Below are 95,067 nucleotides of genomic sequence, written 5' to 3'. Positions count from 1 at the left end.
GCTCGCGAATGCGGTGGTTCAGTCGGCATTTACGGTGACTGACACACCGCATTCGCGAGCAAGCCCGCTCCCACATTTGGATCTCATTTCAATCTAGCGTTCGTGTACGTAGGTGCCCGGCGCCGCTTCCGCCGCGACGTAGGTTTTATTGCCTAATGTTGTCGGCGCCTTCTTCAGCTTCCCCGCCCGCTCCGCCTGCCAAACCTGCCAATGCAGCCACCAGGAGTCGGTGTGCTTGGTGGCATTTTCCTGCCAGTCCAGCGGCGTTGCCGTCAGGCTGTCGCTGGTCTGGTAGCGCGCCTTGGGGTTGCCCGGCGGGTTGAGGATGCTCTGGATATGCCCGCTGCTGGACAGTACGAACTCGACCTTGCCGCCAAACAGTTGCGCCGACTTGTAGCAGGACTGCCAGGGTGTGATGTGGTCGTTGGTGCCGGCCAGTGAGTAGATGTCTGCGGTGACCTGCTTGAGGTCGATGGGCGTGCCGCACACTTCCAGGGCATTGGCGCGTACCAGTGGGTTGTTTTTGAACAGTTCGATCAGGTCGCCGTGGAACGCGGCCGGCAAGCGCGTGGTGTCGTTGTTCCAGAACAGGATGTCGAACACCGGCGGCTCGTTGCCCAGCAGGTAGTTGTTGACCCAGTAGTTCCAGATCAAGTCGTTGGGGCGCATCCAGGCGAACACCTTGGCCATGTCGCGGCCCTCAAGCACCCCGGATTGGTAGGAGTGGCGCTTGGCCGCTTCCAGGGTTTGCTCGTCGACAAACAGCGCCACCTGGGTGTCCAGGGTGGTGTCGAGCACGCTGACCAGCAGGGTCAGGGCGTTGACCTTCTTTTCGCCCAGCGCGGCGTAGTGGCCGAGCAAGGCGGTGCAGGTAATGCCGCCGGAGCAGGCGCCGAGCATGTTGATGTCTTTGCTGCCGGTGATCGCGGTGACGACGTCCACCGCTTCCTTGAGCGCCTCGATATAGGTCGACAGGCCCCATTCACGCTGGGCCTTGGTCGGGTTGCGCCAGCTGACGATAAAGGTCTGCTGACCATTGCGCAGGCAGAAGCGCGCCAGGCTCTTATCCGGGCTCAGGTCGAATACGTAGAATTTGTTGATCTGCGGCGGCACCACCAACAGTGGGCGCTCGTGCACCTGTTCGGTGATCGGCTTGTACTGGATCAGCTCCAGCACGTCGTTGCGAAACACCACGGCGCCTTCGCTGGTGCCCAGGGTCTTGCCCACTTCAAAGGCGCCCATGTTGACCTGGCTCGGCATGCCGCCGTTGTGCACCATGTCCTTGGCCAGGTGGGACAAACCGTCGAGCAGGCTCTTGCCGCCGGTTTCAAAGAAACGTTTGACCGCCGCCGGGTTGGCCGCACTGTTGGTGGGGGCCATGGCTTCGGTCATCAGGTTGATCACGAAGTGGCCGCGGCTGATGTCCTGGGGGGACAGGTTGCTGTCGCCGATCCAGTCGTGCAGTTCCTTGCGCCATGCCAGGTAGGTTTGCAGGTAGCGCTTGTAGAGCGGGTTCTGGCTCCAGGCCGGGTCATGGAAGCGACGGTCATCGCTTTCCGGCACCAGTTGGGACTTGCCGAACATCACGTTCTTGAGTTCGACGCCAAAGTGCGCGACATGCTTGACGCTGTGCAACGGTTGCTTGATGGCTTGGGTCAGCACCATCTTCGCCGAGGCGAGTAAGTCCTTTTTCCGTAACGCGATGATCGGGTTCAGCCCCAGGGTGTTTTCCGAGGCCTGGCGTTTCAAGTCATCGTTGTTCTTGTTACTCATCTACGACGCTCCATTGTCCGAAAGACGAGTACCGGCTACCGCTCTGTGCACCAAGTTTCGATACACGACACAAGCCAGGTACTGCGACTCGGGTGACCGTTGATACCGCATCGTCAAATGCAGGGAACTTGCCAGTTCCATTGGTTACCCGAGTTTAATTTTTTTCGCAAGCGGGCCATTCGTTGGCCACGCGACAGGGCATTCAAGCAGATGAAATTAGAAAATGCCCTCTAAAGAGCAAGACGCCTGGACTAGAGCATCAGCCGCACGACCGATTGGCTCGGGTCGCGGGTTTTGCCAGCGGCTTTGAGTTCGGCCAGATAATCGGCCCACAGCGCATCCTGGCGCACGGCCAGCTGGTAGAGATAGTCCCAGGTGAACAGTCCGCTGTCATGGCCGTCGTCGAAGGTCAATTTCAGTGCGTACTGGCCGGCCGGTTCGATCTTGATCAACTTCACGTTGAGCTTGCCGAATTGCAGGATGGGTTTGCCGTGGCCCTGGACCTCGGCCGAAGGCGAGTGGGTGCGCAGCAGCTCGGCGGGGAGTTGGTAGACCTCATCGGGCCCGTAGGTGAGGCCGAGGGTGTTGGAGGTTTTGTGCAGGTTTACAGCGGTGGGGAATTTGGACATGGCAATAATCCTGAAGAAACCGGCTCAAACATGTGGGAGCTGGCTTGTGTGGGAGCTGGCTTGCCTGCGATGGCATCACCTCGGTATCACTGATACACCGAGGTGCCTGCATCCGGGCAAGCCCAGCTCCCACACAAGCCAGCTCCCACAATTAAAGCAAAGCGGCCTTACAGGATATAACGAGACAAGTCTTCGTTCTGCGCCAATTCGCCCAAGTGGCTGTTGACGTAATCAGCGTCGATCTTGATCACTTCGCCATTCTGCGCCCCAGCCAGATCGCCGGCACTGAAGGACACTTCCTCGAGCAAACGCTCCAGCAAGGTGTGCAGGCGACGGGCACCGATGTTCTCGGTCTTCTCGTTGACCTGCCAGGCAATCTCCGCCAGGCGCTTGATGCCGTCTGGCTGAAACTCGATGCCCAGGCCTTCGGTTTTCAGCAACTCGCGGTACTGCTCGGTCAGCGACGCATGGGGCTCGCTGAGGATGCGCTCGAAGTCGCCCGGGGTCAGCGCCTTGAGCTCCACGCGAATCGGCAGGCGGCCTTGCAGCTCTGGCACCAGGTCGCTTGGCTTGCTCAGGTGGAACGCACCGGAGGCGATAAACAGGATGTGGTCGGTCTTGACCATGCCCAGCTTGGTGTTCACGGTGCAGCCTTCGATCAGCGGCAGCAGGTCGCGCTGCACGCCTTCACGGGATACATCGACGCCACCGGAGTTGCCGCGCTTGGCCACCTTGTCGATCTCATCGATAAACACGATGCCGTGCTGCTCGACCGCTTCCAGGGCCTTGGCCTTGAGTTCTTCTTCGTTCACCAGGCGCCCGGCTTCTTCGTCGCGCACCAGTTTCAGCGCTTCCTTCACCTTGAGCTTGCGGCTTTTTTTCTTGCCCTTGCCCATGTTGGCGAACAGGTTCTGCAACTGGCTGGTCATTTCTTCCATGCCAGGCGGGGCGGAGATGTCGACGCCGGACACTTCGGCGACTTCGATCTCGATTTCCTTGTCGTCCAACTGGCCTTCACGCAGGCGCTTGCGGAACAGCTGGCGGGTGTTGGAATCCGAGGCCGGTGCGGCGTCTTCGTTGAACCCCATGCGTGCCGGCGGCAGCAGGGCGTCGAGGATGCGCTCTTCGGCTGCGTCTTCGGCGCGGTGGCTGACCTTGGTCATTTCCTGTTCGCGCAGCAGCTTCAGGGCGGCGTCGGCCAGGTCACGGATGATCGACTCGACATCGCGGCCCACGTAGCCCACTTCGGTGAACTTGGTGGCTTCGACCTTGATGAACGGTGCGTTGGCCAGTTTGGCCAGACGGCGGGCGATCTCGGTTTTACCGACGCCGGTCGGGCCGATCATCAGGATGTTCTTCGGCGTTACTTCAACGCGCAGTTCTTCGGGCAGTTGCATCCGGCGCCAGCGGTTACGCAGTGCGATGGCAACGGCGCGCTTGGCATCGTCCTGGCCGATGATATGGCGGTTGAGTTCGTGGACGATTTCGCGGGGAGTCATGGACATAATGTTTGGCGGCCTCAAGCCGGAATAAGCCTACGGCTTACTCGGCGAGGTCCTGCTCCTCAATGGTCTGGTTGTGGTTGGTGAATACGCAGATGTCACCGGCGATGCCCAGGGCGGTCTCGACGATTTCACGGGCCGACAGGTCGGTTTTCTTCAACAGTGCGCTGGCGGCCGCCTGGGCGTAGCCACCGCCGGAACCCATGGCGATCAGGCCATGCTCGGGCTCAACCACATCGCCGTTGCCGGTGATGATCAAGGACGCGTCTTTGTTGGCCACGGCCAGCATGGCTTCAAGGCGGCTGAGGGAACGGTCGGTGCGCCATTCTTTGGCGAGTTCAACTGCGGCGCGCACGAGGTGGCCCTGGTGTTTTTCCAGCTGGCCTTCGAAACGCTCGAACAGGGTGAAGGCGTCGGCGGTAGCGCCGGCAAAGCCCGCGAGAACCTGGCCGTGGTACAGGCGACGCACTTTCTTGGCGTTGCCTTTCATCACGGTGTTGCCAAGGGAAACCTGGCCGTCGCCGCCCATGACGACTTTGCCGTGGCGACGTACTGAAACGATGGTGGTCAAGGGGAGAGTCTCCACACAGCGGGGCGAAAATGCCCTGGTGAAAACTGATATGGGGATGGTGGGGGGGATTTCAACCGTGGGGGCGGTGTGCGGACGAGTGGTGTGTATTGATCTGACACACTCTTGAGAACGCTGTAGATCAAATGTGGGAGCGGGCTTGCTCGCGAAAGCGGTGTGTCAGCCGCCGAAAATATTGACTGATCTAGCGCATTCGCGAGCAAGCCCGCTCCCACATGGGCCTGCTGTGTTCTTGGGTTTAGCGGCTCTGGCGTTGTTGTAACAACAGGTTGCTGAACCCAGCGCCAGCCAGTTGTTTCTGCGCCACGGTCAGCTGTTCACGGTTGCTGAACGGCCCCACCAGCACGCGATACCAGGTCGCATCCTTCACCGTGCCGGATTCCACGGTCACCGCCTGACCCAGCAGAATGATCTGCGCCCTCACGCGATCCGCATCCGCCTGCTTCGGGAACGAGCCCGCTTGCAGGAAGAACTTGGTCACCGGCGCCGCTTTGGTCTCGGCAACCGGCGGTGCTGGCGGCGGGGTGATCCCGGCCAGCGCGGCCTGGGCCCGTGCGGTGTCGATCTTTGCCGCTTCCGCAGGCGTGACCGGTGTGGTCGGCACTTGTGGGGTCGGCAGGGTTTTCTCCGGCACGGCGTCAGGTGGCACGATCACTTCGGACTCCGGCAACAGTGTGTAGAAGTCGTACTTCGGCTTCACTGGCGCTGTAGGACTTGGCGCGGTCTTGTTGGCTTCGGCCATTTTCGTGATCTTCTGCTGCTCCTGCTTGACCCGTTTGACGTCATCGCCCTTGCCCGGGTCCAGCTTCATCAGGAACACGATAAACGCGCCGACCGACAGGCCGATGGCCATCCACAGCCAGCCCGGGATCGGCTTCTTCGCCGGGGCCTGGTAGCGGCTGGCGCCGCGCTTGGGTGCAGGTTTTTTCTTGGCAGCCAACTTACATGCGCTCCAGGGTTTCCAGGCCCAACAGTTCCAGGCCTTGCTTGAGGGTACGACCAGCCAGGGCGGCGAGGCGCAGGCGGCTTTGCTTCTGCGCTTCGTCGTCGGCGGTGAGGATCGGGCAGTTCTCGTAGAAGCTGGAGAACAGGCCGGCAACTTCATACAGGTAGCTGCACAGGATGTGCGGCGTGCCTTTCTCGCCGACGCTGTTCAGCACTTCGCCGAACTGCGCCAGCTTGGCCGCCAGTTCCTGTTCGTGCGGGGCATCCAGCACGATATGGCCTTCGACTTCGCTGAAGTCCTTGCCCAACTTGCGGAACACGCCGGCCACGCGGGTGTAGGCGTACAGCAGGTACGGCGCGGTGTTGCCTTCGAAGTTGAGCATCAGTTCGAAGTTGAAGCTGTAGTCACTGGTGCGGTGCTTGGACAGGTCGGCGTATTTCACCGCGCCAATGCCCACCACGCGGGCGATGTTGCGCAGGTCGGCCTCGGCCAGCTCCGGGTTCTTTTCCTTGACCAGGGTGTAGGCGCGTTCCTGGGCTTCGTTGAGCAGGTCGATCAGCTTGACGGTGCCGCCGTCGCGGGTCTTGAACGGACGGCCGTCGGCGCCGTTCATGGTGCCGAAGCCCATGTGTTCCATGTGCATCGGGTGGGTCACGAAGCCCGCGCGACGCGCCACTTCGAACACCTGCTGGAAGTGCAGGGCCTGGCGCTGGTCGACGAAGTACAGCGCACGGTCGGCCTTGAGCACGCCGCTGCGGTAGCGCACGGCTGCCAGGTCGGTGGTGGCATACAGGTAGCCGCCGTCAGCCTTGACGATGATCACCGGCAGCGGCTCGCCATCGGCGGTCTTGAATTCTTCGAGGAACACGCACTGCGCGCCGTTGCTCTCGACCAAGAGGCCCTTGGCCTTGAGGTCGTTGACCACGTTGATCAGGTCATCGTTGTAGGCGCTTTCGCCCATTACGTCGGCCATGGTCAATTTGACGTTGAGCAGCTCGTAGATTTCCTGGCAGTGAGACAGGGAAATCTCACGGAAGCGGTTCCACAGCGCCAGGCATTCGGCGTCGCCGGCTTGCAGCTTGACCACCAGGCCACGAGCGCGGTCGGCGAACTCTTCGGATTCGTCGAAGCGCTTCTTCGCAGCACGGTAGAAGTTTTCCAGGTCCGACAGCTCGTTGCTGGTGATCGGGTTTTCTTGCAGGTAGGCCATCAGCATGCCGAACTGGGTGCCCCAGTCGCCCACGTGGTTCTGACGGATCACCGTGTCGCCGAGGAACTCCAGGACGCGGGCCACGCCGTCGCCAATGATGGTGGAGCGCAGGTGGCCCACGTGCATCTCTTTGGCCAGGTTTGGCGCAGACAGGTCGATGACCACGCGCTGGGCGTCGCCGGCCTTGTGCACGCCGATCTTGGCGTCGGCCAGCGCGGCATCGAGGCGCGAGGCCAGGGCCTGGGTGTTCTGGAAGAAGTTGATAAAGCCAGGGCCGGCGATTTCGGCCTTGGTCACGCTGTCATCGGCGGGCAGCGCGGCGATGATTTTTTCCGCCAGGTCACGTGGCTTCATGCCTGCAGGCTTGGACAGCATCATCGCGATGTTGCTGGCAAAGTCGCCGTGGGTCTTGTCGCGGGTATTTTCCACCTGGATCGCCGGCGTCAGGCCTTCAGGCAACACACCTTCGTTGACGAGTTGGGTGAGGGCTTGTTGGATCAGCTGGCGAATGGTGTCTTTCATGGTGTTCTCTTTGTGCCGCAAGCGGCGGCGCGCGATGCGCAGGTGGAAAAACTGGGCATTATCCGTGGCGAGGGCGGGCTTGCCAACCGTTCAGACGGGTTGGCGGACCTGCGGGCCTCATCGCGGGCAAGCCCGCCCCCACATTTAAGGGCGTTCACAATCCAAACAGTGGGACCAATCGATCAATACAGATCCACGGGGTCGACGTCCATCGACCATCGCACTTGCCGGCCGCTGGGCATTTGCTCCAGAGCAAGCAATAGGCTACTTAACAGCCGATGCAATGGTGCTCGCGACGTCGCCTGCAAGAGTAGCTGGGCACGATAACGCCCGGCGCGGCGCTCCATGGGTGCGGGCACCGGGCCGAGCAACTCGATGCCGCTCAGACCCAGCTCACCGAGCAAACGTTCGGCGGCACTGCATGCCTCGTCGAGAAAACCCTCGGCCTGCCCCGGCTTGTGCGCTTCGGCGCGCAGCAAGGCCAAGTGGGCAAACGGCGGCAGGCCGGCGGAGCGGCGTTCGCTCAAGGCCTGTTCAGCGAAGGCAAAGTAACCTTGCTCTGTCAGCTGAATCAGCAGTGGATGGTCGGCCAGGTGTGTCTGGATAATCACTTTGCCCGGCTCTTCAGCGCGCCCCGCACGGCCGGCGACCTGCACGATCAACTGCGCCATGCGCTCGCTGGCGCGGAAGTCGCCGGAGAACAGACCGCCGTCGGCATCCAGGATCGAAACCAGTGTCACCCTGGGGAAATGGTGCCCTTTGGCCAGCATCTGCGTGCCGATCAGAATGCACGGCTGGCCTTTCTGGATGGTGGCGAACAGCTGGTTCATCGCATCTTTGCGCGAGGTACTGTCGCGGTCGACCCGCAACACCGGGTAGTCCGGGAACAGGATGCCCAGGCGCTCTTCGGCCCGTTCGGTGCCCGCGCCCACCGGCCGCAGGTCGACTTTGCCGCACTGCGGGCAGTGGCGTGGCACCCGTTCCACATGGCCACAGTGATGGCAACGCAGCTCGCCGTGGCGCTGATGCACGGTCATGCGCGCGTCGCAGCGCTCGCACTCGGACATCCAGCCGCAGTCATGGCACAACAGCGTCGGCGCAAAGCCGCGACGGTTGAGGAACACCAGCACTTGCTGGCCGGCGGCGAGGGTCTGGCCGATGGCTTGTTGCATCGGCCCGGAAATGCCGCTGTCCAGCGGGCGGCTTTTTACGTCCAGGCGCAGGAAACGTGGCTGTTTGGCGCCGCCTGCACGTTCGTTCAGGCGCAGGAGGCCGTAACGGCCGGTGTAGGCGTTGTGCAGGCTCTCCAGGGACGGCGTGGCCGAACCCAGCACAATCGGGATGTCTTCCTGGCGCGCGCGTACCAGCGCGAGGTCGCGGGCGTGGTAGCGCAGGCCTTCCTGCTGTTTGTAGGAACCGTCATGTTCTTCGTCGATGATGATCAGCCCGGGGTTTTTCATCGGGGTGAACAGCGCCGAGCGGGTGCCGATAATAATGTCGGCCTCGCCATCTCGTGCGGCGAGCCAGGACTCCAGGCGTTCGCGGTCGTTGACCGCTGAGTGCACCAGGGCGATGCGCGCGTTGAAGCGTTGCTCGAAACGCGCCAGGGTCTGCGGGCCCAGGTTGATCTCGGGGATCAACACCAGCGCCTGTTTGCCGGCCTGCAGGGTTTCGCGGATCAGTTGCAAATACACTTCGGTCTTGCCACTGCCGGTGACCCCGGCCAGCAGGAACGCGTGGAAACTGTCGAAGCCTGCACGGATCGCCTCGTAGGCAGCACGTTGCTCGGGGTTCAGCGGCAGTTCCGGTTGGGCCAGCCAGTGTTCGTGACGTGGGTCGGGGGCGTGCTTGCGGATTTCCACCTGCACCAGGCCCTTGGCCAGCAGCAGGTCGAGACTGTCTTTGCTCAGCATCAGCTTGCTTAACAGCTGATGGGCCACGCCATGGGGATGCTGCGCCAGGGTGGCCAGGGCCTCACGCTGACGCGGGGCGCGGGCGATGCGCGGGTCATCGAGGCGCGCGCCGGGCACCATCGACCAGAAACGTTCCTGGCGCGCTTCGGCCAGTTCGCCCTGGCGCAGCAGCACCGGCAGCGCCCAGCTCAGGGTGTCGCCGAGGCTGTGCTGGTAATACTGGGCGGTCCAAAGGCACAGCTTGAACAGCGCGGGCGGCAGCGGTGGCGTGGCGTCGAGGATTGCCAGTGCAGGCTTGAGCTTCTCTGCCGGCACTTCGCTGTGGTCGGTGACTTCCACCAGGATGCCGATCATTTCCCGGCGCCCGAACGGCACGCGCACGCGCATGCCTGGTTGCAACTGCGTCCGCAGCACGCCGGCCGGGGCCCGGTAGTCGAACAGGCGGCGCAGGGGCGAAGGCAGGGCGAGGCGCAAGATGGCGTCGGGCACGCGGGGGTCTCATCTATAAAGGCAGGCGGTGGCGCAGGGGCGGGAGCCTAGCAGACAGGGGAGGGCTTGGGGTAGCCGATGGTTTTCTGATGAAAGGAAGTTTCACGCCCAAAGCGCCGCTTGCGCGTTTAAAAAGGTCTGGTAGAATCCGCGGCCTAATTACGTGCGGTATTCGACAATAGTGTCGAGTGGCGGCACGCAGCCCGAGGAAGTCACCATGAAAGCCGATATCCATCCAGCGTACGAAACCATCGAAGTAACCTGCAGCTGCGGTAACAAGTTCGAAACTCGTTCGAACCTGTGCAAGCCACTGGGTACTGACGTATGCAACGAGTGCCACCCGTTCTACACCGGTAAGCAGAAAACTCTGGACACCGGCGGCCGTGTACAGCGCTTTGCTGACCGTTTCGGCGCTTTCGGCAAGAAGCCTGCTGCTACTCCAGCAGAGTAAGGCTGAAAAGCCCCCTGGGCTTTTCCTGCTGAAAAAAGAGGCGTCCCTTGTGGACGCCTTTTTTGTGCCTGGAATTTGAGAGAATCGCATTTAATTGATGCATTAATAAAAAATTGTAGACATTTTTTTAGGCGATTGTGAACAGTTGAGCCCTTGTATCCCGTGGCCTTAGACCAAAGTACGTCGGTTTGGGGCCTTGACACCGGTGACTACCCAGTCTTGTAGGGACTTTACGACACGCGTATCCTCGGCGGTCCGTCGACCAACAGTAAAAGCGGAATGCCGATATGTCTGATTTGAAAACTGCCGCTCTCGAATATCATGCCCATCCTCGTCCAGGAAAGCTGAGTGTAGAGCTCACCAAAGCCACCGCCACCGCCCGCGACCTGTCGCTGGCCTACAGCCCTGGCGTGGCCGAGCCCGTACGTGAAATCGCACGCGACCCTGAGCTGGCGTACAAGTACACCGGCAAAGGCAACCTCGTTGCAGTGATTTCCGATGGCACCGCGATTCTGGGCCTGGGCAACCTTGGCCCATTGGCTTCCAAGCCGGTCATGGAAGGCAAGGGCGTGCTGTTCAAGCGCTTTGCCGGCATTGACGTTTTCGACATCGAAGTCGATTCCGAGAGCCCGCAGGCTTTCATCGACACCGTAAAGCGCATTTCCATCACTTTCGGTGGCATCAACCTGGAAGACATCAAGGCACCTGAGTGCTTCGAGATCGAAAAGGCCCTGATCGAACAGTGCGACATTCCGGTATTCCACGATGACCAGCACGGTACCGCGATCGTTACCGCGGCCGGCATGATCAACGCCCTGGAAATCGCCGGCAAGACCCTGGCTGACGCCAAGATCGTCTGCCTGGGCGCCGGTGCGGCAGCTATCTCGTGCATGAAGCTGATCGTGAGCATGGGCGCCAAGCTGGAAAACATCTACATGGTCGACAGCAAGGGCGTGATCCAGTCCGAGCGCACCGACCTGAACCAGTACAAGGCGATGTTTGCCCACCCGTCCTCCAAGCGCACCCTGGCTGATGCCCTTGACGGTGCAGACGTGTTCGTCGGCCTGTCCGGCCCGAACCTGCTGAGCGCCGAAGGCCTGAAGTCCATGGCGGCCAACCCGATCGTGTTCGCCTGCTCCAACCCGGACCCAGAGATCGCGCCGGAACTGGCTCACGCCACCCGTAACGACGTGATCATGGCTACCGGCCGTTCGGACTACCCGAACCAGGTCAACAACGTGCTGGGCTTCCCGTTCATCTTCCGTGGCGCCTTGGACGTTCGCGCCAAGCGCATCAACGAAGAGATGAAAGTGGCTGCCGCCAACGCCCTGCGCGAACTGGCCAAGCTGCCGGTGCCTCAGGACGTATGCGACGCCTACGGCGGCGCCAAGCTGGAATTCGGTCGTGAGTACATCATTCCGAAGCCAATGGACAAGCGTCTGATCACCCTGATCTCCGATGCCGTGGCCAAAGCCGCCATCGAGACCGGTGTGGCCACCCTGCCGTATCCGAAGAACTACCCGCTGCAGAGCGTGGATGATGTGTTCAACGGCTAAGCCGTTGTAGCGCACCAACAAAAAGCCCCGGCTCTCGCGAGTCGGGGCTTTTTGCTGTGTGGTGATTTGTTTGAGCCTTGCACAGATCTAAATGTGGGGCCAGCTCCCACAGAAGCCAGTTGCCACACTGGATCTGCATCAGAACAGATCGATCGGCGCCGCCTCGTCTGCAGGCAGCGGGCTGCCTGGCACCACACCATTGCTCAGTTCATTGACTGACGGCGGCGTGTCTTCGCTCTTGAACAGTTCGAAGTACGCATTCGGCGTGCTTGGCGAGGCGGCGCGGCCACTGACCGGATCGATCCGCAGGCTGAGAATGCCTTCCGGCTCCGGCTGGGTATGCAACGGCTTGTCCTTCAAGGCAGCGCCCATGTAGCTCATCCAGATCGGCAGCGCGACGGTGCCGCCGAATTCGCGACGGCCGAGGCTTTCCGGCTGGTCGTAGCCGGTCCATACGGTGGTCACGTAGTCGCCGTTGTAGCCGGAGAACCAGGCGTCCTTGGAGTCGTTGGTGGTGCCGGTCTTGCCTGCGATGTCCGCACGGCCGAGGGCCAGGGCACGGCGGCCGGTGCCTTTCTTGATCACATCTTCAAGGATGCTGTTGAGGATGTAGGTGGTGCGACCATCCACAATCCGTTCGGCCACTGCCGGCGCCTGTGGCTCGGCAGGTATGGCGGCGTTGGCGGCCGGCGTGGCGCCTGGCGTCGGTTCGATCGTGATACCGCCGTTGCTCGGCGCGGCCAGGCCGTCCGTGGCGGCGATACCGTTGACCACATCACCCGGCACCCGTGGTGGGTTGGCGGTGAACAGGGTGTCGCCATTGCGGCTTTCGATCTTGTCGATCAGGTACGGCGTGATCTTGTAGCCGCCGTTGGCAAAGGTGCTCCAGCCGGTGGCGATTTCCATTGGCGTGAGGGTCGCGGTGCCCAGGGCCAGGGACAGGTTCGGCGGCAGGTCCGACTTGTTGAAGCCAAAGCGCGTCATGTAATCGATGGTCTTGCCGACGCCCATCGCTTGCAGCAGGCGGATCGATACCAGGTTGCGCGACTTGTACAGCGCCTCGCGGATACGGATCGGGCCGAGGAAGGTGTTGGTGTCGTTCTTCGGACGCCAGACCTTGTCCAGGTACTCGTCGACAAACACGATCGGGGCATCGTTGACCAGGCTGGCGGCTGTGTAGCCGTTATCCAGCGCGGCGCTGTAAATGAACGGCTTGAAGCTCGAGCCCGGCTGGCGCTTGGCCTGGGTGGCGCGGTTGTAGTTGCTCTGCTCGAAGGCAAAGCCGCCGACCAGGGCGCGGATCGCACCGTTCTGCGGGTCCAGGGAGACCAGCGCGCCCTGGGCGACCGGCACCTGGCTGAATTTGAGGCTATCGTCCTTCTGGCGTTGCACGCGGATCAAATCGCCCACCTGCGCCACATCCGACGGCTGCTTGGGCATCGGGCCCATGCTGTTGGTGTTCAGGAACGGGCGGGCCCACTTCATGCTGTCCCACGACACATGGGCTTCGCCGGTGCGGGTCAGCACCTGCACGCCGTCTTTCTTCACCTGGGTCACGATGGCCGGCTCCAGGCCGCTGATCGCGCGCTGCTTGCCCAGTTCGGTGGTCCACGCGCTCAGGGTCTTGCCCGGCAGACGCGATTCGGGGCCGCGGTAGCCGTGGCGCTGGTCGTAGGTGATCAGGCCGGAATGCACGGCGTTGTTGGCGATTTCCTGGGTGTCGCTCGGAACGGTCGTGGTGACGCGGAAACCTTCGGTGTAGGCCTCGCTGCCATACCGGCCGACCATCTCGGCACGGGCCATTTCGGCGATATACGGTGCGTTCACTTCCGGCGTCGGCACGTGGTAACTGGCGTTCAACGGCTCGGCCACGGCGGTTTCGTAGGCGTGCTGGTCAATCTTGCCCAGCTTGTACATGCGCCCCAGGATCCAGTCGCGGCGCTCTTTGCTGCGCGCCGGGTTGGCCAGTGGGTTGAAGCGCGACGGCGCCTTGGGCAGGCCGGCGATCATCGCCATCTGCGCCAGGCTGGCATCACGAATCGACTTGCCGTAGTAGACCTGCGACGCCGCCTCGATGCCGTAGGCACGGTTGCCCAGGTAGATCTTGTTGACGTACAGCTCAAGGATCTCGTCCTTGGTCAACTGGCGTTCAATCTGCAAGGCCAGCAGGATCTCTGTGGCCTTGCGCGAAAAACTGCGTTCGCTGGTGAGGAAGAAGTTCTTCGCCACCTGCATGGTGATGGTGCTGCCGCCGGATTGAATGTGTCCGCTTTTTACCAATTGCGTGGCTGCACGCACCAGGCTGCTTGGGTCGACGCCGTAGTGGTTGGCGAAATTGTCGTCTTCGGCCGACAGCAAGGCGCTGATGAAATTGGGCGGAATATCGGCAAAACGGATCGGGGTGCGGCGCATTTCACCGAACTCCGCGATCAGCTTTTCATCGCTGCTGTAGACCCGCAAAGGAATCTGCAACTGGATACTTCTGAGTGCCTCTACGGAGGGTAAACCCGGACTAAGGTAGAGGTAGGCCCCGCTGAGTACGAGCAGCAGCCCGCAGACGATCGCGACAATGGAGTACCCGAAAAACTTCAGCAGACGAATCAAGGCTTTTGGATTTCCAGAGAAAAGAATGGGTTAGGCGTCGGGGCATGCATGGCAAACGATGGATCGACCCGGGCTGCAGATAAAAGCGGGGAAAAACGCTGCGCATTAAAGCATTTTTCGGCTTGGGGCGTCATTCGCGCCTCTCAAACAAGCCGACCGAATGCACGGTGCGCGGCAGCAATCAGGCGGTATGACAGGGAAAGTTTTGGGGAGTTTTATGAAAAAGGGATTTTTCAGGCGAAAAGTCGCCAGCGTCCTGGGCGTCGATCTTAATGATCAGGAGATCAAGCTGGTCGAACTGGGCCGTTCAATTCGCGGTTACAGCGTGCAAGGCTATGTCATCCAGGCGTTGCCGGCCCATGTGGTGGTCGATGGCGCCGTGCTCGACCTTGCGGCTGCCGGGCAGGCGCTGCGCCAGGCCTTGTCGCGGCTGCACACATCGACCAGGTACGCGGCCGTTGCCGTGGCGGGGCCTTCGGTCATCACGCAGGTGATCGAAATGGAGGCTGGGCTCAGCGACGACGAGATGGGCTGGAAGATCCAGATGGAGGCGGATCAATACATTCCCTATCCACTGGATGACATGGCGCTCGACTTTTATGTGCAGGGCCCTTGTGCCCATGACCCCATGCGCGTCGAGGTGCTGCTGGCGGCGTGCCTCAGGGAACAGGTCGAGGCACGCGCGGCGGTCCTGGCCCTGGCTGGGTTGATGCCGAGGGTGGTGGACATAGAACGGTTTGCATTGGCGCGCGCTTGCCTTCAGGATTTCCCCAGCTTCACGCCGAGCCATCAAGTCGATGGCGAACGATGGGCTATGGATGCCCAGGGAATGGGAGTTGCTTGCGGGTTGGCCCTGAGGAGTTTCGCTTGATGACACGAATCAACCTATTACCCTGGCGCCAGGCACTCGCGCAGCGGCGGCGCAAATTTTTCCTGATGTTGCTGCTGGCATTGGCTGGTGTGGCGCTCGCAGCGGTGTGGCTGGCCAATCAAGTGATCGACCAAGCCATCGACCGCCAGGTCACGCGCAATAGCCGCGTCGATAGCGACATTGCGGTCCTGGATGCGCGCATCAAGACCATCGACGACCTGCACGTGCAAGGCCGGCAATTGGCGCAGCGCATGAAGGTGGTCGAGGACTTGCACGACGCTCGCTCGTCCGGCGCCCAGCTGTTGGACCAGTTGGCGCGCGCGGTGCCTGATGGCGTGCACCTGCATGAGGTGGTGGCCAAGGGCGATGCGGTGAGTGTCCGTGGCAGTGCCGAGTCCAGCCAGGATATTGCCCAATTGATGCGCCGCCTGGAGGCCTCGCAAGGTGCCAGCGCCACCCGCTTGCAACATGTGCGAACGGAAGGCGTGCGTGGCGACAATGAATTCCAGTTGATGGTGCGCAAGGGAGCGCCAGGCGAGGTTCAGCCATGAGCCGGGTCAGGCTCGATGTCGGCTCGCTCTATCACAACGCTGCAACATGGCCTTTGGCAGGCAAGCTCTTGTCAGGCTGTGCGCTGGCAGGTTTGGTGCTGCTGGTGGGCGATAGGCTGTATCTCGACGCGTCACAGGACCGTTTGCGCCAGGCTGAACTGAACGGCGTGGCGCTTGAGCAGCAATTGGCGCAAAAAAGCGTGCTGGCTGCCGGCCTTGAACAGCGTACCCAGCAGTTGCAGGTGCTGCGCGAGCAGGTCGAGGCGCGTTGGCGGCAATTGCCCGGCGAGTCCGCAATGCCCGGCCTGCTTGACGACACGGCGCGGTTGGCGCTGGCCAATGGTCTGTTGGTGGAAAGCATCACGCCGTTGGATGAGCAGGCGCGTCCGTTCTATATCGAGCAGCCGGTGCAGATTGGCGTCAGCGGGACCTTTCACGACCTGGCAAGGTTCGTGAGTGCCCTGGGCGGCCTGTCGCGGATCACCACGGTGCATGACCTCGCCCTGCGGCCTGACGGCAAGCTGTTGCGCCTTGATCTGCTGGCCAGGACTTATTGGCGCGCGCAGCAAAGCGCTGGGGTGGGTGAGTACGTGGCGCAGGCCCCGTCCTTTGTCTACGACCCCCAGGGATTGCGCGATCCTTTCCAGCCCCTTGCGGTTCAAGTCACCCGCACCCGTGGTCGGCCGGCCCAAGCGCCGGACCTTGCTCGGCCACGGGGCATCCTCGAAGCGCTGGCGGTCGATCAATTCGAAATGGTCGGCACCCTGTCCCGTGGTATGCAGGCCTTTGTCTTGCTGCGTGCGGCTTCCGAAGTGCATCGGCTGGCGGTCGGCGACTACCTCGGGCCGCATCACGGTCGGATCACCGCCATCTACGCCGGGCATATCGAGCTGGTCGAGTTATTTCCCGATGAACAGGGTGACTGGTTGGAGCGCCCGCGAACCCTCGCGTTAAACGTCAACTCATAACGGAATAAAACCAATGAAAAGGACTTTCCTGTCCTTCGGTGTGGCGCTATGGATAGCGTTCACGGCGCCGATGGCTGCTGCTGTGCCCAATCGCGTCGACCTGATCCACCTGCCGCCCCCGGTGGCGGGTGCTGGCGACAAGCTCAACCTCAACTTCCAGAATGTCGAGCTGCGCGCCGTGTTGCAGCAAATTGCCGATGTGGCGGGCCTCAACCTGGTGGCCGGCGACGACGTGCAAGGCTCGATTACCCTGCGGCTCAAGGATGTGCCCTGGGACCAGGCGCTGGACTTGGTGTTGCAAGCCAAAGGCCTGGATAAACGGATCAAGGCCGGTGCCTTGCTGGTTGCACCCGCCGAGGAGCTGGCCGCGCGTGAATTGCTGAGTTTGGAATCGCGCCGGCAGATGGCCGAATTGGCGCCGCTGCGCCGGGAACTGTTGCAGGTCAACTACGCCAAGGCCGCTGATCTGGCCAAACTGTTCCAGTCGATGAGCGGGTTTGAGGGGGTCACCGATGAGCGTGGCTCGGTGGCGGTGGATGAACGCACCAATAACATCATTGCCTACCAGACCGGCGAGCGCCTGGAGGAGCTGCGGCGGATTGTGGCGCAACTGGATATTCCGGTGCGCCAGGTGATGATCGAAGCGCGGATTGTCGAGGCCAACGTGGATTACGACAAAAGCCTCGGGGCGCGCTGGGGCGGACGGCTCAATCGTGGAAACTGGGCGGGCGGGGGCATCCGCAAGCCGTTGCCGGAAGGCGCGGAGCTGCCGGAAAGCCCGCCCAGCTCGCCGTTTGTCGATTTGGGGGCGATTACCGGCACCTCGGGGCTGGGCGTGGCCTACGTCACCGACAACCTGCTGCTGGACCTGGAACTGACCGCCATGGAGAAAACCGGTAACGGCGAAATCGTCTCACAGCCCAAGGTGGTTACATCCGATAAGGAAACCGCACGCATCCTCAAGGGCACCGAGATTCCGTACCAGGAATCGAGCTCCAGCGGCGCCACATCGGTGTCGTTCAAGGAGGCCTCGCTGTCCCTGGAGGTCACCCCGCAGATCACCCCGGATGACCGCGTGATCATGGAGGTCAAGGTCACCAAGGACGAGCCCGACTACCTGAATAAACTCAACGATGTGCCGCCGATCAAGAAGAACGAAGTCAACGCCAAGGTGCTGGTCCGGGATGGCGAGACCATTGTCATTGGCGGAGTTTTCTCCAATACCCAAAGCAAAGTGGTAGATAAAGTGCCATTTTTGGGCGATGTGCCGTATCTTGGCCGCCTTTTCCGGCGCGATGTGCTGGCGGAGAAAAAATCCGAGCTGCTGGTATTCCTGACTCCGCGTATTATGAATAACCAGGCGATTGCTGTGAGTCGTTGATTCTGTGCGAAATTTGATTCTTGTAGGACCGATGGGCGCTGGAAAAAGCACCATCGGCCGTTTGCTTGCCAAAGAGCTGCGCCTGCCATTCAAAGATTCCGACAAGGAAATTGAAGTGCGCACGGGTGCCAATATCCCATGGATCTTCGATAAGGAAGGCGAACTGGGCTTTCGGGACCGCGAGCAGGCGATGATCGCCGAGCTGTGCGGCCTCGACGGCGTGGTATTGGCCACCGGCGGTGGCGCAGTCATGCGCGAAGAGAACCGTCGGGCACTGCATGCCGGTGGTCGGGTGGTCTACCTGCATGCCTCGGTCGAGCAACAGGTTGGCCGCACCGCCCGCGATCGCAATCGCCCGCTGCTGCGCACGGCCAACCCGGAAAAAACCTTGCGGGACCTGCTGGCGCTGCGCGATCCGCTGTATCGGGAGATCGCCGATCTGGTGGTGGAAACCGATGAGCGGCCACCTCGGATGGTGGTCCTCGATATTCTTGAGCGCCTGCAACGGCTGCCACCCCGTTAAAGCCAGGCCCGAAATGCGCTATTCTCGGCGGCGCGCCATCACCCTCTGGGGTGTGGCGTAGAGCCATCAGGCAACGCCGAGTCTCGACGTTGCCGGTCGTCAATACATCTCTAACGCGGGGACACATGCAGACACTTAAGGTCGATCTAGGCGAGCGCAGCTACCCGATCCATATTGGCGAAGGTCTGCTGGACCAGCCCGAGTTGCTCGCACCGCATATTGCCGGGCGGCAAGTGGCGATCATCTCCAACGAAACGGTCGCGCCGCTGTATCTTGAGCGTCTGAGCCGCAGTCTTGCGGCGTATTCGGTGATCTCGGTGATCCTGCCCGACGGCGAAGCCCACAAGAACTGGGAAACCCTGCAACTGATCTTTGATGGCCTGCTCACCGCGCGCCATGATCGCCGCACCACCGTGATCGCCCTGGGCGGCGGTGTGATCGGCGACATGGCCGGCTTTGCGGCGGCCTGCTACCAGCGTGGCGTGGACTTTATCCAGGTGCCGACCACCTTGCTGTCCCAGGTCGACTCGTCGGTGGGCGGCAAGACCGGTATCAATCATCCGCTGGGCAAGAATATGGTTGGCGCGTTCTACCAGCCTCAGGCTGTGCTGATCGACACCGCCACCCTCAATACCTTGCCGCCGCGCGAGTTGTCGGCGGGCCTGGCGGAAGTCATCAAGTACGGGCTGATCTGCGATGAGCCGTTCCTGGCCTGGCTGGAAGAGCACGTCGACGCCCTGCGCAACCTCGATCAGGTCGCCCTCACCGAAGCGATTTCCCGCTCCTGCGCCGCCAAGGCGCTGGTGGTGAATGCCGATGAACGGGAGTCCGGCGTACGGGCCACCCTGAACCTCGGCCACACCTTCGGCCATGCGATCGAAACGCACATGGGCTATGGTGTGTGGTTGCATGGGGAGGCCGTAGCGGCTGGCACAGTAATGGCATTGGACATGTCGCAGCGCCTGGGCTGGATCAGTGCCCAGGAGCGTGATCGTGGTATCCGCCTGTTCCAGCGCGCCGGTTTGCCGGTCATTCCGCCTGAGGAAATGACCGAGGCGGACTTCCTCGAACATATGGCGATAGACAAGAAAGTGATCGACGGTCGACTACGACTGGTGCTGTTGCGCCGCATGGGCGAAGCGGTGGTGACCGACGATTATCCAAAAGAGATTCTACAGGCCACGCTGGGAGCGGATTACCGCGCCCTGGCTCAGCTGAAAGGTTAACCAGATTCCGATGACTAGTTTGCATGCCGACGAGGCGTTCCTCGGCCATTACCAGTTAAGCCACGACCCTTTTGCTCCACGGGTGCCTGGCTTCAAATTCTTCCCGGCCCAGCGCAAGCCAGTGCTGGGGCAACTGCACCACCTGGCGCGCTACAGCCAGTTGCTGCTGGTGGTCACCGGCCCGTTGGGCAGCGGCAAGACCTTGCTGCGCCAGGCCCTGGTGGCCAGTACCAACAAGCAATCGGTGCAGAGCGTGGTCGTATCCGCTCGCGGGGCCGGTGATGCGGCGGGTGTGCTGCGCCAGGTGGCCCAGGCCCTGGACGTGTCCAGCGCCGAGCCGAATGCGATCCTCAAGCAAGTGGTGCAATTGGGCCTGACCGGCCAGGAAGTCTACTTGCTGGTGGATGACGCCGAGCAGCTTGACGAGTCCGCGCTGGAAGCGCTGTTGGCGCTGGCAGCCGGCACGCCGGAAGGCCGTCCCCACGTGTTCCTGTTTGGTGAGTCGTCGCTGATCGCCGATCTGGAGCAGATCAGTGGCGATCAAGAGCTGTTCCACGTGATCGAATTGCAACCGTACGAAGAAGAGGAAACCCGCGAATACCTGGCTCAACGCCTGGAAGGCGCAGGGGCCGGTATCGAACTTTTCTCCGCCCAGCAGATCTCTGATATTCACGAAAGCTCCGACGGCTGGCCTGGCACCATCAACCAGGTCGCCCGCGATGCGATGATCGAAGCCATGATTGCCAGCCGCTCTGCGGTCAAGCGTCCAAAGATGGGGTTCACTATGCCTAAGAAGCACGTATTGGCGATTTCCGCCGTTGTCGTGGTTGCCGTCGCCGCCGCCTGGTTGATCCCGGGCCGCAACAAGGCCCCGACCACCGCTGGCGCGCCAACCGAACAGGCGCAGTTGCCACTGGGCAAGCCCACGCCAAATGTCGAATTCGCCAACTCCGGCCAGCCAACCAACCTGCCGATGGTCGGCCAGCCGGTGATGCGCGGCCCGCTCGCCGAAGAAGCCGGCGGCATCTCCGAAGGCGACGACGGCGTGCCGGTGGAAGGCTCCAGCGCCACACCGCCAACCGTGACCACCACCGCGCCACCTGCGGGCGTGCCGGCAGGCCAGCCAGCGGCAGTTGCCAAGCCGACGCCGACGCCGACGCCGGCACCGACCGTCGCCACCGCCAAGCCGACGCCAGTGACCAAGCCGGTTGTCGCGGCGCCAGCGCCAGCCGCCAAGCCAACCCCGGCTCCGGCCGCCAAGCCGGCTGAAAAGCCTGTCACCGTCGCCAAGGCCGGTGCAGCGGGTAGCGGTTGGTACGGCAGCCAGCCTGCGAGCAACTTCGTGGTGCAGATCCTCGGCACCAGCTCCGAAGCCAACGCCCAGGCGTTCGTGAAAGAGCAGGGCGGCGAGTACCGTTATTTCAAGAAAGTGCTCAACGGCAAGCCTCTCTACGTGATCACCTACGGCAACTTCTCCAGCCGTGCAGCCGCTGATTCTGCGATCAAATCCTTGCCAGCGAAGGTTCAGGCTGGTAAACCTTGGCCTCGCACTGTCGCCAGCGTTCAACAAGAACTGGCAGCAACTCGCTGAAGATCCGGCGGCCTTACCCAGGCCGCCCTCCCGGCACCTCAAAAAATATCCGCAAGTGCGTGCTGCCCTCACAGGCCGCGCGCTTTGTGGTGTCTGCGTCACAGTGGCTTTTGAGTCGTAGCGGTCAGAATTAAAAAAGTTTTGACTAGCACAGCATATCGCTTTAAACCTTTCATAAATGCGACATAGATTTGCGACATTTCGTCGCTAAATTTGTGAGCGTCTGTGTCGGTGTGTACAATGACCTCCCTTTTGCCCCCGCTAAGCCGGCGTACGTTCGGCGTGGAAGGTAACCGGTTGAATTGAAAAGAAATTTGCCTCGATATAAGAGGCAGCCTGGTGAGAAAGTGTCTATGAAAGCAGGTCTGTACCAACCCGATGAATTCAAGGATAACTGCGGTTTCGGCCTGATAGCCCATATGCAGGGCGAGCCCAGTCATACCCTTTTGCAAACGGCCATCGAGGCCCTGACCTGCATGACCCACCGCGGTGGGATCAACGCCGACGGCAAGACCGGTGACGGTTGCGGCTTGCTGATCCAAAAGCCCGACCTGTTCCTGCGCGCTGTCGCCAAAGAGCAATTTGCGGTCGACCTGCCCAAGCAGTACGCCGTGGGCATGGTGTTTTTCAACCAGGACCCGGTAAAAGCCGAAGCCGCTCGCGAGAACATGAACCGCGAGATCCTCGCGGCCGGCCTGCAACTGGTCGGCTGGCGCAAAGTGCCGATCGACACCAGCGTACTCGGCCGCCTGGCCAACGAGCGTCTGCCGCAGATCGAACAAGTGTTCATCGCAGGCGACGGCCTCAGCGACCAGGACATGGCGATCAAGCTGTTTACCTCCCGTCGTCGTTCGTCCGTGGCCAACGCCGCCGATGCCGACCACTACATCTGCAGCTTTTCCCACAAGACCATTATCTACAAAGGCCTGATGATGCCGGCGGACCTCACCGCCTTCTATCCAGACCTGAGCGATGAGCGCCTGCAAACCGCGATCTGCGTGTTCCACCAGCGCTTCTCCACCAACACCCTGCCGAAATGGCCGCTGGCCCAGCCATTCCGCTTCCTCGCCCACAACGGCGAGATCAACACCATCACCGGTAACCGCAACTGGGCCGTGGCCCGTCGCACCAAGTTCGCCAACGACCTGATGGACCTCGAAGAGCTCGGCCCGCTGGTCAACCGCGTGGGTTCCGACTCCTCCAGCATGGACAACATGCTCGAACTGATGGTCACCGGCGGCATCGACCTGTTCCGTGGCGTGCGCATGATCATTCCGCCAGCGTGGCAGAACGTCGAGACCATGGACCCGGACCTGCGTGCATTCTACGAGTACAACTCGATGCACATGGAGCCGTGGGACGGCCCGGCCGGCGTGGTCATGACCGACGGTCGCTACGCGGTGTGCCTGCTCGATCGTAACGGTCTGCGCCCGGCGCGTTGGGTCACCACCACCAACGGTTTCATCACCCTTGCGTCGGAAATCGGCGTGTGGAACTACCAGCCCGAAGACGTCATCGCCAAAGGCCGCGTCGGCCCTGGCCAGATCCTGGCCGTGGACACCGAAACCGGGCAGATCCTCGACACCGATGCCATCGACAACCGCTTGAAGTCGCGTCACCCGTACAAGCAATGGCTGCGCAAGAACGCCCTGCGCATCCAGGCGACCATGGAAGACAACGACCACGGTTCGGCGTTCTACGATGTCGATCAGCTCAAGCAATACATGAAGATGTACCAGGTCACGTTCGAAGAGCGCGACCAGGTGCTGCGTCCGCTCGGCGAGCAAGGCTACGAGGCCGTCGGCTCCATGGGCGATGACACGCCGATGGCCGTGCTGTCCCAGCGCGTGCGTACGCCGTACGACTACTTCCGCCAGCAGTTCGCCCAGGTGACCAACCCACCGATCGACCCGCTGCGCGAAGCCATCGTGATGTCTTTGGAAGTGTGCCTCGGTGCCGAGCGCAACATCTTCCAGGAGTCGCCTGAGCACGCTTCCCGTGTGATCCTCAGCTCGCCTGTGATCTCGCCGGCCAAGTGGCGTTCGTTGATGACCCTGGACCGCCCTGGCTTCGACCGCCAGATCATCGACCTGAACTACGACGAGAGCCTCGGCCTTGAAGCCGCGGTGCGCAACGTCGCCGACCAGGCCGAAGAAGCCGTGCGCGCCGGTCGTACCCAGATCGTGCTGACCGACCGTCACATCGCCCCAGGCAAGCTGCCGATCCACGCCTCGCTCGCCACCGGCGCGGTACACCACCGCCTGACCGAAAAAGGCCTGCGCTGCGACTCCAACATCCTTGTCGAAACGGCCACTGCCCGCGACCCACACCACTTTGCGGTGTTGATCGGCTTCGGCGCCTCGGCGGTGTACCCGTTCCTCGCGTACGAAGTGCTGGGCGACCTGATCCGTACGGGTGAAGTGCTGGGCGACCTCTATGAGGTGTTCAAGAACTACCGTAAGGGCATCACCAAGGGCCTGTTGAAGATCCTGTCGAAGATGGGCATCTCCACCGTCACGTCCTATCGCGGTGCGCAACTGTTCGAAGCCATCGGCCTGTCCGAAGAAGTCTGCGAGTTGAGCTTCCGTGGCGTGCCAAGCCGTATCAAGGGTGCACGTTTCGTCGACATCGAAGCCGAGCAGAAAGCCCTCGCGGCCGAAGCCTGGAGCGCGCGCAAGCCGATCCAGCAAGGCGGCCTGCTCAAGTTCGTGCACGGTGGCGAATACCACGCGTACAACCCGGACGTGGTCAACACCCTGCAAGCCGCCGTGCAGCAGGGCGACTACGCCAAGTTCAAGGAATACACGAGCCTGGTGGACAACCGCCCGGTGTCGATGATCCGCGACCTGTTCAAGGTGAAGACCCTGGACACGCCGATGGACATCAGCGAAGTCGAGCCGCTGGAATCGATCCTCAAGCGCTTTGACTCTGCCGGTATCTCCCTGGGCGCGCTGTCGCCCGAGGCCCACGAAGCCCTGGCCGAAGCCATGAACCGCCTGGGTGCGCGTTCCAACTCCGGCGAAGGCGGCGAGGACCCGGCGCGCTACGGCACCATCAAGAGCTCGAAGATCAAGCAAGTGGCGACTGGCCGTTTCGGCGTGACTCCGGAATACCTGGTCAACGCCGAAGTGCTGCAGATCAAGGTCGCCCAGGGCGCCAAGCCCGGCGAAGGCGGCCAGCTGCCAGGCGGCAAGGTCAACGGTCTGATCGCCAAGCTGCGTTACGCAGTGCCGGGCGTCACCCTGATCTCGCCACCGCCGCACCACGACATCTACTCGATCGAAGACTTGTCGCAGCTGATTTTCGACCTCAAGCAAGTCAACCCGCAGGCCCTGGTCTCGGTGAAACTGGTAGCAGAAGCCGGCGTGGGCACCATCGCCGCCGGTGTGGCCAAGGCCTATGCCGACCTGATCACCATCTCCGGCTACGACGGCGGCACCGGCGCATCGCCGCTGACCTCGATCAAGTACGCCGGTGCACCGTGGGAACTCGGCCTGGCCGAAACCCACCAGACCCTGCGCGGCAACGACCTGCGTGGCAAGGTTCGGGTACAAACCGACGGCGGCCTGAAAACCGGCCTCGACGTGATCAAGGCCGCGATCCTCGGCGCCGAAAGCTTCGGTTTCGGCACCGCGCCAATGATCGCCCTGGGCTGCAAATACCTGCGCATCTGCCACTTGAACAACTGCGCCACCGGCGTCGCCACTCAGAACGAGAAGCTGCGCAAGGATCACTACATCGGCACCGTCGACATGGTGGTGAACTTCTTCACCTACGTCGCCGAAGAGACCCGTGAGTGGCTGGCCAAGCTGGGCGTGCGCTCCCTCGAAGAGCTGATCGGTCGTACCGATCTGTTGGAAATCCTTCAGGGCCAGACCGCCAAGCAACATCACCTGGACCTGACGCCGCTGCTCGGCAGCGATCACATCCCGGCCGACAAGCCGCAGTTCTGCGGTGTCGAGCGCAACCCGCCATTCGACAAAGGCCTGCTGGCCGAGAAGATGGTGGAGATCGCCGGCTCGTCGATCCTGGAGTCTAGCGGTGGCGAATTCGCCTTGGACATCTGCAACTGCGACCGTTCCATCGGCGCGCGCATCTCCGGCGAAATCGCACGCAAGCACGGCAACCAGGGCATGGCGAAAGCGCCGATCACTTTCCGCTTCAAGGGCACTGCGGGCCAGAGCTTTGGCGTGTGGAACGCCGGTGGCCTGCACATGTACCTCGAAGGCGACGCCAACGACTACGTGGGCAAGGGCATGACCGGCGGCAAGCTGGTGATCGTTCCGCCTAAAGGCAGCGTCTACAAGACTCAGGACAGTGCCATCATCGGTAACACCTGCTTGTACGGCGCCACCGGCGGCAAGCTGTTCGCCGCCGGCACCGCCGGTGAGCGTTTTGCCGTACGTAACTCCGGTGCCCACACCGTGGTGGAAGGCACCGGCGATCACTGCTGTGAGTACATGACTGGGGGCTTTGTCGCGGTACTGGGCAAGACCGGTTACAACTTCGGTTCGGGCATGACCGGCGGTTTCGCCTACGTGCTCGACCAGGACAACACCTTCGTCGACAAGGTCAACCACGAGTTGGTCGAGATCCAGCGGATCAGCGGCGAAGCCATGGAGTCCTACCGGAACCACTTGCAGCACGTGCTGGACGAGTACGTCGAGGAGACCGGCAGCGAATGGGGCCGCAACCTCGCCGAAAACCTCGATGATTACCTGCGTCGTTTCTGGCTGGTCAAGCCCAAGGCTGCCAACCTGAAATCGTTGCTTTCCAGCATCCGTGCCAACCCGCAGTGATATGCGCCTGAAGAGTTTGATGAGGTTTTAACATGGCTGAACGTCTGAATAACGACTTCCAGTTCATCGATGTCGGGCGCAAAGATCCGAAGAAGAAACTGTTGCGTCAACGCAAGAAAGAGTTCGTGGAAATCTACGAACCCTTCAAACCCCAGCACTCGGCCGACCAGGCCCACCGCTGCCTGGGTTGCGGTAACCCGTATTGCGAATGGAAGTGCCCGGTGCACAACTTCATTCCCAACTGGCTGAAGTTGGTGGCCGAGGGCAACATCCTCGCCGCCGCCGAGCTGTCGCACCAGACCAATACCCTGCCGGAAGTCTGCGGCCGGGTGTGCCCGCAGGACCGTCTGTGCGAGGGTGCGTGCACCCTCAACGACGGCTTCGGCGCGGTGACCATCGGTTCGGTGGAGAAGTACATCACCGACACCGCGTTCGCCATGGGCTGGCGTCCGGACATGTCCAAGGTCAAGCCGACCGGCAAGCGCGTCGCCATTATCGGCGCCGGTCCTGCCGGCCTCGGTTGTGCCGACGTGCTGGTGCGTGGCGGCGTGACCCCGGTGGTGTTCGACAAGAACCCGGAAATCGGTGGCCTGCTGACCTTCGGTATCCCCGAGTTCAAGCTGGAAAAAACCGTCCTGAGCCACCGTCGCGAAGTGTTCACCGGCATGGGTATCGAGTTCCGTCTCAATACCGAAATCGGCAAAGACGTGACCATGGAGCAACTGCTCGAAGAATACGATGCCGTGTTCATGGGCATGGGCACCTATACCTACATGAAGGGCGGGTTTGCCGGTGAGGACCTGCCGGGCGTGTATGACGCGCTGGACTTCCTCATCGCCAACGTCAATCGCAACCTGGGCTTTGAAAAGTCGCCGGAAGACTTCGTCGACATGAAAGGCAAGAAGGTCGTGGTACTCGGCGGTGGTGACACCGCGATGGACTGCAACCGTACCTCGATCCGCCAGGGCGCCAAGTCGGTGACCTGTGCCTATCGTCGTGACGAAGCCAACATGCCTGGCTCGCGCAAAGAGGTGAAGAACGCCAAGGAAGAAGGCGTGAAATTCCTCTACAACCGCCAGCCGATTGCGATTGTCGGTGAAGATCGCGTCGAAGGCGTGAAGGTGGTCGAGACCCGTCTCGGCGAACCGGACGCCCGTGGCCGTCGCAGCCCCGAGCCGATCCCGGGTTCCGAAGAGATCATCCCGGCCGACGCCGTGGTCATTGCCTTCGGTTTCCGTCCAAGCCCGGCGCCGTGGTTCGAACAGTTCCAGATCCAGACCGACAGCCAAGGCCGCGTCGTGGCCCCGGAACAAGGCCAGTACAAGCACCAGACCAGTAACCCGAAGATCTTCGCCGGTGGCGACATGGTGCGCGGTTCTGACCTGGTGGTAACCGCGATCTTCGAAGGCCGCAATGCTGCCGAAGGTATCCTGGATTACCTGCAAGTCTGACCCCGATCCCGAGCTGAAACGGGATCAAACTGTGGGAGCGGGCTTGCTCGCGAATGCGGAGTATCAGTCACTAAATGTGTCGACTGACCCACCGCTTTCGCGAGCAAGCCCGCTCCCACATTTGGTTTCAGCGTGTTCAAGATATTGCTTCAAATCAACCCGATAGACAAAAGGCACGGCTCACTCCGTGCCTTTTGCGTCCGGCTCTGAGAAAATGCCCGCACTTTTTTTGCGGATGCCGACATGACTGCCCTGAAGAACGACCGTTTCCTTCGTGCCCTGCTCAAGCAACCCGTGGACGTCACCCCTGTGTGGATGATGCGCCAGGCCGGTCGCTACCTGCCGGAATACCGCGCCAGTCGCGCCAATGCCGGTGACTTCATGAGCCTGTGCATGAACCCGGAGTTCGCCTGCGAAGTCACGATGCAGCCGTTGGACCGCTACCCGCAACTGGACGCGGCGATCCTGTTCTCCGACATCCTCACCATTCCTGATGCCATGGGCCAGGGCCTGTACTTCGAAACCGGCGAAGGCCCGCGTTTCAAGAAGGTCGTCAGCACCCTGGCCGACATCGAAGCCCTGCCGATCCCTGATCCGCACAAAGACCTTGGCTACGTGATGGACGCCGTCAGCACCATCCGCCGCGAGCTCAACGGCCGCGTGCCGCTGATCGGCTTCTCCGGCAGCCCCTGGACCCTGGCCACCTATATGGTCGAAGGCGGTTCGTCGAAAGACTTCCGCAAGACCAAGGCCATGCTCTACGACAACCCGCAAGCCATGCACCTGCTGCTGGACAAGCTGGCACAGTCGGTCACCTCCTACCTCAACGGCCAGATCATGGCCGGCGCGCAAGCGGTGCAGATCTTCGATACGTGGGGCGGTAACCTGTCGGCGGCGGCGTACCAGGAGTTCTCCCTGGCCTATATGCGCAAGATCGTCAGCGGCCTGATCCGCGAACACGAAGGCCGCAAAGTGCCGGTGATCATGTTCACCAAGGGCGGCGGCCTGTGGCTGGAAAGCATCGCCGACGCCGGTGCCGACGCCCTCGGCCTGGACTGGACCTGCGACCTCGGTGAAGCCCGCCAGCGCGTCGGCAACCGTGTCGCGCTGCAAGGCAACATGGACCCGACCGTGCTCTACGCCAAGCCGGAAGCGATCCGTGCCGAAGTCGGCCGCATCCTGGCCAGCTACGGCAAGGGCAGCGGGCACGTGTTCAACCTCGGCCATGGCATCACGCCGGAAGTGAACCCGGAGAATGCGGGTGCGTTCTTGCGGGCGGTGCATGAACTGTCTGCGCAATACCACCAGTAAACACCCCCGCCTGACACGAGCCCTCCTTTGCCTGCAAAGGGGGGCTCGTTGCGTTTCAGCCGCCGTTCAGCACTGTCTGGGTAATCTCGGTTCTTTAGGATTTCTCCTACAGTCTAGGTAGTTCGCCTCGGTAAAAATCCTACCCGACTCTTCCACTCGCCATTGATTGGCGTTGCTTGTCAGGTGATTTCGAGATGAAGACTTCCCCCTATTCAACGATCCAGAAGCTCCTGCACTGGATATCGGCCGTCATTATTCTGTGGGCGCTGCTGTCAGGCTTTGTTGTGGCGATGTTTACCGTGCCAGCCCCGGTCAAGGCGTGGGTCGGCTTTTTCAACGTGTCGTTGACCAGCCTGTACATCCCGGTCTTTGTCATGCGGCTGTATTGCTCGTTTGGCCACAGCCTGGATTTTTCCATCAAGCGTACGCCGCAGGAGTACCTGGCGCTGCTGGTGCACAAGGCCATGTACCTGATGCTGGCGGTGGTACTGGCCACGGGCGTGCTGATGATGGACCGGCCGATCAACGTATTTAACCTGTTCACCATCGCCCCGTTCGAAAGTGACCCGGCGGCCATTGTCTGGTACACCCGCGTGCATGTGCTGTCGTGTGTGGGGTTGTTGCTGATGCTGGTCGCACATATTGGTGCGGTGGTGCTGCATGAAACGCGTGGTAAGCGGGTGATGGCGCGGATGTCGTTTGATAAGACAGCCGCTGCCGTACGTAGGGATCAGGATGTCAGAATCTGTTCAGCGAATCGTGCAACGACGTGATCGAAGGCTTGCTGATCAGCGAGTGCTGTTTCGCGCAGCGCCTTAGTCAGGGTTTTGAAGTCCTCATCGGTGGCCTGCGCTACAAAATCCGGGGCAAAAACACGCTTAATGGCACTCTGGCGTCGGTTGTTCAGGTAGGCGATGTCCAAAGCCAGGACTTCGATCATTTTTGCTGCTGGCGAGTCATCGGTGTTGGTTGCTTGTATTTCTCCGGTCAATAAGTAGCGAAAGCGCTCCTCGCAGCCTTCCTCCATCGGTGATATGTGCTCGGCTTCGTCAAACCAGTCGCCTTTGACATGTCCGCAATGCAGTGGGGAGCCACGTTTGGTTTCCCTGATGCAGGATGCGTGAAGATTCTGGTACTCCAGCCCCGGCTCTGCGAAGTGCTCTTGCGGTCGGAAGTGCTCGATATGCCTGGATGCGGCATCAGAACTGCCAGAGGCACAGGTGTTACGTGCTTTTTGCGTCTTGCAACGGCGGCAACTTCGCCAACTTCAACGCCACCAGCAACGCCCCCACCAACAACGCCACGATAAACCCGCCAATCCCATTCCACTCGGCGTAATGCCAGAAGAACCCGCCCGCCGTCCCCGCCACACTCGACCCCGCGTAATAGCAGAACAGGTACAGCGATGACGCCTGCCCCTTGGCCTTCACCGCGCGGCGGCCGATCCAGCTGCTGGCCACCGAGTGGGCGCCGAAGAAGCCGAAGGTGAAGACCAGCATGCCCGGTACGATCAGCCACAACGGGGTGAACAGGGTCAGGAGCATGCCGCTGAGCATCAGCACGATGGTGGCCCACAGCATGCGGCGGCGGCCGAGGCGGTCGGCCAGGGAGCCGATTTTCGCCGAACTGTAGATGCCCGACAGGTACACCAGCGACAGCAGGCCGACCACGGCCTGGCTCAAGTCGTAGGGATCGGCCAACAGGCGATAGCCGATGTAGTTGAACATCGTCACGAATGCGCCCATCAGCAGAAACGCTTCAAGAAACAGCCACGGCAGGCCCGCGTCCTTGAAGTGCATGACGAACCCATCCAGCAGGCTGCGCGGCCTGAGGCTGCTGGCGCGGAAGTTGCGCGATTCGGGAAGGATCTTCCAGAACACCGTGGCGGCGATCAGCGCCAGGGCGCCGATGATCAGCATCGCGGTGTGCCAGCTGACGAAATCGATCAGCACGCCGATGATCAGGCGCCCGCTCATGCCGCCAATCGCGTTGCCACCGATGTACAAGCCCATGGCCAAGCCGATGTGCTGCGGGTGGATCTCTTCGCTCAGGTAGGTCATCGCCACGGCGGCCAGGCCGCTCAGGGACAAACCCACCAACGCGCGCATCAAGAGGATCCCTTCCCACGTCGGCATCAGGCCGCTGGCAATCGTCGCCGTTGCTGCACAGAACAGCGCGGCGACCATCACCGGCTTGCGCCCCAGGGTGTCGGAGATCGGTCCGGTGATCAGCAAACCCAGGGCCAGCATCGCGGTGGACACCGACAGGATCAGGCTGCTCTGCGCTGCATTGATCGAGAACTCATGGGACAGCGCCGGCATCATCGGCTGCACGCAATACAGCAGGGCAAACGTGGCAAAACCACCGCAGAACAGCGCCAGTACCGTGCGCATGAACATCGGCGTGCCTTTTTCGATGTACGCGTCATTGAGCTGGGCCACCACCTCATCCAGGGCAGTGGGTGGCACTTCTTGAGCGAGTGGAGCGACAGCAGAATTCACGGGGACCTCGGGGAGGGGAAGCGTGCCAGGACCGGCCATGCAAAAAAGAATATAGCTGGCTAATGATTCTTTCCAATATATTGTTCGACCTGTTTGAGAGCTTTTACGACCTAATGAGGCTGGCATGGAATTACGACATCTGCGGTACTTCATCGCTGTCGCCGAAGAACTGCATTTCGGCCGCGCCGCGCAGGTGCTGGGCATCTCGCAACCGCCGCTGAGCCAGCAGATCCAGGCACTGGAGCAGGAGGTAGGCGCGCGGTTGTTCGAGCGTACCAATCGTCGGGTCGAGCTGAGCGAGGCCGGCCGCTTGTTCCTGCATGAGGCGCGATTGGTGTTGGCCCAGGTCGACAAGGCCGCTGATGTGGCCAGGCGTGCGCAATTGGGTGAACTGGGTGAATTGAAGATCGGCTTCACCTCGTCGGCGCCGTTCAACGCGAGCATTCCCCAGGCGATTTTTGCCTTCCGCCAGGCGTTCCCGGCGGTGCATCTGAACCTGCAGGAAATGAGCAGTACCGAAGTGGCCGAGTCACTGGTGGACGAGTCGATCCAGGTCGGCTTGATGCGCCCGCTGCCGTTGCCGGATTCCCTGAGTGTGATCGAGTTGATGCGCGAACCGCTGGTGGCCGTACTGAGCGCCGGTCACCCGTTGGCGCAAGGCAGCGAGCGCGGCCTGCACCTGGCGCAGTTGGCCGAGGAACCCTTCGTGTTTTTCCCGCGCAGCTACGGCAGCGGTCTCTATGCGCAGTTGCTGAACCTGTGCCGTGACGCCGGCTTCAGCCCGCACTTTGCCCAGGAGGCAGGGGAGGCGATGACCATCATCGGCCTGGTGGCGGCAGGATTGGGGGTGTCGGTGCTGCCAGCGTCTTACCAGCGCATCCGGATTGATGGCGTGGTCTATCGCACGTTGCTGGATGAGGAGGCGGTGACATCGGTGTGGCTGGTGCAGCGCAAGGGCGTGCAAACGCCGATGGCAGCGGCGTTTGTGGAGTTGTTGACGCGCAAGGCTGTTCAGTAAGCAATACGCAATTCAAAACGAAGCAGATCAAAGTGGGAGCTGGCTTGCCTGCGATAGCATCACCTCGGCCTGACTGAAAAACCGAGTTGTCTGCATCGCAGGCAAGCCAGCTGCCACAGGGAGCGGCCCTAGTGTTATTTGCTAGTGCCCGTCTGCTCAAACAACTGCGCCGCCGAGCCCGACTCGCTCACGCCGTTGCTGCGCAGCCCGGCCATGATGTCGCTGTCCAGGTTGTTCACCCAACGGTTGTAGTTGCGATGGATCTTGCCGTCCTTGTAGCCCAGGGCGCGGCTGTCGCGGTAGGTGATGGCGTAGCTGTTGCGGGTGTAGCGGATGTCGATGGCCGCGTAGTACTGGTTGCGGACGGTGATCTCGGCCTGCACCAGTTGTGGGCTCAGGCGTTGTACCGTCCAGTCGCGTTTTTGCAGGGCGCTGAGGATGACCTGCTTGATTTTTTCTTCGCCGACCTGGGCGTTGGCCGGCAGTTCGTGCTGGGTGTTGAGCACCGGCTTGCTGGTGCAACCGGCGGTGGTCAACAGGGCGAGAGAGATCAGGGTGGCGCGTAGCAAGGAAGACATTCCGTATTCTCCAATCGATTAAAAAGTCAGGACCAGCGGCGGAAGATCAGCGAGGTGTTGACGCCGCCAAAGGCAAAGTTGTTGTTCATCACGTAGTCGTGGTGCATCTCGCGGAACTCACCTTGCAGGTAATCGAGCTCACCGCATTGCGGGTCCACCACGTCCAGGTTGAAGGTGTGCACGTACTGGTTGCGGTTCATCATCTCGATGCTGAACCACGACTCCAGCGCGCCGCACGCGCCCAAGGTGTGGCCGAGAAAACTTTTCTGCGAACTGATGGGCATGCGGCTGCCGAACAAGGCGTGGGTGGCCAGGGTCTCGGCGACGTCACCTTGGTCGGTGGCGGTGCCGTGGCCGTTGACGTAGCCGATGGCCGCCGGCTCCAAGCCTGCATCCTCAAGCGCCAGCTCCATGGCGCGGCGCATGGTTTTCTGTTCCGGGCGCGTGGTGTGCTGGCCGTCGGCGTTGCTGCCGAAACCGACCAGTTCCGCGTGGATATGGGCACCGCGCGCCAGCGCATGTTCCAGTTCTTCGAGCACCAGCATGCCGCCGCCTTCGCCGATCACCAGGCCATCGCGGCCGCTGTCGTAGGGGCGTGGGCTGGTCTGCGGCGCATCGTTTTTCAGGCTGGTGGCGTAAAGCGCATCAAACACCATGGCTTCGGTGGGGCACAGTTCCTCGGCGCCACCGGCGAGCATCAACGGCAGGCGGCCGAACTTGATCGCCTCGTAGGCATACCCGATGCCCTGGCTGCCGCTGGTGCAGGCGCTGGACGTGGGGATCAGCCGCCCGGTCAGGCCAAAGAAGATGCTGATATTCGCCGCCGTGGTGTGCGGCATCATGCGTACGTAGGAGTTGGCATTCAGGCCCTCGGCCACCGAGTTCAGCAGCATATTGCCGAATGCCTTGATCTCGTCGGTGCTGCCGGTGGACGAACCGCAGGCCACGCCCATGCGCCCATCCTTGATCGACTCGTCACCCAGCAAACCGGCGTCCTGCAACGCCTGCTCCGCCGCCCACACCGCAAAGCGCGAGACACGGCCCATGCTGCGCAGTTGCTTGCGCGTCCAGTGGGCGGGCACGACAAAATCGTCGATCGGCCCGGCCAGGCGCGTGTTCAATTCGGTGAAACGGTCCCACTCATCCATGCGCCGGATGCCGCTGCGGTTGGCGCGGAAGTTGGCCGAGATGGTCGCCCAATCGCTGCCCAGGGAAGTCATGCCGGCCATGCCGGTCACTACGACGCGTTTCATCAGCACAGGCCTCCGTTCACGGCCAGGACCTGGCGGGTGATATAACCGGCCTCGGCCGACATCAGGAAATTCACCGCACCGGCGACCTCTTCCGGGGTGCCCATGCGCTGTGCCGGGATCATCTTCATCAACTCTTCCACCGGCACGTTTTCATCCAGCATCGCTGTGTCGATCAGGCCCGGTGCGACGCAGTTGACGGTGATCTTGCGCTTGCCCAACTCGATGGCCAACGCTTTGGCTGCACCGATCAGGCCGGCTTTCGAGGCGCTGTAGTTGACCTGGCCACGGTTGCCGATCAGCCCGGAAACCGAAGTGATGCAGACGATGCGTCCAGCGGCGCGGCGGCGGATCATCGGCATCATCACCGGGTGCAGCACGTTGTAGAAACCGTCGAGGTTGGTACGCAGCACCACGTCCCAATCGTCTTCCGACAAGGCCGGGAACGCGCCGTCGCGAGTCAGGCCGGCGTTGAGCACCACGCCGTAATAGGCGCCGTTTGTCTCAACGTCCGCTTCAAGGATTGCCTTGCAGGCCGCGCGGTCCGCCACATCGAATTGCAGCACCCGCGCCTTGCGGCCCAGGGCTTGGACCTCGACCTGCACCGCGTCGGCGTCGGCACGGCCACTGCGGCAGTGCAGCACGATGTCGTGGCCGGCCTGGGCCAGGCGCAAGGCAATGGCGCGGCCGATACCACGGCTGGAGCCGGTGACCAGTACGGATTCAGTCATGGCGTTACGTCCTTCGATTCATCTAAATAGTTGGCCGCCTGGGGCGGTCGAAATACATTCAAGCGCGCACTGGCCTGGATCCCGTCACCAGTGAGGTGGCATTCGAACACACCCATGCCGTTGTCGTCTTCCAGGGAGCGTATGCCGTGGATCTTCAGCTCGGCGCCCGCCGGGAAGTGCTCCACGTTGCACTCGAACTTGCGTGTGCCGAGCAGGAAGCCCAGTTCCACCGCTTCGCCGTTCTGGCGCGCGCGGCAGCCGGCATAGGCGGCGACGCTTTGCGCCATCAGCTCGATGCCGACCCAGGCCGGCAGGCTGCCGTCCGGGCGGTTGAACAGGCCGCCGGGGGTGACGGTGAGGCGGGTGTGAATCTGCTCTTCATCGAACGACAGCACCTGATCGATCAGGATCATGTCGCCGGCATGGGGCAGCAGTTCGGCGAGTGGCCAAGGGGTCATGGGGCCTCTCCGATAATCAGGCTGACGTTGTTGCCGCCGAAGGCAAACGAGTTGCTCATCAGGCGGGGTTTTTCCAGGGTTTCGCCCAGGTGCGCCCACTTCAGGGCGGGCAGTGCCGGATCGGGCTGGCCGTCCCAGAGGTGCGGCGGCAGTTGGCCGTGGGTCAGGCTCAGCCAGCAGAACGCCGCTTCCAGCGCTCCAGCGGCCCCCAGGGTGTGGCCGCTCATGGGTTTGGTCGACGAGCAGGGCACGCCGCCGGGGAACAGGTTGGCCACGGCCAGGCTCTCCATGGCGTCGTTGTGCTGGGTGGCGGTGCCGTGCAGGTTCAGGTAGCCGATCTGCTCAGGCGTCAGTTGCGCGCTGGCCAGGGCCTTGCGCATCGATTGCAACGCGCCCTTGCCGCTGGGCTCGGGGGCGGAGATATGGTGTGCATCGCAACTCGCGCCGCTACCCAGCAGGGCAATCGGCGCCGGTTCTTTACTCATCACGAACACCACCGCGGCTTCGCCGATATTGATGCCGTTGCGGTTCACCGAAAACGGGTTGCAGCGCTCGTTCGACACCGCTTCCAGCGAACTGAAGCCGTTGAGCGTCAGCTTGCACAAACTGTCGACGCCGCCGCAGATTACGGCGTCGCACACGCCCAGGTCCAACAGGCGCTGGGCACTCATCAACGCACGGGCGCTGGAGGTGCAGGCAGTCGAGATGACATAGGCCGGGCCGCTCAGTTGCAGCCAGTCGGCAAGGAAATTCGCCGGGGCGCTGAGTTCCTGTTGCTGGTAATCGTAGTCGCCGGGGAACTGGTGTTCGCGCAGGTAATGGGCGATGCCGCGACTGGCCTCGTCGATGCCCGAGGTGCTGGTGCCGAGCACCACGCCGACCCGCGACGGGCCGTAGGTGTGGATCGCCTGGCGAATCTCGCCCTCGATCTGCAATGCCGCCTCCAGCAACAACTGGTTATTGCGGCTGCTCTGCTGGCCCAATTCCAGCGGGATGGCTGCCAGTTCGCCGTGCACGCTGCCCACCGGCAACACGCGTTCGGGCACCCAGCCGCTTTCGGCGCGCATGCCCGAACAGTCACCGGCAAACAGGCTGCGGCTGACTTCGGCCTGGCCACGGCCGAGGGCGCAGATCACGCCGAGGGCATTCAGGTAGGTGGTCATTGGGCGGCTCCGAGCGGGGTGATGCGGTAGCTCAACGGCTGCCCGCTGATGTTCACGCTGAAAGCCTCGGACGACTGGTAGATGATCTGCCAATGCCCCGGCAGTGTGCGCGTCAGGTCCATGGCCTGGGCGCTGGGGTACAGCGTGCGCACCTCATCCGCCGAAGCCAGGGCAAACAGCAACGCGGCAAACAGCTCGCGGGCCTGGGGATTGGGCGGCAGCAGGCCGTCGGCCTGCCATTGGCCATTGACCAGTTTTTGCCGGGCCTGGGGAATGCCCAGCGGGTCCATCATCGACCAGCGGATGCCAGCGCCTTCGCGCTGGATCACCAACAGCCAGTCCTGGCTCTGGCCGTCGGCCAGGCGCTGCACATGCAATTGCAACGGCAACGCCAGGGCCGGGGGATTCTCCGGCAGCGGCGGCTGGCTGGCGCAGGCGCCCAGCAGCAACAGGCAACCGATCAGCAACAGACGCATCATGGGGCGGTGCTCGCCAATGGTTTGCGGGCCACACAGTTGACCAGGGTTTCTTCGCGCTGCCCCACCGGCGGCGCCTTGCGCAGGCCCCAGCGTTCGAGCAGGCCGAAATCGCTGGAACGGCTCCACCACAGATACGGGTACGAGACGTTCTGCGGACCGAATTCAAAACCCTGCTCGCGGAGCATCTCCAGATATTGCTCGGCGCTTTTCTGCACATGCATCGGGTGGCGGAACAGCCAGCGGATCACCCAGGTGTCGATATAGGCTTCGGTGGACTCGGCAAACAGCAGATAACCGCCCGGCTTGAGCACGCGGTAGAACTCTTTCAGCGCGCGGTGCTGCTCGACCAGGTGGTGGAAGGTCTGGTGGCAGAACAGGATGTCGACGCTTGCGTCCGGCACATCGAGGGTGGCGCAGTCGCTGCCGATCAACTCGACGGACAGGCCCTGGCGCGCCGCTTCGGCTTGGCTCAGTGCGAGGCTGTGAGGGTCGGCATCCAGGCCGATCAGGCGCTCGGGCGCAAACACCCGCTGCAAGTACTGGAACGACTTGCCCTGGCCGCAACCGGCGTCGAGCAACACCGGCGCGTGTGGCAACGGCTCGCTGAACAGGCTGCGCAGGTCGTTGATCGCCACGCGCAACACGTGGTGCTGCCAGGTGTGGCTGCGCAGGAACCAGAAGCCGAACTTGGTTTCTTCGACGTAGTTTTTACTCAGGTACTGACTGCTCATACCGGCTCACTCGCACAGATTTCCGACAACATCCGCAGGCGCCGCTTGGGCTCGCTGACAAACGGGTTACGCTCATCCCACGCGTAACCGGCGAGGATCGAGCAGATCATCCGACGGATCTCCGGCGAGCTGTCCGGATGGTAGATCACGTCCTGGAAAGTCCCGGCGTACCAGCCTTCGACATAGCAGCGGAAGGTGTCGACACCGCGCTTCAATGGCTCGGCGAATTCGGTTTGCCAGTCCACCGCCTCGCCCTTCAATTGGCGATGCAACAGGCCGGCAGCCATGCTCGCCGAACGCATGGCGATGGTCACCCCGGAGGAGAACACCGGGTCGAGGAACTCCGCCGCATTGCCCAGCAGCGCGAAGCCCGGGCCGTGCAAGGTCTTGACGTTGGCCGAGTAGCCGCCGATGGTGCGCGCCGGCGTATCCCACACGGCGTTCTGCAGTACGGTGGACAGGCTTGGGGTTTCGTCGATGAACCCGCGCAGGCATGCGTCGAGGTCGCCGTCGCGGCCGTCGAAATGCTCCTTGGCCGCGACCACGCCCACCGAGCAGCGGCCGTTGCTGAACGGGATGCTCCAGAACCAGATGTCACGCTGGGTCGGGTGGGTGGTGATGAGGATTTTGCTGCGGTCGAAACCGGGGTGTTCGATGCGGTCTTCGATATGGGTGAACACCGCCTGGCGCACCGGGAAATCCGACGGTGCTTCCAGGTCCAGCAGGCGCGGCAGCACGCGGCCGTAGCCGCTGGCGTCGAGCACGAACTTGGCCTTGAGGTGGTACTCGCTGCCGTTCTCGCGGCGCACGTGCAGGTAGTGGGTCTCGCCTTTGAAATCGACGCCGACGATGGTTTCGCCGTAGCGGATGTCCACGCCTTGCAGCGCTGCCTGATCGGCCAGCAACTTGTCGAACTCGCCGCGCTGCACCTGGAAGGTGGTCGGCTTGCCGTGGCTGAACGTGTCGCTGAAATCAAACGCGCTGTAGCGCTCGCCCCAGGCGAACGCGGCGCCGGTCTTCACCTGGAACCCGGCGGCCTGCACGGCGTCGAGCATGCCGGCTTCTTCGATGAAGTCGATGCAGTGCGACAGCAGGCTTTCGCCGATCGAGAACCGCGGGAAATGCTGGCGCTCGATGATCAATACATCATGCCCTTTGCGCTTTAGCAGCGCGGCGGCGATGGCCCCGGACGGACCGGCACCGATCACCACCACCTGGCGACGTTCCATTTCAACTATGGGCACGAGGGCTCCTTGCCACTTTGGCGATAATCACATTCATAAGGCGTGCTTCTGTTGCCCGGCCCAGGGCGCCAGCATAAAGCTGAATGCCAGGCCGAGGCTGACCGATAGGCCGAAATTACTCACCGCCGGCGTGCTGGACACGGCCAGCAGGCCGAACGACAACCAGGTTGTCAACGCCGCCAGCAGCGTGCCCAACAGGCTGACCGCCGGGCCGCCGATCTGCTCGCGCATCAATATCGCGTAATCGACGCTGATCGCCGTGACCAGTAGCAGGCCGAACAGGCTGAACAGGGTCAGCGGCTGGCCCAGCCAACCAAGGCTGGCCAGGCTGCACAGCGCGGCGAGCAACGGCAGCGCGACGATGCGCAAGGCGCCGCCGAAGCCGAACGGCAGGATCAGCAACAACACGATCAGCACGCACGACATCAATTTCAATTCGGCCGCGCTGATCTGTGTGTCGGCAAATACCCGGTTCAATTCGCCGAGGCGATCCACCAGTTGCACCCCCGGTAAGTCCACCGCCTGTACGCGCAACAACGCCGGGTTGTTCAGGCCCTGCAGGCTGACCATCGCCGCCACGCCGCCGTCTACCGGGCCCAGCCACAGCGTGCGCCAAGGCTCGGCCAGCGGCCCGGCCAGTGCGGCGTCGATGTCTTGGGTGGGCAGCGCTTGCAGTTGTGCGACTTCGGCCTGCAGGGCGGCGACGGGGACGCCGAGGTCCAGCAGCGGTTGCCAGTGTTGGGGCAGGTTGTTCAGCGCATCGCGCAGGCGTTGTTGCTCGGCGGGCAGGCTGACCAGTTGATTGAGCGCCAGGTAGCCCTGGAGCTTGTCCATGTTCACCAGTTGATCCAGGCGTTGGCCCAAGGCACTTTCACGCTCCAGCAACTGCTGCTGGTTCTCGGCGCGCACCAGGAAGAACTGGCTGGTGGGCTGGAACCCGGTGATCCGCGCCACAGCCTGGGCCTCTTGGAGCAATTGCGGCGGCGCACCGATCCACTGGCGAATATCGTTTTTGCTGTCGAGCTGCCACAGTCCACCGGCGCAAAACAGCAACAGCAGCGCCAGCAATGCCGGGCTGGGTACGCGCTTGAGCAACGAGGCACGTACCAGCCACAGGCATTCGGCGATGCGCAGCGGCCACTGCGCCGGGCGCAGTTCCACACCCTTGAGCAGCGCCGGCAACAGGCACACGGCGGACAGGTAAGCGCCGATCAGGCCGGCAGCGGAGAACACCGCGATCTGGGTCAGCGCCGGGAACGGTGTCCAGGCCAGGGCCAGGTAGCCGATGCAACTGGTGGCCAGGCTCAGGCTCAGCCCCGGTAGCGTCAGGCGCAAGGCCGGCCAACTGCGCCAGGGTTTCAGGCTCCAGCTTTTTGACAGGTAGTGCAACGGGTAATCCACCGCCACGCCAATCAGGCTGGAGCCCAGCACCAGGGTCATCACATGCATGTGGCCGAACAGCGCCACACAGGCCACCGCGCCAAACAGCATGCCCACCAGCACCGGCACAAACGCCAGCAGCACGCGCCAGCGGCGAAACGCGAGCAACAGCAACAGCAGGATGCCCACGGTGGCGCCACCGCCGACCCAGGTGATCTCCCGCGTGGCTTGCTGCTGACCGTTGGCCGCATAGAGCAGGCCGCTGGCGGCGAGTAGCTGGGCGCCTTGCTCGCCGGCCTGTGCACGGCTGGTTTGGAGCAGGTCCGCCACTTGCAGCGGCAATTTCATGTCGAAGGCATTGCCGGTGGTGCGCGCACGCAGCAGCACCCAGCTCTTGCCGTCGGCATCGGCGATCAACGCGCCGCTGCCAATGTCCAACTGCACCGCGCCGTGCTGCGGTTGGCTGTTCTGGATGCGCCCGGTCAGGCCCAGCCAGTCATCTTGGCTCGGCACCAGGCTGAAGCCGGTGAAGGGGTCGAACAGCGCTTGCACACGTTGCTGGATAAACGCGTCGGGCTGTTCGATCAGTTGTTCGCGGTCCTTGGCCGAGAGCATCGCCAGGCGCCCGCGCAGCAGTTGCTCGCGCAGCGCCGGCAGGTCCGCTTGCAGGTTCCACTGGACCTTTTCAAACAGCCCGCTGGCCTGCCAGCGCTCGCCCAACTGTTGCGCCACGGCCACCGCTTGCTGGCGGTCGGCATGCCCGACCAGCACCAGCATTTCGCGGTTCAGCGGCTCTTGCATGCGCTGTTCGGCTTTTTGTTCGAGCGCGTCCGGCGTGTTGCCCGGCACCAGTTCCATCAGGTTGGCCGACAACGGCGCGCCATGGCGCCACTGCCAGCCGGCCAGGGCCAGCACGGCCACCAGCAGGATCAGGAACAGGCGCGGCAGCAGGCGCTCACTGGGCAAAGTCATGTCGCTCCGCGTCGCTCAGGGGCAGGGCTGCGGTGCTGTCTTGCATGCGCAGTAGGGTGCTGTCGCCCTGGGTTTCCAGCAGTTCGATGTTTTGCACCAGCTCGCCACCGTCGATATTGATCTGGGTGAAGACTTGTTTTAACAGCAGCGAGCGTGGGATCAGCGTCAGTTTCCAGTCGTTGGCTTCGCCTTGCAGTTGCAGTTCGAAGTCGCGTTGCAAGCCGCTGCTGTCGCCCTGAAGCACGGCGAGGAACAGGCGATTCTGCTCGGCACCGGCGCTCTTGTTCGGCAGCGGCTGCCAACCGTTGGCGTCGCGGCGGGCAATGCCCTGGGCGCTGATGCGGTAGTCCTGTTGCAGCGGGGTTTTGAGCAGCCATAGCAGGCCGTGGTCCTTGGCGAGCACGAAGGTGCCTTTGCTGACCAGCGGCTGGGGCAGGGCGCGCAGGTGTTTTTCCTGGGTGAAGTTGCCGTGGATCACCGAGGGTTTGGCGAGTTGGTCGCTGAGTTGCTGCAAGTCGAAGGCACGGGCCAGACTTGGAATACTGAACAGCAAGATCAGCGCGATCCATGTGGGAGCGGCGGTGCGACGATTCGACTTGCTCGCGAAGGACCTGATGACGCCGCGTAGTGCCAGGCGGGTTGCAATATCGTTGACGACCTTCGCGAGCAAGCCCGCTCCCACAGGGGACCTCATTTCAGGGCTCTCTCTACGGCGTCTGTGAAGACTTTTGGCGAGGCCAGCTGCATCTCACGGCTGGCGATTTCCACCGCCACTTGCACAGTGCTCGCGCGGGTCAGGCGCTCGCCGCTGGCCAGGTCGGTGATCAGGTAATTGACCTTCAAACGGTTTTCCCACTCCACCAGGCTGGCACGCACGTTGATGGTCTGGCCAAACACGGCGCCACGCACGTAGCGCAACTGCATGTCGATCACCGGCCACGCATAGCCCGATTCCAGCATCTGCGTGTAGTTGTGGCCGAGCTTGTCGAGCAGCGCGCAGCGCGCCACTTCCAGGTACTTCACGTAATGCCCGTGCCAGACGACGTTCATGGTGTCGACGTCGAAAAACGGCACGAGGATTTCGGTGTCGCAGTGCAGCACGCCGGGGCTACGCATGCAGCCTCCAGTGTTGTGCGGCAATGCGCTGCAGGCACAGGCGCAGTTCGCCTTCGAGGGCGCGGTCTTCGATCACCGGCGGGAAGTCTTGGGCCAGTTGTTCGTGCATCGCGGCCAGGGCTGGCGGCAACGGCCGGGCGTCTTCGGCCTGGGCGCGTAGCCATACGCCCTGGTTGGCGGCGAGCAAGGTGGCGGCGGCGACCTGTTCGGTCAGCTCCAGCACGCGGATCGCATCGCGGGCGGCGATGGTGCCCATGCTCACTTTGTCTTGGTTATGGCATTCGGTGGAGCGCGAGAACACGCTGGCCGGCATGGTGTTTTTCAACGCTTCGGCGGTCCAGGCGCTGGTGCCGATCTGCACGGCCTTGAAGCCGTGGTTGATCATCGCGCGGTCCTTGGGGGCGCCGGACAGGTTGCTCGGCAGGCCGTGGTTGTAACGCACGTCCACCAGCAGTGCGAGCTGGCGGTCGAGCAGGTCGGCGACGTTGGCCACCAGGGTCTTGAGGCTGTCCATGGCGAAGGCAATGTGGCCGCCGTAGAAGTGGCCGCCGTGCAGCACGCGCTCCTCTTCGGCGTCGATGATCGGGTTGTCGTTGGCACTGTTCAGTTCGATTTCGATGAACGAACGCAGCCAGTTCAGGCTGTCGGCCAGCACGCCCAACACGTGGGGGGCGCAGCGCAGCGAGTAGCGGTCCTGCAAGCGATGCAGCGGTGCTGTCGGCGCGTCGATCGCCAGGTCCTTGCGCAGCCAGGCGGCGACTTGCATCTGCCCCGGGTGGGGCTTGGCGGCGAACAGGCGTTCGTCGAAGTGTTCCGGGTTGCCTTGCAGCGCCACCACGTTCAGCGCGGTGATGCGCGTGGCCAGTTGCAGCAGGTAGTCGGCGCGGGCGAAGGCCAGGCAGGCGAGGCCGGTCATCACGGCGGTGCCGTTCATCAGCGCCAGGGCTTCCTTGGGGCGCAACACCAGCGGGTCCCAGCCCAGCTCACGGTGCACGTCGGCGGCCTGGCGGCGTTCGCCACGGAACATCACTTCACGTTCACCGGACAAGGTCGCGGCCACGTAGGACAGCGGCGTCAGATCACCGCTGGCGCCCACCGAACCTTCTTCCGGGATCAGCGGCAGCACGTCGTGTTCGAGGAACGCATGCAGGCGCTCCAGCAGTTCCACGCGTACCCCGGACACGCCGTGGCACAGCGACTGCAAACGCGCGGCCAGCACGGCGCGGGTGGCTTGGGCGTCGAGTAGCTTGCCCAGGCCGCAACCGTGGAAGGTGTACAGGTGGCGGGGCAACGCTTCGACGTGCTGCAACGGCACGGCCACCACGCACGAGTCGCCGTAGCCGGTGGTCACGCCGTAGATCACGCCTTCCTTGTCCAGCAGCGAGTCGAGGAACTGCGCGCCCTTGGCGATGCGCTGGCGATAAGCGGCATCGCCCTGCAATTGGGTGGGCGCCTGACGGTTGGCCAGGGCCAGCACGTCTTCGATGCGCAAGGCGCGTTCGCCAAAGGTTACCGGCTCAAGATGCGTCGTCATCGGTCTTCCAGAAAGGGTAAAAGTTGAACCATTGTTGGGGCGCTTCCAGGCAGAACTGACCCAGGCGTGCGGCGTAACGCGCGGTCCATAGGGCTATGACCTGCTCGCGGGTATTACGTTTCCATTCGATCAACGGCGTGAACGGCTCGATGGTCAGGCGATAGCGGCTTTGGTGCTTGAGGCACATCAGCAGGTTCACCGGGCATTTGAGCAAGCCGGCCAGCAGCCACGGGCCTTGGGGGAAGGCGGCATCGTGGCCGAGGAAGTCCACGCGTACCGTGCGCCCGCCATGCAGGGGCACGCGGTCGCCGGCGATGGCCAGCCACTCGCCGTCATCCAGGCGCTGGCTGAGCAGCAGCATGGTGGCCGGGTCCAGCTCGCTGACCTGGATCAGGCGCAAGTGGGTCGCCCCGGCTTCCCCGAGCAGGCGGTTGAATTGTTCGGCGTGCTTGGTGTGCACCAGCACGTTCATGGTCACTTGCTCGCCGATTTCGGCGAGGGCGCGGCACACTTCGAGGTTGCCCAGGTGTGCGCCCACCAGCATTTGCCCGCGCTCGCCGCGCAGTTGCCCGCGTAACTTGGCCGGATCGTTGATCTCGATCTGCTCCAGGCGCAGCTTGCCGTTCCATACGTCGAGCTTGTCGAGCAGGGAGTCGGCGAAGGCCATGAACTGGCCGAAGACTTTACGCTGGGTCGGGCGCAGCTCGTCACGCCCGCTCCAGTCGGCCAGGCGCTGCTGGTATTGCCAGGCGCTCTGGCGCGCAGTGCGGCCGAACAAGTAGAAGTACAGGACGATGGCGTACAGCAGCGGGCTCAGCACGCGGCGGCCAAGAACCTTGGCGGCGAACGCGGTGAGTTTCATCAGCAGGAAGCTGCCGCGCTCCTCGCGGTCGGCCCAGTGCTTGGCGCTGTCGCTCATGCCTGCCACCGTCGCCACAGGATCATCGGCGCACGCACCAGCATGCCGAAGAACAAGCGGGTGTGCATCGCCGAGATGCGTACGTTGTCGCGCAGCAGGCGGAAGTGCGACAGGCCATCAGCCGGGTAATGCACTTGGGTCGGCAGCCAGCGCATCGGCTGGTTGCGCCAGGCCAGGCGCACCAGGATGTCGGAGTCGAAATCCATGCGCGTGCCGATGTAGGCCGAGTCCATCAGTGCCAGCGTGGGGGCCAGCGGGTACACGCGAAAGCCGCACATCGAGTCGCGGATCTGCAGCGACAGGGTGTTGATCCACACCCACACGTGGGTCAGGTAGCGCGCGTACAGCCGTCCCTTGGGCACGCTCTCGTCGTATTCGGGGTAGCCGCAGATGACGGCGTCGGGGTGGGTGCGCGAGGCGTCGAGGAAGGTCTCGACTTCACGCAGGTCGTGCTGGCCGTCGGCGTCCACTTGCAGGGCGTGGCTGAAGCCCAGGCGTGCGGCTTCACGGAAACCGGCCATGACCGCGCCGCCCTTGCCCTGGTTGTTCGGCAAGGTCAGCAAGGTGACGTTGTCCAGGCTTGCCAGTTGTGCCAGCACCGCCGCACAGGCCGGGCTGCTGCCGTCGTCCACCAGCAGGCAGGGCAGGCCGCTGTTCAGCAGGCTCTGGACCACGGCGGGCACGGCGGCTTCGTGGTTGTAGACCGGGATCAGGGCGCAGGGGTTATGCATGGTTTGCCCACAGAAGCTTATTCACTTGGTTTCTCCAGCAAAATCCGCCCACTGGAGCAGGCCGCCTCGCCATTGCGGTAGGCGAAGTACAGCTTGCTGCGCTCCTGATCAAAGCGCAGGTGCAGTTGGATGTGGTCGCCCGGCCGTACGAGTTGCTGGAACTTGAGCACTTCCATCCCGGCAAAGGTCGCGGGCAGGTCGAGCAGTTGCTGGCCGAGGTTGAACGCCCATTCGATCTGCACCACGCCCGGCAATACCGGCGTGACCGGGAAGTGGCCGCTGAAGTAGGCCAGGTCCGGCGGGATGCTCAGTTGCAAGGTCCATTCGCCGTCGGCTTCGATTTGTTCCAGCACTTGTGGGGCTTTTGGCCGTGGGGCCAGCAGCAACGCCTCGACGTGGGCCTGGGGCAGTTTGCCTTGGCTGTTGAGGGGTAACTGGCGCAGCACACGCCAGCGACGCGGCAGCGCCAAGGCTTCGCAGTGTTGGCTCAGGTGCTGGCGCAGGGCTTGGGTGAGCGCGCGACGGCCTTGATTGCGCAGGGCATGCAGGCCTTCGGCGCTCAGCACCACCAGCGCGCCGAGGGAGGCGCGGTTTTCCTGGACCACGCCCAGGCGGGTTTCGGCGACCCACGGGTGGGCCATCAGCGCCTGTTCGAGCATGGGCAGGGAGATGCGTTTTTCTTCCAGCTTGACGATGCGGTCCAGGCGCCCGAGCAGTTCGAAGCGGCCATCGGCATGGATGCGCGCGGCGTCGGCGGTCTGTTCGACATGCCCGGCGGGCAAATAGGGCGAGGCGATGCGCAGGGCACCGTCGGCGTTCTGGCTCAGCGCCACGTCGGCGAACGGCTGCCAGGGCTGTGCGCCCTGGCGCCAGGCGATGCCGCCGGTCTCCGAGCTGCCGAGGATTTCCGTCGGCCATTGCTGCAAGCGGTCGTACAACTCGCCAGCGGCCTCGATGGGCAAGGCACCGCCGGAGGAAAACACCCGCGCTACCTGGCTCAGCGCCGGCCAGTCGAGGTTGTCGCCCATGCGCTTGAGCAGCGCCGGGCTGGCAACCCAGGCGAATTGTGGGTGTTCGCGGCTGGCGCGCTGCAAGTCCTCGGGAAAGGCCAGTTGCTTGCGCACAAAGGTACGCCCGGCACACAGGGGCCACAGCACGCGGAACAGCAACCCGTAGATATGCTGGGTGGCGACGCTGCCGATGATGCAGGCGTCTTTCAGGTCTGCGCCCCACAGGGTTTCCAGGGCGTCGACTTCGTTGGCCAGTTGGCGCAGGGTCTTGTCGATGCGCTTGGGTTCGCCGCTGGAACCGGAGGTGCACAGGCTCAGTTGGCAGGTATCCAGATCCAGCGCCGCAGCGCTCAACGGCGCCTGATACAGGGCGTCGAGGTCCGCGACTTCGGTTAACCAGGCGTCGACGGCTGCGTCCCAGCGTTGGCGGGTTTGCGGTTGCAAGTCGGCGGGCAGCAGTACGCCGACACCGGCTCGCCAGGCACCCAGCAGGGCGATCGCCAGCAGGCCGGCGTCTTCCAGGTGCACGGCAACGTGCTGGATACCACGCGCTTGCAGGCCCGCGGCCAGGCTCAGGGACTGCTCCCACAGCTGGGCGTGATTCATTGCAGGTTCGGTCGTGACCGGACGCTGTTCCAGCGGCTCAAGCAGCAACTGCTCAAGTTTCAACCCATTCATACGCGGCCTCGAACCCTTTGTCGTACCAGCCATTCCACGGCAAACAACAGCCCCATCAACCCGTAGGCGATCAGGCCGTTGTACAACGTCCACCAGCTCAGCGGCGCCCATAGGGTGAGGGCGGCGGCGAGCAGGCCATTACATAGAAAAAACGCGCTCCAGACCACGGTGACCTGGCGCGTATACACAATCGCGTGGGGTGGCAGTTGCGGATCGGTCATGCGCGCCAGGCGCTCGACCATCGGCGGGCCGTATTTCAGGCTCAGGCCGAACAGCGCCAGCATGAATGCGCTGACCAGGCTCGGATACCAGCGCAGCAAGTGCGGGTTGTCGAACCAGGCCAACAGCAGGCAGAACACGATCACCGCCAAGGCCATCCAGCGGCTGCCGGGACGCCGCGCGCCGGTCATTGCGCGCAACAGCCACAGGCTGCCCAACAGCAGGCCGAATTGCCACGGTGCAAAGTGCTCGGTGCCGTAATACACCGCAAAGGGGTACAGCAGCCCCGCCAACAACAGGCCAAGGCCGATCAGTCGGCTCATGCGGCGGGCTGGACCAGACGGTACACCGCCTCAACCACGTCGTTCACGGTGCGCACCGCCTTGAACTCTTCGGCAGCGATTTTCTTGCCGGTCTGGCGCTTGATATGGTCGATCAAGTCCACCGCGTCGATGCTGTCGATTTCCAGGTCCTGGTACAGGTTGGCGTCAAGGGTGACGCGTTCCGGCTCCAGTTCAAACAGTTCCACCAGGGCATCGCGCAAGGTGTTGAAAATATCGTCACGAGTTTGCATGGTACGGTCTCAAGCTGCCTGTCGGGCCGTGACGAACGCCGCAAGGCTGGCCACGTCGGTGAAGTGATTGCGGGTGTCCTTGGCGTCGGCATCGATCTTGATGCCGTACTTTTTCTGGATCGCCAGGCCCAACTCCAGGGCGTCTACCGAGTCCAGGCCCAGGCCTTCGCCGAACAGGGTTTGGTCGCTACCGATGTCGTCGACGCTGATGTCTTCAAGGCCCAGGGCCTCGATGATCAGCGCTTTTATTTCTTGCTCAAGGCGTGTGTCTCGGTTGCTCATCTTCGGCGAGCTCCTTAATAAAATAGTCGTGCAGGTAATCGTTGAGCTTGCGTGAAGCCTGGGGCGCGGGCCCCAGTGTGGCGAACGCCTGTGGTTCTATATCGGCACCCACGCGCAAACTGAAGTGAAAGCGGCGTTTTGGGATGCGATACCAGGGTTCGGCCTTGGTCAGGGTCGTGGGGCTGACCTTGATCACCACCGGGGTGACGATTGTCGCACCGCGCAGGGCAATGGCGGCGCCGCCGCGATGAAAGGCGGGCGCGGCACCGGGTGTGGTGCGGGTGCCTTCGGGGAAAATGATCAGGGTCTGGCCGTCGCGCAGGGCGTCGGCGGCGGCGTCGAGCATGTCGGCGCTGCCGTCGTTGCTGATGTAGCCCGCGTCGCGCACCGGGCCACGCATGAACGGGTTCTGGAACAGGCTCTGCTTGACCACGCAGTTGGTCTGGCGCATCAGGCCGATCAGAAACACCACATCGATCAGCGACGGGTGGTTGGCGACGATCATCTGGCCTGGGCGGCCGAGTTTTTCCGCACCTTCGACGCTGTAGGTGAGGATGCCCAGGCGGTACATCAGGCGAATGAAAAACCAGAACAGGCAACTGATGGTGTGGCGGGCGCGCCGTTGATGCTGCTTGGCATCGCCCGGCAGGCAACTGAGCAGCGGGAATACCAGCAAACGCAGGCACAGGCCGCCGATGCCAAAGGTCAGGAAGCTGATGGCGGTCGCGAACAGGCGCCAGTAGTAGGCCTGCCGTGGCTTGTCGGTCATTACTTGCGTTGCCAGTTCCATACGCGGTTCTTCCAGGCATGTTGGCAGGCGCCCTGCTCGGTGAGCAGGGTGCGCAGCAGGTTCAGGGCGTGGGGCCACTGGGTTTGAGTGGGTTGGACAGTGCCGGTGTGCAGTTCCAGCTGCCACTCGTCGCCCGGTGTCAGCAACAGACCGAGGGCGTAGGGGAATGGCACGTCTTTGATCCAGCTGGCGTAGGCGGCGGGCGGCTGTTCTTCGGTGATCACCAGCAACACCGCCGGGGCGCCTTCGTTGAGCAGCGCGGCGGCTTCGAGCACGCCGTGCTCCAGGCCATCGCCGGCGGCGGCGAGGGCGGTCATTTCGCTGGTTTCATTGCGCAGGATCGACCACAGGCCAATCACCGCGTTATGCACCGACAGGCTGAACTGGGTCGGCGACAGGGGCTGGTCGTTGGCCAGGTCGCTGAGGATGTCGAGGGTGCGCGGGGTTTCGCCATGCCGGGAGATGAACACCAGCGGCAGATCCTGCAGGCCTTCGGCCAATGGCCAACCGACGCTGAACGCCATGCGCGCAAGGCGGCTGAGGCGACGGCGCTGCATGGCCGGCAGGAACGACACGTCGGGGGAGGCTTCGCTGGCTGGCAGCAACACCGGGGCCTGGCACCAGGTGTGCCAGTCCTGCGCGCTGTCGAGACCTGGGGCCCAGGCACGCCATTGGGCGATATTGAAATTGATCACTGAGAGGTTATCCCGCCCCTGCGGGCTTCCATGTGCGGCCGTTGGCCCCGAATACCGGGACAGGGAGCAATGGCCGAATGGCGCGCATTATCCCGGTGCCGTGGGGTTCTAGCAAACTTTGGTAATGAATTGTTCAAGGCTGATTACAAATGTGTTGGAAAGATTTACAGATTGTCCGTCACCGCAGGTCCGGTTGGATTGTCGGTTCGTTCTGTTTCATTTGTCGGCGATGGATGACAGTCCGCGCGCCAATCGCCCGTGATGCAGCAATGCATGGATGAACGAGGTAGCTAACAGGCGCTTTTGCCCTCTACACTCGGACATTCATTGATACACGGAGGTTTTTCCATGCGGCGTGTGGTGTTCAATCAGAAAGGCGGTGTGGGCAAGTCCAGCATCGCCTGCAACCTGGCGGCAGTCAGCGCCAGCGAAGGCTATCGAACCCTGTTGGTGGACCTCGATGCACAAGCCAATTCAACCCAGTACCTCACCGGGCTGACCGGCAACGACATCCCCATGGGGATCGCGGATTTCTTCAAGCAGACCCTGTCTTCCGGGCCGTTTTCCAAGAAAAACCAGGTGGACATCTACGAAACCCCCTTCGATAACCTCCACGTGATCACCGCCACCGCCGAGCTGGCGGACTTGCAGCCCAAGCTTGAGGCCAAGCACAAGATCAACAAGCTGCGAAAGTTGTTGGACGAGCTGAGCGAAGACTACGACCGGATTTACCTGGACACACCGCCAGCCCTGAATTTTTATGCGGTTTCAGCGCTGATTGCCGCTGATCGCGTACTGATCCCCTTCGATTGCGACAGTTTCTCGCGCCAGGCCCTGTACGGCCTGCTGGCGGAAATCGAAGAATTGAAGGAAGACCACAACGAAGGCCTTGAAGTGGAAGGCATCGTGGTCAACCAGTTCCAGGCCCGGGCGAGCCTGCCGCAGCAGATGCTCGACGAGTTGATTGCCGAGGGCCTGCCGGTGCTGCCGGTGTACCTGGCCAGTTCGGTACGTATGCGCGAATCGCACCAGGAGAGCAAACCGCTGATCCACCTGGACCCACGGCACAAGCTGACCCAGCAGTTTGTGGAGTTGCATAACTTGCTGGAAAACGCCTGATCTGACAGATCACTGAAAATCCCTGTGGGAGCGGGCTTGCTCGCGAATGCGGTGTATCAGTCACAGGTATTTTGACTGGCCCACCGCATTCGCGAGCAAGCCCGCTCCCACATTTGTTTTGCATTCCGGCAGAGGGATTTGGATTTGTCCCACAGAGGCTGTAGGACAGGTCTGGCAATAGGGCATGAGCCTTGTATCGTTGCCTACGCGTACGCCAGAATCCGCCGGCTTGTGCGTCTGGAGGGGTGTCTCTTAAGGTTCGCCGGTCGCTGAATGTTCAGTGATCGGGTTTAGTAGCCCGTGTTGAGGCGTACAGCAATTCTCCATTTTATGGTGGCTGTACGGAGGGCGCTTTCGAGCGCGCCGGTTGCGTCTCCCGGTCTACTAACCTGCGTACAGCTGCCACCCTCTGTTTAGTAGCGGTCGGTTGCAGCTCCATTTAGGAGACGATCCATGGCTAATGTTTATTGCGTCACCCCCAACCTCCCCACCGAAACCCTCGTGCTCAACAGCTACGAAACCTTCTCTTCCGTGCGCACCCTGCTGCTCAACCTGTCCAACGACCTCACCGGCGAACACCGCGACGTGGCCTTGGCGATCCACCAATTGAGCGAACTGGGCGTGCTGCTGGTCGGCCAGATGATGGACCGCGAAGCCCCACTGGCCTGAACCTGCAATGCGATCAATGTGGGAGCTGGCTTGCCTGCGATAGCTGTAGTGAATTCAACACTGTCATCGCAGGCAAGCCAGCTCCCACATTTCGACCGAGTTACACGCCCTGGCTGCGCAGCCAGGCCATCAACTGCGGCAACGGGAACGCCCCGCTCTGGCGCGCCACTTCGCGGCCGTTCTTGAACAGGATCAAGCTAGGAATCGAACGAATCCCCAACTGCGCCGACAGCTGCTGATTGGCCTCACTGTCCAGTTTGGCCAACCGGCACTTACCCTCCAGTTGCCCCGCCGCCTGCTCAAACACCGGCGCAAAGGATTTGCAGGGCCCACACCAGTCGGCCCACACGTCCACCAGCAGCGGCAAGTCTCCTTTGATCTGGCTGGCGTAGTCGCCTTGCTTCAGCTCGAAAGGCTTGCTCAGTAAGACTGGCTGCTTGCAGCGCCCGCACTTGGGCGCGTCGCCCAGGCGTTCGCCGGGGATGCGGTTGAGGCCGTTGCAGTGAGGGCAGGGGATGACGAGAGGGTTGGACATGAGGGCTCCTACAGTAATTGAAAGGTTACGACGAACAACTAATCTCCAAATGTTTACCCCAATCCGGCGGCCGCTGCGCGTATTGCTCCATCCCCGGCTGTTCCTCAAACGGCTTGCTCAGCACCTCATGCAGCCGCTGCACTTCACTGTAGTCTCCGGACTCGGCAGCGGTGATGGCGTTCTGCGCCAGGTAGTTGCGCAGGAGGTACAGCGGGTTCACCGCGTGCATCCGTTCGCGGCGCTGTTCCTGGCTGTAATCCCCGTCCCGTTCAACGCGGGCCTTGTACAGGTCGGCCCAGGCATCAAACCCGGCCCTGTCGACAAAATCATCACGCAGCTTCGCCACGGCCAGCGCCGCCGACTCATCGCCAAGGCGGCGGAAGAACAGGGTGTAATCCACGCCGCTGTTCTGCATCAGCTTCAGCAGGCGCTCCACCAGTTTCTGGTCGTCATCTTCAGCGGTGGTGAGGCCCAGCCGGCGGCGCATCAAGTCCAGGTAGTTCGCCTGATACAGCGGCAGGTACAGGCCAAGCGCTTCTTTCAACGCATCCACACTGATAAACGGCGTCAACGCCTGCGCCAATGCGCTCAGGTTCCACTGGCCGATCGGCACCTGGTTGCTGAAGGAGTAACGCCCTTCATGATCCGAATGGTTGCAGATGAAGTGCGCGTCAAAATCATCCAGGAAGGCAAACGGCCCAAAGTCGAAGGTGATGCCCAGGATCGACATGTTGTCGGTGTTCATCACCCCGTGGCAGAAGCCATAGGCCTGCCATTTGGCAATCAGCTCGGCGTTGCGCTCGACGATTTCACGGAACATCGCCAGATACGGCTCAGGCTGTTCGCGGCATTCAGGGTAGTGAAGATTCAGTACGTGCTCGGCCAAAAGCGCCTGCTGCTCGGGCTTTTTGGTGTAGTAAAAGTATTCGAAATGCCCAAAGCGGATGTGGCTGGGCGCCATGCGCAAGACCATCGCGCCACGTTCCTGTTTCTCGCGCCACACCGGGGTGTCGGAGCCGATCACGCACAGTGCACGACTGCTCGGGATGCCCAGCGCATGCAGCGCTTCAGAGGCGAGGAATTCACGAATCGAAGAGCGCAGTACCGCACGCCCATCGCCCATGCGCGAGTAGGGCGTCTGCCCGGCGCCCTTGAGGTGCAGGTCCCAGTGCTCGCCGGCGGCGTTGTACACCTCGCCCAGCAGCAAGCCCCGCCCATCACCGAGTTGCGGGGTATAGCCGCCGAACTGATGCCCGGAATAGACCATCGCCCGCGGCTCCGCTTCTGCCCACAGCTTGTGCCCGCCGAACAGTTCGGCGAACACCGGTGTTTCGGCCACGGCCGGGTCGAGGTCGAGTAGCGCCATGGCGGCAGGGCTTGCGACCACCAGTCGGGGGGCATCGAGGGGTTCGGGCAAAACGTGGGTTGAGAACGCGTCGCCCAAGCGTGCGAAGCGATTGTCGAAGGTCAGTTCGTCGAGGGCTTTCACCGGCCATCTCCAGCAGAATGTCCGAGCATTCTGCTGGGGATAGCGCGGTTAGTCGAGTTTGCTCGGCGGCGGTTCGATGACGCCGCCGTCGTTGGCGGGCTTGGCCGGGCTGTCGACTTCCACCAGTTTGTATTCCTGGCCGTGGAGGTTCTTGAGGTAGACCTCCATCTGGCGGAACGAGATGTTGATGTGGTGGTTCTTGAACTCGCGGTTGATAAAGCGGTTCACCTCGTCGATCACCGGGTTACGGTCACCGAGGTCGCGCACGTGCATGCGCAGTTCGTGGTCGAGGGTGCTTTCGCCGAAGTTGAGGAAGTAGACATGAGGTTCCGGTTCCTTCAGCACCCGTGGGTTTTCCCGGGCGGCCTTGAGCAGCAATTCCTTCACCAGATCCAGATCCGAGCCGTAGTCCACGCCCAGTTTCAGGGTCACACGGGTGATGGTGTCGGTCAGCGACCAGTTGATCAACTGCCCGGTGATGAAGGTCTTGTTCGGGACGATGATGTCCTTGCGGTCAAAGTCGGTGATCGTGGTGGCGCGAATGCGGATCTTGCTCACCGTGCCCGACAGGTTGCCGATGGTGATGGTGTCGCCGATCCGTACCGGGCGTTCGAACAGGATCATGATGCCAGAGATAAAGTTGGCGAAGATCTCCTGCATGCCGAAGCCCAGCCCCACCGACAGCGCCGCCACCAGCCATTGCAACTTGTCCCAGCTCACGCCGAGGGTGGACAGCGTAGATACAAAGCCGACGCCGGCAATCACGTAGGAGAGCAATGTGGTCGTCGCGTACGCGCTGCCCTGGGCCAGGTCCAGCTTGGACAGCACCAACACTTCCAGCAAGCCCGGCAGGTTGCGTGCCAGGGCAAAGGTAATGCCGACAATGATCGACGCCCCCAGCAAGTCGCCGATACTGATGGGCACCATGCTGATATTGGCACCTGTGCCGCTGGTGTATTCGTAGAGGGTCACGTTGTCCAGGTAGGAGAACACCGTGATCAGGTCCTTCCACACCCAGTACAGCGCCGCGATGAAGCCGCCGAGCAGGGCCAGGCGGATCAGGCGCATCGACTGTTCGTTGACCTGCTCGATGTCCAGGGTCGGTTCTTCGATCACCGCTTCGCCGTCGCCGGCTTCCTTGGCCGCCTGGCGTTTGGCCAGGGCGCGGGCATAGGCCAGGCGCCGTGCGGCAACGCCCAGGCCGCGGACGAAAGTGGCTTCGATCACCAGCCAGAACATCAGCAGGTACAGGGTGTTGATCAAGCGGTCGCTGAGCTTGAGCGCGGTGTAGTAGTAGCCGAAGCACACGGCGATAAACAGTGCGATGGGCAGCGCGGTAAACAGCACGCCCACGGCTTTGCGGAACAGCGAGGCCTTTTCGTGCGCGGGGCTATGCAGCAACAGGCGGCCCAGCAGCCAGGCCATCAAGGCGTAGCACAGCAACACCACGCCGATGCCCAGTACATCGTCGGCCAGCGCCGCCGGTTGGTGCTCGGCGATGGCCACCACGGCCACCAGGGCCAGTACCACCAGGCCGAGTTTGCGCACCCAGCCTTGCAGGAACTCGACCTGGGGTTTCTCCCAGCGGAAGTGCAGCTCCGCCACGCCGCCGGGCGCCAGGATGCGATAGGCGGTGTAGAACACCATCCACGCCTGGGCGATCTGCAACAGCGCAGCGCCCAGGTTGGCGTTTTGCCCACGGGCGTCGATCTGCAAGGCATAGCCGCACAGCGCCAGGCCCAGGGATACCGGCATCGCCAGCAGGATATTGATCAGGATCGCCTGGGGCGTATGCCACTGGCTGTCGCGCTTGAAGTGGCCGATGTCCTGATGGACTTTGTTCAGGCGCTGATACAGGTTTTTACGCCGCCACAGCAGCGCGCCGATCAACAGCAGCAACGGCAGGAACAGCAGCGGCCGCTGGGTCAGGCCGTCATACAACTCGCTGACGCTGGAAGCCCAGGGCAGGGTGGTGATTTGCTTGCTCAGGTTCGCCGGTACGGTTTCCAGCCACTCGGTGTCCAGCGGCTTGTTGCTGGGGATCCAGAACATCTGCTCATCCAGCGTCGCGCGCAAGGTGGTGGCGGTGCTCAGCAGTTGTTTCTGGTTGAGTTGCAGGGTGATCGATTCATTCAGCAGCGCACTCAGCTCACGGCTCAGGCGCTCCAGCAGGTCGCTGCGGGTGATCGCCAGTTCCAGCAGGGTGCGGCGCAGTTGCGGGGTGACGTCTTCCGGCGACTGGTTCGCCAGCAGGTTATCCACATACGCGCTCGGGGAACTGATCAGCTCACGCTGTTGGTTGACCTCGAACTGGTACAGGCGAATGTTGGCGATGTCGTCCGCCAAGTCGCGGTCCACGGTGAGGCGCGGCAGGGCCTGCTTCTGTTTGTAGAGGATCTTGGACAGCAGCAGGCTGCCTTTGAGCACGTTGATCTGCTCGTCCAGGGCGGCATCGCTCTGGGTCACGGTGTCCAGTTGCTGCTTGGTCTGCAGGTTCTTCTGGGTCAGGTCGTTGAGGCGGTCGGTGCTTTTAAGCAGGTAGTCGGACAGCTTCAGGTTGGCCGCGCTTTCGGTGGCCAGCAGGCTGCTGCCCCCGGCTTTCTGCGCTTCGATGGATTGCTGGGTGACGGTCTGTTGCGACTGTGCCAGGCGTTTCTGGTTGATCAGGGTTTGCAGGTCCTGGATCTCTTGTTCCAGGCGCGCGGTCTTTTCCATCACCAGGTCATGTTGGCTGTTGCCCAGGTCTTGCAGTTGGCTGTTGCCGGCCAGTTCCTGGCGGCGCAGCGGGATCAGCGCGTTGAGCGCGGCAAGTTCGGCGTTGAGCTGGTTGCGCTGGTCGGCGCTGAGGGTCTTGCCGTTGTCTTTGCCAGCCTTGAGGGTCGAGTTGATCTGCAGGATGCGCGTCTGGCTGTTGCTGATTTCGGTCTGGGCGCGCTCGGGGCGGGTCTGGGCGGCGATGCTCAGGCTGTTGGCGTCGGCCAGCTCTTTTTGCAGGTCGCCTTGCTGGGTGGTGCGCTGCACCAGCAATTGTTCGAGCTGCGGCACCGGCAGGCTGGCGTAGCGCTGGGCCACCGGGATGACCTTGGTGGCCTTGAGCCGGGTCAGTTCACGCTGGTTTTCGGCGGTCTGGCGCGGCGCATCGCCCAGCTGGCGCTTGAGGTCCACCAGGCGCTGCTCGTAATCCTGCTTGTTGCCCAGGTACGTCAGGGTCTGTTGCAGGATGGTCTGCAAGGCCTTCATGTCGGCGTCGGGCAGCTTGCGGTCGGGCAGCTTGTCCAGGGTTTGCTGGATGGCGTCGGCGCTGGGCGGGTCGGCCGCGTGAACGGTGCCGACACAAAGGGTCAGGCCCAGCAGGGCAGTGGCGAGAAACGAGCGCAGGATTGGCATAGAGACCGGTCGAGCAAGGTGAAGAATCGGGGGTGTTGTCGCCCCGCAGTTTAGAGGAAGAGTCCGGGGCCCGGGCGACTTCCTTCGGGGAATCTGACGCCCACTTTGCCGATCTTGTTCCCGTCCATGACCGCGACGGTCCAGATGGTGTTGTTCCATTCCACCTGGTCGCCGACGATGGGCGCGCCGCCGACTTTCTGGGTGATGAAGCTGCTCAGCGGCATGTCCGGGTCGATGCCTTCCAGTTTCAGGCCGTACAGGGCGGAAACCGCGCCCAGCTGGGCGTCGCCTTCGAGGACGAAGTCGCCGAAGAAGCGCAGGTCGAGGCCGCGTTGCGGCGCCTGGCTGAACAGTTTGCCCAGGGCCGGCAGGTTGTGTTCGTGGCCGATCACGCAGAGCAAGTCGCCGACTTCCAGCACCGTACTACCCGACGGGTGGAGCAGTTGCTGGCCACGGAACAGCGCGGCGATCCGCGTGCCCTCGGGCATTTTCAGCTCGCGCAGGGCGGCGCCGATGCACCATTTCTCGGCACCCAGGCGGTAGACGAACAGCTCCCACTCGCTGGTGACGTGCACTTCCAGAGCCGCGCGGGAAATCGGCGCCGGGTCCGGTGGTACGGTGACCTTGAGCAGCTTGGCCACCCACGGCAGGCTCGTGCCCTGCACCAGCAGCGAGACCAGCACGATAAAGAACGCCAGGTTGAAGTACAGCTGCGCGTGAGGCAGGCCGGCCATCAGCGGGAACACTGCGAGAATGATCGGCACCGCGCCGCGCAGGCCTACCCAGGCGATAAAGGCTTTTTCGCGGCCGTGGAACGCCTTGAACGGCAGCAGGCCGACGATCACCGACAGCGGCCGCGCAAACAGGATCATCCACAGCGCCAGGCCCAGGGCCGGCAGGGCAATCGGCAGCAGGTCATGGGGCGTGACCAGCAGGCCCAGCACCAGGAACATGCCGATCTGTGCGAGCCAGGCCATGCCGTCGAGCATATGCAAAATGCCATGACGGCTGCGCACCGGCCGGTTGCCGATCACCAGGCCGCACAGGTACACGGCGAGAAAGCCGCTGCCGTGCAGGGCGTTGGTCACGGCGAAGACGAACAGGCCGCCGGCGATTACCAGGATCGGGTACAGGCCGGTGGCCAGGTTGATGCGGTTGACCATTTGCAGCATCAGCCAGCCGCCCCCGAGGCCGACGACGCCGCCGATGCCGAATTCGCGTACCAGGTGGGTCAGCAGGCTCCAGTGCAGGCCGGTCTGGCCGCTGGCGAGCATGTCGATCAGGGTGACGGTGAGAAACACCGCCATCGGGTCGTTGCTGCCGGACTCGATCTCCAGGCTGGCGGTCACCCGTTCGTTGAGGCCCTTGCCGCCCAGCAGCGAGAACACGGCGGCGGCGTCGGTCGAGCCGACAATCGCGCCAATCAACAAGCCCTGGATGATATTGAGGTCGAACAGCCAGGCCGCGGCCATGCCGGTGAGGCCGGTGGTAATCAACACCCCCACCGTGGCCAGCGACAATGCCGGCCAGAGTGCCACGCGGAAACTCGCCACCCGGGTGCGCAAGCCGCCGTCGAGCAGGATCACGGCCAGTGCGAGGTTGCCCACCAGGTAGGCGGTCGGGTAATTGTCAAAGATGATGCCGCCGCCATCGACACCGGCAACCATGCCCACGGCCAGGATGATCACCAGGATCGGAATCCCCAGGCGGGACGAAAGAGAACTCACCAGAATGCTCGCACTCACCAGCAACGCGCCGATCAAGAACAGGCTGTTGATGGTCGTCGCATTCAAAGGCAGTACTCCATGGGCAAACAAGACGGGGCGCAAACTGACCATGCAGTCTGCGTGCCAGCGATTCTAACCTGTTGAATTGCTGCGCTGTCAAAAAGCTTTTGCAGGTTGGCGAAGATCCAATGTGGGAGCGGGCTTGCTCGCGAAAGCGGTGTGCCAGTCGATACATCTGGCGACTGATACACCGCTTTCGCGAGCAAGCCCGCTCCCACATTTTTGGCCGAGGTGTGTCAGTTAGAGGCGGAAACGGCCGACCATCCCATTCAAATCCACCGCCAATCGCGACAACTCACTGCTCGCCGCACTGGTCTGGTTGGCGCCCGTCGCCGATTGCACCGATAGATCGCGGATGTTCACCAGGTTGCGGTCCACTTCCCGCGCCACCTGCGCCTGTTCTTCCGCGGCGCTGGCGATCACCAGGTTGCGCTCGTTGATCTCGACAATCGCAGTGTTGATGGTATCCAGCGACATCCCTGCACCTTTGGCGATGTTCAGCGTCGATTCCGCACGCTCGGTGCTGTTGCGCATCGAATCCACCGCGTGTTCGGTGCCGGCCTGGATGCTGCCGATCATCCGCTCGATCTCGCTGGTGGATTGCTGGGTACGATGGGCCAGTGCGCGCACTTCATCGGCGACCACCGCAAAACCACGTCCGGCTTCACCGGCGCGGGCGGCTTCGATGGCGGCGTTGAGGGCCAGCAGGTTGGTCTGGTCGGCGAGGCCGCGAATCACGTCCAGTACCTTGCCGATGTCCCGCGACTCATTGGCCAGGTCGCCAATCAATGTGGCGGTGGCTTGCACATCACCGCTCATGCGTTCGATGGCGCTGACGGTTTCCTGCACCAGATCACGCCCGTCACCAGCCGAGGTGGTGGCGTTGCGCGAGGCTTCGGAGGTGCTCACGGCATTGCGCGCGACTTCTTCGACGGCGCTGGTCATTTCATTGACGGCGGTGGCGGCTTGTTCGATCTCGTTGTTTTGCTGGGTCAGGCCACGGGCGCTTTCGTCGGTGACGGCGTTCAGCTCTTCGGCGGCCGAGGCGAGTTGGGTGGCGGACCCGGCGATGCGTTGCAGGGTGTCGCGCAGTTTGTCCTGCATCTTGGCCATGGCGGCCAGCAGGCGGCCGGCTTCGTCATTGCCGTCGACCTTGATCGGGCGCGTCAGGTTGCCTTCGGCGACTTCTTCGGCTGCTTCCAGAGCCTGGGCGATAGGCACGGTGATGCTGCGGGTCAGCAGCCAGGCGAACAGCACAGTCAGCGCGGTGGCCAGTACCAGCAGGCCTACCACCAGGTCGAAAGCCAGGTCGTATTGATCCTTGGCTTGCTGATTGGTGACCAGGGCCATCTTGTTGTTGATGTCCAGCAGGCGCGCCAGCACGGCGTTGACCTGCTCGGAGTTGCTCAGCAGCTCAGTGTTGATCAGGGTGCGCAGGGCTTCCACCTGATTGGCCTGGGACAGGCTCTTCATGCGCGTTTCGATCTGACGGTACTGGCCCAGCAAGGTGACGTACTCGTCATAGGCGGCGCGCTCTTCGCGGCTGTCGATGAGTTTTTCGTAAATGCCCTGGGCGGCGCGGATCTGCTGGTCGCGCAGTTCGAAGGTTTCCAGGGTCTTCTGCTGCACGTCCGGCTCGCGGTTGGTCAGCAAACGGTAGGACAGGACGCGCAGGCGCAGGGTCAGCTGGGTGAACTCATCCAGTGCGCGAATGCTCGGCACGCTGGACAGGGTGATGTCTTCGGCGGCGCCACGGATCTTGCTCATCTGGTTCAGGGCGAACACGCCGAGAAACAACATGAGTGCGCCGATAAACGCGAAGCCAAGAAAGGCGCGCGGCGCGATATTCATATTACGAAGGGACATGCTGGAATCCTGGGGGAGAAGCGCGATCCGTGCGGGCGTGATACGGGGTGTGCCTCTCTATCGGTCGTACGACTAAAGTCTAAAGGGGGCTGTGCGTTTTTGTCGCATCCGACGAGGTTCAGGAACCAGATGGGGGAATTGCAGTCACTAAGGCTCGAAAGCGCGGCCCGGCCCTGAATAATCGGGCTGCGCGCCGGGGATAACCCTGGCATCCGAGGTGAATTTTCTTTATCGTCACCGCCCTTTGAAAAAGCCCGAGAAATCAAAATGTTAGAAGCATCCCTCAGCCAATTGGAACAACTGGTCAGCGACCTGGTACAGCAGAACCAGGATCTGTTGGGCAGCAACGAATCCCTCAAGGCCGAACTGGCTCGCGCCAAGGATGAGAACGACAGCCTGCAACTGAGCCTGATGGAACAGGAAGAAAAACAAGGCGCCACCGCCGCCCGTATCCAAGCGTTGGTTGAGCGTGTGAGCGCAGGTCCGGTCGGCGCATGAATGAAGGGATAAAGGTCGTTTCGATTCTCGGTGAGGATTACTCGATCAAGGCGCCAGCCGGGGAAGACAAAACCCTGATGCACGCCGTGACCATGCTCAAGGCCTCCCTGGCCACCACCAAGAAAAAGTACCCGACCCTGATCGGGGACAAGTTACTGGTGCTGGCGGCGTTGAACCTGTGCGCCGAACAGATCGAAATGCAGCAGGCGCACCAGGAGGAACTCGACCGTTACCAAGAGCAAGTCAGCGCCACGGTCGAGGTGATTTCCAAGGTAATCGGACAGCCTTAGAACCACGCGTCCTGCATCGCGAGGCACGTATCATCCCGCGCCTCCAGAATCGCCAGTTCATGATGGCAGCCCGGTACTTCCCAGGTCAGGAAATACCGGGCGGCCTGGAACTTGCCTTTATAGAAGGCGACATCCGCCGCATTGCCCTTGGCCAACCCCTCTTCGGCGCGAATCGCCTGTTCCAGCCAGCGCCAGCCAATCACCGTGTGCCCAAATACCTTCAGGTACAGCGCCGAATTCGCCAGGCTGCTGTTGACCTTGCCGTGGGCCAGATCCGTGAGCAGGCCAATGGTGACGCTTTGCAAGCGGTTGACCAGTTGCTCCAGGGGTTCTCTCAGGGCATTGAGTGATGGATATTCCTGCGCCCGGGCGCCGGTTTCGGCGATCAGCCGGATCAGTTGTTTCAAGCCCGCGCCGCCGTTCTGCGCCAGCTTGCGTCCCAGCAAGTCGAGGGACTGGATGCCGTGGGTGCCTTCATGGATCGGGTTCAGGCGGTTGTCGCGGTAGTACTGCTCCACCGGGTATTCGCGGGTGTAGCCGTGGCCGCCGAGGATCTGGATCGCCAGTTCGTTGGCCTTGAGGCAGAACTCCGAGGGCCAGGATTTGACGATGGGGGTGAGCAGGTCCAACAGTTCGTGGGCCTGTTTACGCTCGGTTTCAGTCTCCAGGGTGGTGGTGTCGTCGAACAGGCGTGCGGCGTACAAGCCAAGGTCGAAGGCGCCTTCGACGTAGGCTTTTTGCGTCAGCAGCATGCGTTTTATATCCGCGTGCTGAATGATCGAGACCGGCGCCGTTGTCGGGTCCTTGCTGTCCGGCAGGCGACCTTGCGGGCGTTCACGGGCGTATTCCAGGGAATACAGGTAGCCGGCGTAACCGAGCATCACCGCGCCCATGCCCACGCCGATTCGCGCTTCGTTCATCATCTGGAACATGCAGCTCAAGCCCTGGTGCGGTTTGCCCACCAGATAGCCGACACAGTTACCGTTATCGCCGAAGTTAAGCGCCGTGGAAGTGGTGCCGCGCCAGCCCATCTTGTGAAACAGCCCGGCGAGTAGCACGTCGTTGCGTTCGCCAAGGCTGCCATCGTCGTTGACCAGGAACTTGGGCACGATGAACAGCGAAATGCCCTTCACCCCGGCGGGCGCGTCCGGCAGCTTGGCCAGCACCATGTGCACAATGTTTTCCGACAGCGGGTGATCGCCGCCGGAGATAAAGATCTTGTTGCCCTTCAGACGATAAGTGCCGTCGGCCGCCGGTTCTGCGCGGGTACGAATATCCGACAGTGACGAGCCCGCGTGGGGTTCGGTCAGGGCCATGGTGCCGAAGAAGCGGCCATCGATCATCGGCTGCAGGAAGCGTTGTTTCTGCTCTTGGGTGCCGAAGCTTTCGATCAGGTTGGCGGCGCCCATGGTCAGGAACGGGTAGGACGTGGATGCGGCGTTGGCCGATTGGAAATGCGCAAAGCATGCCTGGGAGAGCAGGGTGGGCAACTGCATGCCACCGGCTTCGAAGCTGCGCGCGGCGTTGAGGAAGCCGGCTTCCAGAAATGCATCGACGGCCGGTTTGACCTCGGGAATCAGGATGGCTGCGCCATTTTCGTAGCGCGGCTCGTTTTCGTCGTTCTTGCGGTTATGGGGGGCGAAGTACTTTTCGGCGATGTTTCGAGCGGTGCTGATCGCCGCATCGAACGTTTCCCGATTGTGCTCGGCAAACCGCTCGCGCCTGGTCAGGCTCTCGGCATCAAGGACTTCGTACAGCTCGAAAGCCAGATTGCGGGAACTGAGCAGCGTCTCGGACATGGCGGATCACCTATGTGGGAATAGGGCCGAGTCTAAGTGCGCAAATAGAGGCTGGATAGCAAGATTGATTTGGGTGATGGAGGGGCAGAACACGGACGGGTGAGAGATACGCAGTCCAAATGCGGGAGCGGGCTTGCCCGCGAAGACGGAGTGCCAGTCACTGAATTAGTTGACTGACCCACCGCTTTCGCGAGCAAGCCCGCTCCCACAGGTTTAGCCGATGGTCATCAGGCTCGCGTTACCGCCCGCGGCTGCGGTGTTAACGCTCAGTGCCCGCTCGATCACCAGGCGTTCCAGCGCAATCGCCGTCTCGCCTTGGGACAAACCATGCACCCCGACAATCGCACCACTGCGCTGCGCCACTTGCTGGCACACCGCACGCAGTTGGTCGGAGTCGCCGTGGTGCACAACGGCGTCGAATACCACTTCGTCCTTGGTCCAGTCAGTCACGCGCTTGATCTTCGCCTGAATTTCTTTCGGCAGGCGTGGGAGCAACGCCTTGGTCAAGTCAGTTTCCGGCCATACCGCCGAACCGCCTACCGCCAGCACTGCCGCCAGTTGCGTCAGCAGGTCGCCTTCTACTTCCGCCAGGCACAATACGTGCTCGCGGGGCAGGATGGCGTAGCTGTTGCGCTCGCCGGTCGGGCCGGCCAGTTGGCGGGTGATACCGCTTTGCGATTGCGCGGCGAACTGGCTGCACAGGGCGCTCAGCTCGCTGAGCTTGTTGCCGTCGGCCCAGGTTTTCAGGGCGGTCAGCGGCTGGCTCATGGCATCCCGCAGACGTACATCTGGAGCGGCCAGGGCATCGCCACGCACGAAGGACTGCTCGATGGCATCCGTAGGACGAGTCGACAGCAGGCGATACAGGTACAGCGGACCACCGGCTTTCGGGCCAGTCCCCGACAAGCCTTCGCCACCGAACGGTTGTACGCCAACCACGGCACCCACGATGTTGCGGTTTACGTAGACGTTACCGGCGTGGACGTTGTCGATCACCTTGGCGATGGTCTCGTCGATACGGGTGTGCACGCCCAGGGTCAGGCCGTAGCCCGACGCGTTGATCTGGCCGATGAGCTGATCGATCTCTTTGCGCTTGTAGCGCACCACGTGCAGTACCGGGCCGAAGATTTCGCGTTGCAGTTCGTCGAAGCTTTCCAGTTCGATCAGGGTTGGCATCACGAAGGTGCCGCGCTTGATCTCTTCACCGTCGGCGATTGCCACTTGGTACACATTGCGGCCTTTGTCACGCATGGCCTGGATGTGTTTCTCGATACCCGCCTTGGCTTCGGCGTCGATCACCGGGCCGATGTCTACCGACAGGCGCTCCGGGTTGCCCAGACGGCATTCGGCCATGGCGCCCTTGAGCATTTCGATGACGCGGTCTGCCGAATCTTCCTGCAAGCACAGTACGCGCAGGGCCGAGCAGCGTTGACCGGCACTGTCGAAGGCCGAGGACACGACGTCGATGACCACTTGTTCGGTGAGTGCCGAGGAGTCGACGATCATTGCGTTCTGGCCGCCGGTTTCGGCGATCAGCGGGATCGGACGGCCCTGGGCATCCAGGCGACCGGCGACATTGCGCTGCAGCAGGCGCGCAACCTCGGTGGAACCAGTGAACATCACGCCTTTGACGCGATCATCACCCACCAGGCGGGCACCCACGGTTTCGCCCTGGCCCGGCAGCAGTTGCAGCACGCCTTGCGGAATACCGGCTTCCAGCAGGATGCGCACGGCTTGCGCGGCGACCAGCGGGGTTTGCTCGGCAGGCTTGGCCAGTACGGGGTTGCCGGCGGCCAGTGCAGCGGCGACCTGGCCGCTGAAGATCGCCAGCGGGAAGTTCCACGGGCTGATGCACACCACCGGCCCCAGTGGGCGGTGGGCGTCATTGGTGAAGTCGTTACGTGCCTGCACCGCGTAGTAACGCAGGAAGTCCACGGCTTCGCGCACTTCGGCGATGGCGTTGGCGAAGGTCTTGCCGGCTTCGCGGGCCAGCAGGCCCATCAGCGGTTGGATCTCGCTTTCCATCAGGTCGGCGGCGCGCTCCAGGATCGCGGCACGCTCGGCGGGCGGGGTGGCCTGCCAGATCGGACCGGCGCCGATGGCGCACTGGATGGCGTTGTCGACGTCTTCGACCGTAGCTTCTTGTACGTGGCCGACCACGTCGCGCAGGTCGGACGGGTTCAGCACCGGTGCCGCCGGCTGCTCACTGGCGGCGCAGCCGAGCATCGGCGCGGCCTTCCAGTTGTTGTGGGCAGTGGCCAGCAGGGCGCAGGACAGCGATGCCAGGCGATGTTCGTTGGCCAGGTCGATACCGGCCGAGTTGGCGCGGTCGCTGCCGTACAGGTCACGGGGCAATGGAATGCGCGGGTGTGGCAGGCCGAAGCCGCCTTCCAGCGTGGCCATTTGCTCGATGCTGGCCACTGGATCGGCCACCAGCTCCTGAATCGAGATGGACTGGTCAGCGATGCGGTTGACGAACGAGGTGTTGGCGCCGTTTTCCAGCAGGCGACGTACCAGGTAAGCCAACAGTGTTTCGTGGGTGCCGACCGGAGCGTACACGCGGCACGGACGGTTCAGCTTGCCATCGGAAACCTTGCCTACAACCTGCTCGTACAGAGGTTCACCCATGCCGTGCAGGCATTGGAACTCGTACTGGCCCGGGTAATAGTTCTGGCCGGCAATATGGTAGATGGCCGACAGGGTGTGGGCGTTGTGCGTGGCGAACTGCGGGTAGATGACTTCCGGCACCGACAGCAGTTTGCGTGCGCAGGCGATGTAGGACACGTCGGTGTAAACCTTGCGGGTGTACACCGGGTAGCCTTCCAGGCCTTCGACCTGGGCGCGCTTGATCTCGCTGTCCCAGTACGCGCCTTTTACCAGGCGGATCATCAGGCGGTGACGGCTACGGCGCGCCAGGTCGATCACGTAGTCGATCACATACGGGCAACGCTTCTGGTAAGCCTGGATCACGAAGCCGATGCCGTTCCAGCCGGTCAGTTGCGGCTCGAAGCACAGGCGTTCCAGCAGGTCCAGCGACAGCTCCAGGCGGTCGGCTTCTTCGGCGTCGATGTTCAAGCCGATGTCGTATTGCTTGGCCAGCAAGGTCAGGGACAGCAGGCGTGGGTACAGCTCGTCCATCACACGCTCGTACTGCGCACGGCTGTAACGCGGGTGCAGTGCCGATAGCTTGATGGAGATGCCCGGGCCTTCATAGATCCCGCGGCCGTGGGAGGCTTTGCCGATGGAGTGAATGGCTTGTTCGTACGAGGCCAGGTACTTCTGCGCATCGTGTTCGGTGAGTGCGGCTTCACCGAGCATGTCGTAGGAATAGCGGAAGCCCTTGGCTTCGAACTTGCTCGCGTTGGCCAGGGCTTCGGCGATGGTTTCACCCGTGACGAACTGCTCGCCCATCAGGCGCATGGCCATGTCGACGCCCTTGCGGATCATCGGCTCGCCGCTCTTGCCGATGATGCGGCTCAGGGACGAGGTCAAGCCCGCTTCGTTGTGGGTGGCGACCAGTTTGCCGGTCAGCAGCAGGCCCCAGGTGGCGGCGTTGACGAACAGCGACGGGCTGTTGCCCAGGTGCGGCTGCCAGTTGCCGGTGCTGATTTTGTCGCGGATCAGCGCGTCGCGGGTGCCCTTGTCCGGGATGCGTAGCAGCGCTTCGGCCAGGCACATCAGTGCCACGCCTTCCTGGGACGACAGGGAGAACTCTTGCAGCAGGCCCTGAACAATACCGGCACGGCCGCCGGCACTCTTCTGGTTACGCAGTTTTTCAGCGATCGACGCAGCCAGCTTGTTGGTGGCTTCGGCCATTGATGCTGGCAGACGAGCCTGTTCGATCAGCATCGGCACCACTTCCGGCTCAGGGCGGCGGTAGGCGGCGGTGATCGAGGCGCGCAGTACGGATTGCGGCAGGATGCTCTCGGCAAATTCGAGGAAGCACTGGTGCGCGTGGTCGGTCTGGACCTCGCCAGCGTCGTCGCCGTCCTTGCTGCTCAAGCCATTGAGTTCGGTCAGGGTTGCACCACCCTCCAGTTTCTCCAGGTAATTGAAAATCGCCTGCTTGATCAGCCAGTGTGGCGTGCGATCAATGGAGGTCGCGGCCGCCTTCAGGCGTTCGCGGGTCGGGTCGTCGAGTTTGACCCCAAGGGTGGTCGTAGCCATTTTCTTATCCTCATGGGTGCCACTACCGAGTGGCATCAGCTGGCGGCAAGATTAGCTTCGCCCATGAAGAGGTGCAACCGGGTGCAACCCTTTTTATGCATGAAATTTTTGAAGGAGGGCATGAAAAAAATCGGCCCTCAACAGAATCCGCTTCACGGCGGTGCATTTGCTTCTTAGATCGGCTGTGCTTGCTCCGAAAAGGAGCAAAAACGGGGTGTTTTCTGGAATTAACATCAAGGTGCAACTTATTCTCGAGAAACTGGTTGCACCTTATTTAGTTTGTTGAATAGGATTCGCGCCCTAGGTGCAACCACCGCAAGGTTTGGTTCATCGGCTGACGGCTTTCCTGGGGAAACGTCAGTCATAAATGCGCGGCACGCAGTTACGTCTACCTACTTTCAGTGGGTGGCCGTCTGACAGACCGTCGCTACATAAAAACAAAGCCAGGGCGTCACTCATATGAGCGTTAGCAATCCAACCCTGATCACGTTCGTGATCTACATCGCAGCAATGGTGCTGATCGGCTTCATGGCCTATCGCTCCACCAATAACCTTTCCGATTACATCCTCGGCGGTCGCAGCCTCGGTAGCGTGGTCACGGCCTTGTCGGCCGGTGCGTCCGACATGAGTGGCTGGTTGTTGATGGGCCTGCCCGGCGCGATTTACATGTCCGGCCTGTCGGAAAGCTGGATCGCCATCGGCCTGATCGTCGGTGCCTACCTCAACTGGCTGTTCGTGGCCGGTCGCCTGCGGGTACAGACCGAACACAACGGCGACGCCCTGACCCTGCCGGACTACTTCTCCAGCCGTTTCGAAGATAAGAGCGGCCTGCTGCGGATCATCTCCGCCGTGGTGATCCTGGTGTTCTTCACCATCTACTGCGCTTCGGGCATCGTGGCTGGCGCCCGTCTGTTCGAAAGCACCTTCGGCATGTCCTACGAGACCGCGCTGTGGGCCGGTGCTGCTGCGACCATTGCCTACACCTTCGTCGGTGGTTTCCTGGCAGTGAGCTGGACAGATACCGTACAAGCCACCCTGATGATCTTCGCGCTGATCCTTACGCCGATCATCGTGCTGCTGGCCACCGGCGGCGTCGACACCACCTTCCTGGCCATCGAAGCCAAGAACCCTGACAACTTCAACATGCTGAAGAACACTACCTTCATCGGCATCATCTCGCTGATGGGCTGGGGCCTGGGTTACTTCGGCCAGCCGCACATCCTCGCGCGTTTCATGGCGGCGGATTCGGTGAAGTCGATCGCCAAGGCGCGCCGCATCTCCATGACCTGGATGATCCTGTGCCTGGGCGGCACCGTGGCCGTAGGCTTCTTCGGCATCGCTTACTTCTCGGCGCACCCGGAAGTGGCCGGCCCTGTGACCGAGAACCACGAGCGTGTGTTCATCGAACTGGCCAAGCTGCTGTTCAACCCTTGGATTGCTGGCGTGCTGCTATCGGCCATCCTGGCTGCCGTGATGAGCACCCTGAGCTGCCAGTTGCTGGTGTGCTCCAGCGCCCTGACCGAAGACTTCTACAAGACTTTCCTGCGCAAAAACGCTTCCCAGCGTGAGCTGGTATGGGTTGGCCGCCTGATGGTGCTGCTGGTTGCCCTGATCGCCATCGCCATGGCCGCCAACCCGAACAACCGCGTGCTGGGCCTGGTGAGCTACGCCTGGGCCGGTTTCGGCGCGGCGTTCGGCCCTGTGGTGCTGATCTCGGTAATCTGGAAAGGCATGACCCGCAACGGCGCGCTGGCCGGCATCCTGGTCGGCGCGATCACCGTGATCGTGTGGAAACACTTCGAACTGCTGGGCCTGTACGAAATCATCCCGGGCTTCATCTTCGCCAGCCTGGCGATCTACTTCGTGAGCAAGCTGGGCGCACCGACTGCAGGTATGGTCGAGCGCTTTGATGCGGCGGAGAAGGACTACAACCTCAACAAGTAATTGCGCTGGGCGTTAAGCGCCTGTCGAGTTGAAAAGAGCGGCCCGCGTCCTTTGGATGACGGGCCGTTTTTTTGTCGGTCTGGAGGTGAAAACGTGCTGGATTACAGGCTTGGTTGATCGCTGAAATGAAAAAACATCGCACCCACTGCGCCGACCAGACCGATAAGAGCTGTTCCGTGAAGGGCGAATTTCAGGCAGCGGGGAAACTCTGCGACTTGTTTTGCGTTGATGACGCCTCGTCTTGTGTTCCACTTCGGCAGTGCAATTGCTACATAGACCGCGCACAGTCTGGTCAATCTTCCTCGTAGGCTGTTGCCCCACAGGTGCTTGTAATTATCCAGCAGACTGCATTGGTCCAGGCGTTGCTCCATCGACTCCAATTTGCGATAGGCCAGGAAGATGTCGAGCGCGACCGCCAGAAGCATTGAGGCTGCCGAGCCCAATGCTATTTGGTCTTTGGCAGGGAGGTTGAGTATGTACTCAATACTCATACAGTACCTCTCCAGTGACCGCGCCAATTTCGCTGCCCCAACTGCCGAACGCCGCGCCCATGGCGCCGCCAGCGATCAAAAGACAGCTCAGGGCGCCCGGCCCGGTTGTCGGAGCCATTACCGCTATACACAAGCCCATTCCCATCTGGCCTCCAATGATTCCTCCCGCTACACCAAAGGTTAATTTACCCGCTTCCACATACTTCGCTTTTCGGCATTGTTCCCCTCTGCCGGTAGAACACGCCTCCTTGATCTCCAGCGCCGTGGACGTCGTACTTAACGCCATCCCCAACGGCGTGCCGTGTTTAAGCAGCTTCGCCGTCTTGGAAATTTTGGCAATCGTTTCTGCGTATCGATTGATCTCCCCGGTGTGCAAATAGCTCCTGGTTGATATCCCCAGCATTTTCTTGATCGATCCTTCATTGCGCAGGCCCGTGCCGTAACGCGCAAAGCTGCGCATTTGCGCTTCCAGTTTGGCAAACAGCACTTTGCGCCGAGCCAAAAAATCATCTCGCGCCGCGCCACCGCCTCGGCGCAGCGACTGTTTATGCAGGGCCTCGATTTCATCGAGAGTTTTCACGATTTCCTGCAAATGCCGGCTCCAGGCATCCCCTGCGGTACCTATCCCCAGCGAAGCGTATCCGAGTAGTTTTTGCAGCAAATCATAATTCTGCAGCGCAAAGGCAGCCCCGCCATGGGCCGTCACGCTATGGCGGACATCCCAGGCGGCGCGCACCAGGCATGACTCCTCTGCGGTGCAGGCTGAGGTGGTGTGGTCACCGATGATCACCAGGTGTCCCGGCAGCACCACCACATTGCGGATATGCGTATTCAGCGCGTCGAACTTGGCTTCGGCGTGTCGGCTCATGCACAAGCTCGCCTTGAGTTCCACAGACGTCAGTGGCCGCTCATTGATAAAGGCATAGGGCTGAGGCATTACAAGTCCCTCAGCGATTGGGTGTCGAGATGTCCCGCCATGAACGCATTCCTTTGGAGTGAACATGGCAGCGAAATTTAATCAGTTGTCTGGAAAACGTCGTGGTTATGCAGGGGGGAATTGGGGGGGGGGGTTCAGTTTGGGAAACGGGCTACGCGGTGACGAAAAGCTTCCGTCAGATGCCTGCTTTTTTGCGCTGAAAACCCAGGCAAACGTGAACGGGCGAAAAGCAAACCCGTGACGTAAGGAATTACTGATTTGTTGGCGCTGTGATCAGTACGGCAAGTGGCTGAGGCACTATCCCCGGCCCACCCCTTCGCAGAGAAACACCGGATGTTCGCTCCTGCCAATCAAAGTGCCTTCACCCTGACCCTGGATGGGCTTGCCAGTGACTTAAAGGTCTTGAGCTTCACGGGCACCGAAGCCCTCAGCCAACCCTATTGTTTTGATCTTGAATTGGTCAGCGAACAGCCTGATCTGGATCTCGAAGGCCTGCTGCATCGTCAGATGTACTTGGGTTTCGACGCGCAGGGTCATGGCATTCACGGCGTGGTCTATCGCGTGGCTCAAGGTGACTCGGGGCGCCGGCTGACGCGTTATCAACTCAGTCTGGTTCCACAGTTGGCCTACCTGGCCCACAGCAGCCACCAGCGCATCTTCCAACACAAGACGGTGCCGCAGATGGTTGCGCAGGTGCTGACGGCGCAGGGCATTCAGGGCGATCGTTTTGAGTTCCGCCTCAGTGGTACGTATCCCGAGCGTGAGTATTGCGTGCAGTTTGGCGAGAGCGACCTGGCGTTCGTTCAGCGGCTGTGTGCCGAGGCTGGCATCCACTATCACTTCCAACATTGCGTCGAGCGGCACCTGCTGGTGTTTGGCGATGACCAGACGGTGTTTGCCCAGCCTGACCGGCCCAGCCCTTACTCCCCCGGTTCCGGGATGGTTGCGCACGCCCCGGCGATCAAGCGTTTTGCGGTGCAATTGGAGACGCGTACTACAGCGCTGAATCTGCGTGATTACGACTGGCGCAAGCCGCGTCTGACGCTGGAAAGCACGGTGGCCGGCGAGCAGCTTCCCCACCTTGAGGCGCAGGACTACCCCGCGCACTTCAGCGACCGCGCCCATGGCAAGTACCTGGCGCAGCGTGGCCTGGAGCGCTATCGCAGCGACTATCGAATCGCCCGGGGCAGTGGCGATGAACCGGCGTTGGTCACCGGCGGGTTTCTCAAGCTGGCCGGGCACCCGCGCGAGGAGTGGAATGATTTGTGGCTGGTGACCCATATCGTCCACGAAGGCAAGCAACCCCAGGTGCTGGAAGAGGCGGTCACCGAGGTGCCGGGCGGGGACTTTCGCCAGGGGTATCGCAATGAATTTGTGGCGGCACCGTGGGATGTGATCTTTCGTCCACCGTTGCCTGGGCGCCCGAGTATTTCGGGGTATCAGAACGCGGTCGTCACCGGCCCCGCCGACAGCGAAATCCATTGCGACGAATACGGACGGGTCAAGGTGCAACTGGCCTGGGATCGCAACGGCGAACACAACGACCATTCCAGTTGCTGGCTGCGGGTGGCCAGCGGTTGGGCCCACGACCGCTATGGCGCGGTGCTGATCCCGCGAGTGGGCATGGAGGTGTTGGTGGGCTTCGTCAATGGCGACATGGACATGCCGTTGGTGATGGGTTGCCTGCCCAACGCGGCGACGCCGCTGCCCCTCGACCTGCCGGCGGACAAGACCCGCAGCATCTTGCGCAGCCACAGCAGCCCCGGGGGTGGCGGTTACAACGAGCTGCGCATCGAGGACCGCAAGGGCGCCGAGGAAATCTACCTGCGTGCCCAGCGCGATTGGACCCAGCATGTGCTGCATGACCAGCAGGTGCAGGTCGACAACCGGCGGCGGATCACGGTGGGCGGCGAGTCGCACCACGAACTGCAAGGCGAGGAGCAGCGCATCACCCACGGCAATCGCCTGACCGAACTCAAGAGGGATGATCATCTGCTGGTCGGCGGTTCGCAGCAGATGCGGGCCGCAGGCACCATTCAGATTGGCGCCGGGCAAAGCGTGGTGATCGATGCGGGCGCGAGCGTGACGATCCAGGCCGGGGGGCAATCGATCACCTTGTCGGCCGGCGGGATTTTCAGCAGCGTGCCGATCCAGCCCGGTGGTGCACCCACTGTGGTGTCGGCGCCGTTGCGGCCTGGGCTGAAGGAGGCGTTGCAGACGGTGGTTCCTGCACCGTTGAGTCGCGTACAAGTCGCCAGCCTCAAGCGCAGTGCGCCGTTCTGCGAAGAATGTGAGCGTTGCAAGAATGGCCAGTGCGCCGTTGCCTGAAAAGGAGCCTACATCGATGCATCAATCCTTGCGTGCGGGTGAACAGCTCTTCGCCATACTGGGCGCCGCCAGCGACGCCAAGCCAGTGGACGCCTGGCGAGCGCTGGCCGCCGGAACGCCTCTGCAACCCGTTTGGGCCGGCACGCCCTATGGGACATGGAGCGAGGTGATGCCCTACGTCGCCATTGTCGAACCGGGCAGTCCGTTCCTCGACTGGGTAGCCGCCACCGAGTCCACCGACTGGGGTTGGCTGGCGGTTTCGTCCAGCCCGCTGGAAAGTGTGGTCGCGTACCTGCAAAGCCTGACCAAGGTCTTCCTGCCGGATGGTCAGGAGGTGTTCTTGCGGTTCTGGGACGGGGTGCAGTGGTGGCCGATCGTTCAGCAGTGCGGCGCGGAGCTATTGCCCGTGTTCCAACGCTACCTGATCAACGGTCAGCCGCTGAGCGTGGCGACCGGCCCGGTGGCGGTTGCCAACCCCGGCCCGTGGTGGCACGTGCCGGCGTCGCTGCTCGAACAGCTGGCCGGGCGATCGCGCCGAACCCTTATCGATAACCTGTTGCAAGGGCTCGAAGAGCAATGCCCGGACCTCCATACCGCCTTCCCGCCGACGACCTTGCGGCACAAGGTCGCCTACTTCGCGCGCGGGCGGCAGATCAGCCATGCGGGGTTGGCCGGTTACCTCGCCTCAGAGCTGGGTTGAGCCCAACGCCTGCTGCAAATCCTCGATCAGGTCTTCAATCGCCTCGATGCCCACCGACAGGCGAATCATCTCCGGCTTGACCCCGGCCTTGGCCTGTTCTTGCTCGTTCATCTGTCGGTGGGTGGTGGAGGCCGGGTGGCAGGCCAGGGATTTGGCATCGCCGATATTCACCAGGCGCTTGAAGATTTGCAGCGCGTCGTAGAAGCGCACCCCGGCTGCGTAGCCGCCCTTCAAGCCAAACGACAGGATCGCCGACGGTTTGCCTTGCAGGTATTTCTGCGCCAGCGCGTGGTGCGGGTGATCCGGCAGGCCCGCGTAGCTGACCCACTCCACCTCGGCATGGCCTTGCAGGAACTGCGCAACTTTCAACGCGTTCTCGGTGTGGCGCTCCATGCGCAGGGCCAGGGTTTCCAGGCCTTGCAGCAGCAGGAACGCGTTCATCGGGGCCAACGCCGCGCCGGTATTGCGCAGCGGCACGGTGCGGGCGCGCGCGATAAAGGCGGCGGGGCCGAATTTCTCGGTGTAGACCACGCCGTGATAGGCCGGCTCGGGGTTGTTGAGGCCGGGGAATTTCTCCGGGTAATCGCTCCAGGGGAAGGTGCCGCTGTCGACTATCACGCCGCCCAGGGAGTTGCCATGGCCGCCGATGTACTTGGTCACCGAGTGCACCACGATGTCGGCGCCGAAGCTGATGGGCTTGCACAGGATCGGCGTGGCCACGGTGTTGTCCACCATCAGCGGCACGCCTCGGGCGTGGGCGACGTCCGCCAGGGCTTGCAGGTCGACGATATTTCCCGCCGGGTTGCCGATGCTTTCGCAGTACACCAGCTTGGTGTTGTCGTCGATCAGCTCGGCGATGGCTTGCGCGGAGTCGTCACGGGCGAAGCGTACGTCCACGCCAAAGCTCGGCAGCAGGTGCGCAAACAGGGTGTAGGTGCCGCCGTAGAGCTGCGGCGTGGTGACGATGTTGTCGCCGGCGCGGGTCAGGGTCTGGATCGCATAGTGGATCGCCGCGCTGCCAGCCGACACGGCCAGGGCCGCAATACCGCCTTCCAAGGCTGCGATACGTTGCTCCAGCACGTCGTTGGTCGGGTTCATGATGCGCGTGTAGATATTGCCGGGCACGTCCAGGTTGAACAGGTCGGCGCCGTGCTGGGCGTTATCGAATTCGAAGGCGACGTTCTGGTAGATCGGCACCGCGACGGCCTTGGTGGTGGGGTCCGACTTGAAGCCGTGGTGCAGTGCGATAGTGGCGTCTTTCATGATTGTTATTGACCTCCTTGGACAGTGTGGGAGCTGGTTTGCCTGCGATAGCATCACCGCGGTGTGCAGGTAATACCGCGTCGCCTGCATCGCGGGCAAGCCCGCTTCCACATAACGGGCTAGATCATTTTCAGCGAGGTTCCTGCGCTTTAAGCATAAGCACCGCACTGCACCTGAGCCCGCGTAAAAGGTAAACTTCGCCCCCTGCGCAGGAGCAACCATGAATTATCGTCACGCCTTTCACGCCGGCAACCACGCCGATGTCTTCAAACACCTGACCTTGACCCGCCTCATCGCCCTGATGTCGCGCAAGGAGCAGCCGTTCGCCTACCTCGACACCCACGCCGGTATCGGTCTGTACGACCTGCAGGGCGACCAGGCCAACCGCACGGGTGAATACCTGGAAGGCATCGCGCGCCTGTGGGGCCAAAGCGACCTGCCGCCACTGACCGCCGACTACATGCGCGTGCTGCACGAGATGAACCCGGATGGCCAGTTGCGCTACTACCCGGGCTCGCCGGAGCTGGCGCGCCGCCTCACGCGGCGGCAGGATCGGGTGTTGCTCAACGAGAAACACCCGGAAGACGGCCTGCTGCTCAAAGACAATATGAAGGGTGATCGCCGCGTCAAAGTGCATTTGGGCGAAGGCTGGCACGTGCCGCGTGCCCTGTTGCCGGTGCCGGAAAAACGCGCACTGATGCTGATCGATCCGCCGTTCGAGAAACTCGACGAGATGCAGCGCTGCGCCGCTTCCCTCAAGGAAGCCGTGAGCCGCATGCGCCAGACCGTCGCTGCGATTTGGTATCCGGTGAAAGACCAGCGCATGTTGCGCCGCTTCTACCAGGACCTGGCCGGCACTGGTGCGCCGAAGTTGCTGCGCGTGGAGTTGTTGGTGCATCCGCTGGATACGCCGAACACCCTGACCGGCTCGGGCCTGGCGATTGCCAACCCGCCGTGGGGTTTGGAGGAGGAATTGCGTGAGCTGCTGCCGTGGTTGTCCAAGCAGCTTGGGCAGACCCAGGGTGGGTGGCAGATGGATTGGCTGATTGCTGAGTAATCAGCTCTAAGGCCAGACACAGAACCAAATGTGGGAGCGGGCTTGTGTGGGAGCGGGCTTGCTCGCGAATACGGAGTGTCAGTCACAGAGTCAGTTGACTGATCCACCGCTTTCGCGAGCAAGCCCGCTCCCACATTTGAACTGTGTAAGCCTTAGATCGGGCAGGTCACGCCTGTGCCGCCAATCCCGCAATAGCCCTGCGGATTCTTTGCCAGGTACTGCTGGTGATACGCCTCGGCGAAGTACACCGTCGGCGCTTCGTCGATCTCGGTGGTGATCTCCCCCAGCCCGGCCTTGTTCAGCTCTTGCTGATACGCCTGCGCACTGGCTTGCGCCGCCGCCAATTGCTCCGGCGTGGTCGCATAGATCACCGAGCGGTATTGGCTGCCAATGTCATTGCCCTGGCGCATGCCCTGAGTCGGGTTGTGCAGTTCCCAGAACATCTTCAGCAAGTCTTCGTATTTCACCTTGGCCTGGTCGTACACCACCAGCACCACTTCGCTGTGGCCGGTCAGGCCCGAGCAGACTTCTTCGTAGGTCGGGTTCGGCGTGAAGCCGCCGGCGTAGCCGACCACCGTGCTGACTACGCCGTCGCGCTGCCAGAATTTACGCTCGGCGCCCCAGAAGCATCCCAGGCCGAAGATCGCGAAACCGACGTCATCCAGGAAAGGGCCGAGCAACGGGTTGCCGTTGACGAAGTGGGTTTCGGGCAGCGCCATCGGGGTTTCGCGGCCAGGCAAAGCTTGTTCTGCAGTAGGAAGCACGTTTTTATTCACCAGAATTTCCGAGCGCAAGACCATGATCAGTCCTCTCGTCAGGTTGGGTTAGCGGTAAAGAGTCAGACAGCCAGTGTGCCCGAGTGTTACCACGCTGTCAGGCGACAGGTCCGCGTGGGTAGCGCTTGAGCATAGCAAACAGCTCTGCGCCGGGGATTGGCCGGTCGAACAGGTAGCCCTGGCCGACGTCACAGCGATGCCGGCGCAGGAACGCCAGCTGTTCGGCGGTTTCGATGCCTTCGGCCACGACCTTGAGCTTGAGGTTGTGGGCCATGGCGATCACCGCCGAGGTGATTTCCATGTCGTCCTGGTTGTCCGGGATTTCGTGGATGAAGCTGCGATCGATCTTGATGATGTCGATCGGGAATTTTTTCAAGTAGCTCAGCGACGAGTAACCGGTGCCGAAATCGTCCATGGCCAGGGTCAGGCCGAAGCTTTTCAGCTGGTCCAGTTGCAGGCGCGTGTCCTCGGTGGCTTCCAGCAGCAGGCCTTCGGTCAGCTCCAGCTCCAGCAGGTTGGCCGGCAACTGTTCTTCTTTGAGGATGGTGGCAATCGAGGCCACCAGGTCCGGGTCGGAGAACTGTTTGGGCGACAGGTTGATGGCGACCTGCAAGTTGCCCATGCCAGCGGCGCTCAGTTGCTTGCTCATGCGGCAGGCCTGGCGCGCGATCCATTTGCCGATGGGGATGATCAACCCGGTCTCTTCCGCCACGCTGATGAACTGATCGGGGCGGATCATGCCCTTTTCCGGGTGGTTCCAGCGCAGCAGCGCTTCCATGCCCAGCAAACGCCCGCTGCGCAGGCACAGCTTGGGCTGGTAGAACACGTCCAGCTCGTTCTGGGTCAGGGCGCGGCGCAGGTTGTTTTCCACGAACAGCTTGTAGCTGGCTTCGGCGTTCAGCGCTTCGGTGAATACCTGCACCTGATGTTTGCCATTGGCCTTGGCCTTGTGCAGAGCCAGGCCGGCGTTGCGCATCAGGGTCTGCGGGTCGCGACCATGCAGCGGTGCGCAGGCCAGGCCCACGGAGCCGGTGACGCTGATCAGTTGGTTGTCGACGAACATCGGTTTGTCGAGGGTCGCCAACAGCTGGCCGGCGACTTGTTGGCCGGTTTCCAGGTCGGTGTCGTCGAGCAGTACCGCGAATTCGTTACTGGCAAACCGCGCCAGGCTGCCGCTGGCGCTGAGGCTGTTGCGCAGGCGCCGGGCCAGGCTGATCAGCAGTTTGTCGCCGGTCTGGTGGCCGAGGCTGTCGTTGATCCGCTTGAAGTTGTCGATGTCCACCAGCAGCAGGCTGATCGGGCTGTCGCTGTCGCGGGCAAACCGTTCGTCGAGATTGCGGATAAACGCCGGGCGGTTGCCCAGGTTTGTCAGATTGTCGGTGTAGGCCAGGCGCTCGATGCGCTGCTGGGCCAGCTTGCTCTGGGTGATGTCTTCGTAGATGCCGATGTAGTGCGTCAGCTCGCGGTTGTCGCCGTACACCTTGGAAATCGACAACTGGCCCCAGTAGGGTTCGAGGTTTTTACGCCGGCTCTTGAATTCGCCCTGCCAGCTGTTGCTCTTGGCCAGGCTGGAGGGGGCGTCGAACAGCAACTCGCTGAGGTTCTCCAGCGCCGGCAGTTGTGCCAGGCGGTGACCATGGACTTCTTCGGCGCTGTACTGGGTAATCGCGGTAAAGCTCGGGTTGACGTATTCGACCACGCCGTCGCAATTGACCAGCAGAAAGGCGTTGGCGCTTTGCTCGACCGCACGCTGGAACAGGTGCAGGGCGCTGGTGGCGGTGCGCCGGTTGTGGTTGTTGATGACCTGGGCGAACTGGTCCGCCAGCTCACCGGCAAAGGCGATTTCGTCGGCCTGCCAGATACGCGTGTTGCGACCTTGCTCCAGGCAGAGCACGCCGACCACCTGGCCATCCACACGAATGCTGGCGTCGAGCAGGGCCTGGATGTCCTTGGCGCGCAGTTCTTCGGCCAGCTCGCGGGTGCGCGGGTCGCGCAGGGCGTTGGTGGCGTCGATGGCGCGGCTGCTGTGCAGGGCTTCCAGATAATCCGGAAAACCGCTGGCATCGATGGGCTCGGGCAGATAGTGCTGCTGCTCGGCACGCAGGTAGGCGGCAATCGGCACCAGGCGCTGGTCTTCGAGGTGCCAGATGCGCGCACTGTCGACTTGATAGATCTCGCAGGCGCTGCGGGTGATCAGCTCGGCGGCTTCCTGCAACGAATTGTTGGCGGTGTAGCGCTGGCGGGCCAGCAGCAGGATCAGCTCCTGCTGGGCGCGTACGCGCTCCAGATGTTGCAACTGTTCCTGTTGCGCGCGCTGGTTGAGCTCCAGGGCGATTTGCAGGCGGCTGTTCTGGCTTTCCAGGTCGGCCGTCGGGACTGTCGTCGGGATTTCGTTGAACAGGCCGTCGACCACCATCAGGTAGCCGCGCAGCAGGTGGCGATTGTGTTGTTTGTAGGCTTCACCCATCTCCAGCAGGCTCAGTGGACCGTCGCTGGTGTGCAGGGTGTAGCGCACCAGGTAGTGGGGGCTGTGGCTGAGTTGTTGCTGGATCGCGTCATGCAGCTGATAGCGCGCTTGCGGCTCCATCAGGCTGGCGTAGGGGGTGCCGAGCAGGGCGCACAGCTCAACGGCCGGCAGGCCGAACTGGCGTTCGCAATTGGGGTCGAGGTACAGCAGGGCCCAGCTTGCCTCATTCAGCCGCTCGAAACGCAGCATACCGAGGCGCGAAGGCACCGGTAACTGCGTCACTACCTCGGCCGCCATACGGGCGACATCGGGTTGGCTTTTCATGGGGGAAACTCGCTTGGGAAAATGCGCACGGCGCCGGGCTCACGCCCTCTTTTCTGTCGCCTGCAAGCAAGGTTGCATCATGCAGCACGCACTGACAAGAGAGGATGAAGGCTAAGTGCTATATGGGTGTTATCGGCCGCGCGGGGGATTTCTGAAATGGTACTGACGGAAGGTGTACAAACCTGTTTTGTCTGTCCAACTTTCACCTGAAAAGCGGGCAAAAAAAGCCCCGCCAAGTGGCGGGGTTGAGGTACGAGCGTGGCGCTCGGAAATCGATGCAACCAGGCCTCCCCGGTGAAAGGGAGGCCTGTGGAGATTTACAGCAGGATGGTGCGGATGTCGCCGAGCAGTTGCCCCAGGCGCTGCGTGAAGCGTGCAGCAGCGGCGCCGTTGATCACACGGTGATCGTAGGACAACGACAGCGGCAGCATCAGCTTCGGCTGGAACGCTTTGCCGTCCCACACAGGCTGGATAGTGGCCTTGGACACACCCAGGATCGCCACTTCCGGCGCGTTGACGATTGGCGTGAAGCCAGTGCCGCCAATGTGACCGAGGCTGGAGATGGTGAAGCACGCGCCCTGCATGTCGTCCGGAGTGAGCTTCTTGTCGCGGGCCTTGGCGGCCAGCGCAGCCGCTTCGGCAGCGAGTTGCAGCAGGCTCTTCTGGTCGACGTTCTTGATGACCGGTACCAGCAGGCCATCCGGGGTGTCGACGGCAAAGCCGATGTGCACATACTTCTTGCGGATGATCGCCTTGCCGCTTGGTGCCAGCGAGGCGTTGAAGTCCGGCAGCTCCTTGAGCAGGTGCGCGCAGGCCTTGAGCAGCAGTGGCAGCACGGTCAGTTTCACGCCAGCCTTCTCGGCCACGGCTTTCTGCGCAACGCGGAAAGCTTCCAGGTCGGTGATGTCGGCCTGGTCGAACTGGGTCACGTGCGGGATGTTCAGGTAGCTGGCGTGCAGGCCGGCCGCGCCGATTTGCATCAGGCGGGTCATCGGCACTTCTTCGATTTCGCCGAAGCGGCTGAAGTCCACGGTGCGGATCGGCGGAATGCCCGAACCGCCAGTAGCGCCGCCGGCAGCCGGAGCTTCCTTGGCTTTCTGCATCATGGCCTTGACGTAAGCCTGCACGTCTTCCTTCAGCACACGGCCGTGAGGGCCGGTAGCCGCGACGGCGCTCAGCTCGACGCCGAACTCACGGGCCAGCTGACGCACGGCAGGGCCGGCGTGAACCTTGGCACCGCTTGGCGCAGGTGCGGCAGCCACAGGGGCTGGAGCGGCCTCGGCTTTTGCAGCAGGTGCAGGCGCGGCAGCAGCCGGAGCCGCTTCAGCCTTGGCCGCTGGAGCAGCCGGGGCAGGGGCAGCAGCAGGCGCAGCGCCTTGTACTTTGAGCTTGAGGATGAAGTCGCCAGTGCCGACTTCGTCTTCCAGCTTGACCGCGATGCTTTCCACCACACCGGCAGCCGGCGAGGGGATTTCCATGGAGGCCTTGTCGGACTCCAGGGTGATCAGCGACTGGTCGGCTTCGACGGTATCGCCGACCTTGACCAGCAGCTCGATGATCTTGGCCTTGCCCGACGAACCGATGTCCGGCACGTGGATGTCCTGGACCGAAGCAGCGGCCGGAGCAGCAGCCGGGGCCGCAGGGGCCTCGGCTGGCTTCTCGGCAGGCGCCGGTGCAGCAGCGGCAGCCGGAGCAGCCGCTGGAGCAGGGGCCGCATCAGCGGCACCTTCGATTTCCAGCTCCAGCAGTTCGTCGCCTTCTTTCAGGCGGTCGCCCAGCTTCACTTTCAGGCTCTTGACCACGCCGGCCTTGGGAGCAGGGATTTCCATGCTCGCCTTGTCCGATTCCAGGGTCAGGATGCTCTGGTCGGCTTCGACGGTGTCGCCGACCTTCACAAACAGCTCGATTACTTCACCTTCACCGCTGCCGATGTCAGGTACGCGAATGAGTTCGCTCACAAAAAGTCTCCTCAGCAGTCCAGTGGGTTGCGTTTGTCCGGGTTGATACCGAACTTGACGATAGCGTCTGCTACCACCTTGGGTTCGATCTCACCGCGGTCAGCCAAGGCTTCCAGGGCTGCCAACACCACGAAGTGACGGTCGACTTCGAAGAAGTGACGCAGCTTCTTGCGGCTGTCACTGCGGCCGAAACCGTCGGTGCCCAGGACTTTGAATTCCTTGGACGGGACCCACTGGCGAATTTGTTCAGCGAACAGCTTCATGTAGTCGGTAGAGGCAATGACTGGACCCTTGCGGCCGGCCAGGCACTCTTCGACGTAGCTCTTCGCAGGTTTCTGACCAGGTTTGAGGCGGTTGCTGCGCTCTACGGCCAGGCCGTCGCGACGCAGTTCGTTGAAGCTGGTAACGCTCCACACGTCAGCGCCGACATTGAACTCTTCACGCAGGATCTTCGCCGCCTCACGCACTTCGCGCAGGATGGTGCCGGAGCCCATCAGCTGTACGTGGTGCGCTGCTTCCTTGGTGTCTTCTTCGAGCAGGTACATGCCCTTGATGATGCCTTCCTCGACACCGGCCGGCATGGCTGGCTGCTGGTAGGATTCGTTCATCACGGTGATGTAGTAGAAAACGTCCTGCTGCTCTTCGGTCATCTTCTTCATGCCGTCCTGGATGATCACCGCCAGCTCGTAGCCGTAGGTTGGATCAAAGGTGCGGCAGTTCGGGATGGTGGCAGCCAGGATGTGGCTGTGACCGTCTTCGTGTTGCAGGCCTTCGCCGTTCAGCGTGGTCCGGCCGGCAGTACCGCCGATCAGGAAGCCACGGGTACGGCTGTCGCCGGCTGCCCAAGCCAGGTCGCCAATACGCTGGAAACCGAACATCGAGTAGAAGATGTAGAACGGCAGCATTGGCTGGTTGTGGCTGGAGTACGAAGTACCGGCAGCGATGAAGGAGCTCATGGCGCCCGCTTCGTTGATGCCTTCTTCGAGGATCTGGCCCTTCTTGTCTTCCTTGTAGAACATCACCTGGTCTTTATCGACTGGCTCGTAGAGCTGGCCGACGGAGGAGTAGATGCCCAACTGACGGAACATGCCTTCCATACCGAAGGTACGGGCTTCGTCCGGGATGATCGGGACGATGCGCGGGCCGATTTCCTTGTCCTTGACCAGCTGCGCCAGGATACGCACGAAGGCCATGGTGGTGGAGATTTCACGGTCGCCCGAACCGTCAAGGATTGCCTTGAGGGTGCTGAGGTCCGGTGTCGGTACGCTGAAACTCTGGGCACGGCGCTGTGGCACGAAACCGCCCAGTGCAGTACGACGCTCGCTGAGGTAGCGGGCTTCGGCGCTGTTTGGCTCTGGCTTGAAGAACGGCAGGTTTTCCAGCTCTTCGTCCTTGACCGGGATGTCGAAGCGGTCACGGAACAACTTCAGGCTGTCGACGTCGACTTTCTTGGTGTTGTGCGCGGTGTTCTTCGCTTCGCCGGCACCGGTGCCATAACCCTTGATGGTCTTGGCCAGGATGACGGTCGGTTGTTCCTTGTGGTTCACCGCTTCGTGGTACGCCGCGTAGACCTTGTACGGGTCGTGGCCGCCACGGTTGAGTTTCCAGATCTCGTCGTCGGACAGGTCTGCAACCATCGCCTTCAGTTCAGGCGTGTTGAAGAAGTGTTCACGTACGAACGCGCCGTCTTTGGCTTTGTAGTTCTGGTACTCGCCGTCGATGACTTCGTCCATGCGACGTTGCAGGATGCCGTCGACGTCTTTGGCCAGCAGTGGGTCCCAGAAACGGCCCCAGATGACTTTGGTCACGTTCCACTGAGCACCGCGGAACACGCCTTCGAGTTCCTGGATGATCTTGCCGTTGCCGCGAACCGGGCCGTCGAGGCGCTGCAGGTTGCAGTTGATGACGAAGATCAGGTTGTCGAGCTTCTCGCGGCCAGCCAGGGAGATGGCGCCCAGGGATTCCGGCTCGTCACACTCGCCGTCGCCCAGGAAGCACCAGACTTTCTGCTTGCCTTCAGGGATGAAGCCACGGGCTTCCAGGTACTTCATGAAACGTGCCTGGTAGATCGCCTGGATCGGACCCAGACCCATGGAAACGGTCGGGAACTGCCAGAAATCAGGCATCAGCCAAGGGTGCGGGTAGGACGACAGGCCCTGACCGTCCACTTCCTGGCGGAAGTTGTTCATTTGTTCTTCGCTGATGCGACCTTCCATGAACGCGCGGGCATAGACGCCTGGCGAGGTGTGGCCCTGGAAGTAGATCAGGTCGCCGCCGTGTTCGTCGGTCGGGGCCTGGAAGAAGTAGTTGAAGCCGATGTCATACAGGGTTGCGCTGGAAGCGAAGCTGGAAATGTGACCGCCCAGGTCCGAATCTTTCAGATTCGTGCGCATTACCATCGCCATGGCGTTCCAACGTACCAGCGAGCGAATGCGGCGTTCCATGAACAGGTCGCCAGGCATGCGTGCTTCGTGGGTAACGGGGATGGTATTGCGGTATGGCGTGGTGATGGCGTAAGGCAATTGCGAACCGCTGCGGGTTGCGAGTTCGCCCATACGGGTCATCAGGTAGTGAGCACGGTCTTCGCCTTCTTTGTCGAGAACCGATTCCAGGGCGTCCAGCCATTCCTGGGTTTCGACGGGATCGAGGTCTTGCATGGCTTGCTCCAGGGCGGAAAGGCTACCAGAATCGGTTGCCTGAAGTTTGCGACTGGCCTTGTGGGCAGACGACATAAATTCTTGGATGGCCGAAGGTTGCTTCGGCGTCCTGTAGTTTTACTACAAATCGTCGGCCATTTCAGCCTTTCGAATGTATATACGAGTAGTAAAACTACACAAGACAGAGCGGATTGCTCGGTCTGGCTGGTGAGCATAATCGTTAATGTTGATCTTTTGCAGACAAGAAAAGGTAGAAGTTTAATGTTGCCTGCCAAAAAATATGAATTTTCAGCTATTTATAACCTTTGTTCGACAGTTCGTCGCCGCGTGGGGTTCTTGTCGGCACCGCAATCAGTCAATTACGCGCCGATCAAGGATAGACCATGAGCCTTCCAACGCTGGCCAACCTGCCGGCCATCCTCCTGCCTTACGCCAGCCGGGCCGAGCAGTCATTTCGTGACGCAGTGGCCGCGCTGGGCGACGATCATGGCCTTTCTGCGTGGTCGCCGCAACGCTGGGCCGACTTTGCCCGTGTGTGCGCCGCCAGTGATTTCGTGATTGAACAGAGCGTTCGTGACCCTTTGATGTTGCTGGAGCTGGTGGCCTGGGGCGAGCTGGACCGCGGTTTCGCCCCCGGCGAGCTGTGTGGGCAGATTGCTGGCGCTGTGCAACAGGCTGAAACAGAAGATGAGCTGGGCCGCGTCCTGCGCCGCCAGCGTACCCGTCATCAAGTGCGCATCATCTGGCGCGACCTGACCCGCCAGGCGGACCTGGTACAAACCTGTCGCGACCTCTCCGACATGGCCGACGCCAGCATCGACCAGGCGTACCAATGGTTGTACCAGCGCCACAGCGCACAATTCGGTACCCCCACCGGCCGGCGCAGCGGTGAGCCGCAGCACATGGTCATCCTCGGCATGGGCAAGCTCGGTGCGGTGGAGCTGAACCTGTCATCGGACATCGACCTGATCTTCGCGTACCCCGAAGGCGGCGAAACGGTGGGTGTGAAGCGGGCGCTGGATAATCAGGAGTTCTTTATTCGCCTTGGTCAAAAACTGATCAAGGCCCTCGATCCGATGACCGTCGACGGTTTTGTGTTCCGCGTCGACATGCGCCTGCGTCCTTATGGCTCGTCGGGCTCGCTGGTGCTCAGCTTCAACGCGCTGGAGCAGTATTACCAGGACCAGGGGCGCGACTGGGAGCGCTACGCCATGATCAAGGCGCGGGTAGTCGCGGGCGACCAGGTGGCCGGTGCGCAGTTGCTCGACATGCTGCGACCGTTCGTCTATCGCCGTTACCTGGACTTCTCCGCCATCGAAGCGCTGCGCACCATGAAGCAGCTGATCCAGCAGGAAGTGCGGCGCAAGGGCATGGCCGACAATATCAAGCTGGGCGCGGGCGGCATCCGCGAGGTGGAGTTCATCGCCCAGGCCTTTCAGCTGATCCACGGCGGCCGCGACCTCAGCCTGCAACAACGGCCGCTGCTCAAGGTCCTTGGCACCCTTGAAGGCCAGGGCTACCTGCCGCTGGCGGTGATCGCCGAGTTGCGCGATGGCTACGAATTCCTGCGTTACACCGAACACGCGATCCAGGCGATTGCCGACCGCCAGACGCAAATGCTCCCGGACACCGAGGAAGATCAGGCGCGTATTGCCTTCATTCTGGGCTTTGATGATTGGGCGGCCTTCCATGAGCGCTTGATGTATTGGCGCGGTCGAGTGGACTGGCACTTCCGTCAGGTGATCGCCGACCCGGATGAAGAAGAGGGCGAAGAAAGCGAGTTGGTCGTGGGCGGCGAGTGGTTGCCGCTGTGGGAAGAGTCCCAGGATGAAGAGGCCGCTTGCCGTCAGTTGGCCGAAGGCGGTTTCAGTGACGCGCCCAAGGCCCTCAAGGCCTTGGCCGGCCTGCGCAGCAGCCCGCAATTGCGGGCGATGCAGCGCCTCGGTCGCGAGCGCCTGGATGCGTTTATCCCGCGCCTGCTGGCTCAGGCCGTCGAGCATGCCAACCCGGACCTGGTGCTGGAGCGCGTATTGCCGCTGGTGGAAGCCGTGGCCCGTCGTTCCGCCTACCTGGTGCTGCTCACGGAAAACCCCGACGCCCTGCGCCGCCTGCTGACCCTGTGCGCCGCCAGCCCGTGGATCGCCGAGCAGATCACGCGCTTCCCGTTGCTGCTCGACGAATTGCTCAACGAAGGCCGTCTGTTCAAGCCGCCGTTGGCCCCTGAGTTGGCGGCCGAACTGCGCGAGCGCCTCACGCGCATCCCCGAGGACGACCTCGAGCAACAAATGGAAGCCCTGCGCCACTTCAAACTGGCCCACCGCCTGCGCGTTGCGGCCTCGGAAATCGCCGGCAGCCTGCCGTTGATGAAGGTCAGCGACTACCTGACCTGGCTCGCCGAGGCCATCCTCGAACAAGTACTGGCCCTGGCCTGGCGCCAGACCGTGGCGCGCCACGGCTCGCCGCAGCGGGTGGACGGCACCCTGTGCGATCCTGGGTTCATCATTGTCGGTTATGGGAAAGTCGGCGGCATCGAACTGGGGCATGGTTCGGATCTGGACCTGGTGTTTATCCACGACGGTGACCCCCAGGCCGAAACCGATGGCGCCAAGCCGATTGACGGTGCGCAGTTCTTCACGCGCCTGGGCCAGCGCATCATTCACTTGCTGACCACCCAGACCAACTCCGGCCAGTTGTACGAAGTCGATATGCGCCTGCGTCCGTCCGGCGCCTCCGGGCTGCTGGTCAGTTCGTTGGGCGCGTTCGAGCGCTATCAGGAAAACGAAGCCTGGACCTGGGAACATCAGGCTCTGATTCGCGCGCGGGTGCTGGTGGGTAGCCAGGATGTCGGCCATGCGTTCGAGCAGGTACGGGCCAAGGTGCTGGGGCGTGAGCGCGACCTGGCGACGCTGCGCCAGGAGGTCAGCGAGATGCGCGCCAAGATGCGTGACAACCTGGGCACCAAGGGCACGGCGGCCGGTACCGGCGCCAATGCCTTCGACGCCACGGTGGCGTTCGACCTCAAGCAGGACGCCGGAGGTATCGTCGATATTGAATTTATGGTGCAATACGCGGCTTTAGCGTGGTCTGCGCAACATCCATCGTTGCTGCGCTACACCGACAATATCCGCATTCTGGAAGGTCTGGAGCAGGTGGGGTTGATGCCCGCCGCCGATGCCCATCTGCTGCGCGAGGTGTATAAGGCCTACCGTTCCGCCGCGCACCGCCAGGCGTTGCAAAACGAGGCGGGGACGGTGACCGGCGAGCAGTTTGCCGACGAACGGCGCCAGGTGATGCGAATCTGGCAGGAGCTGGGCTTGAGCTGAAACACTATTAGGGCGGGGAGGCATAAGCCTCCCCGCATCGTTTGTGGAAACTACATGAATATTTTGATCGTTGGGCCCAGTTGGGTCGGTGACATGGTGATGGCGCAGACACTGTTCCAGTGCCTGAAACAACGTCATCCCGACTGCCAGATCGACGTGCTCGCCCCCGAGTGGAGCCGACCGATCCTTGAACGCATGCCCGAAGTCCGCCAGGCCTTGAGCTTCCCGCTCGGTCACGGGGCCCTGGAGCTTGCGACCCGTCGTCGCATCGGCAAATCCCTGGCCGGCGCGTACGACCAGGCGATCCTGCTGCCCAACTCGCTGAAGTCCGCGTTGGTGCCGTTTTTTGCCGGTATTCCCAAGCGCACCGGCTGGCGCGGCGAGTTCCGCTATGTGTTGCTCAACGACGTGCGCACGCTCGACAAGGCACGCTACCCGCTGATGATCGAACGCTTCATGGCCCTGGCCTACGAACCGGGTGCCGAGCTGCCCAAGCCGTATCCGCGCCCCAGCTTGCAGATCGACCCGGTGAGCCGCGATGCGGCCCTGGCCAAGTTCGGCCTGAGCCTGGACCGTCCGGTGTTGGCGCTGTGCCCGGGGGCTGAGTTTGGCGAGTCCAAGCGCTGGCCGTCGGAGCATTACGCCAAGGTTGCCGAGATGAAAATCCGCGAAGGCTGGCAGGTGTGGCTGTTTGGTTCGAAGAAGGACCATCCGGTCGGCGAGGATATTCGCCAGCGCCTGATCCCTGGCCTGCGTGAAGAAGCGGTCAACCTGAGTGGCGACACGTCCCTCGCCGAGGCTATCGACCTGCTGTCCTGCGCCGATTCGGTGGTGTCCAACGACTCCGGCCTGATGCACGTCGCCGCCGCGCTGAACCGCCCTCTGGTGGCGGTGTACGGCTCCACGTCCCCTGGCTTCACCCCGCCGCTGGCCGACAAGGTCGAAGTGGTGCGCCTGGGCCTGGAGTGCAGCCCGTGTTTTGATCGCACTTGCCGCTTCGGCCACTACAACTGCATGCGCCAGTTGTTGCCGCAGCCGGTGAACGAAGCCTTGCAGCGGTTGCAGGACTCTGCGGTCGAGGTCCGATAGTTTGCGCGTACTGGTAATCAAGACCTCATCCCTGGGCGACGTGATCCATGCGCTGCCGGCACTCACCGACGCCGCGCGGGCGATTCCCGGCATCCGGTTCGACTGGGTCGTGGAAGAAGGCTTCGCCGAGATTCCGACCTGGCACCCGGCCGTCGACAAGGTGATCCCGGTGGCGATCCGCCGCTGGCGCAAGAACCTCTGGCAGACCATCAAGAGCGGCGAGTGGCGGCGCTTCAAGCAGCAAGTCCAGTCGACCAGATACGACTTGGTGATCGACGCCCAAGGCCTGTTCAAAAGTGCCTGGCTGACCCGCTACGTGCGTGCGCCGATTGCCGGTTTCGACAAAAACTCCGCCCGTGAGCCCATCGCCGCACGCTTCTACTCGCGCCGCCTGGCCGTCGCCCGTGGGCAGCACGCGGTGGAGCGCTTGCGCCAGCTGTTTGCCGTGGCCCTCGGTTATGACCTGCCCAAAGGCTTGGGCGACTATGGTCTGAGCGTCGACAAGCTGCTCGGTTTGCCGCCGAAAAAGCCTTTCGTCCTGCTGCTGCACGGCACCACCTGGGACACCAAGCACTGGCCCGAAGTCTACTGGCGCGAACTCGCCGAGCGCATGGGCCGCCTGGGTGTGGACGTGAAGTTGCCGTGGGGCAACGCCGCCGAAAAAGCCCGCGCCGAGCGCCTGGCCCAAGGCCTGCCAAACGCCGAAGTGCTGCCCAGGCTGAACCTGGCCGGCATCGCCCGCGTATTGGCCGGCGCCCGCGCCTGTGTGGCGGTGGACACCGGCCTCGGCCACCTGGCCGCCGCGCTGGATGTGCCGACCATCTCCCTGTTCGGCCCGACCAACCCCGGCCTCACCGGCGCCTACGGCAAGGGCCAGATTCACCTGGGCAGCGACTTCCCGTGCGCGCCGTGCCTGCAAAAACAATGTACCTATCAACCGACGGCCGACGACCAGCGTCGGTTCGACCTCAAGCGCGAGTCGCCCCTGTGTTTCACGCGCCTGAACCCTGAGCGTGTGGCCAGCCGACTGAGCACGTTGTTATTGGCTGAGGAGCTGCACTGATGCAACTGGCTTTCGTTTTGTACAAATACTTCCCCTTCGGCGGCTTGCAGCGCGACTTCATGCGCATCGCCCTGGAGTGCCAGCAGCGCGGCCACCAGATCCGTGTCTACACACTGATCTGGGAAGGCGACATCCCGCCCGGCTTCGAAGTGCTGGTGGCGCCGGTCAAGGCGTTCTTCAACCATCGACGCAACGAGAAACTCAGTGCCTGGATGGCTGCCGACCTGGCCAAGCGCCCGGTGGACCGTCTGATCGGGTTCAACAAAATGCCCGGCCTTGACGTGTACTACGCCGCCGACGGCTGCTTTGAAGATAAGGCGCAGAACCTGCGGCACTCGCTGTACCGCTACTTTGGCCGCTACAAGCACTTCGCCGAGTACGAGCGCGCGGTGTTTGCCAAGGACGCCAAGACCCAGGTTCTGATGATCTCCGAAGTGCAGCAGCCGCTGTTCATCAAGTATTACGACACCCCGCTGGAACGCTTCCACCTGCTGCCGCCAGGCATTGCCCAGGACCGTCGCGCACCGCCGAATGCCGCCGAAATCCGCGAAGGTTTCCGCAAGGAATTCAACCTCGCTGATGACGACCTGCTGCTGGTGCAGATCGGCTCGGGCTTCAAGACCAAGGGCGTCGACCGCAGCCTCAAGGCCGTGGCCGCGCTGCCAGCGGAGCTGAAAAAACGCACGCGCCTGTTTGTAATCGGCCAGGACGACCCCAAGGTATTCCAGCTGCAAAGCGCGACGCTGGGCCTGGGGGATAACGTGCAGTTCCTCAAGGGCCGTAGCGACATCCCGCGTTTCCTGCTGGGCGCCGACCTGTTGATCCACCCGGCGTACAACGAAAACACCGGCACCGTATTGCTCGAAGCCCTGGTCGCCGGGCTGCCGGTGCTGGTCTCGGCGGTATGTGGTTATGCCCATTACATCGCCGAAGCCGATTGCGGCCTTGTGCTGGATGAGCCATTCGAACAAGCCCAGCTCAACCGCTACCTGACGCAAATGCTCAGCGACACTGCACAGCGCGCGGCCTGGGGCCGCAATGGGTTGGCCTTCGCCGAGACGGCCGACCTCTACAGCATGCCGCAGCACGCTGCGGATGTGATTCTGGCGGAGCCGAAACGATGAAGTTGATTCTTGCCGAACCGTTCAAGACGTTGTGGGCCGGGCGTGACGCCTTTGCCGAAGTCGAGAAACTGCAAGGCGAAGTATTCCGCGAACTGGCGGCGCGGCGCACATTGCGCACCGTGGTTGAGGGCCGCCCTTATTTCGTGAAGATCCACCGTGGCATCGGCTGGGGCGAGATCTTCAAGAACCTGATCACCGCCAAGCTGCCGGTGCTCGGCGCGGGCCTTGAGTGGGCGGCCATTCACCGCCTGCAGGATCTCGGCGTGCCGACCATGACCGGCGTGGCGTTCGGCGAGAAGGGCAACAATCCAGCGGATCAGCACTCGTTCATCATCACCGAAGAACTGGCGCCGACCCTCAGCCTCGAAGACCTGACCCTCGACTGGGTCGCGCAACCGCCGGCACCGGCGTTGCGCCATGCGCTCACCTTTGAGCTGGCGCGCATGGTCGGCGATATGCACCGTGGCGGCGTGAACCATCGCGACTGCTACCTGTGCCACTTCCTGCTCGACACCTCGCAACCGATCGACGCCAACAACATCAAGCTGTCGGTGATCGACCTGCACCGCGCCCAATTGCGCGCGCATTTGCCGCTGCGCTGGCGCGACAAGGACCTGTCCGCGTTGTACTACTCGGCGCTGGACATCGGCCTGACCCGACGCGACAAGTTGCGCTTCCTCAAGGGCTATTTCCGCCAGCCGCTGCGCCAGGTCCTCGCCGAGCAATCGGCGTCGCTGAACCTGATGCAACGCAAGGCCGACAAGCTCTACGCACGCAAACAACGCTACGGAGATGCGATCTGATGGCGGGTTGGAACCTGGAGCCGGCCTACGCCAGCCTGGCGCATGATTTTGGCAGCCTTGAAGCGGTCTTCGCCCTGCAAGGCGAGCAACTGACCCACGACCCGCTGTCGGAAGTGATCCGCGTGGAGCGTGGTGGGGTCAATTACTACGTCAAGCGCTACACCGGCGCCGGCAAGGGCCTGCGCCGCTACCTCGGCAAGCCGCGGGTCAAGTCCGAATGGCAGAACCTCAAGCGTTTCGCCAAATGGGGCATTCCCACCGCCGATGTGGTCGCCTGGGGCCTGGAACGCAACGGCCTGGCCTATGACCGTGGCGCGATGATCACCCGCGAATTGCCGCGCACCGAAGATTTGTCGGTGCTGGCCGAGCGCGACGATGCACGCCTGCACGATCCGAAGTGGGTCGATGCGGTGAGCCGTCAGCTCGCCGAATACACGCGCACCATGCACGATCACCGCTTCACCCATAACGACTTGAAGTGGCGCAACCTGCTGATCGACGACCAGTCGACCCTGTACCTGATCGATTGCCCCAACGGCGACTTCTGGCGCGGGTTCTGGCTCAAGTACCGCATCACCAAGGACCTGGCGTGCCTGGACAAGGTCGCCAAGTATCACTTGTCGGCCACCCAGCGCCTGCGTTTCTACATGCAGTACCGCCAGCGCCGGCACCTGAGTGCATCGGACAAGCAGCGGATTCGTCACGTGGTGAAGTTTTTTGAGGGGCGCGAATGACTGACTTCCTGGCGGCTGAAGACCGTGCGCTGCTGGAGCGCCATGGTCTCGCCACGTTTGATGCGTTGTGGGCCAAGCAACTCGATGCGGTGGACGAGCCGAACACCAGCCGTGGTGGCTGGAGCAGCGTGTTTCGCCTGGAACTCGACGGCCACGGCTACTACCTCAAGCGCCAGAGCAACTACCTGACGCGCAGCCTGCACCGGCCGTTTGGCGAGCCGAGTTTCTCCCGCGAATTCCGCAATATCAGCCGTTACCGCAAGCTCGGTATCCCGGCATTGCAGGCGGCGTTCTACGGCGAGCGCAAGGTCGCCGGTGAGCATCGTGCAATGCTGCTGACCCGCGCCCTCGACGGCTGGAATGACCTGGATTCACTGCTCGACGAGTGGCCGCAACTGAGCGACGCCCAGCACGGCGCCATCCTGCGGGCCTGCGGTCAATTGGCGCGGCATCTGCACAGCGTCGGCCAGGTGCACGGCTGTTTTTACCCCAAGCATATTTTTTTGCAGGCCACCGGCGACGGCTACGCTGCGCAGCTGATCGACCTGGAGAAGACCCGCCCGCTGCTGTTCGGCTGGCGTGATCGGGTCAAGGATCTGGAGCCGTTGCTGCGTCGCGCGCCGCAATGGTCGGATGCCCACGTGCGCCAACTGTTGGCGGCGTACCTCGATCAGCCTGAGGACAGCGCGTTGGTCGCCACTTGGTATCAGCGCCTGAATGCCCGTCGTAGCCACAAGGAAAACCGTTGATGCGTTTGTCCGAGCTGAAAACCGCCGGCCGTACCCCCGACTTGCCGCTGACCCTTGAGCTGGCCGACGCGGCGGGCCCCGGCCAACTGCAACTGCTGAGCCTGTTGCGCGTGTTGCCGGGCGAGCGCTATGTGGGCGCGGCGGTTTGGCGCGGGCGTCCGGTACTGGCCAAGTTGCTGGTGGGCAGCAAGGCGGCGCGGCATTTTCAGCGCGAACTCAACGGCGTGCGCCTGCTCGCCGCACAAGGCCTTACCACGCCGGCGTTGCTCGCCGACGGTTTGCAGGAAGGTGAGGGCGGCTGGCTGCTCTTTGAGTTCATCGACGGCGCCGAAAGCCTGGCCGATGCCTGGCAGGCCGTCGAAGACCTGCCACCGTTGGCCGACGAACAAACCGCCGTCCTCGCCGAAGCCCTGGGCGCGATTGCGCAAATGCACGCCAAGGGCCTGTGGCAGGAAGATCTGCACCTGGACAACCTGCTGCGCCAGGACGGCAAACTGTATTTGATCGATGGCGCCGGGATTCGCGTGCAAGAGGCGGGCAAGCCGCTGTCGCGTGACCGCGTGCTGGAAAACCTCGGGGTATTTTTCGCCCAGTTGCCGAAAAACCTCGAGCCGTTCACCGAAGAGTTGTTGGTGTATTACCTGCTGAGCAACGGTGAGCACGCCTTGCCGCTGCAAGCCCTGGAAAAACAGGTGCGCAAGGTCAGTGCCTGGCGCCTGAAGGATTTCCTCAACAAGGTCGGCCGCGAGTGCACCCTGTTCAGCGTGCTGCGTGGGCCGTTTGCCTTGCGCGCGATCCGTCGCGAAGAAGAGGCCGCGATGCTGCCGGTGCTGGACCAGGCCGACGCGTTGCTCGACAGGGGTCACCTCTTCAAGACCGGAGGCGCGGCCACCGTGGCCAAGGTCGACGTGGCGGGCCGCCCGCTGGTGATCAAGCGCTACAACATCAAGGGTTTCGTCCATTGGCTCAAGCGCTTCTGGCGCCCGAGCCGCGCGTGGCACTCCTGGCGCGAAGGCAATCGCCTGGCGTTCCTCGGCATCGCCACGCCCAAACCGCTGGCGGTGCTGGAGAAGCGCTTTTTCTGGCTGCGCAGCCGCGCTTACCTGATCACCGAGCACCTGTCGGGCCCGGACATCATCGAGCGTTTTGCGCCCTATGTTGAACGCGGTGACGCCCCGGAAAGTGAGTTGCTGGCCCTGGATCATTTATTCGCCGAACTGATCCGCGAGCGCATCAGTCATGGTGATTTCAAGGGGCACAACCTGTTCTGGGATAAGGGGCGCTGGTCGCTGATCGACCTCGATGCAATGCGCCAACACAGCAGCAATGCCAGCTTCGCCCCGGCCTACGCCAAGGACCGCGCGCGGTTTATGCGCAACTGGGCGCCGGACAGTGCGTTGTACAAACTCATCGACCAGCGCTTGCCAGTGCAGGTCTGACCGCGCTCAAAAGGTGGAAGCAGATCAATGTGGGCGCGGGCTTGCCCGCGAAGGCGGCGTGTCAGCTTGCACATCAGCGCCTGATACACCGCTATCGCAGGCAAGCCAGCTCCCACACAAGCCAGACCTGCGTCCTGCCGCAAGTTCTTGATACCCAGCCGAACGGCGACGGCCCAGCAACACCAATCAACTGTGGGAGCGGGCTTGCCCGCGAAGGCGGCGTGTCAGCTTGCACATCAGTGCCTGATGCACCGCTATCGCAGGCAAGCCAGCTCCCACACAAGCCAGACCTGCGTCCTGCCGCAAGTTCTTGATACCCAGCCGAA

71 protein-coding genes and 4 pseudogenes are annotated in these 95,067 nt (G+C 62.4%); 30 read left to right on the top strand and 45 right to left on the bottom strand.

What is annotated here, in order from left to right; translation table 11 throughout:
* Window positions 1-93: 93 nt before the first annotated feature.
* From phaC to OPU96_RS21000, 7 genes are all read right to left on the bottom strand, one after another.
* Window positions 94-1,773: a class II poly(R)-hydroxyalkanoic acid synthase gene (gene phaC, locus OPU96_RS21030; RefSeq protein ID WP_226455534.1), complete on the bottom strand. Its 1,680-nt coding sequence runs from the start codon at window positions 1,771-1,773 to the stop codon at window positions 94-96.
* A gap of 251 nt (window positions 1,774-2,024) precedes the next feature.
* On the bottom strand, window positions 2,025-2,402 hold the full coding sequence (locus OPU96_RS21025) for a gamma-butyrobetaine hydroxylase family protein (RefSeq protein WP_226455535.1): 378 nt from the start codon (window positions 2,400-2,402) through the stop codon (window positions 2,025-2,027).
* A 167-nt stretch (window positions 2,403-2,569) separates the two neighbouring features.
* On the bottom strand, window positions 2,570-3,907 hold the full coding sequence (gene hslU, locus OPU96_RS21020) for an ATP-dependent protease ATPase subunit HslU (RefSeq protein ID WP_012721807.1): 1,338 nt from the start codon (window positions 3,905-3,907) through the stop codon (window positions 2,570-2,572).
* Between the two features lie 37 nt (window positions 3,908-3,944).
* Window positions 3,945-4,475: an ATP-dependent protease subunit HslV gene (gene hslV, locus OPU96_RS21015; protein ID WP_003171209.1), complete on the bottom strand. Its 531-nt coding sequence runs from the start codon at window positions 4,473-4,475 to the stop codon at window positions 3,945-3,947.
* A 256-nt stretch (window positions 4,476-4,731) separates the two neighbouring features.
* Complete coding sequence (locus OPU96_RS21010; RefSeq protein ID WP_192298349.1) at window positions 4,732-5,433, bottom strand: SPOR domain-containing protein; 702 nt, start codon at window positions 5,431-5,433, stop codon at window positions 4,732-4,734.
* Between the two features lies 1 nt (window position 5,434).
* Complete coding sequence (gene argS, locus OPU96_RS21005; protein WP_226455536.1) at window positions 5,435-7,171, bottom strand: arginine--tRNA ligase; 1,737 nt, start codon at window positions 7,169-7,171, stop codon at window positions 5,435-5,437.
* 182 nt (window positions 7,172-7,353) lie between these two features.
* Complete coding sequence (locus OPU96_RS21000) at window positions 7,354-9,573, bottom strand: primosomal protein N' (RefSeq protein ID WP_305391915.1); 2,220 nt, start codon at window positions 9,571-9,573, stop codon at window positions 7,354-7,356.
* A 217-nt stretch (window positions 9,574-9,790) separates the two neighbouring features.
* Between OPU96_RS21000 and rpmE the strand changes: the two genes are divergently transcribed.
* Together rpmE and OPU96_RS20990 are read left to right on the top strand one after the other, a co-directional pair.
* Entirely contained in the window at window positions 9,791-10,024 is a 234-nt protein-coding gene (rpmE, locus tag OPU96_RS20995) for a 50S ribosomal protein L31 (protein WP_005784030.1), read from the top strand.
* A gap of 287 nt (window positions 10,025-10,311) precedes the next feature.
* The gene (locus OPU96_RS20990) at window positions 10,312-11,580 is read left to right on the top strand and encodes a malic enzyme-like NAD(P)-binding protein (RefSeq protein ID WP_192298346.1); all 1,269 of its coding nucleotides are present in this window, start codon (window positions 10,312-10,314) and stop codon (window positions 11,578-11,580) included.
* A 138-nt stretch (window positions 11,581-11,718) separates the two neighbouring features.
* Here OPU96_RS20990 and OPU96_RS20985 read toward each other — a convergent pair whose 3' ends face one another.
* A complete protein-coding gene (locus OPU96_RS20985; protein WP_498559619.1) occupies window positions 11,719-14,181 on the bottom strand; it encodes a penicillin-binding protein 1A in 2,463 nt (820 codons plus the stop codon).
* Window positions 14,182-14,401: 220 nt separating this feature from the next.
* Here OPU96_RS20985 and pilM point away from each other — a divergent pair, with 220 nt between their 5' ends.
* The 11 genes and pseudogenes from pilM (at window position 14,402) to OPU96_RS20930 (ending at window position 29,629) form a co-directional block, all read left to right on the top strand.
* Entirely contained in the window at window positions 14,402-15,055 is a 654-nt protein-coding gene (gene pilM, locus OPU96_RS20980) for a type IV pilus biogenesis protein PilM (protein WP_226455538.1), read from the top strand.
* Window positions 15,055-15,606: a PilN domain-containing protein gene (locus OPU96_RS20975; protein ID WP_498559617.1), complete on the top strand. Its 552-nt coding sequence runs from the start codon at window positions 15,055-15,057 to the stop codon at window positions 15,604-15,606. The genes pilM and OPU96_RS20975 overlap by 1 nt, the downstream gene beginning before the upstream one ends.
* Window positions 15,603-16,574: a pilus assembly protein PilP gene (locus tag OPU96_RS20970; RefSeq protein WP_226455539.1), complete on the top strand. Its 972-nt coding sequence runs from the start codon at window positions 15,603-15,605 to the stop codon at window positions 16,572-16,574. The genes OPU96_RS20975 and OPU96_RS20970 overlap by 4 nt, the downstream gene beginning before the upstream one ends.
* 124 nt (window positions 16,575-16,698) lie before the next feature.
* Window positions 16,699-17,955 (top strand): annotated as a pseudogene (locus OPU96_RS20965) (type IV pilus secretin PilQ); the annotation flags it as partial.
* Window positions 17,956-17,959: 4 nt separating this feature from the next.
* Window positions 17,960-18,478, top strand: coding sequence for a shikimate kinase AroK (gene aroK / locus OPU96_RS20960; protein ID WP_192298341.1), 519 nt, complete (start codon window positions 17,960-17,962; stop codon window positions 18,476-18,478).
* A gap of 125 nt (window positions 18,479-18,603) precedes the next feature.
* On the top strand, window positions 18,604-19,704 hold the full coding sequence (gene aroB, locus OPU96_RS20955; protein ID WP_192298340.1) for a 3-dehydroquinate synthase: 1,101 nt from the start codon (window positions 18,604-18,606) through the stop codon (window positions 19,702-19,704).
* Between the two features lie 10 nt (window positions 19,705-19,714).
* Window positions 19,715-21,295 carry an SPOR domain-containing protein gene (locus OPU96_RS20950; protein WP_498559616.1) on the top strand — a complete coding sequence of 527 codons (1,581 nt, stop codon included), beginning with the start codon at window positions 19,715-19,717 and terminating at the stop codon, window positions 21,293-21,295.
* A 353-nt stretch (window positions 21,296-21,648) separates the two neighbouring features.
* A complete protein-coding gene (gene gltB / locus OPU96_RS20945; RefSeq protein ID WP_498559615.1) occupies window positions 21,649-26,094 on the top strand; it encodes a glutamate synthase large subunit in 4,446 nt (1,481 codons plus the stop codon).
* 32 nt (window positions 26,095-26,126) lie between these two features.
* Window positions 26,127-27,545: an FAD-dependent oxidoreductase gene (locus OPU96_RS20940; protein ID WP_088423072.1), complete on the top strand. Its 1,419-nt coding sequence runs from the start codon at window positions 26,127-26,129 to the stop codon at window positions 27,543-27,545.
* Window positions 27,546-27,788: 243 nt separating this feature from the next.
* Complete coding sequence (gene hemE, locus OPU96_RS20935; RefSeq protein WP_498559614.1) at window positions 27,789-28,856, top strand: uroporphyrinogen decarboxylase; 1,068 nt, start codon at window positions 27,789-27,791, stop codon at window positions 28,854-28,856.
* 194 nt (window positions 28,857-29,050) lie between these two features.
* Window positions 29,051-29,629: a cytochrome b/b6 domain-containing protein gene (locus OPU96_RS20930; protein WP_498559613.1), complete on the top strand. Its 579-nt coding sequence runs from the start codon at window positions 29,051-29,053 to the stop codon at window positions 29,627-29,629.
* On the opposite strand, the pseudogene OPU96_RS20925 reads toward OPU96_RS20930, so the two are convergent.
* Both OPU96_RS20925 and OPU96_RS20920 read right to left on the bottom strand, forming a co-directional pair.
* Window positions 29,587-30,048, bottom strand: a pseudogene (locus OPU96_RS20925) (retron system putative HNH endonuclease); the annotation flags it as partial. The gene OPU96_RS20930 and the pseudogene OPU96_RS20925 sit on opposite strands and share 43 nt — an antisense overlap.
* A gap of 31 nt (window positions 30,049-30,079) precedes the next feature.
* Window positions 30,080-31,324 (bottom strand): MFS transporter, encoded by a 1,245-nt coding sequence (locus OPU96_RS20920; protein ID WP_498559618.1) that lies wholly within the window; start codon window positions 31,322-31,324, stop codon window positions 30,080-30,082.
* 157 nt (window positions 31,325-31,481) lie between these two features.
* On the opposite strand from OPU96_RS20920, the gene OPU96_RS20915 reads away from it, so the two are divergent.
* Complete coding sequence (locus OPU96_RS20915) at window positions 31,482-32,375, top strand: LysR family transcriptional regulator (protein WP_226455544.1); 894 nt, start codon at window positions 31,482-31,484, stop codon at window positions 32,373-32,375.
* A 134-nt stretch (window positions 32,376-32,509) separates the two neighbouring features.
* Here OPU96_RS20915 and OPU96_RS20910 read toward each other — a convergent pair whose 3' ends face one another.
* The 20 genes from OPU96_RS20910 to OPU96_RS20815 are packed head-to-tail and all read right to left on the bottom strand — an operon-like array spanning window position 32,510 to window position 49,909.
* Window positions 32,510-32,953 (bottom strand): hypothetical protein, encoded by a 444-nt coding sequence (locus tag OPU96_RS20910; RefSeq protein ID WP_498559612.1) that lies wholly within the window; start codon window positions 32,951-32,953, stop codon window positions 32,510-32,512.
* Window positions 32,954-32,979: 26 nt separating this feature from the next.
* Window positions 32,980-34,206, bottom strand: coding sequence for a beta-ketoacyl-ACP synthase (locus OPU96_RS20905; RefSeq protein WP_226455546.1), 1,227 nt, complete (start codon window positions 34,204-34,206; stop codon window positions 32,980-32,982).
* A complete protein-coding gene (gene fabG, locus OPU96_RS20900; RefSeq protein ID WP_498559611.1) occupies window positions 34,206-34,934 on the bottom strand; it encodes a 3-oxoacyl-ACP reductase FabG in 729 nt (242 codons plus the stop codon). The genes OPU96_RS20905 and fabG overlap by 1 nt, the downstream gene beginning before the upstream one ends.
* On the bottom strand, window positions 34,931-35,392 hold the full coding sequence (locus OPU96_RS20895) for a hotdog family protein (protein WP_192298328.1): 462 nt from the start codon (window positions 35,390-35,392) through the stop codon (window positions 34,931-34,933). The genes fabG and OPU96_RS20895 overlap by 4 nt, the downstream gene beginning before the upstream one ends.
* Window positions 35,389-36,555: a beta-ketoacyl-[acyl-carrier-protein] synthase family protein gene (locus tag OPU96_RS20890; RefSeq protein ID WP_498559610.1), complete on the bottom strand. Its 1,167-nt coding sequence runs from the start codon at window positions 36,553-36,555 to the stop codon at window positions 35,389-35,391. The genes OPU96_RS20895 and OPU96_RS20890 overlap by 4 nt, the downstream gene beginning before the upstream one ends.
* The gene (locus OPU96_RS20885) at window positions 36,552-37,034 is read right to left on the bottom strand and encodes a hypothetical protein (RefSeq protein WP_498559609.1); all 483 of its coding nucleotides are present in this window, start codon (window positions 37,032-37,034) and stop codon (window positions 36,552-36,554) included. The genes OPU96_RS20890 and OPU96_RS20885 overlap by 4 nt, the downstream gene beginning before the upstream one ends.
* Entirely contained in the window at window positions 37,031-37,765 is a 735-nt protein-coding gene (locus OPU96_RS20880) for a class I SAM-dependent methyltransferase (protein ID WP_498559608.1), read from the bottom strand. The genes OPU96_RS20885 and OPU96_RS20880 overlap by 4 nt, the downstream gene beginning before the upstream one ends.
* Window positions 37,762-39,009 (bottom strand): NAD(P)/FAD-dependent oxidoreductase, encoded by a 1,248-nt coding sequence (locus tag OPU96_RS20875; protein ID WP_498559607.1) that lies wholly within the window; start codon window positions 39,007-39,009, stop codon window positions 37,762-37,764. Before OPU96_RS20875 ends, OPU96_RS20880 begins: the two co-directional genes overlap by 4 nt.
* Window positions 39,010-39,042: 33 nt before the next feature.
* Window positions 39,043-41,361, bottom strand: coding sequence for an MMPL family transporter (locus OPU96_RS20870; protein ID WP_498559606.1), 2,319 nt, complete (start codon window positions 41,359-41,361; stop codon window positions 39,043-39,045).
* Complete coding sequence (locus tag OPU96_RS20865) at window positions 41,345-42,055, bottom strand: outer membrane lipoprotein carrier protein LolA (protein ID WP_498559605.1); 711 nt, start codon at window positions 42,053-42,055, stop codon at window positions 41,345-41,347. The genes OPU96_RS20870 and OPU96_RS20865 overlap by 17 nt, the downstream gene beginning before the upstream one ends.
* On the bottom strand, window positions 42,052-42,477 hold the full coding sequence (locus tag OPU96_RS20860) for an acyl-CoA thioesterase (protein ID WP_305391927.1): 426 nt from the start codon (window positions 42,475-42,477) through the stop codon (window positions 42,052-42,054). Before OPU96_RS20860 ends, OPU96_RS20865 begins: the two co-directional genes overlap by 4 nt.
* Window positions 42,470-44,011: an HAL/PAL/TAL family ammonia-lyase gene (locus tag OPU96_RS20855; RefSeq protein ID WP_226455553.1), complete on the bottom strand. Its 1,542-nt coding sequence runs from the start codon at window positions 44,009-44,011 to the stop codon at window positions 42,470-42,472. Before OPU96_RS20855 ends, OPU96_RS20860 begins: the two co-directional genes overlap by 8 nt.
* A complete protein-coding gene (locus tag OPU96_RS20850) occupies window positions 43,995-44,930 on the bottom strand; it encodes a lysophospholipid acyltransferase family protein (RefSeq protein WP_192298322.1) in 936 nt (311 codons plus the stop codon). The genes OPU96_RS20855 and OPU96_RS20850 overlap by 17 nt, the downstream gene beginning before the upstream one ends.
* Window positions 44,927-45,661, bottom strand: a complete 735-nt coding sequence (locus OPU96_RS20845; protein ID WP_226455554.1) for a glycosyltransferase family 2 protein — start codon at window positions 45,659-45,661, stop codon at window positions 44,927-44,929. Before OPU96_RS20845 ends, OPU96_RS20850 begins: the two co-directional genes overlap by 4 nt.
* A 17-nt stretch (window positions 45,662-45,678) precedes the next feature.
* Window positions 45,679-47,349 (bottom strand): ApeI family dehydratase, encoded by a 1,671-nt coding sequence (locus tag OPU96_RS20840; RefSeq protein ID WP_498559604.1) that lies wholly within the window; start codon window positions 47,347-47,349, stop codon window positions 45,679-45,681.
* Window positions 47,346-47,891: a COG4648 family protein gene (locus OPU96_RS20835; protein ID WP_226455556.1), complete on the bottom strand. Its 546-nt coding sequence runs from the start codon at window positions 47,889-47,891 to the stop codon at window positions 47,346-47,348. The genes OPU96_RS20840 and OPU96_RS20835 overlap by 4 nt, the downstream gene beginning before the upstream one ends.
* Window positions 47,888-48,142, bottom strand: coding sequence for an acyl carrier protein (locus tag OPU96_RS20830; RefSeq protein WP_003209389.1), 255 nt, complete (start codon window positions 48,140-48,142; stop codon window positions 47,888-47,890). Before OPU96_RS20830 ends, OPU96_RS20835 begins: the two co-directional genes overlap by 4 nt.
* Window positions 48,143-48,151: 9 nt before the next feature.
* Window positions 48,152-48,424 (bottom strand): phosphopantetheine-binding protein, encoded by a 273-nt coding sequence (locus OPU96_RS20825; protein WP_192298318.1) that lies wholly within the window; start codon window positions 48,422-48,424, stop codon window positions 48,152-48,154.
* Window positions 48,399-49,214 (bottom strand): lysophospholipid acyltransferase family protein, encoded by an 816-nt coding sequence (locus OPU96_RS20820; RefSeq protein ID WP_226455557.1) that lies wholly within the window; start codon window positions 49,212-49,214, stop codon window positions 48,399-48,401. Before OPU96_RS20820 ends, OPU96_RS20825 begins: the two co-directional genes overlap by 26 nt.
* The gene (locus OPU96_RS20815) at window positions 49,193-49,909 is read right to left on the bottom strand and encodes a beta-ketoacyl synthase chain length factor (protein WP_192298316.1); all 717 of its coding nucleotides are present in this window, start codon (window positions 49,907-49,909) and stop codon (window positions 49,193-49,195) included. Before OPU96_RS20815 ends, OPU96_RS20820 begins: the two co-directional genes overlap by 22 nt.
* Window positions 49,910-50,257: 348 nt before the next feature.
* On the opposite strand from OPU96_RS20815, the gene OPU96_RS20810 reads away from it, so the two are divergent.
* Window positions 50,258-51,028 carry a ParA family protein gene (locus OPU96_RS20810; protein ID WP_071482694.1) on the top strand — a complete coding sequence of 257 codons (771 nt, stop codon included), beginning with the start codon at window positions 50,258-50,260 and terminating at the stop codon, window positions 51,026-51,028.
* A gap of 453 nt (window positions 51,029-51,481) precedes the next feature.
* Complete coding sequence (locus tag OPU96_RS20805) at window positions 51,482-51,697, top strand: DUF6124 family protein (RefSeq protein ID WP_192298315.1); 216 nt, start codon at window positions 51,482-51,484, stop codon at window positions 51,695-51,697.
* Window positions 51,698-51,797: 100 nt separating this feature from the next.
* Here the strand turns inward: OPU96_RS20805 and trxC are convergent, their stop codons facing one another.
* The 6 genes and pseudogenes from trxC to OPU96_RS20775 form a co-directional block, all read right to left on the bottom strand.
* Window positions 51,798-52,232 carry a thioredoxin TrxC gene (gene trxC, locus OPU96_RS20800; RefSeq protein WP_192298314.1) on the bottom strand — a complete coding sequence of 145 codons (435 nt, stop codon included), beginning with the start codon at window positions 52,230-52,232 and terminating at the stop codon, window positions 51,798-51,800.
* 25 nt (window positions 52,233-52,257) lie between these two features.
* Entirely contained in the window at window positions 52,258-53,721 is a 1,464-nt protein-coding gene (selO, locus tag OPU96_RS20795) for a protein adenylyltransferase SelO (RefSeq protein ID WP_226455560.1), read from the bottom strand.
* A gap of 48 nt (window positions 53,722-53,769) precedes the next feature.
* On the bottom strand, window positions 53,770-57,108 hold the full coding sequence (gene mscK / locus OPU96_RS20790) for a mechanosensitive channel MscK (protein ID WP_305391930.1): 3,339 nt from the start codon (window positions 57,106-57,108) through the stop codon (window positions 53,770-53,772).
* A 50-nt stretch (window positions 57,109-57,158) separates the two neighbouring features.
* Entirely contained in the window at window positions 57,159-58,901 is a 1,743-nt protein-coding gene (locus tag OPU96_RS20785) for a potassium/proton antiporter (RefSeq protein ID WP_192298311.1), read from the bottom strand.
* 234 nt (window positions 58,902-59,135) lie between these two features.
* Window positions 59,136-59,735: pseudogene (locus OPU96_RS20780) on the bottom strand (methyl-accepting chemotaxis protein); the annotation flags it as partial.
* 303 nt (window positions 59,736-60,038) lie between these two features.
* A pseudogene (locus tag OPU96_RS20775) lies at window positions 60,039-60,695 on the bottom strand (MCP four helix bundle domain-containing protein); the annotation flags it as partial.
* Between the two features lie 333 nt (window positions 60,696-61,028).
* Here OPU96_RS20775 and OPU96_RS20770 point away from each other — a divergent pair.
* A complete protein-coding gene (locus OPU96_RS20770) occupies window positions 61,029-61,259 on the top strand; it encodes a hypothetical protein (RefSeq protein WP_124525484.1) in 231 nt (76 codons plus the stop codon).
* Window positions 61,256-61,549, top strand: coding sequence for a cell division protein ZapA (locus OPU96_RS20765; protein ID WP_226455562.1), 294 nt, complete (start codon window positions 61,256-61,258; stop codon window positions 61,547-61,549). Before OPU96_RS20770 ends, OPU96_RS20765 begins: the two co-directional genes overlap by 4 nt.
* Here the strand turns inward: OPU96_RS20765 and OPU96_RS20760 are convergent.
* Window positions 61,546-63,348, bottom strand: a complete 1,803-nt coding sequence (locus OPU96_RS20760) for an acyl-CoA dehydrogenase (RefSeq protein WP_498559603.1) — start codon at window positions 63,346-63,348, stop codon at window positions 61,546-61,548. The genes OPU96_RS20765 and OPU96_RS20760 overlap by 4 nt on opposite strands.
* Window positions 63,349-63,561: 213 nt before the next feature.
* Complete coding sequence (gene putA / locus OPU96_RS20755; protein ID WP_498559602.1) at window positions 63,562-67,515, bottom strand: trifunctional transcriptional regulator/proline dehydrogenase/L-glutamate gamma-semialdehyde dehydrogenase; 3,954 nt, start codon at window positions 67,513-67,515, stop codon at window positions 63,562-63,564.
* A 459-nt stretch (window positions 67,516-67,974) separates the two neighbouring features.
* Here putA and putP point away from each other — a divergent pair, with 459 nt between their 5' ends.
* Window positions 67,975-69,459, top strand: a complete 1,485-nt coding sequence (gene putP / locus OPU96_RS20750; RefSeq protein WP_192298306.1) for a sodium/proline symporter PutP — start codon at window positions 67,975-67,977, stop codon at window positions 69,457-69,459.
* Window positions 69,460-69,560: 101 nt separating this feature from the next.
* On the opposite strand, the gene OPU96_RS20745 is transcribed toward putP, so the two are convergent.
* The gene (locus OPU96_RS20745) at window positions 69,561-69,950 is read right to left on the bottom strand and encodes a hypothetical protein (RefSeq protein ID WP_226455566.1); all 390 of its coding nucleotides are present in this window, start codon (window positions 69,948-69,950) and stop codon (window positions 69,561-69,563) included.
* Window positions 69,940-70,887: a hypothetical protein gene (locus OPU96_RS20740; RefSeq protein ID WP_226455567.1), complete on the bottom strand. Its 948-nt coding sequence runs from the start codon at window positions 70,885-70,887 to the stop codon at window positions 69,940-69,942. The genes OPU96_RS20745 and OPU96_RS20740 overlap by 11 nt, the downstream gene beginning before the upstream one ends.
* Window positions 70,888-71,220: 333 nt before the next feature.
* Here OPU96_RS20740 and OPU96_RS20735 point away from each other — a divergent pair, with 333 nt between their 5' ends.
* Window positions 71,221-73,215, top strand: coding sequence for a type VI secretion system Vgr family protein (locus OPU96_RS20735; protein ID WP_498559601.1), 1,995 nt, complete (start codon window positions 71,221-71,223; stop codon window positions 73,213-73,215).
* A gap of 16 nt (window positions 73,216-73,231) precedes the next feature.
* Window positions 73,232-73,915, top strand: coding sequence for a DUF4123 domain-containing protein (locus OPU96_RS20730; protein ID WP_498559600.1), 684 nt, complete (start codon window positions 73,232-73,234; stop codon window positions 73,913-73,915).
* Here OPU96_RS20730 and OPU96_RS20725 read toward each other — a convergent pair.
* A complete protein-coding gene (locus OPU96_RS20725; protein WP_192298301.1) occupies window positions 73,901-75,178 on the bottom strand; it encodes an O-acetylhomoserine aminocarboxypropyltransferase/cysteine synthase family protein in 1,278 nt (425 codons plus the stop codon). The two genes, OPU96_RS20730 and OPU96_RS20725, sit on opposite strands and share 15 nt — an antisense overlap.
* Before the next feature lie 220 nt (window positions 75,179-75,398).
* Between OPU96_RS20725 and OPU96_RS20720 the strand changes: the two genes are divergently transcribed.
* Window positions 75,399-76,235 carry a 23S rRNA (adenine(2030)-N(6))-methyltransferase RlmJ gene (locus OPU96_RS20720; protein WP_498559599.1) on the top strand — a complete coding sequence of 279 codons (837 nt, stop codon included), beginning with the start codon at window positions 75,399-75,401 and terminating at the stop codon, window positions 76,233-76,235.
* A gap of 152 nt (window positions 76,236-76,387) precedes the next feature.
* On the opposite strand, the gene msrA is transcribed toward OPU96_RS20720, so the two are convergent.
* The 4 genes from msrA to aceE form a co-directional block, all read right to left on the bottom strand.
* Window positions 76,388-77,035, bottom strand: a complete 648-nt coding sequence (gene msrA, locus OPU96_RS20715; RefSeq protein ID WP_498559598.1) for a peptide-methionine (S)-S-oxide reductase MsrA — start codon at window positions 77,033-77,035, stop codon at window positions 76,388-76,390.
* A 73-nt stretch (window positions 77,036-77,108) separates the two neighbouring features.
* Window positions 77,109-79,802: a putative bifunctional diguanylate cyclase/phosphodiesterase gene (locus OPU96_RS20710; RefSeq protein ID WP_226455571.1), complete on the bottom strand. Its 2,694-nt coding sequence runs from the start codon at window positions 79,800-79,802 to the stop codon at window positions 77,109-77,111.
* Between the two features lie 317 nt (window positions 79,803-80,119).
* Window positions 80,120-81,760: a dihydrolipoyllysine-residue acetyltransferase gene (gene aceF, locus OPU96_RS20705; protein WP_226455572.1), complete on the bottom strand. Its 1,641-nt coding sequence runs from the start codon at window positions 81,758-81,760 to the stop codon at window positions 80,120-80,122.
* A gap of 11 nt (window positions 81,761-81,771) precedes the next feature.
* The gene (gene aceE, locus OPU96_RS20700) at window positions 81,772-84,417 is read right to left on the bottom strand and encodes a pyruvate dehydrogenase (acetyl-transferring), homodimeric type (RefSeq protein ID WP_226455573.1); all 2,646 of its coding nucleotides are present in this window, start codon (window positions 84,415-84,417) and stop codon (window positions 81,772-81,774) included.
* A gap of 383 nt (window positions 84,418-84,800) precedes the next feature.
* On the opposite strand from aceE, the gene glnE reads away from it, so the two are divergent.
* Genes glnE through OPU96_RS20660 form a run of 8 tightly spaced genes read left to right on the top strand, consistent with a single transcriptional unit; the run spans window position 84,801 to window position 94,741 of the window.
* Window positions 84,801-87,740 carry a bifunctional [glutamate--ammonia ligase]-adenylyl-L-tyrosine phosphorylase/[glutamate--ammonia-ligase] adenylyltransferase gene (gene glnE / locus OPU96_RS20695; RefSeq protein ID WP_498559597.1) on the top strand — a complete coding sequence of 980 codons (2,940 nt, stop codon included), beginning with the start codon at window positions 84,801-84,803 and terminating at the stop codon, window positions 87,738-87,740.
* 54 nt (window positions 87,741-87,794) lie between these two features.
* Window positions 87,795-88,829, top strand: coding sequence for a lipopolysaccharide heptosyltransferase II (gene waaF / locus OPU96_RS20690; protein ID WP_226455575.1), 1,035 nt, complete (start codon window positions 87,795-87,797; stop codon window positions 88,827-88,829).
* Between the two features lies 1 nt (window position 88,830).
* Complete coding sequence (gene waaC / locus OPU96_RS20685) at window positions 88,831-89,892, top strand: lipopolysaccharide heptosyltransferase I (protein ID WP_498559596.1); 1,062 nt, start codon at window positions 88,831-88,833, stop codon at window positions 89,890-89,892.
* Window positions 89,892-91,016: a glycosyltransferase family 4 protein gene (locus OPU96_RS20680; RefSeq protein WP_226455576.1), complete on the top strand. Its 1,125-nt coding sequence runs from the start codon at window positions 89,892-89,894 to the stop codon at window positions 91,014-91,016. The genes waaC and OPU96_RS20680 overlap by 1 nt, the downstream gene beginning before the upstream one ends.
* On the top strand, window positions 91,013-91,819 hold the full coding sequence (rfaP, locus tag OPU96_RS20675; RefSeq protein WP_192298291.1) for a lipopolysaccharide core heptose(I) kinase RfaP: 807 nt from the start codon (window positions 91,013-91,015) through the stop codon (window positions 91,817-91,819). Before OPU96_RS20680 ends, rfaP begins: the two co-directional genes overlap by 4 nt.
* Window positions 91,819-92,553 (top strand): lipopolysaccharide kinase InaA family protein, encoded by a 735-nt coding sequence (locus tag OPU96_RS20670; protein WP_192298290.1) that lies wholly within the window; start codon window positions 91,819-91,821, stop codon window positions 92,551-92,553. The genes rfaP and OPU96_RS20670 overlap by 1 nt, the downstream gene beginning before the upstream one ends.
* The gene (locus OPU96_RS20665) at window positions 92,550-93,302 is read left to right on the top strand and encodes a lipopolysaccharide kinase InaA family protein (protein ID WP_192298289.1); all 753 of its coding nucleotides are present in this window, start codon (window positions 92,550-92,552) and stop codon (window positions 93,300-93,302) included. The genes OPU96_RS20670 and OPU96_RS20665 overlap by 4 nt, the downstream gene beginning before the upstream one ends.
* Complete coding sequence (locus tag OPU96_RS20660) at window positions 93,302-94,741, top strand: lipopolysaccharide kinase InaA family protein (protein WP_498559595.1); 1,440 nt, start codon at window positions 93,302-93,304, stop codon at window positions 94,739-94,741. The genes OPU96_RS20665 and OPU96_RS20660 overlap by 1 nt, the downstream gene beginning before the upstream one ends.
* Window positions 94,742-95,067: the final 326 nt, after the last annotated feature.

The sequence above is a fragment of the Pseudomonas sp. RP-B7 genome (assembly GCF_059803535.1).
The sequence above is the reverse complement of the archived record's forward strand: the minus strand, read 5'-3'. Positions and strand labels throughout refer to the sequence as shown.

Coding starts and splice junctions, on each gene's coding strand:
- pilM (WP_226455538.1), top strand. CDS start 14,402: ATGAAAAAGGGATTTTTCAGGCGAAAAGTCGCCAGCGTCCTGGGCGTC.
- OPU96_RS20865 (WP_498559605.1), bottom strand. CDS start 42,055: ATGAGGTCCCCTGTGGGAGCGGGCTTGCTCGCGAAGGTCGTCAACGAT.
- mscK (WP_305391930.1), bottom strand. CDS start 57,108: ATGCCAATCCTGCGCTCGTTTCTCGCCACTGCCCTGCTGGGCCTGACC.
- OPU96_RS20860 (WP_305391927.1), bottom strand. CDS start 42,477: ATGCGTAGCCCCGGCGTGCTGCACTGCGACACCGAAATCCTCGTGCCG.
- OPU96_RS20940 (WP_088423072.1), top strand. CDS start 26,127: ATGGCTGAACGTCTGAATAACGACTTCCAGTTCATCGATGTCGGGCGC.
- OPU96_RS20975 (WP_498559617.1), top strand. CDS start 15,055: ATGACACGAATCAACCTATTACCCTGGCGCCAGGCACTCGCGCAGCGG.
- OPU96_RS20835 (WP_226455556.1), bottom strand. CDS start 47,891: ATGAGCCGACTGATCGGCCTTGGCCTGTTGTTGGCGGGGCTGCTGTAC.
- aroB (WP_192298340.1), top strand. CDS start 18,604: ATGCAGACACTTAAGGTCGATCTAGGCGAGCGCAGCTACCCGATCCAT.
- OPU96_RS20825 (WP_192298318.1), bottom strand. CDS start 48,424: ATGAGCAACCGAGACACACGCCTTGAGCAAGAAATAAAAGCGCTGATC.
- rfaP (WP_192298291.1), top strand. CDS start 91,013: ATGAAGTTGATTCTTGCCGAACCGTTCAAGACGTTGTGGGCCGGGCGT.
- putA (WP_498559602.1), bottom strand. CDS start 67,515: ATGGCTACGACCACCCTTGGGGTCAAACTCGACGACCCGACCCGCGAA.
- OPU96_RS20820 (WP_226455557.1), bottom strand. CDS start 49,214: ATGGAACTGGCAACGCAAGTAATGACCGACAAGCCACGGCAGGCCTAC.
- OPU96_RS20890 (WP_498559610.1), bottom strand. CDS start 36,555: ATGACCACCTACCTGAATGCCCTCGGCGTGATCTGCGCCCTCGGCCGT.
- OPU96_RS20740 (WP_226455567.1), bottom strand. CDS start 70,887: ATGCCTCAGCCCTATGCCTTTATCAATGAGCGGCCACTGACGTCTGTG.
- gltB (WP_498559615.1), top strand. CDS start 21,649: ATGAAAGCAGGTCTGTACCAACCCGATGAATTCAAGGATAACTGCGGT.
- OPU96_RS20670 (WP_192298290.1), top strand. CDS start 91,819: ATGGCGGGTTGGAACCTGGAGCCGGCCTACGCCAGCCTGGCGCATGAT.
- OPU96_RS20765 (WP_226455562.1), top strand. CDS start 61,256: ATGAATGAAGGGATAAAGGTCGTTTCGATTCTCGGTGAGGATTACTCG.
- glnE (WP_498559597.1), top strand. CDS start 84,801: ATGAGCCTTCCAACGCTGGCCAACCTGCCGGCCATCCTCCTGCCTTAC.
- OPU96_RS20990 (WP_192298346.1), top strand. CDS start 10,312: ATGTCTGATTTGAAAACTGCCGCTCTCGAATATCATGCCCATCCTCGT.
- OPU96_RS20850 (WP_192298322.1), bottom strand. CDS start 44,930: ATGAGCGACAGCGCCAAGCACTGGGCCGACCGCGAGGAGCGCGGCAGC.
- OPU96_RS20720 (WP_498559599.1), top strand. CDS start 75,399: ATGAATTATCGTCACGCCTTTCACGCCGGCAACCACGCCGATGTCTTC.
- OPU96_RS20710 (WP_226455571.1), bottom strand. CDS start 79,802: ATGAAAAGCCAACCCGATGTCGCCCGTATGGCGGCCGAGGTAGTGACG.
- OPU96_RS20910 (WP_498559612.1), bottom strand. CDS start 32,953: ATGTCTTCCTTGCTACGCGCCACCCTGATCTCTCTCGCCCTGTTGACC.
- OPU96_RS20915 (WP_226455544.1), top strand. CDS start 31,482: ATGGAATTACGACATCTGCGGTACTTCATCGCTGTCGCCGAAGAACTG.
- OPU96_RS20660 (WP_498559595.1), top strand. CDS start 93,302: ATGCGTTTGTCCGAGCTGAAAACCGCCGGCCGTACCCCCGACTTGCCG.
- OPU96_RS20725 (WP_192298301.1), bottom strand. CDS start 75,178: ATGAAAGACGCCACTATCGCACTGCACCACGGCTTCAAGTCGGACCCC.
- OPU96_RS21025 (WP_226455535.1), bottom strand. CDS start 2,402: ATGTCCAAATTCCCCACCGCTGTAAACCTGCACAAAACCTCCAACACC.
- OPU96_RS20855 (WP_226455553.1), bottom strand. CDS start 44,011: ATGACGACGCATCTTGAGCCGGTAACCTTTGGCGAACGCGCCTTGCGC.
- OPU96_RS20730 (WP_498559600.1), top strand. CDS start 73,232: ATGCATCAATCCTTGCGTGCGGGTGAACAGCTCTTCGCCATACTGGGC.
- OPU96_RS20970 (WP_226455539.1), top strand. CDS start 15,603: ATGAGCCGGGTCAGGCTCGATGTCGGCTCGCTCTATCACAACGCTGCA.
- OPU96_RS20885 (WP_498559609.1), bottom strand. CDS start 37,034: ATGATGCGTCTGTTGCTGATCGGTTGCCTGTTGCTGCTGGGCGCCTGC.
- OPU96_RS20905 (WP_226455546.1), bottom strand. CDS start 34,206: ATGAAACGCGTCGTAGTGACCGGCATGGCCGGCATGACTTCCCTGGGC.
- argS (WP_226455536.1), bottom strand. CDS start 7,171: ATGAAAGACACCATTCGCCAGCTGATCCAACAAGCCCTCACCCAACTC.
- hemE (WP_498559614.1), top strand. CDS start 27,789: ATGACTGCCCTGAAGAACGACCGTTTCCTTCGTGCCCTGCTCAAGCAA.
- waaF (WP_226455575.1), top strand. CDS start 87,795: ATGAATATTTTGATCGTTGGGCCCAGTTGGGTCGGTGACATGGTGATG.
- aceE (WP_226455573.1), bottom strand. CDS start 84,417: ATGCAAGACCTCGATCCCGTCGAAACCCAGGAATGGCTGGACGCCCTG.
- hslU (WP_012721807.1), bottom strand. CDS start 3,907: ATGTCCATGACTCCCCGCGAAATCGTCCACGAACTCAACCGCCATATC.
- OPU96_RS20830 (WP_003209389.1), bottom strand. CDS start 48,142: ATGCAAACTCGTGACGATATTTTCAACACCTTGCGCGATGCCCTGGTG.
- OPU96_RS20680 (WP_226455576.1), top strand. CDS start 89,892: ATGCAACTGGCTTTCGTTTTGTACAAATACTTCCCCTTCGGCGGCTTG.
- OPU96_RS20840 (WP_498559604.1), bottom strand. CDS start 47,349: ATGAATGGGTTGAAACTTGAGCAGTTGCTGCTTGAGCCGCTGGAACAG.
- OPU96_RS20810 (WP_071482694.1), top strand. CDS start 50,258: ATGCGGCGTGTGGTGTTCAATCAGAAAGGCGGTGTGGGCAAGTCCAGC.
- putP (WP_192298306.1), top strand. CDS start 67,975: ATGAGCGTTAGCAATCCAACCCTGATCACGTTCGTGATCTACATCGCA.
- fabG (WP_498559611.1), bottom strand. CDS start 34,934: ATGACTGAATCCGTACTGGTCACCGGCTCCAGCCGTGGTATCGGCCGC.
- OPU96_RS20880 (WP_498559608.1), bottom strand. CDS start 37,765: ATGAGCAGTCAGTACCTGAGTAAAAACTACGTCGAAGAAACCAAGTTC.
- OPU96_RS20770 (WP_124525484.1), top strand. CDS start 61,029: ATGTTAGAAGCATCCCTCAGCCAATTGGAACAACTGGTCAGCGACCTG.
- OPU96_RS20930 (WP_498559613.1), top strand. CDS start 29,051: ATGAAGACTTCCCCCTATTCAACGATCCAGAAGCTCCTGCACTGGATA.
- OPU96_RS20745 (WP_226455566.1), bottom strand. CDS start 69,950: ATGAGTATTGAGTACATACTCAACCTCCCTGCCAAAGACCAAATAGCA.
- trxC (WP_192298314.1), bottom strand. CDS start 52,232: ATGTCCAACCCTCTCGTCATCCCCTGCCCTCACTGCAACGGCCTCAAC.
- OPU96_RS20950 (WP_498559616.1), top strand. CDS start 19,715: ATGACTAGTTTGCATGCCGACGAGGCGTTCCTCGGCCATTACCAGTTA.
- OPU96_RS20735 (WP_498559601.1), top strand. CDS start 71,221: ATGTTCGCTCCTGCCAATCAAAGTGCCTTCACCCTGACCCTGGATGGG.
- phaC (WP_226455534.1), bottom strand. CDS start 1,773: ATGAGTAACAAGAACAACGATGACTTGAAACGCCAGGCCTCGGAAAAC.
- OPU96_RS20760 (WP_498559603.1), bottom strand. CDS start 63,348: ATGTCCGAGACGCTGCTCAGTTCCCGCAATCTGGCTTTCGAGCTGTAC.
- rpmE (WP_005784030.1), top strand. CDS start 9,791: ATGAAAGCCGATATCCATCCAGCGTACGAAACCATCGAAGTAACCTGC.
- OPU96_RS20845 (WP_226455554.1), bottom strand. CDS start 45,661: ATGCATAACCCCTGCGCCCTGATCCCGGTCTACAACCACGAAGCCGCC.
- OPU96_RS20895 (WP_192298328.1), bottom strand. CDS start 35,392: ATGACCCCTTGGCCACTCGCCGAACTGCTGCCCCATGCCGGCGACATG.
- OPU96_RS20665 (WP_192298289.1), top strand. CDS start 92,550: ATGACTGACTTCCTGGCGGCTGAAGACCGTGCGCTGCTGGAGCGCCAT.
- msrA (WP_498559598.1), bottom strand. CDS start 77,035: ATGGTCTTGCGCTCGGAAATTCTGGTGAATAAAAACGTGCTTCCTACT.
- OPU96_RS20870 (WP_498559606.1), bottom strand. CDS start 41,361: ATGACTTTGCCCAGTGAGCGCCTGCTGCCGCGCCTGTTCCTGATCCTG.
- OPU96_RS20805 (WP_192298315.1), top strand. CDS start 51,482: ATGGCTAATGTTTATTGCGTCACCCCCAACCTCCCCACCGAAACCCTC.